Source organism: Caballeronia sp. LZ001 (genome assembly GCF_031450875.1).
GTDB lineage: Bacteria > Pseudomonadota > Gammaproteobacteria > Burkholderiales > Burkholderiaceae > Caballeronia.
This window is the reverse complement of sequence record NZ_JARTVX010000003.1, coordinates 57,672-170,852: the sequence shown is the minus strand read 5'-3', so window position 1 is coordinate 170,852 and position 113,181 is coordinate 57,672. Positions and strand designations below refer to the sequence as shown.

The window sequence follows — 113,181 nt, the reverse complement described above, 5'->3', positions numbered from 1 at the left end:
CGCAGCCAACTCGCGTAGATCGCGGCGCACCGTGTCTTCCGACACGCCGAAGCTCGCGCTCAACTCGCTGGCGAGCACCTGACCGTCGCGCGAGAGGGCGTCGAGGATTGTTTTCTTGCGTTGACTCGTGAGCATGATCGTTGCACGAATTTGCTTGTAACTGCACGAAACTGCACGTTACCATGGAAGCCACCACCACGCCATGGAAGACTGCAATGACTGAGACCAAGGAACGAGTACGCGTGCTCGATACCGCTGTTTTATCCGACGACTGGTACGTGCTGAGAAAGGTGACTTTCGACTTTCTGCGCCGCGACGGCACGTGGCAGCGCCAGAGCCGTGAGACCTACGATCGCGGCAACGGCGCGACCATCTTGCTGCGTAACCGGCATAACGGCCACGTGCTCCTGACGCGCCAATTTCGCATGCCGGCTTTCGTCAACGGCCACGACGGCATGTTGATCGAAGCGCCTGGTGGCCTGCTCGACAACTCGACGCCGGAAGAACGCATTCGCGCCGAAGTCGAGGAGGAAACCGGGTATCGCGTGCAGCACGTCGAAAAGATCTTCGAGGCGTTCATGAGCCCCGGATCGGTGACGGAGAAACTCTACTTTTATCTCGGCGAATACGACGGCTCCATGCGCGTCAGTGACGGCGGCGGCGTGGAGGACGAAGGCGAGGAAATCGAAGTGATCGAGGTGCCGTTGGAGAAAGCGCTGGCCATGATCGACAGCGGAGAAATCGCGGACGGCAAGACCATCATGCTGCTGCAATACGCCGCGCTGAAAGAGCGCCGCGATCAGGCGAGCAGCGAGACGGCCTTTACCTGCGCCCAGACCCGCACGCCCGCGACAATCTCCAGCCGGTCCAGCGAATAACGCGTGATGCGCGCGAGGAGCGGCGAGCCGTCCACGTCGAGGCGCACGACGACTTGCGCGGGGTCCGCATCGTCGGCGATGTCGAACACGACTGCGGGCAGCAGATTGAGAACGCTGCTCGACGTGTGCGGTTCATTGCCGGCGATCAGGCTTACGTCGCGCGCTTTCACGGCGACACGCATCGCGCGGCCTCGTTCGACTGGCGCATGCACGACGGTGAGCGAGGCGCGGCCGCCCGGCAGCGCGAGCGACAGCAAACCATAACGCGCATCGTGATCGGCGACGATGCCTTCCAGCACCACCGATGCATCGTCGGCGAGCGCGAGCGGCAGATCGAGCCGCGCGAGCGTATCGGCAATTGCGCCGCTTGCCAGCGCGCGGCCGGCTTCGAGCAGAACGAGGTGATCCGCGAGGCGCGCGACTTCCTCGGGCGCGTGGGTCACGTACAGCACGGGGATATCGAGTTCGTCGTGCAGACGTTCGAGATACGGCAGGATTTCGAGCTTGCGCTTTTGATCGAGCGCGGCGAGCGGTTCGTCGAGAAGCAATAGACGCGGACTCGTCAACAGCGCCCGCGCAATGCCCACGCGCTGGCGTTCGCCGCCCGACAATCCGCCCGGATCGCGCTCCAGCAGATGCCCGATGCCAAGCAGTTCCGCCGCCTGTTCCAGGTCGACGCGTCGCTCGCGTGCCGCCACGCGATCGAACCCATAGCGAAGATTCTTGCGCACGCTCAAATGCGCAAAGAGACTGGCTTCCTGAAAAACGTAGCCGAGCGGACGCTTGTGCGTCGGCAGAAAAACGTTGCGGTCGGTATCGAGCCACAGTTCGCCATTGACGACGAGCCTTCCCGCGCGCGGCCGTGCGAGTCCCGCGAGACAGCGCAGCAGCGTGGTCTTGCCGGAACCCGAATGGCCGAAGAGCGCGGTCACGCCGCGTCCCGGCAAGCGCAGATCGACATCGAGCGTGAAGCGGCCTTGTTCGACGAGAAAGCGCGCCTCGATGGCCTGACCGGTCGATGAGATTTCAGGCATGCACCGCCGCCGATCGACGGCTCGAATAGAGCAGCAACAGCACGATGAACGAGAACAGCACCATGCCGCCCGCGAGCCAGTGCGCCTGCGCGTATTCGAGCGCTTCGACGTGATCGAAGATCTGCACGGAAACCACGCGCGTGCGCCCGGGAATATTGCCGCCTATCATCAGCACGACGCCGAATTCGCCGACCGTGTGCGCAAAACCGAGGATCGTCGCGGTGATGATGCCCGGCCGCGCAAGCGGCAACACGACAGTGAAAAACGTGTCCCACGGTCCCGCGCGCAAGGTCGCGGCGGCTTCGAGCGGACGGCTGCCGATGGCTTCGAACGCGTTCTGCAGTGGCTGCACGACGAACGGCATCGAATAGATGACCGAGCCGATTACGAGCCCCGCGAACGTGAAGGGCAAGAGGCCGATGCCCGACGCCTGAGTGAGCTTGCCGACGTAACCGTTCGGCCCCATCAGCACGAGCAGATAAAAGCCGATGACGGTAGGCGGCAGCACGAGCGGCAACGCCACCACCGCGCCGACGACACCCTTCGCCCGCGAGCGCGTGCGCGATAGCCACCACGCGACAGGCGTGCCGATGACGAGCAGAAGCGCCGTCGCCAGCGACGCCAGTTCGAGCGTCAGCGTGATGGCCTGGAGATCGGCGCTATCGAGCGGCATCGCGAACAATCAGAGCTGATAGCCGAACGAGCGGATCATCTCGGCGGCCTTCGGTCCCTTGAGGTAATCCTCGAACTGCTTCGCGACCGGATTGTCCTTGCCCTTGTTGAGAATGACCGCGTCTTGCTTGATCGGCTCGTGCAGCGATTCCGGCACGATCCACGCCGAACCGCTCGTGATCTTGCCGTTCTTGTAGATCTGCGAGAGCGCGACGAAGCCGAGTTCGGCATTGCCCGTCGCGATGAACTGCTGCGCTTGCGAGATGCTCTGCCCTTCGACGATCTTCGATGCCACCGCCTGCGTGAGCCCGAGCTTGTCGAGCGTCTGCGTGGCGGCAAGTCCGTACGGCGCGGCTTTCGGATTGGCGATCGCCAGATGCGTGAACTGGTTCTTCTTCAGCACTTCGCCTTTGTCGTCGACGTAACCTTCCTTCGCCGACCACAACGCGAGCGCCCCGGTCGCGTAAGTGAAGCGGCTTCCCGGCACCGTCATGCCTTCGCTTTCGAGCTTGGCGGGCGTGGTGTCGTCGGCGGCGAGGAATACTTCGAAGGGCGCGCCGTTCTTGATCTGCGCATAGAACTGACCCGTCGCGCCGAACGAAGCGACGACCTTGTTGCCGGTATCCTTTTCGAAGTCCGCTGCAATGGCCTGCACGGGCGCCGTGAAATTGGCCGCCACGGCGATCTGCACTTCGCCTGCAAACGCCGACGAAGCGGCGAAGCCCACCGCCAACGAAAGCAAAGTGCGCAACAAACGAGTCTTCACGTAAAGCTCCTTGGGTTCTGTTTTATTGGCTGCACCGGATTGCGCGATGCTGGTCTTGGATCTTCGCGCGGTCATGCAATCCGGCGAGCACCGTAATATATACGACTATATTGCGTTCGGGCATGCTCGCTGCGTCACATGACGAGTATGGGTCTCCTCGGATGATTTCGTGTGAGTGAGACTCATGAAAATCGATTGACCGCCGCCGCGATGTTCGCCGAAACTTTGCAACTCATCCGCCTGGAACTGAGCACGGCTCAACTTTCGGCGGCAAGCATAAGGAGACAAGGACATGTCCGACGCCATGAATCTGCAACGCATCAAGCTCTCGGTGACGGGACACGTCGCCCGTGTGACGCTGGATCGCGCCGATGTACGCAACGCCTTCGACGACGCGACCATCGTCGAACTGACTGCCGCCTTTCGCGCGCTCAACGACGACACGAGCGTGCGCGTCATCGTGCTCGCGGCGAACGGCCCGGCCTTTTGCGCGGGCGCCGACCTCAACTATATGAAGCGCATGGCCGGTTATTCGGAGGCGGAAAACCGCGCGGACGCGCTCGGGCTTGCGACCATGCTCAACACCATCTACACGAGCGCGAAGCCGGTGATCGCCAGCGTGCAGGGCGATGCCTACGCGGGCGGCATGGGCCTCGTCGCCGCGTGCGATATCGCGGTGAGCGTGGACAGCGCGAACTTCTGCCTATCGGAGGCGAAGCTCGGGCTCATGCCCGCGACCATCGCGCCTTACGTCATTCGCGCGATGGGCGCGCGCGCCGCGCATCGCTACTTCGTGACGGCCGAGCGTTTCGATGCGACGGAAGCGCTGCGTATCGGCTTCGTGCATCAACTGACGACGAGCGGCGAGCTCGATCGAACCGTCGATGCAATGGCGAACAACATCGCGTCCAACAGCCCGAACGCCGTGGGCGAGTGCAAGCGGCTGGTGTCGGAACTCGCGGGCAAGGTCATCGACGATTCGTTGATCTCCGATACGGCCGAACGCATCGCGCGCATTCGGGCATCGGACGAAGGGCGCGAGGGCGTGCAGAGCTTCCTCGAAAAGCGCAAGCCGTCATGGCTCGGGTGACGCGATGATCACGCTGCATTATTGCGTGAGCGCGCGGTCGTTCCGGCCGCTTTGGGCGCTCGAGGAAATCGGCGTGCCGTACCAACTGAAGATGCTGCCGTTTCCGCCGCGTGTGGTGGCGCGCGAGTTCATGCAAGTGAACCCGCTCGGTACGATTCCGGCCTTCAATGACGACGCGCTTTTCATGACCGAATCGGCCGCGATTTGTCAGTATCTTGCGGCGCGTTATTCGCCCGGCGCCCTTGATGTCGCTTCGCACAAAGCGGACTTCGGCCGCTATCTCAACTTCCTGCACTTCGGCGAGGCGACGCTCACGTTTCCACAGACGCTCGTCTTGCGTTACACGCATCTGGAGCCGCCCGAGCGCCGGCAGCCGCAAGTCGCCGAGGATTACGCCAAGTGGTTTCATGCGCGTCTGCGCACGCTCGTGCCGCTGCTGGAGCGCGAGGCTTTTTTGTGCGCGGGGCGGTTCACGGCCGCGGATATCTCGGTTGGTTATGCGTTGATGCTCGCGGAGCATATCGGTTTGCACGAACGCTTCGCGGAGCCGATCGCGCGCTATTGGTCCCGATTGCGCGAACGCGATGGTTTCCAGCGAGCCATGCGCGCGCAAAGCGACGCGGCTGTCGCGCAGGGCGTGTCGCCCGATCCATCGCCGGATATGCGGCCGTTCGGCTCGCGCTAGCAGCCTTCCGGCTCGACGTACGAAAGCGGGCGCACGTCGTCCCTCCTTCACGTCCCCCCATCCGCGGGGCTGTGCAGAACGCCATCGAACCTTAATCTGCTCATCAGGCGCTCACGTTTGCGAGCGCAAATCAGACAGACGAGGTAACTGGCGATGTACGTCTTCTCCTGGCTCTTATCGATGATCGTCGCGCTCGTGGCAACGGGCACGATCGTATTCGCGATGCCGCGCTCGGCCGCCGACGAACTCAGCGTAGCGACCGCGCCGCACACTTTCTTCAGCAGCGAATTGAATCGCATGACGACGATGCTGGCGTCGTGCGTGACAGACGCAGACTGACACTAATCGAGGCGCGCCGCGCGATGCAAAGGCGCACCCGGTTAGCGGTTTCGAATCAACACGTTGCACTGATTTCCATAACGATATCCACAGGCTTGTGCAGAAGATCTGTGGACAACCAGGGCCGGGGGCGCCTGGAAACGAAAACCCCAACCGGCGCACGGGAAGCGCTGGGGAGACCACATACGATGAGACGCGAAGGCGTCCAGGCGAGCGGGGCCAATAGGTTCGATGTTCGATACGAACGAAAATTCACCGCGCGGAAAAGCGCAGGGGAGACCAACAGTCAATGCGGGGAACGAGGCGCGCGGGGGTGCGCTTCGGTGGTGAGACGTGCGTAAGCGCCGCAAGCGGGCGAAAAAAAAGCCCGCTGCATTGAGCGGGCTTGAATCCATATCGGTTGAGACATGGAGGAGACAAAGCTTAGTATAAACCCTTACCCATCCAAGTCAAGCGTCAAACCAAAAAATTTGCGCTGGGGAAGGGCATCGTCAAGCAAGTCTGCTTCGGTCATTGCTTGCCGAGACTGTGGTAGTACGCCGCGAGATTGGCGATATCCGCCTCGGACAAGGGTTTCGCGACCATCGACATCATTTCGTTCTGGCGCGCGCCCGTGTGAAAGTCGGTCAGCGCCTTCACGAGGTACTCCTCCGTCTGCCCCGCGAGGTTGGGCGCTTCCGGCAGCTTCGACATGCCGTCGAGCCCGTGGCACGCCTGACACTGCGCCGCCTTCGCGCGCCCCGCCTTGATATCGCCCGCTGCGAGCGCGACGCTGGATACCGCCAGCATCAGGCTCGCCACCACGGCTGTCTGCGCCGGCCGCATCACTTCGACCCCGAATACGAAATACGATAGATGGCGCCGGCATAGTCGTCGGATACCAGCAGCGAGCCGTCCTGCAATACCTGGACATCGACCGGGCGTCCCATGTACTCGCCGCTCGAAGTGAGCCAGCCATCCGCGAAGACTTCCGGTTCGCCCGCCGTGCCGTCGTCCTTGACGGGCACGTACATGATGCGTGCGCCGATCGGCTTCGTGCGATTCCACGAACCGTGTTCCGCGACGAAGATGCCGCCCTGGTACTTGTCCGGGAACGTCTTCGCGTTATAGAACGACATGCCGAGGTCGGCCGCGTGCGCCGCGAATTCGACTTGCGGATACACCAGGTTCGCCGGCGGATTCTGATCCTTGTAGTCGACGGTCCGCACCTTGCCGCCGCCGTACCACGGGAAGCCGAAGTTCTCGCCCGCCTTGGTCGCGCGGTTCAGTTCGCCCGGAGGAATGTCGTCGCCCATGCCGTCGACCTGGTTGTCGGTGAACCAGAGCGTCTTGTCCTTCGGATTGAAGTCGAGGCCGACCGAATTACGCACGCCGTGCGCGTAGGTTTCGCGGTTCTTGCCGTCTTGATCCAGACGGATGATGCCCGCGAGCCCGTTCTTGTCGATATCGGCGAGTTTGTCTTTCGGCGGCACGTTCCACGGCTGGCCGAGCGCGATGTATAGCTTCTTGTCAGGCCCGATACGGCACGCGCGCGCGCCGTGATTGAAGCTCTCGAACGTCGCCGGGATCAGCTTGCCTTGCGGCACGACGACCGCCGCGGCCACGTCCGGCCCGCCGTCGCCGAAGAACTGGGCCGCCGGGAAACCGAGCACGCGATTCTGCTCGACCACGTAAAGCACGCCATCCGGCGAGAAGCAGACGCCGTTCGGCACCTTGAACGTGACCGACGAGGCGAATTGAACGACGTCATCCGCGACGCGCCTTTTGGTTCGATCCGTCACCTGCCATACGCGATTCTTGCGCGTGCCGACGAACACCACGCCCGTCGAAGGCTCGATAGCCATGTGCCGCGCTTCCGGCACGATTGCATACAGGTCGATCTTGAAGCCTGGCGGCAGTTTGATTTGCTTGAGATTTTCGCGCAGCGCGTCGGCGGTCTGGCCGCCTTGCGGCACCTTTTCGGCCTGACTCGTGCCGGTCTGCTTGAAGTTGGACAGCGAATTGAGATTGTCTTGCGCGGCGTTCGCATACGGCAGGCAGGCGAGCATGGCGCCGACCGCCAACGGCAAAAGCTTGAGCGTTGCGTTCATCTGGTTGTCTCCTTGTTGTTACGGCTTATTGAACCTCACTGAACAACACGACTGATGACTCTCGCCGAAGGAGACGGCGTCACGCGAACCTCGACCAAGCACGCGTATCACGACGCCGCTGCCTACGGTAGCAACAATCTTAGAATACGAATCGCCCGCTGCAAGCAGCGAGCCGGCTTTTTTCACGCGCTGATAAAAAGCGTCGGCAGCTATTTCCTGCCATCGAAGAGAAAGACGTTGGCACGGTCGGGGCTCGGCAGCGCGACCAGCAGGCGCGGGCCGTCGAGCACGGCGGCGCCCTTGACGGTCGCGTCGGGCAGCGGGCAGGGCGCGGGGCCGAACGTCACCGAGACGTCGTAGGCGTTCGCGCCGGGACGCGGTGCCACCGTTCCCTTGAAGATGCAACCGGCGCTCGTCGTGCCGGCGGCGTAGCCATCGGCGGCGACGGTGATGCGCGTGGTCGTCGCGCCTCCGAGCGACATTCCGCGGCCGCTGTAAAGACCGCCCGCGTTGGCGAGGCTCGGTCCGGTGTCGAGCATCGGCGCGGCGTTCACGTTGAAGGCGAGGCCCGCGCCGCCGTTTTTGCTTGCGACCGTGCCGCTTACGGCCGGCGCTTGCGCGAAGTTTGCGCTGAAGTTGGCGGCGGTGGCGGGCGCCCGGCCCACGCGATAGTCGAACGCCGAGGTGCTCGCGAACTTGCCGTCGCTCGTCTGCGTGCCGCCCGTGGCGATGGCGACGCCCGACAGGTTCGTGCCGCGCGTGTCGTTCGGAGTGCCGTAGAAGAGATACGCCGAGCCATCGAAGAGCACGAGCAGCGTGGCATCGGCCTGACCGTTGTCGATTGTCCCTTTGTAGACGCCGCCCGATGGCAGCGTCGTCGTGACGGTGCCGGGCGGTGGCGGAGCGGAAGAGTCGGTTGCGCAGGCCGCGAGCGCGAGACTCAGGGCGAGCGGCAATGTGAAAGTCAGCGGGACTGGCGGCTTGAATCTTGTGGTTATCGTCACTCTGGACTCCGGTCTCGATCGAGGCGGCATCGTGCGATGCGCGCGGTGAACGTCCTGTATAGGCGCTGAAAAAGCACAGGTCAAGCGCGACGCACGACCGTGCGGCGCGCCGAGTCTTCCTCGTTCAGCGTCTTTACGACGGCTTCATGTCGATGTGATCGGAATGCAGACGTGGTGAAACGCGTAAGTGGCGCCGTCTCGTTCGAACATGGCTTGTTCGCTTAGTAAGCGCCTGCGATCGGCAACAGCAGATAGGGCAGCAGCGCTTCGTAAGACATGGCCGTCGCTTGCGTGTCGGGCAAGGTGGGCGCGGTATCGATCACGGGTGCGTCGCGCCCGATGTCGATGTCGACGAGCGATGCGCCTGCGATGGGTGTCGGTTCGATCTTCATTTTCCCCTCCTGTCATGCAGCGTGTGAGGGGAAGTCTGGGCGCGAAGAGTTAGGACAGTGTGAGGCCGCAAGGCTCTTGCGTCAGGACGCGGATCTCAAGCGGGACCGTCGAGCCAGTTTTCGATCTTGACGCCTGATCAGAAAACTACCCCGATCGGCCAATCCCATTTATGTATCGATCATCCAAGCAAAGCCAACAACGCAACCGGAAATGCGCTTCACGCCTTCGAAGCCATTTCCAAAAACCCCTTCACCGCCGCCCCTTTCTCGAACCGCCGATACACCACCGCGACTTCCGAAGGCACCGGCTTTCCCGCGATCTCGCGATACTCAACGCCCGGCACCGTCACGCATTGCGCGAGCGATCGTGGCACGACCGCCACATCGCCGCCGAGCGACACATGCGCGAGCACATCCGACAGCGTGCCCGGCTGTCCGGCGATGTGCGGCTCGAAGCGCCCGCGTCTTCCAACCTCGAGCGTGCCGGACTCCTGCTCCGGCAACACGAACGACTGACCACGCAGTTGCGCGGGCGTGATGGTTTCCGATTGCGTCAGCGGAGAATCGGCCGGCAGCGCGACGATGAACGCATCGCGACGCACCGTGCGCACCTCGACGCCATCCGGATAAGGCACGGGCGGCCGCACGTAAGCGATATCGATATGACCGTCGATGAGCAGCGCGCCCGCCTCGCGCATGACGATCTCGCGGATACCGATGGCAACCTGCGGATAGCGCGCACGAAAGCCGCGCACGTGTGTCTGCAGCACGCCCGAATAAACCGCCGAACCGACGTAGCCGATCACGATCCTGCCCAGCTCGCCGCGCTCCGCCAGCGCCGCGCGCTCGGCCCCGCGCGCGAGATGATCGAGCGCGCTCGATGCCTCGACGAGATACGCCTCGCCCGCCGCGGTCAGCGCCACCGAGCGCTTCGTACGCTGAAAAAGCCGCACGCCAAGGAGCCGCTCCGCTTCCTGAATTCGTCGCGTGAGCGCGGGTGGCGCAATGCCGAGTTCATCGGCGGCACGCGTGAAATGCAGATGCCGCGCGACGCTCAAAAAGCAGCGCACATGGCGCAATTCCACTGGCATGAGAGCCTCGCTTCGTATTGTCGAATGCATCAATTATTCAGCGATTCTATGTCAATGACAGACAAGAGCGATCTCACTAGCATCGATAGCTTCATCGTCAACATTCGCCCGCCATGTCCGACACCGCCGATGTCTCGCCGAACCAGTCCGCCGCGCGCTTCGTGCTTCTCACCGCATCGGCGACTTGCGCGCTGATCACGCTCGATACCAACGTCGTCGCCGTGGCGCTGCCATCCATCGCGCGCGATTTCCACGCCGGTTTCGCCGATGTCGAATGGGTCGTGAGCGCCTACATGGTCGCGTTCGCCGCGTGTCTGCTGCCGGCGGGCGCGCTCGCCGACCGCATCGGCAGAAAGAAGATGCTGATCGCCGGGCTCGCGGCGTTCGCGCTGGCCTCGCTCGGCTGCGGCCTCGCGCCTTCCGCGTTCGCGCTGAATCTGGCGCGCGCGGCGAAGGGCGTCGGCGCGGCAATGCTGCTCACGTCCGCGCTCGCGATCATCGCCAACACCTTCCACGAAGGCGCGGCGCGCGCTCGTGCATGGGCGATCTGGGGCACCTGCATGGGTATTTCGACGACCGTCGCGCCACTCGTCGGCGGCGCGATCACGCAATGGTTCGGCTGGCGTTGGATCTTCCTCATGAACCTGCCGATCTGCGCGCTGCTCGCGTGGTGCGCGTGGCGCGGCATGCGCGAGTCGCGTAATCCGCATGCGGGATCGCTCGACCTGCTCGGCAGCGCGATCTTTGCCGCGTCGCTTTCGCTCGGCATCTGGGCGCTGATCGGCGGTCAGGCCGATGGCTGGACGAGCTGGCGCACCAAAGCGCGCCTGGCCGCGTGCGCGGCGCTCTTGGTCTTGTTCGTGCGCGTGCAACGCTCGCGCGCGCATCCGATGATCGATCTCTCGCTGTTTCGCGAATCGCGCTTCGTCGCCGCCGTGCTCGCCATGTTCGGCTACGCGGCCTGCGCGCAAGTCATGATGACGTTCCTGCCGCTTTATCTGCAAAACGCGTTCGGCTTGACCGCGGTGCGCGCGGGCGTCGGCATGTTGCCGTTCGCGCTCGCGATGATCGCCGGGCCGCATCTCGGCGCGGCGCTCGGCAAGCGCGTGCCTGCAATGGCGCTGCTCACGCTCGGGCTTGCGACCATCGGCGTGGGCAATCTGCTGACGGCGTGTTCGCGTCGATGTCGTATTACGGGCTCATCGCGGTCTCGATGATCGTCACCGGACTCGGCGCGGGCATCCTCAACGGCGACACCCAGAAGGCGATCATGGCGTGTGTGCCGGCGCATCGCACGGGCATGGCGTCGGGTATCAGCACGACGACGCGCTTTACGGCCATCGTCACGTCGGTGGGCGTGCTCGGCGCGGTGCTCGCGGCGCGCACGAAAAGCGCGCTCGATCTGCATGCGAGCGGTTTCCCTGTCCTCATGCACACGTTCGATGAAACCTTCCTCTCGCGCGTGCTTGCGGGCGATCTGGCACACGCGGGCGCGGGCGGCAACGCGGCTGTCGTCGCGATCGCACGTGCGAGTTTCGCGAGCGGGTTCGCGGCTGCGTTAGGTGTGGCGGGCGTGAGTGCGTTGCTCGTGGCGTCGGCGGTGTGGGTGCTTGCCGGACGCAGCGAGCGGGCTAGCGCTGTGCGAGTCGACGCGTAGAGAACCATCCGGTGCGCGGCAGAATCAACGGGATAACCCCTATGGGTGAAGATCCGCCCGCCGTTTACTGTATCGATACACTAAATCGATACAGCCGCGACCAGCGCACTGCGATCCGCGGCTCTCAGGAGACAAGACATGCAATCGACATCCCGGCGACGCTTCCTTCAAACCGCCTCGGCGGCCTCGCTCGCGGTGGCGGGCGGTGCGTTGCCGTCGCTCGCACGCGCGCAGGCGCCGGTCGCGCTGCGGCTTTCGTCGTCGATGCCCGCGAATCAAAACGCCGCGCATTACGTCTGGTATCAGTACCTGGCTGAAAACCTGAAGGCGAGCGTGGGCGAGCAGATCTGCATCGACTATTTTCCGAACAATCAGCTCGGCAAGGAAAGCGACGTCGTTCAGCAAGTGAAGGTCGGCGCGGTCGACATGATGGTGACGGGCTCGTCCATCTGGGCAACGGTTCTGCCCGAACTCGGCATGCTCGATCTGGGTTACGTCTTCGATAACTTCGATCACGTCGGCCGCGCGATGGACGGCAGCGTCGGCCAGAGCTTCGACAGCCTGCTGCAAAAGCGCGCGGGTTGCTCGGTCATCACGTGGGGCTATTCGTTCGGCGGCCGCAATGTGTTCACGAAGAAGCCCGCGCACTCGCTCGCGGAAATCAAGGGCGTGAAACTGCGCGTGCTGCCCACGCCCGCTTTCATGGACACGTTCAAGCTGATGGGCGCGGTGCCGACGCCCATTCCCATCGGCGAGTTGTACATGGCGGCGCAAACCGGTGTAGTCGACGGCTTCGAGCACGACTGCGCGACCGTGCTCGCGAGCAAATACGACGAAGTGGTGAAGTCGTGCTGGCAGACGCAGCACGTGTTCAGCCCGCTCGTCGTCGTGATGGGCCGCCGCTCGCTCGACAAGATTCCCGCGAATCTTCGGCCGGCCTTCCAGAAGGCCGCGCAGGATGCGACGGCGAAGCAACGCACGGTAGCCGTGCAGACGGCGGCGCGCGTCGAGCAGGAACTGAAGCAGCGCGGCATGACCTTCTTCCCGATGTCGCCCGCGGACCGCGAGACCGCGCGTCACGAAATGCAGACGCAGTTGTACGCGAACTTCGCGAAACAGTATCCCGCGACCGCGCCGCTTTTTCCGGCCATCGCCGCCGCACGAGGCTGAACGCCATGACCTCTTTCTCCGCGACGCCCGGCCCCGAAGCGCAGCTTGCGGCCGCGCCCGGCTTCGGCCAGAAGACCGCGCTCACGCGCGCGCTCGCCGTCGTCATGCGCTGGATCGAATACCTTTGCGCCGCCGTGCTCGCGGCCGATGTGATCGTGGTGTTCGTCTCCGTCATCTATCGCTACTTTCTGCACGATCCAGTCGATTGGGCCGAGGAGATCGCGCGTGCGTTGATGATCGTGCTGGTCTTCTTCGGCGCGGCGACCGTGCTTGCGCGCAGTCAGCATGTCGGCGTCGATCTGTTTCGCGCGGCGCTGCCCGCACGCTGGCAACCGGCGCTGATTCAGGCGGGGCACTGGATCATCGCGGCCGTGGCGGCCAATCTGTGCTTCTCGTCGTGCCTCTTGCTCGTCGATTCCTACGGCCAGATGACGCCAAGCGGCCTGCCCGCGTGGATCAACGTGTATCCGCTCGTCGCGGGCAGTGTGTTCATGGCGGTGTTCGCGCTCGCCAATGCATTGAACGGGCCGCGCAAGACGGTGTTCGGCGCGCTCATCGGTTGCGTCGTGGTCGCGGCGGCGCTGTTCGGCTGGAACGCGCTCATGCCCGATCACGCGATCAAGCCGGGCATTCTGCTCGCGGCCGGTTTCGTCGGCGGACTCGTGCTCGGCGTGCCCATCGGCTTCGTGCTCGCGTTCTCCGCGCTGCTGTATTTTCTCGCCGAGCCGACCCTGCCGATCCTCGTCTACTCGCAACAGGTGATGGCCGGCGCCGACCACTTCGTGCTGCTCGCCATTCCGTTCTTCGTGCTTGCGGGCTTGCTGATGGAAACCAACGGCATGTCGTCGCGGCTGATCGAACTCCTGCTGCGTATTTTCGGTCGCGTGCGCGGCGGGCTCGGACTCATCACCATCATGGCGACGGCGTTCTTCTCAGGCGTGTCCGGCTCGAAGCTCGCGGATATCGCGGCGGTCGGCGGCGTGGTCATGCCGGCCGTGCGTCAGAGCAAGCAGGACCCGAACGAAGCGGCGGCGCTCCTCGCGTGCAGCGCGGTGATGGCCGAGACCATTCCGCCGTGCGTGAACATGATCATCATGGGCTTCGTCGCGAACATTTCCATCGCGGGGCTGTTTCTCGCGGGCGTGGTCCCGGCGGCGGTGCTGGCGCTCGCGCTTGCCGTCGTCGCGGTGATCTTCGGGCGTCGTATCAACGTGGCCGATGCGCTCAAGAACCCGCGTGCGTTTCTGCCGCTGATGGGCGGCGCGTTCGTCGCGCTCGTGATGATCGCGATGATCGGCAAGGGCGTGACCTCGGGTATCGCGACATCGACGGAAGTGTCGGCGTTCGCCGTGGTCTATGCGCTCATGGTCGGCTGGCTCGCGTTTCGCGAACTCACGCCGCGCAAGGTGGCGCGCGTGTTCGTGCGTTCGGCGTCGATGGCGAGCAGCATCCTGTTCATCGTGGCGGCGGCGTCGAGCGTGTCGTTCGCGCTCACCATCGAGCAGATTCCCGCGCTCGTCTCCGATGCCATGATCAACTTCGCGCATCAATACGGACCGACGATGTTCCTGTTGCTGTCCGTGCTCATCATGATCGTATTCGGCGCGGTGCTGGAAGGCGCACCCGCGCTTATCATCTTTGGACCGCTTCTCACGCCGATCGCCACGCAGCTCGGCATCAACCCGCTGCACTTCGGCACGGTGATCGTCGTGGCGATGGGGCTCGGTCTGTTCGCGCCGCCCGTCGGCTTGGGGCTTTTCGCGACCTGCGCAATCACCGGCACGGAAATGAAGGCCGTCGCGAAACCGATGGTCAAATATCTGGTGGTGCTGTGCGCCGCGCTCGTGGTACTCATTCTGGTGCCATCGTTTTCTCTGTGGCTGCCGACCCGGCTCGGCCTGTAGCCTGTTGTCCGAAGTCCGAAACAAGAACTGTCATGAGCACCATTCAGGACGTAGCCCGCCACGCTGGTGTATCCGTGAGCACGGTTTCCAACGTGCTCAACGGCCGCACCGACCAGATGCGTCAGGAAACGCTCGCGCGGGTGCAGGCCGCGATGACCGCGCTGCAATACCGTCCGAGCACGCTCGCGCGCCAGCTGAAGACCGGTCAGACGCCGCTCGTCGGCTTACTCGTGCCGTCCATCGCCAATCCGATGTACGGCTATATCGCTCGCGAGGTCGAGACTTACGCGCAGGAGCGCTACGGTTATCGCGTGCTGATCGGCAATACGTATCGCGACCCGGCGAAGGAAGCGTCGTTCTTCGAAGATTTGCTTTCGCACGGCGTGCGGCGCGTGATCGTGATCTCATCGCTCGCGGATGAGCGCCATCTGGAAACCGCGGCCGAGCGCGGCATGGTCGTCGTGAGCTACGACCGGCGCGCGACCGAAGGCGAGACCACGCGCATCGATCACGTCACGCCGGACAATTTCGAGGCGGCGCGGCTCGCGACGCGGCATCTCATCGCGCATGGTCACACACGGCTCGGTTATGCGACGCTCGCCGGCATGACGCTGAGCCAGGCGCGACAAGATTCGCGGCTTTCTCGCCGCCGCCGAGGAAGCGGGCCTCGGCCACGGCGCGCGCGTGCTCGACAGCGGCCCGGTGAACGAATACGGCGACTCGATGATCGCGGAAAACGGTCGCGCGCTCGCACGCCAACTCTCGGAAGACGCCGCGCGGCCGACCGGAATCGTCGCGGTCAACGACCTGATGGCGCTCGGTCTGATGGCCGGTCTGCGCGAATCGGGCTTGCGCGTACCGGACGATATGTCCGTGGTCGGCATGGACGGGCACTTTCTCGCCGCTATCTCGAACCCCGCGCTCACGACCGTGCAACTGCCCGTTCCTGCGATGGCCGCGGCCATGGTCGAGCGCGTGATGCGTCAGCAAGACGACGCTGTAAACGATTCCGCGCAGGCGCTATTCACCGACATCACGCTCGTCGAGCGCGAATCCGTGGCGCCGCCTGCCGCAAAAGCAACGTAGAAGCCCTTCAGGACCGAGACATGAACAAGGTTTTCGTGAGTCATCCCCGGCACATGCTGGAACACTATTTCGGCGCACGCGCGAGCGCGGCGCTCGACGCCATCGCCGATGCGACCTACAACACGGAAGACCGCGAGCTCACGACCGCCGAACTCATCGCGGCCGCGCGCGATGCCGACGTGATCATCGGCTACCGGCAGACCCCCGCGCCACGCGAACTGTTCGCAGCCTTGCCGCGGCTTGCCGCGTTCGTGCGCTGCGCGGTGGATATCCGTACCATCGATGTCGATGCCGCCAGCGATCATGGCGTGCTCGTCACGCAGGCGAGCGCGGGCTTCGTGCCGGCGGTATCGGAATGGGTAATCGGCGCGATGATCGATCTGGGCCGCGCCACCACGGCTTATGCGTCGGCATACCATCGCGGAGAGATGCTGGCGCCGAAGATGGGTCGCGAGTTGCGCGGCAGCACGCTCGGCGTGATCGGCTACGGGCAGATCTCGCGCTATCTGTGCGAGCTTGCGCTGGCGTTCGGCATGCGCGTGGTCGTGTCCGATCCGCACGCGAAGATCGACGATGATCGCCTGAGTCAGAGCGATCTTCCGGCCTTGCTCGCCGCCGCCGACTTCGTGGTGTGCCTCGCGCCCGCGAACGATGCGACGCGCAATCTGATGAACGCGCAAGCCTTCGCGACGATGAAGCCGGACGCGTATTTCATCAATGCGGCGCGCGGCGAACTCGTCGACGACAATGCCTTGCTGGCCGCGCTGCAAAGCGGCCGTCTTGCGGGCGCGGCGCTCGACGTGGGGCGTGCGCCGGACCAGATGCCTTCGCCGGCGCTTTGCGCGCACGAACGTGTGATCGCGACGCCGCATGTCGGCGGCCTCACGCCGGCTGCGATCGAGCATCAGTCGATGGAAACCGTCGCGCAAACCGAAGCGCTGTTTCAAGGGCGCATGCCGATGGGCGCGGTCAATCCACGGCATGCGTTCAGGCTCGCGCAGCGTGAAGCGCCGAAAGTCGACGCCATTTCGAGCGACGCGCGATGAACGCCTGCGATTGCCACCTCCACGTCTACGACGACGCTTACCCGCTTGCACCGAGCGCGACGTTCCGGCCGCCATCGGCGCCTGCATCGGCTTATCGCGAAGTACAGCGCGCGTTGGGCTTGTCGCGTGCGATCGTCGTGCAGCCGACCGGCTACGGCTTCGACAATCGCTGCACGCTCGCGGCCATCGAACAACTGGGCAAGGGCGCACGCGGCATCGCGGTCGTTCCGCCCGACGTCGACGATGCCGAATTGCAACGTCTGCACGAAGCCGGCATGCGCGGCGTGCGCTACATGATGTTTCCTGGCGGGCTACTTGCGTGGGACAGCATCGAGGCGATGTCGGCACGTATCGCGCCGCTTGGCTGGAACATCGATCTTCAGCTCGACGGACACACGCTGCCGCAACACGAGGCGCTGCTCGCGCGTTTGCCGTCGAAGCTCGTGATCGATCATATCGGCAAGTTTCAGGGGCCGGTCACGCCTGCAAGCGATGGCTTCGCGTCCCTATGCCGCCTGCTCGACGGACCGCGCTGCTGGATCAAGCTCTCGGCGCCTTACGAAAGTTCACGCAGCGGTGCGCCGGAATACGACGACATCGCGCCGATCGTGCGCACACTGGCCGCGCGCTATCCGCAGCGCGGCGTGTGGGCGTCGAACTGGCCGCATCCGAACGTGCAGCCGGTTCCGGATAACGCGAGCCTGCTCGACTGGTTTTCTCATTGCATGCCCGATGAAGCCACGCGCGGCAAAATCCTCGTCGATAACCCCGCCGAGCTTTACGAATTCTGAAGCCTGTTCCATCCTATGCTTGAACAGCCACGGCTCAAGGAGCACGCGATGAACACACTCGAAGGAAAGACCGTTGTCATCACTGGCGGCTTCGGCAGTCTGGGGCTTGCGACCGCGCGCGTGCTGGCCGAGCGCGGGGCACGAATCGCGCTCATCGGCAGGGACGCGCGGCACGACCCGTTGCCCGCGCCGCTTGCGGATGCGTTCATCGTCACGGGCGCCGATTTGTCGGATGCAAAAGCCGCGCAAGCCGCGTTCGACGCGATCGCGCAAAAGCTCGGCGGCGTGCAGGCGCTGGTGAACGTGGCGGGCGCGTTTCGCTGGGAAACCATCGCGGATGGCAGCGTGGACACATGGAACCTCATGTTCGATGTGAACGTGAAGACGGCGCTCAACGCATCGAAAGCCGCCCTCGGGCTCATGCGCGAGGGCGGCGGGCGTATCGTCAACGTGGGCGCGCTGGCGGCGTTGAAAGCGGGAGCGGGGATGGGCGCTTATGCGGCTTCGAAGGCGGCGCTTCTGCGTCTGACCGAAGCGCTTGCCGAAGAGCTCAAGGATCGAGCCATTACCGTGAACGCGATCCTGCCTTCGATTATCGATACCGCACAGAATCGCGCCGATATGCCATCGGCGGATTTCTCGCGCTGGGTGCAGCCGGAGGAACTCGGCGCGGTGATCGCGTTTCTCCTATCGGACGATGCACGCTCGATCACGGGCGCGGCGATTCCGGTGGCGGGGCGGGTTTGAGTGTTGGCTTGGCGTGGTTCATCGGGGCAGGAAACCCCACGCGGCTGATTCACCTCACCGCGACTGCAATCTGAACGCCTCACCGCGAATCCCCGCCCGATCCACGGACGCGATGCGATTGCGCCCGTGTTCCTTCGCCTGATAAAGCTGCGCATCGGTCAGATTGATGAACGTCGTCGGATCGATGCCATCGGTCGGCACGACGGTGCCCACGCCGAAACTCGCCGTTACGCGCTGATTATGCGGCGAGCGCAGATGCGCGATGTCTTCATCCGCGATCAATTCCCGGCAGCGCTCGGCAATACGCATGACCGCTTCGGCGTCGGTATCCGCGAGCACGAGCACGAACTCCTCACCGCCGAAACGGCCGAGAAAATGCTTTGGCCCGGCGGCCTCGGCGAGCACGCGGGCAACGCGCTTCAGGCATTCGTCGCCTTGCAGATGGCCGTAGTAATCGTTGAAGGACTTGAAGAAGTCGATATCCACCATCACGAGCGACAACGGTTTGCCCGACTCCTTCGCGGCCTGCCATTCGCGCTGCATCACGTTGTCGAACATGCGGCGATTGCCGACGCCCGTGAGGCCGTCGCTCAGCGACAGATGTTCCAGTTCCTTATGCAGGCGCGCGAGTTCTTCCTCGGTGCGCTTGCGTTCGCTGATGTCGAACATGAAGCCGATCAGCGAGTCCACGCCGCCTGCCTCGTTGCGCACCACATGCACGACATCGCGCAGCCAGACATAGCCGCCATCCTTGGTCAACGCGCGATAGTCCGCTTCGTGATCCGTGCCCGCCTGCGACTGCGCCACGCAGAAGTTCACGACCGCCTCGCGATCGTCGGGATGCATGCGCGCGGCCCAGTCGTTGACGTCCTTCCACGACGATGGCGCCCAGCCCAGCAACGCCTCGATCTGCGGTCCGATATACGCGAACTGCATGGTGGCCCAATCGATCTTCCACGGAATCGCCTTGGTCGATTCGAGCAGCGTTCGATAAACCGCGTGATCGTCTTCGCCGAGCGCGCGTTCGGCTGGCGCGAGCGTGTCTTCGTGGCGTAGGAATTCAGCCTTGAGCGGGCTTTCAAGTGGGTCTTGGCTCATCGTGTCGGTCGGAATGGTTCGTTGCGCGTGTTTACGGCCGTTAAGCGCACGTCTTTAACGCATTCGTTCCGCCCTGTCGAAGCCTTACCGCACCACGAAATGCATCACATCGATCCGCCCTTCACCAAAGCCCGCCTCGCAAAAAGCCAGATACAGCCGCCACGTGCGAATGAAAGCATCGTCGAATCCAAGCGCACGCACTGCGTCGAGCCGCGCTTCGAAAGCGGCGCGCCAGTGATGCAGCGTGCGCGCATAGTCCGCGCCGAACGCAAGCGACGGCGCCGCGTTCATCCCCGCTTTCTGCGCCGCCTGCACGAAGCGCTCGGGACTCGGCAACATGCCGCCAGGGAAAATCTGCTCGCGGATGAAATCGCTCGACGCGCGATACGCCAGAAAACGCGCATCCTCGATCGTGATCGACTGCACCAGCGCCTGCGCGCCCGGCGCGAGACAGCGGCGCAGCGTGCGGAAGTACGTGGGCCAGAAGCGTTCGCCAACCGCCTCGAACATTTCGATCGACACGATGGCGTCATATTGCTCACGCAGATCGCGATAATCGCGTAGCTCGATATCGACGAGTTCGCTCAAACCCTCGCGTTCCATGCGTTCGCGCGCGAACGCATGCTGCGCCGCCGATATCGTCACGCCATGTACGCGAATGCCCTCGCGCGCCGCATGCCGCGCGAAACCGCCCCAGCCGCAGCCAATCTCGAGCACGCGCATGCCCGCGCGCAAGCCGAGCGTCTCGACGATGCGCCGGTACTTGCGTTCCTGCGCCGCTTCGAGCGAGAGGCTCGCGTCGCCGTCGAACCACGCGCTCGAATAGGTCCACGTGGGGTCGAGCCAGAGCGCGTAAAAGTCGTTGCCGATGTCGTAATGCGCGTGGATATTACGACGGCTGCCGGCGCGCGTGTTGGGCCGCAGCCGATGCCTGACGTTATGCACGCACTGCGCGATCCAGCCACCGTTCACGGTGCGCTCGACGACCTTCTGATTGCGCATCGCGAGCCGCAATACCGCGGCGGGATCGGGCGTATCGAGCCAGTGATCGCGATACGCCTGCGCAAAGCCGATATCGCCCGAACGGAGAATGGCCCGGCACGCGCGCCAGTCGTGCAGGTGCAGCGTGGCCGCGGGCTGCTGCAGGGCATCGCCGAACACACAGCGGTCGCCGTCGGGCGTGACGAGCACGAGATGACCCACGCGTATGCGTTTGAGGAGGCCCATGAAAAGCCGCGCCGAAAGCGGCATGCCCGCCTGCGCGGAAATCGTCCGCAAAAGATTCATGTCTAGCCTTGTGTTTTGTTATTCGGTCCGTTCTTTCATCGCGTTCGGGTCCTCGGCCGATGGCGGATGTCTGCCGTGGAACGGCACGCGCTTGATCCAGAGCCGAAGCGCCTGCCAGTAAATGCGCGCGACGACGGCGACAGCCAGCAGCGGCTGGCTCAATAGCGTGCGCAAGGCAAGCGGGCCGGTTAGCGGCCGCGCCTTCAGGCCGATTGCCGTGCGAATCAATAGCCCGTCGCGGTCGCGATAGTCGATCGCGACCGACAGCCGGTCGCCATGCCGCCGCACGCGAAAGGCATAGTCGCCATCAACGTCGCAGAAAGGGGATACGTGCAGCGTCTTGCGGCAGGCGAGCTCGGTGTCATCGACGATAGGCGCGTGGTCGGGCTCGCTCAAGAGATAGCCGCGATGCTCGCCGAAGGTGTTGCGCACGTCCGCGTACAGCGCGCGCAAGTTGCCCGCGCGGTCATGGCAGAACCAGAAGCTCACGGGATTGAAAGCATGGCCGAAGACGCGCGGAATGGAGAGCAGCCGGATTTCGCCATCGGCGGGAATCGCAGCATCGGCGAGGCGGGCGCGCATCCACGTTTGCAGATCGCTGCCATCGCGCGGACCGAAGTCGCGCTGAAAAAACGCGAACGGCCGAACCTGGTCGATGCCGAACCACGCACGCTTCACTTCGCCAAGGCGCGCGAGGTCGCAAGAGACATAACAAACCGGATACTCGAAGCGATGATGCACCGGCCGCAGGCGCTCGTGCATCACGCGGCCCGTGAGCAAACGTGCTGCCTCGCCGTGGCCGCGCGCGACCTTCACAAGCGCGCCCATTCCGGTTCCACGCCGAAGTCCCGCGCGATCCTCAACGCCGACTTCAGGCCGTCCTCGTGAAAGCCGTATCCGGTCCACGCACCCGCGAACCAGGTGTTGTGCACGCCCTGAATCTCGGGCAGGCGCTGCTGTGCATCCACGGCGGCGAGATCGAGCAGCGGATGCTCGTATTCGTAGCGGCCGAGTTCGCTGCCGGGCGCGGGTTCATCGACGGGATTGAGCGTCACGATCACCGGTGTTTCGAACGGCAGCGGCTGAAGCTGATTGAGCAGATAGCTCACGCACACCGGTTCGGCCTCACCGTGGCCCGCCCACGCGCGCGCGCCGAGATAGTTCCACGCCGACCACACGCGGCGGCGGCGCGGCAGCAACGCGCGATCCGTATGCAGCACGGCGAGATTGCGCTGATAGCGCACGGCAGAAAGCAATGTGCGCTCGCTGGCCGAAGCGTCGTCGAGCAGATGCAGGCTCGTTGGCGCGTGGGTGGCGAGGACAAGAGCATCGAAACGCTCGGGTCCGGCGTCATCGGTCATGACGACGACGCCTTCGTCATCGCGACGGATACCGCGCACGGGCGTGCCGATGCGCACATCGTCGAGCGTTGCCGCGATACGCCGCACATACTCGCGTCCGCCGCCCGTCACGGTGCGCCACCGCGGCCGGTTGTTGACCTGCAAGAGCGCGTGATTGAGACAGAAGCGCAGAAAGGTCGCGGCGGGAAAGCGCAAGATGTCGCTGGCGGCGCTCGACCAGATCGCGGCGGCCATCGGCAGAAGATAGTGACGCTGAAACGGCGCGCCATAACCGCCTTCGAGCAGCAACTCGCCGACCGAACACCGGTTGAGCGTTGCACGCTCCAAATGCTGCTGCGCCGATGCATTGAAGCGCAGAATGTCGCGCAACATGCCGATGAACGCGGGCGAAAACAGATTGCGCCGCTGCGCGAAGACCGTGTTCAGACTCGTGCCCGCCCATTCGAGCCGCCCGCCATCGAGCGACACGGAAAACGACATGTCGCTTTGATGCGTCGCCACGCCGAGTTCTGCGAGCATCGCGATCAGGTTCGGATACGTGCGCTCGTTGAAGACGAGAAAGCCGGTATCCACGGGATGCCGTTTGCCATCCAGCTCCACGTCCACGGTGTTGGTATGGCCGCCGAGATAATCCGCGGATTCGAACAACGTCACGCGATGCTTGCGCGCAAGCAGCCACGCGCTCGCCAGTCCGGCGATTCCCGCGCCGACCACGGCGATGCGCTGACCTTGTCCTGGTGCTCTTCGGTTCATGTCGAGAGGTCTCCTCGCGCCGAGTGGGCCATTGCGGGCAGCGGTCAAACGTGTCGTCGCAAATCAATACGATGCGGCGCGCCCGCCGGATGCAAATGGCATGCAAAGGTTTTCAGTCGCCCTGTCCGGGACTCTGAAAGCCTGGCTGTCCGATCTGCTCGGGGCTTTGCGGCACGCGCCGGAACTGCGTCGTGTCGTATCCCATTGCGTCCAGACGCGCGAGGAGCGAGCGATACGTCTCGTCGTTCATGGTCGGCTCGCGCGAGAAGATCCAGCCGAGCTTCTTGTTGGGATAGCCGAGAATGGTGTAGCGATAATCCGGATCGACATAAAGCGTCATCTGCGTCACGTGGATCGGCCAGAAGATGCGCACGCTCCATTCGCCGCCGCCGCTGCCGGGCTTCACCGAATCGAGAAACTGATGATGCGTTTCGGGCGCGTCGAAGCCCTTCTTGCGGCCGAAGAACTCGTCGACGATCTTGCCGTCGTCGCGCAAGGTCCACATGACATGGCTCGCGACGAAATCGCGTTCGGCGAAGTAGGGGATATTCGCGATCACGAACCAGCGTCCCATATAGCGCGGCAGATCGACAGGCACGCTTTGCAAAGGCTGTTCGGCGCGCGGGTTCGGATTCGGCGGACCATTCGAGCAGCTTGCAACCAGCAGGATGATGCCCGCGCCAGCGAGCGCGGCAATGAGTGCGCGTTTCATGAGATGACCTTTGACTGAAGAGTGTTCGGCCGAGTGTTCAGCCGCTTCTCGAACAGGTAGTGCGCGACGCCCCACTCACTACCGGACGCATAGCCGAACAGTTCGGACACTGCCATATAAAACATGCGCCAGCGTTGCAGCCAGAGTGCGGCGTCGTCGCCATAAGTGTTCTGAAGCATCGGCATGACGCGAGCGCGCGCCGCGTCGAGCGCGGCGAGCCAGAGATCGGCCGTGCGCGCGTAGTGCGAGCCGTTGACCCACCATTGGCGCGTCACGCGCAAATCGTCCTGGAAGTTGAGCAGCAGCGCGGCGGACGGCATGGTTCCGCCGGTGAAGAAATAGCGCGACATCCAGTCCGAACTGTCGCGCGAGGAGAAGTGATAAGCGAGCGTGCGATGCGCGAAGATATGCACGAAGAGCTTGCCGTCGTCGGCAAGCCAGCGCGCAATCTTTTCGAGCAGCAGGCCGTAATTCTTCATGTGCTCGAACATTTCGACCGACAGGATGCGGTCGAACGCGACGGCGTCGCCATCGGCGGGGAAGTCGAAATCGACGATATTGCCGGTCGTGACCAGCAGGTTCGTGAGACCGCGCTGGGCCGCGCGAGCCTCGATGAACGCGCGCTGCCCATGCGAATTCGACAACGCGACGATGCGCGCATTCGGGTAACGCTCGGCAAGCCACAACGCGAGCGAGCCCCAGCCGCAGCCGAGATCGAGAATGCGCTGGCCATCGGCGAGTTGCGCGCGTTCGGCATAGCTTTCGAGCATCGCGATCTCGCTTTGTGCGAGCGTTTCCTGGCCGCTCGGAAAATAGCCACACGAATATTTGAGGCGCGGCCCGAGATGAGCTTCGAAGAACGCGCCCGGCAACTCGTAATGCTGTGTGTTGGCAGCTTGCGTTTCGATGGCAATGGGGCTCGTGCGCAAATCGGCCAGCAGCGTATCGAGCGCTTGCGTGCGGCGCTCGCCGTCGCCCGCGTGTTCGTCGCGCAGACGCTGGCGGATGAACGCGCGCATGCCGGCGCGCACCAGCGTGTCGGGAAGCCAGCCGCGTTCGCAGAGGCGAATTATCCAGCTTTCGTCCAACGGGGGATTCGAATTGTCGAGCGGGCTGGCCTGTCGTGTCGATGCGTTCATCGGCAAAATCCTCGGGTTATGAATGCACGGGCGGCTTCGGCGGCCACGGCACCAGCACGCTGGTCGTGCGCATGTAGTCGCGATAACCGTCGCGCGTTTCGGCAAGCCGCGCTTCGAGCAGCGGAATGCCCGACACCTTGATAAGGAGCCACGCCATCAACAGCGGCGGCGCGATGGTGAGCCAGCTCCACGGCAGGCCGATCGACAGCACCGCGTAGGCAACCCAGTGCACGCACTCGAAGAAATAGTTGGGATGACGCGAGTAACGCCAGAGGCCGTCGCGGCACACCTTGCCGTGATGCGATGGGTCGGCGGCAAAGCGCTTCAACTGGCGGTCGGCCAGCGCTTCGCCTGCCACGGCGATGATCCACACCACGACCGCCGCCGCGATAGCCACCGGATGCGCGGGCTCGACCGAATATGCGGGCACGAAGAACGCGAGCGCGAGCAAGATGGAGATGAGCACCTGCAACTGGAAGAACCAGAACATGTTGCGCGCCGCTGCCGCGCCCCAGCGTTCACGAAACGCGTGATAACGCGGGTCTTCGGGTTTGCCGTGATTGCGCCGCCACAGATGCAAGGCAAGGCGCGCGCCCCAGACGCATCCGCCAGCCGCGACGCATAGACGATTGATGGACGCGCCGGTCCCGGCCACCGCGATAAACAGCGCGACGAGTGCGAGCGATGCCGCCCAGATCGGATCGATCATGCCGGCGTTTTTCGAGCGCAATTGCCAGAGCCATACGGCGCTGAAGAGCAGCACGAGGCCGGCGAAGGCAATCAGGAAGGAGACGACAACGGGCATGCGAAGCTCCACGAACATGCGTTCGATAGAGCAATACGGATGCCGGTTTGAGATGGATGCAGTCAGAGCGCGTCTTGTCGACGGCGAACGAAAACTCGACGTCGGCGTGGGCGTTGGTTCGTCGGATCACCGGTGAAGCAGGCTTGTTAGGCAGCGCGACGACTACTTTCGATCGCGAAGCCAAGCGGTGCGCTGCAAAGAATGCAAGCGCACCGCCTATGTAACGTAGCGCGTTACGTGCCGCGAATCTCGCCCGTGCCGATCACGGGACCCGTCGGCGCACCGGTCGGCGATCCGCCCGGCGGTTCCACCGACACCGCCAGCACCGCCTTGTTGCTCAGCAGCGCCATGATCTCGGGCGGAAGGTTCATGGTCGCAGGCGTGTTCGACGGGAATACGCCTAGCGCGATCGGCTTCGCGTCCGGCGGGATCAGCCAGAGCTCGGTCGCGCGATCCGCCGCGATGACCGATTGCACCGCCGGTACGACCACCATGCGCGAACGCGAGACATCGACGGTTGCGGTCCAGTGCGCGACGCCGTCCTTCTGCGCGATGGTCGCCACCATGTATTGCGGCGCCTGAGCGACGGTTGGCTGCGGCGGCGCTTGCGGCGCGCGCGTGAGATTCACCGCGACCAGCACCAGCGCGACGGCGCTCGCGCCGACGGCCAGCCAGCGCCACAGATCGAGGCTGTTCCACCAGCCGCTCTTCTTGGCCACCGAGCCTTCCGGCAGGAAGCCGAGATCGCGCTGGATTCGCGTCCAGATGCGTGCGGGCGGTGTCACCGGCGCGATGTCCTGCGCGAGCGGAGCGAGCCGCTCGTGCCAGTCATCCAGCGTGCGTTGCAGACCGGGATTGCGCGTCACGTCCGTTTCCAGCGCGCGGCGCTCCTGCAGGTCGAGCACGCCGAGCGCGTACTCGGCGCAGCGCAGATCGTCTTCGTTTTGGGCGGGCGTGTTCATTGTTCGAGGCACGTCCTGAGTTGCATGAGGCTTCGGCGAATCCAGCTCTTCATGGTGCCGAGCGGCACTGCCAGACGTTGCGCCAGCTCGTTATACGTCGCGCCCGTGAAGAACGCTTCGCGCACCGCGCGGCCTTGCTGCGGCTCCAGACGGTCGAGACATTGTTCGAGCCGCCGCCGCTCTTCGCTCGATTCGGCCGCGGCGGCGGGCGTCGGGGCATCGTCGGCGATTTCGGGGGTTTCGTCGTCGCCGAGCAATTCCTCGCGGCGCTGACGCATGCGGTCGATGGTGCGATTGCGCCCGAGCGTAATGAGCCAGGTGATGGCGCTGCCGCGTTCGGGATCGAAGGAATCGGCGCGACGCCAGGCGGCGGCGTAGACCTCTTGCAGGATGTCCTCGGCTTCGCCTCGGTCGTGCATCATCCGCAAGATCACGCCGAAGACGCGCGACGAGGTCGCGCGGTACAACTCCGCGAACGCTTTCTGGTCTCCCTTCGCGACACGCACGAGCATGTCGTTCAGGCGCTCGCGCCGCAACAGGCCGGCGTCGGTGTCGCTGCCGTCGTTTCGGTCGGAGTAATTGCCGGTGCTGCCGGAGGTAGTGTCCGTCATGGGCAGAATGGGTCGAGCCGCGCTCGGGGGTGAGGTCCTGCCGAAATATATCACCGTGCCGGCGCGCTGCAAGCAATCTGTCGCCAGGGCGCTATAAAGAAGCCTCGTCATGTCCGTGTCCTTCCGGCATCCCGTTCGTATTCTCAGGGAAGATACGGATCACAACGCGCACGGGATGCAAGCCGCGGCTATTCGAACGCCTCGGAAAAGCGCGCCATCGCCCAGTCGATAAACACGCGCAACCGCTGGCTCATATGCCGGTCGGGCGGATAGACGAGAAAGAACGGATAAGGCGCCGGCTGCCAGCCTTGCAGCAGCGGCACGAGTTCGCCGCGCGCGATCGCGGCATTGGCCGCATAGGCGAACGTCTGAATGACGCCGAGTCCCGCCAGCCCCGCCGCGAAGTGCGCCGTACTTTCGTTCACGCCCATGTAGCGGTTCTGCACGCCGTCCACGACGACCTTCGTCGCACCCTTTTCGAAGCGCATGGGCACGACGCGGCCCGATCGTGCCGACATGTAGTTCACCACGCGATGCCCTTTCTCCAGATCGGACGGATGCCGCGGCTTGCCGTATCGTTCGATGTAGCCGGGCGTGGCGCACGTGACGAAGCGCGCGCGTCCGAGCGGCCGGGCAACGAGCGATGGTTCGTCTGCCCGGCCGCCGCGAATCACACAGTCGACGTTGTCGCCGATCAGGTCGACCTGACGGTCGCTCACGCCGAGCCCGATGTTGATCTCCGGATATTGCGCGGTAAATTCGGGCAGCGCCGGAATGAGCACGCAACTCGCCGTGGACGAACCGATGTCGATCCGCAACCGTCCGCGTGGCCGCTTCTGCGCGGCGCTGAAGCTCGCGTCGATATCTTCGAGTTCGTGCAGAAGGCGCGTGGTGCGTTCATAGTACGCATTGCCTTCCGGCGTAACGGAGACTTGACGCGTCGTACGCTGCAGCAGCTTCATGCCGAGATGCTTTTCGAGCGAACCGACGAGCTTGCTCACGGTTGCAAGCGGCATGTCGAGCGAGCCGGCGGCGCGCGTGAACGATCCGGTTTCGACGACGCGCGCGAACACCCGGATGGCAAGAATCTGGTCCATTGATTATCTACGCACGTGGATAAAGTAATCGCGTTCGACGACTTTATTCAACAATCCATTGTTTGTACAGTGACGTTCATGCGCTGGCGACGACGCCGGCTTAACTGATCGAATCGGAGAACATCATGACTCAAGAAACGCAAGGCAAGCTGGCAAACAAGATTGCACTGGTGACGGGCGGATCGAGCGGCATTGGTCTTGCGTCGGCGCAGGAACTGGCGGCGGAAGGTGCGACGGTGTTCATCACAGGCCGTCGTCAGGCGGAACTAGATGCGGCGGTCGCGGCCATTGGCGCGGGCGCGACGGGCATTCGCGCGGATGTATCGAAGCTCGACGATCTCGACCGCGTCTTCAGCGAGATTCGCGAGCGTGCGGGGCGGCTCGATATCGTCGTGGCGAATGCAGGCGGTGGCGACATGGTGCCGCTTTCGCAGATCGACGAGGAGCACTTCGACCGCATTTTCGGAACCAACGTGAAGGGGCTCGTGTTCACGGTGCAGAAGAGCTTGCCCTTGCTCGTGGATGGCGGCTCGATCGTCCTGATGGCCTCGACCACTGGAATTCAAGGCACGGAAAACTTCAGCGTCTACAGCGCGAGCAAGGCGGCGGTGCGTAACTTCGCGCGCTCATGGATTCTGGATTTGAAGGATCGCGGCATTCGCGTGAACGTGGTGAGCCCGGGCCCGGTGCGCACGCCGGGGCTTGCGGGCATCGTGCCCGAAGGTCAGCAGGAAGGGTTGTATGCGCATCTGGCTTCGTCGGTGCCGCTCGCGCGACTGGGCGAGCCGCGTGAGATCGGACGCGCGGTGGTGTTTCTTGCATCCGCTGACGCGAGCTTCGTGAACGGGGCCGAGTTGTTCGTCGATGGAGGGATGGCGCAAATCTAAGCGTCGACGTTGTCGGCGAGGCACTACCTTCCCGCCGACAACATCGTTCCCCGACAGCCCGATGCCTGACATCGGCATGCATAAAGCCGCTTCATTGCCGCCGTGCGCCGTCCTTCCACCGTCAGGCGGTAATCGATGAACAGCTCATCGCCCTTTCGAATGGGCTGGATGGCGAAGATGAAGACGCGCTCGCCGTCCTGCTCGGCTTCGCAGTTCGGCGCGCAACTGTGATTGAGCCAGCGTGCGGAGTTGCCGCCGCGTGCGCCGTCGATCACGCTGCCATCATCGAGACCGAAGAAGAAGGTGTGACCGTCCTCGGCGGTCGAGCGTTCATGGCTGCGTTGCGCCTGCTTCCACGTCAGCCGCTGCCCCTTGTATTCGAGCAGCAGCGCGCCGGTGGGTAGATCGGCGAGGGCGAAAACGCCCCGGCCATGGACGGGAGAAGTTCGTACTGTGATTCGTCGCATGGTGTGGCGGCTCGCTTGGGTTTGCTTGAATTCGCGCGAAGACGGGAGATTTGTTTGAGCCTGTGCGCGGCGATGGTTATGATGATGCCGTCATAAATCGCTGTCACGCCCATGCACGCTGTTTTAACCCGCAGGCGCAAGAGACGCAAGCCACTCAGAGGCACGCTCGCGCGCTATCGTAACCGTATCGTCGAAGTGTTGGGAGAGGCTCGCGGCGAACGCGTCATGATTCGCTCCATTCACGACGATGGCGTCGAGCGGCGCACCGCCGTCAAGTGGATCAACCTGCTGCCGATGGATACCGAACTCTTCTGACTTGCACTACGTCCTCATTCTTCTCTCATTTTCGGCTCGCAGAATGGCTTCATCGACGAACCGGAAACAACAGGAGACGAACATGAAGACGATCAGAAACATCACGCTGGCACTGGCCTTGAGCGCCGCTTGCATGACGGCGGCAGAAGCACATCCGTTCATTGGCGTGGGTATCGTGGGCGGGCCCGTGTTTCCCGTGGCTTCCAATGCGCAGAGCGCGCCGCCGTTGCCGGTCTACCCGCACGCAATGTACTCCGGCCCCGCGCCGCTGCCGCTCGATGCACCGCCGCCCGTTTATGTGCAACCGGCCATCGGCAATATCGCGGCGATCATGGGACATGCGAACCCGGCGAACGGCATAACGGGATCGTAAGGACGCATGTGCTCAGGCCGCGAGGCTGTGCTTGCGCAGCCATTCGAGCACGATCGCAGCGATGGCGTCGCTGTTGTAGTCGGCCATGAGCGCGTGAGAGTTGCCGGTAATGCCGCGCGCGGGCAGATCGATCCATTCGACATCCGTGCCCGCCGCGGCCAGCGCGTCATGCCAGCGCCGGACGTTCGGCACCGAATCGACCCAAAACGAATGCTGATCGAGATAGTCGCCCCAAAGGAAGAGATGCGGCACATCGCGCAGAAGAGCGGCGTCGTGATCGTCAGGGGACGGCGCGCCGGATGGCTCCAGCGAGATCACCGCCTTCACGCGTTCCGGCGCATTGAGCGCGGCCGTCAGCCCGAAGTTGCCCCCCTGACTATGCGTGAGGATGATGCTGGTGTCGAGGCTCGCGATGAGCGCGTCGTAAGCATGTTGCGTGCGGGCATTGTTGGTCGCCCAGCGCGGCACGAACTGATGCATGAAGGTTTCCATCCGCCCGACAGGAAAGCGCACGCCTTCGTGCGAGCGTCTTGCCGCTTCATCCGGATGCCACGAGCCCGCCGGGCCGAAGCGGAAGGTTTCTTCCCACGCCTCGCGCGCCGTGCGAAAGTAGGGCGCTTCGGCGAATACCTCGGGATACGGCGCCCACGACGCGCGTCCGCGTTCGACCGCATCGGAGACATACACATCCAGACCCGAGCGCAGGAAGAACATCTGCCAGCCGGGACGGCCGTCGGGCGTGGTCTCCCAGTTGACGCCGCTCATGCCGCCGCCATGCCAGAGCAAGAGCGGCCATCGTCCGGTGGGACGTTCGAGCCTGATGTATTGCACGTACATCTGTCCCGCGATGATCTCGCCATTCTGATCGACAGGATGCACCGCGCCCTGGTTCGTGCTGACGCGGTCGCGATGCGGCATGCCGCTTAGCGTAAGCATCTCGCCGCCGACGAAGAAGCTGCCGATGTCGCGTACCGAGATGCAGGTTTGCAACTGGCGCTGTGTGTCGGCTGCGTGGGGATGATCGGTCATGGATGGCGCCTTTTTCGGTGGGCACGCGGGATGGATCGTTCCTCATTCTAGATGCTTCCACGAAGTGCACCGGCGCAATTACAAACCGCTTCACGCGGTCCGCTGGCGCGTGGTGCACACTACGCGCAGACGAATGGCTTTTACTCGGGAACAACGGCTTCTTGTGGGGCTCTAAGGGGTCGACAAACACGCGACAGTGCTTCAGGTGCCGATCGCCTCCACGACACACGCGTGCCTCGCGGCGGCTCTTTCTTCGATTGGAGTAGAGCCAAAGCGGCGCGCCAGCTTGCGGACCATGAATACCCAACTCAGCAACGAATGCAGGACCCGGCTTTTCCGGATCACACTCGAAACGCCCGTGGAAGGCGTGGCCTTCGTCATGGCGGACAGCCGCGAAGCGGCATGGCGAATCGGCAAGACGGTGATGGCGGTCTTGCGCGGCATCGGCATCTACGATGTCGCGCTCAAACACGTTCACTCGTTTGCCGAACTCGTCGCAATGGGCAAAGGCGATGACGAAGACCTGCGAATCTTCGAAGTGGCTTACGACGTTGAAAACGGCCCGGTCTGGGCCGGCTCGCCGTACTTCCTGACTAATGATTCATCGCTGCTCGGCAAGTGGGCCGAGCTTTGCGCGGATCTCGCGGCGGATGTGGCGCGTATGGCCATCCGGCGAGCAAAGTAGTCGGTGGGCCTGGAACGGACCAAACTCAGGCGGCTGCGCGCCGGTTCTGAGCGTCCTCATGCGACTCGGGGTAAGCGGAGTCGAGCGCGTTATCCAAAAGGGCAAGCTTGCGTTGCAGCGAGGCGACGCGATGGCACTGCGACGGGACGAGATCGTAGTCGGCATCGAGCTGGGCGATGCGTTTGTCCCAATATCCGGTCGGAAAGCGTCCCGGCGCCACGTCGGGCGGCCCGGCATAGCTTGCGAGAATCAATTCCAGATGCCTGAGTTCGCTTTCCGCGAGTTGCGCGGTTCGGCGCTGTCGAAACTCGGGGATGGCGGCATCGATGCCTTTCTTCATAGTCCTTTTCCTGCTCGATTCGTAAAGTAAACATCTGAGCAATTGACGTTCCGATGGTTCGCTTTACCTTCTTCGAAATTGTTTCCAATTGAAAACCAGCTTGCGGTGAGGCTTATGTGGTCTCGTTTCCGCACCTTTTGGCATCGAGCGGGTTTTCCCTGATTTTTCTCCGAACGACCGTTCGAGGCATGGAACGCATGCAAAGCACGGAGGAATTGACGGGACATTTCTTCATTGCCTTGGCGCTTTCTTCAAGCAAGTGGTGCTGGGTCTGCTGATTGCTTTGATGCTGTTCGAAGGCAGCGCGGCAACTCCTGCATAAGCGCTAGCCTCCATCGAGGTATCGACAATGAAAAAGACAGCGTCTTCCATCCTGTGCTGCGCCGTTGCGTTGACCGGACTCATCGGCTCGATCGCGGCGCATGCTGAAGAGAGAACCGTGCCGGGCAACACGCAATCGGGCTCTGGCGCATCCGGCAAGTCGGCTGGAACGGCAGGTGGCGCGGGCGCCGCAGGCAAGGCGGGCACCGATCCCACGACGCTCGCGCGTACCGAAGAGGAACGCGTGAAACAGAAGAACGCCAAGAGCAGTGGCTCTGGCAAGGCCGATTCGAAAAGAAAAGACTGGAAAGACTAAGCCCTCGCCATCTCCGACTTATGAACGATAGCCGCACACGCAAGAGCCGTTCGTCGCGACCGCTCGACGCCGAACTGGAAAAGGCACTACTCAAGGTATTCGGATTTCCGCACCTGCGGCCGGGTCAGGAAGAGGTCATTCGAAGCGTGCTCGACGGCGCCGATACGCTCGCCGTCATGCCGACAGGCGCCGGCAAATCGCTTTGCTATCAACTGCCGGCGCTGCAATTCGAGGGCATGACGATCGTCGTATCGCCGCTCATATCGTTGATGCGCGATCAGGCTGCCAAGCTCGCGGAAGCGGGCGTGGCGACGAGGGTTCTGAATAGCACGCTCAAGGCAAGTGAAGCGCGCGAAGCAATGCAGGCTATCGCCGATCATGCGGTTCGCATACTGTTCGTCACGCCCGAGCGTCTCGTCGATGCCGAGTTCAACGCAACACTTCTTGCTGACGGCATGCCCGAAGTTCCGCTCGTGGTGATCGACGAAGCGCATTGCATTTCGCAGTGGGGACACGACTTCCGTCCCGCGTACGTCGAACTCATTCATGCGGTCAAGACGCTGGGCCGACCGCCGGTGCTCGCGCTGACGGCAACCGCGACGCCCGCGGTCGTCACGGACATCGTGCGTGAATTGCAGATGCGCCACGCAAACGTGATCCATACGGGCGTGTATCGCGAGAACCTGCATTTCTCCGTCGAGCAGTTGACGAATCCCGAGGAGAAACGCGCGCGTGCAATCGAACGCGTGAGCGCAATGCAAGGCAGCGGCATTGTGTATTGCTCGACGGTGGCCGAGTGCGAGGCGCTGCATGCCGCGCTCGTCGATGCCGGCGTCGAGGCCGAGCGTTATCACGGCAAGCTTGCGGCGAGTGTACGTTCGGAAGCGCAGGACGCTTTCATGGAAGATCGCGTGCGCGTGATGGTGGCGACCAATGCATTCGGCATGGGGATCGACAAGCCGGACATTCGCTTCGTGCTGCATGCGCAGATGCCCGGCAGCCTCGATGCGTACTATCAGGAAGCAGGCCGCGCGGGCCGTGATGGCGAGCCTGCGGATTGCATTCTGCTCTTCGAGATGAAGGACAAGCAGGTTCAGCAGTTCTTTCTCGGTGGCCGCTATCCGAGTGCGGAGACTATTCGACTCGTGGCCGAAACCGTATGCAAGCTCGCCAAGGAAGACGCTGGCCACACGCTGCAGAAGCCGCTTGAACGCTTGCAGGAAGCGATGCCGAATATCGGTGCGAACAAATTGCGCGTGGCGGCAACATTGTTGAACGAACTCGGCATGACGCGGCGCACGCAGCGCGGCGGCATGAAACTCATCGACGATGGCGCGGCCTTCGCGCATCTCGATCAAGCAGCGGGCGCGTACACCGCGAGAGCGGAGCGTGACCGCGCGGTGCTGGAACGAATGATCACGTACGTGCAGAGCGCGCAATGCCGCTGGCGCATCGTGCTCGACTATTTCGCTGCCGATATCGACGATGCAAAGTCGCATGAGCTTCTGCGTCAGGCGGAGATGAATTATCGATCGCCGGAGGACGAGCTCGGCGGCAAGACATGCGGTGCTTGCGATAATTGCCTGCATCCGCCGGAGATCAGCTTAAGCGCGCGTGAAGAACGTGAGCACGCACGCGTCGATGAAGCGTCGAAGCCGCTGGGCAAACTAAAGACTTTCGAAGCGGGCGATCGTGTTCGCGTGCGTCGCTATGGCGTGGGCACGGTGGAAATGATGAGCGGTGAAAGCGTTGCCGTCCGCTTCGCCGATGACTCGACGCGCACGTTCGTCGCCCAATTCGTCAAGCGCGCCTCTTAGGTTTTCTTTAGCGTTTTCTTAGCATTTCCCAAGCGCGCAGCTTAAGCGCCTTAAGTCATGAAAGCGCGTTAAGCGACGCTTGACAATCAAGCGCAATCAAAGCGTAAAAGGGCGGCTTCCTCTCGCGAAGCCGCCCCTGTCCCTGGACTGCAATTCGGAGTTCTTCAGGACATGACGAAGCGTAACAACCCGATTGCCAACAACAAACCGCATGTCTCGCAAATGGCTCTTGCGTGGATCGGTGGAATGCCGTCGTTCATGCACAACACGAAACCTCGTCTGTATTACTTGCCAAGAGACCTAAGCGTCTGAGCTTAAAGGGATATGAAGCGTCCACTTAGCTTAGTGCGGTTTTAGCAAAATATTGTTTCCTGGCGACCGCAGCGGAATAAACGAAGTGCTCACATATAGTGTCCCTCAAGTTTCTTGAGGAGCGAGCTTCTGCTTGCGCGGTAGCCTGATCTTGAAGAAGCCTGGTCTTGAACATGAACACTTAGCAGGGCACTTAGAGAACCATGAAAAAAACTCTTCTCATCGCAGGCGTTCTTGGCACATTCGCCGCAACGGCTCAGGCGCAAAGCAGCGTCACCTTGTACGGCACGCTCGACGCGGGCCTCGTCTACACCAACAACTCCGCGGGACACAGTAACTGGCAGCAAGGCAGTGGTTCGGTATCGGACACGTATTTCGGTTTGCGCGGGTTTGAAGATCTGGGCGGCGGAATGCACGCGCTTTTCAAATTAGAAAGCGGCTTCAACCTCAACAACGGCAGCTATAGCGAAAGCAACTCCATGTTCAGTCGTCAGGCGTATGTCGGCTTGCAACATGACCAGTACGGCACGATCACGCTCGGTCGCCAATACGACTCCATGGTCGACTACCTCGCGCCCTTGTCGGAACCGGGCGGCGGCTATGGCAATAACCTAACGGCGCATCCGTTCGATAACGACAACCTCGACAACTCGTTCTCGATCAAGAATGCAGTGAAGTATCAAAGCGCCAACTATGGCGGCTTCAAGTTCGGCGGCTTGTATGGCTTCAGCAATGACGCCGGCCAGTTCTCGAACAATCGCGCATGGAGTGCGGGTGCTTCGTACAGCACGGGTCCGTTGAACTTTGCGGCGTCTTACCTGCAAATCAATAACTCGCGCACGGGCAATACGGGCGGCGCGGTAGCGGCGGGTCAAGGCAGCAACAACAATCTGACCGCGGATCAGCAACGCACCTTCGGCGCAGGCTTGAATTACGCTTATGGTCCGGCGACCGTCGGCTTCGTGTGGACGAATACGCATTACGACAACCTGATCGCGGCGTCGCAAGGCGGCTCCACGTTCGCGTTGCCGGGCGGCACGAACCTGCATATGAACAACTTCGAACTGAACGGCCGCTATGCCTTGACGCCTGCGCTCGATCTCGACGCGTCCTACGCGTACACCGACGGCAAGATCAACGGCGCAAACGGCTCGGGCGATCCGAAGTGGCATACGGTGTCGCTCAAGGCGGATTACTCGCTCTCGCGTCGCACGGATGTGTACGTCGAAGGAGTGTATCAGCATGCTTCGGGCGAGCTTGGCAATGCAGGCGCCAATGTCGCGATGATCAACACGTTGTCGCCTTCGACGACGCAGAATCAGGTGGCGGCGGCGGTCGGCTTGCGTCACCGCTTCTAAGCGTGCGTGCTTCGTTGTTGCCCTAGCATCACGCGATAAAAAGGGGCTGCGATCTCATGATTGCAGCCCCTTTTTGCTCAAATAACGAAGCGCTTATTTCTTCTCTTCCGAGCGCTTGACGAGCTGTTCGAAATCCTGCGCCGCGCCGCCCGTTCCCGCTGCCAGCCGCGCCAGCGCCGAAGCCGCCGTATCGCGCCGCACGCCGCTTTCCGGCCGATACTGCTTAGGCAACGCAATGAAGAACGTCGCGCCGTGATCCGGCTGGCCTTCGCCCCAGACCTTGCCCCCATGACGCTCGATGATCCGCCGCACGTTCGCAAGTCCGATTCCCGTGCCATCGAATTTTTCATCGACGTGTAGCCGCTGGAACACGCCGAAGAGCTTGTCCACGTAGCGCATGTCGAAGCCCACGCCGTTGTCGCGCACGAAGTACACCGTGTAGCCCGCGAGTTCGCCCGTGCCTTCCCGCGAGCCGATTTCGATGACCGGTTGCTCGCGCGCGCCGCTGAACTTGACCGCATTGGCGATGATGTTGTTCAACGCCACATGCAAAAAGACGTGATCCGCTTCGGTGGGCGGCAGCGCATCCACCTTCCAGTGCACACGCGCTGACGTTTCCTCGTCGATGTCGGTCTGGATGACCGTATGCACGAGCGCATGCATATCGACCTTATGCGGCCGCAACGCCGCGCGGCCGAGTTGCGCGAAGGAAAGCAGGTCGTCGACGAGACGCCCGCCGAAGCGTGCCGATGTCACGATACGCTCCAGATAGCCGCGCCCACGCTCCGACAGTTTCTGGCCGTCCATTTGCTTGAGCAGATCCGCAAAGCCCACGATATGCCGCAACGGCGCTCGCAGATCGTGCGACACCGTGTACGAAAAGCCTTCCAGTTCGTGATTTGCGCGGCCGAGTTCGGTCGCCAGTTGCGCGATCTCTTCCGCACGCCGCAGCACGATGCCGAGCACGGCCGCGCGGAACTCCAGCGCAATCTCGCGCTCGGCGGTGCGCCACGGCAAGGAGCGATTGCGCACCTCGTCGGTCCACGTTTCGAAGCTCACGCGCGGCGAGAGCGAAGAAGAAAGCCCCGTTAGCTTCGCGCGCGGATCGCCTGCCCATTCGATGGTCTGCACGACCTCGCGGCGAAACCAGATCACGTAATTACGATAGATCTTCGAGATCGATACTGCGAGAAAACCCGCGACATTCGGCGAATCTGGCAGCACGGGACAATCCGCCGATGCGCGATCCGACAGCACCACGTCCTCGCTTTGCTGATCGAGCCAGTCGACGAGCGCTGTCACGTCGTGCTCGCTCGGCGTCACGCCGATGAGCGACGTGCGCCCCTCGAAGATCACCGCCGCGCCCGATGCGCGCGTCAAGCCGAGCAGGTCGTTAGAGTCGTTGACCAGGGCTTCGACGAAGCTGTCCGTATTGGCCATCGACGAAAGCAGCTTCGAAAGCATGCGGCGCAGTTCGAGCCGGTAATGGGCTTCGTTTTGTGTTTCACGCGCCTCGATCTGCAGCGAGACGATCTGCGCGACATGCTCGCAAGCCGTGCGTACTTCGAAGGGCGGCAGGCGCGGCGTCGCGTGATGACAGGAGATCAATCCCCAGAGCGTGTCGTCGACGACGATGGACATCGACATCGAGGCAAGCGTGCCCATGTTGCGCATATATTGCAGATGCACGGGCGAGACGCTGCGCAAGGACGCGTAAGTGAGATCGGTCGGCCGGCCAGTCTGCGGATGCAACGCGGGCACGAGCGGCGCGGCTTCGTAATCGGCGTTCGAAATCAGGCGGATGCGATTGCGCTTGTAGAGTTCGCGCGCCTGGGCGGGAATATCGGACGCGGGGAAATACTGGTTCAGGTATGACTGATAGCCCGGCTCGATGGCTTCGGCGAGCACGTGGCCGTTGCCGGCTTCGTCGAATTGATAAACGAGCGTGCGCCCGAAACCGGTAATGCGCGCAATCTCCGTCGCCGCGAACTGGCAAAGCTGCTCGACCGTGCGCATGGACTGCACTTCGGTGACGAAGGAGCGCACGAGCGGATACATGCTCGAAAACACTTCGGCGGTATGTTGCGCGGGTTCCAGTTCAACGAAGAGCAAGCCTTCATGCCGATGCACGACGAGCGCGAACGGGCCGCTTTGGCTCCAATGATCGATGACGACATTGCCCGTGTGGATCGTCGCGCCATCGCGCGTAAGCCTTCCCAATTCGGCGACGGCGCGGCGGCTGGCTTCATCGCCGATGACGAACGACAGCGGCTCGCCGAGGCAACGCTCGGGCGCGATCGACGTGAGTTGCGCGACATTGCCACTCACTTGCAAGATCGTGCCTTGTGCGTCGATGCTCAAGAGAAGACCGTGCGGCTGGATGCCGCCAGGAACGTGAATGGGCTCGCGCGCGCATTCGGCATACGCCGATGCATCGGGCGCATTAAATTCACTGCTGTGTGCGGTGGAGGAGTTGTCCGTCATTGTCTCGATAAGGCGTTTCGGCGGCGCAAAGGCGCGCCGGTTTGTCCAATGGCCGCAAGCTTTCAGGCAGCAGACGCATTAAGACGACGATCGGGTCGCGGGCTTCGTGCGGCCCTGACACGACGGTCGAAGACGATTTACGGTTCGCACGCCGGTCTTCGAGCCGGATTTTTGTCTGCATGTCGATGCGGCACGGCCGGTCATTTCTACTCCGGGCGGCGCATCCTGGCTGATGAAGCAATTGTAAGCGGGCATCGCAATCCTTGTTTTCAGACCGGCGCGTTCATGCGGATATTCGGGCATACCGGCGCTTTCGCATGAATCGTTCCGCGCTTCGAGTCGCACGAAGTCTCGCGGTACAGTGGCAGTTGTTCACGAGCCTTTCATGGAGTCCGACCGTGAAATCCGGCACGGAAAAGAGCGCGCCTTGGGTGGAGGAATATGCACGGACCGCGTCCGCCATGTGGTGCGGCGACCAAGTGCGTATTCGCAATGTCCGCAACTTTGTCTACCGAACGCGGGACGAAGCCACGCCCGCCTATTTCGACGCCATCTATGAGATCTCGCGACTACAGACGGTCGATCTCGTGGTGTCGCGCTGGACGCATGAATCCATTGCACATGTGTTCGTAAGCTTCGGTTTCGACGATGGCCGTTATCTCTCCATCTCCATCGAAACGCGCCGTCGGCAAGGGCAGCATTATTCGACGTGGCGCGGCTTCTTCAAGCATTACGATCTGATCTATGTCGTGGCCGACGAGCGCGATCTGATCGGCGTGCGTACCGATATACGGCGCGAACGCGTGTCGCTGTATCGCGCGCAGGTCACGGCCGCCACCGTGCGCGCGCTGTTCAAAGACTACATGCGGCGCGTGAACGACCTGAACGAACGCCCCGAGTTCTATCACACGCTCTTCAACAACTGCACGAGCAATATCCTGCATCACGCGCGAACGGTCGCGCCGCATCTTCGTTATAGCTGGAAGGTGCTGCTAAGCGGCCACGCCGACGACTACACCTATCGCATGGGCCTGCTCGACAACACCTCGACGTTCGATGAACTCAAGCGGCGCAGTCTCATTGTGCGGCCGGAAGGCGCGCTGATCGACGAAGACTTTTCGGCGGCGATCCGGCGCGCTCATTGAGTGCTTGGGTCAGCCGGCCGTTCTCGCGGCGACGCTGCCGGAACCGGCATGAAGCGCCCGGCGTGCGCAAAGCGCGAGCAACACGCACGACAGCCCGTTGAAGAGAAAGAGTCCGCGCGGACCGAAGACGGTCATCAATAGCGAAGCCAGCGCCGGACCGGTCATGCCGCCGAGCGAGAACAGCACGAGCAAGGTCGCCGAGATGGCGACGCGCAAATGCGCCTCCGTTCTATCATGCACGTGCGAAACGATGAGCCCGTATTGCGTGAACGTCACCGCGACATACGCCAGCGTGCCGCACCACACCACCGCGCGAAAATCGAAGCACAGCAGCACGAAGCTCAAGGTCGCCGAAATCGATGCCGTGTAAAACACGAGACGCCGTCTGTCCACTTTGTCGGAGAGACGGCCCATCGGCCATTGCGGCAGGAGTGCGCCGATCAGCGCCACGCCCATGAAGGTCGCGAGTTCGCTCGTCGAAAAGCCGGAGCGTTGAAGATAGACCGGCGTCATCGAATAGAACGCGCTGTAGAGAAAGCCCGCGAGAATGCAGCCCGGAACCGCGAGCGGCGTCGCGGCCATCATCTCGCGCAGGCTCTCGCGCCAGGTTCGGGCGGGCACGCGGTCGAGGTTTTCATCGGCGACCTTGACGGGCCAGCCTTCCAGCAAGGTCACGGGCAGCACGGCGGCGGCGAACAGCGCGGCGGCGATGGAGAATTGCTGCGCACCCGTGCCCGCGCCGACATTGAGCAAGAACTGCCCGGTGCCGACCGCGAGATAGTTGATGGCCGCATACGAGCCGAAGACTTGGCCGCGCCGCTCGTTCTCCACCGTGCCGTTGAGCCAGCTCTCGATGGACGTATAAAGCCCCATGAACGCGACGCCCGTGAGAATACGCACGAGCGCGAGGAGCCACGGCGACTCGCTCGCGCCGAACGCCAGCGCGAGAATCGACGCGGCCGCTGAAAAAGCCACGAATGTCCGATGCGGCCCAATCCGGTCGATGAGCCGCCGGTTCACCACCGCGCCGAGAATGAAGCCCAGGTAATAGCACGACTGAATGAGGCCGATCACGAGCGTCGGATAACCCGCCTGCAGGATGCGCAGCGGTATCAGCGTCTGGAAGAGGCCGTTTCCCGCGACGAGCAGCGCATAGCCGCACAACAGGCCCGCGAGCGCGCGATAACTGCTGCCCGCGCCGCCGGGCGGTGGCGGCGGAAGCGGGTCGCCGCCCGAAGGCGGTGTCTGACGGCCGAAGAGCTTGGCTTCGGTGAGCGGTCCGGTCCGTGCGATGGATGAGGACTCCGGCGTTGTCTCGCTCTGTGTCTGATCGGAAAACTGCGGCGTTTCGTCTGCTATTTTTGTCATGACACTCGTTTGCGTTCGGAACGGCCCTTGGTCGAGGCGCGTTCGCACCCGATGCTACCTGAAACCGGAACGGCGCCTGAGCACGTGTGCGACCAATTCGTGATCGACACCGACATCGTGGCGCTTTCGAGCTTCGCCTCGCGCGCTCACGGTCATGCCATTAGCGAGTACGATGTCAGGCCGCCGCGTGACGATGCGGACATTGAGACGAGGAGCGCCTTTGCGACAGACTTTCGATCTTCGCCGTGGTTGGCCCGCGCGTCGGCGCGCCGGTAGCGCATGACGCGGGCATCGAAGGGGAGCGTGCGGTTCACGCGGCTCGCGTGCTGCATTGCCGCCGCTCATGCCGCTGTTTATGCCGCCGCTTATACCGATGCAGCGCACGCGCAATCATATAAAGACGTCGCGCCGATTGCCCCGCCCGCCGCCGAGCGTCCGCGTGCACCGCAGCCGCCCGCCGAATCCGGCGATGCGTCGCAGGCCGTAGCGATCGCGGATTTACGCGGCATCGCTTTCGTGCGCTCGGACGGCGCGGCCGGTTCCGCCAGCACGCAAGGCACGCAAGGCACGCAGAGCGCTGCGATCACGGCCAGTGGCGCGCCGCTGCTCGATTCCGCTTTCCTCGATACCTTCGCGGCCGATCTCGCCCATCCGCTCACCTTCGCGCGTCTGGCCGAAATTCGCCGCGCCGTCGTGCAGCGTTATCGCGAGGCGGGCCTGCCGCTCGTCGATGTCTACGTGCCCGAGCAGGACGTGAGCGACGGCGTGGTGCGCATTGCGATTGCCGAGTTTCGCGCGGGGCGCGTGCTCCCTCAAGGCAATCGCTATTTCTCCGATGCGCTCCTCGCCCGCGAGATGCCGCTGCCCGCTGGCGAGCCGATCCGCGAAGCCGATGTCGCCGCGGGCCTCGCGCTCCTGAATTCGAACCCGTATCGCCGTGTCGACGTGATCTATGCGCCGGGCGCCGCCGCGAATACCACCGATGTCGTCCTGCAGACCGAAGACCGGCTGCCGTTGCGCGTCTACGGCGGCTACAACAACGACGGCGTGCCGGACCTGGGCCGCGACCGCCTGCTTGCGGGTTTCGACTATGGCAATCTGTTCGGCACGGATGCGCGCATCGGCTATCAGGCGACGGCGAGCAACGACCTCATTTCGGGTAATCCGGATATCGAAGGGCGGCCCAACCGGGCGCGCTTCGTCGCGCATTCGTTCAACCTGATTGCGCCGCTGCCGTGGCTCGACCGTATCGAACTGTTCGGGGTGTATGCGCAAAGTACGCCACGCTTGCCGGACAGTTACGGACAGACGGGCACGAGCGCGCAGCTCAGTTTTCGCTACGACTGGCGCCTTCCGCCGCTCGACAAGGCGGGTGCGTGGCAGCAGCAACTGCAACTCGGCTACGACTTCAAGCGCTCGAACAACGACCTCGAATTCGGCGGCTTTCAGGTGTTCAATGCCAATACGCACGTCCATCAGTTCGTGCTTGCCTACGATCTGACGAAGAGCGACGCATCCGGCGACACGCATCTGAATGCATCGCTCTACGCGAGCCCCGGCTATCTCGACGGCAGCAACAACAGCGACGCCTTCGATACCGCGCGTCTCGGCGCGAAGCCGCGCTATCAGTATCTTCAACTGTCCGCGCAACGCGATACGCCGCTGGGTGCGACGGGCTTTTCGGTATCCGCGCGCGGGCTCGTGCAGTGGACCAACAACACGCTTTTGCCGAGCGAGGAACTCGGGATTGGCGGCGACTCGACCGTGCGCGGCTACGACCCGTACGCGGCGCAAGGCGATCGCGGCTGGAACGTGCAGACGGAGTTGCGCTCGCCGGCCATCACGTTCGGCTTCGCGGCGATGCAGCCGTTTGTGTTTTTCGATGCAGGGCACGTGTGGAACCGCATCCCCGAAGCGGGCGAGGTCAACAATGCATCGCTTGCGAGCATCGGCGGCGGTGTGCGTTTTCAGATGAGCCGCTTCGTCACGTTCAGGGGAACGCTCGGGTTTCCGCTCAGGGCTGTCGTGCCGAATGGCTCGAAGGCGCCGTTGGGGGAGATTTCGGTGGTGATCGGGAGTTAAGCGTCACGCCCAAGCAAAAGGCCGAACGAGCGTCCGGCCTTCCGCACCACGAACTCAATGTCAGCTAGATCAGAACGCGTGCCGCAAAGCCACTCGCGCGACGAACTGATTCGAATTCGACGACACTTGCTGCGCGCCCGGAATATACGCGTTGTCCAGCACCGAATCCGTCGAAGGCCCGTGGATTTTCTGATATGCGCCTTGCACATAGACGTCCGTGCGCTTGGACAGGAAGTAATCCGCCATCAAGCCGAACGAGTGAATCTTCGGCTTGACCGTGCCTGAAGCCGCGTCGTACGTCTCGATGGAATACACATACTGCGCGCCGATGAAGAACGCCGGCGTGAACTGGTACTTGCCGTTCACTTCGAAGTTCTGATACTTGACGGCGTTGAGCGTGTTGCCTGCTGCCACGAGCGTGCCGCCTATATAGCCATTGGTCGACGGATCGCGATAACTCGAATTCGTATAGGCGAAGCCTGCCGTTGCGGGGCCGAACGAGTAGTTCACGCCCGCGCCGTAGACCTGCATGCGTCTCGCGACGAAGCTCGCATCGTTGGCCGCGATGGCGCCGATGCCACCCGCGCCGACGCCGTCCGCGCGCATATATGCCGCGCCGGCCAGCAAGCCGCCATTCGCATACGAAGCGCCGACGCTATACAAGCGGTTGTCCGCGAAACCCGTGCTGTTGCTGAAGCCATACAAGCCGCCGAACTTGAAGCCGCCGAAAGACGGACTCGCATACTTCACCGCGTTGTTCACGCGAAACGAGTTGTCCGTGTTGTCGTTGTCGAACGGATGCGCGAACAGGTAGCCCGCGAAGTTGCCGTTGGCGGTGGTCGGCGCAAGGTAATCGACGACGGAATCGTACTGACGCCCAAGCGTCACCGAACCGAAGCGTTCGTTCTGCACGCCCACGAAAGCCTGACGGCCGAACATGCGGCCACCCTGACCCGCCGCGCCGTTGCTCAGGTTCAAACCGCTTTCCAGTTGATACACGGCCTGAGTCGCGCCGCCGAGATCTTCGACCCCGCGCAAGCCCCAGCGGCTGCCCGACGCATAACCGCTCGTCAATTCGTAGGCGTGATTTCCGCCGACGTTGCTCGTGTAGTCGAGGCCTTCGTCGAGCACGCCGTATAGCGTGACGCCGCTCGCTGCAAAGACGGAGGAAGACAGGCAGCAGACCGCTGCGAACAGAATGGCTTTAATTCTCATGAAAGTCTCAAGTTTTCTTGTTTTATCCGATGACGTCCGTGTCGCTCACGCGAAAACGACAAGGATGGCTAACGATGAGCGACGGATTGTGCGTGATCGACGCGCGCTTGCAAAGGGATTTCGCCGAACATCGAACGTGAGTTTTTTGAATGTTCTGCCAGCAAATTCTTCGCTTGTCGCTGCAGCGCGAAGCGCGGAAAAATGGGCCGAAAGTCGTAAGAGGCAGCCGCGACATCAGCGGCGCTGGTTTTTCCGCTGCGGCCGCCGTCGCCCGTCATCGAACCAGGAATCATCGAGAAACATGAAGTCAGAACGCAATTTCGTGAACGGATGTTTCATCGCGCCCGCAAGCGATCAACGCACCGCCGTCGTCAATCCGGCTACCGAAGAAGTGCTCGGCCACGTGCACAACGCAACGCGCGAAGAGGCGTTGCAAGCCGTTGAATTTGCCGCCACCGCGCAAAAGCGCTGGCGCGTGATGCCCGCCGCCGAGCGCGCGGTGCACATGCAGCGTCTCGCGGACGCCATCGTCGAAGCCTCCGCCGGTATCGGCGCGGCGCTCGCCTCCGAGTCGGGCAAGAGCCTGACGGACGCCACCAACGAAGCCATCTACGCCGCGCAGATCACGCGCTATCACAGCGAATGGGCGCGGCGCATCGAAGGCGAAGTCATTCCGAGCGATACGCCCGACGAAAACCTCGTGCTGCATCGCGAGCCGATAGGCGTCGTCGCCTGCCTGATTCCCTTCAATTTCCCCATCTACACGCTGCTGCGCAAGGTTGCGCCGGCGTTGATCGCGGGCAATACGGTGGTCGTGCGCCCGAGCAACAACACGCCGCTGTCCGCGTTCGAATTGGCGCGCGCCGTCGAACGCGCTGCATTGCCGCCGGGCGTCGTCAATATCCTGGCGATGGATCACGCCACCGCCGAAGCCGTCTGCACGCATCCGGCAGTCGGCATGATCACGCTAACGGGCAGCGTTTCCGCGGGCCGCAAGGTGCTCGATTACTGCAAGGCGAATATTGCGAAGCCTTCGCTGGAACTGGGCGGCAAGACGCCCGCGATCATCGAGCCGGATGCCGACTTGCAGAAGGCCGCGCGCGAACTCGTCGCCTCGAAGCTCACGCATGGCGGTCAGCTTTGCACGGCCATCGAGCGCGTTTATGCGCACGCGAGCATCCATGATGAATTCGTTCGCCTGCTCAAGGAGCAGATGCTGGCCAAGCAGATCGGCGACCGGTTCGAAGACGCGAGCTTCATGGGGCCGCTCGTCAACGAGGCATCGCGCAAAGGCATTCACGCCATGGTGATGCGCGCGGTCGAGGCAGGCGCTGTGCTCGAAACCGGCGGCGAAGTGCCGAAGCGCAAGGGCTTTTTCTATCCGCCGACGCTTTTGTCCAACTGCCGTCAGGACATGGAGATCGTGCAGGAAGAAACCTTCGGGCCGGTGCTCGCCGTCGTGCGCTACGGCACGCTCGATGAAGCCATCGCGATGGCGAACGATCATCAATTCGGTCTTTCGTCCGTGCTTTACACCGAAAACTATCGCACGGCGATGAAGGTCGCCAACTCCATCGAAGCGGGCGAGCTTTATATCAACCGCACGCCGGCCGATCCGTATCAAGGCTTCCACGCGGGCTGGAAACGCTCCGGCATCGGCGGTGACGACGGCAAGCACGGCATGCTGGAATTCACGCAGACGCGTCTCGTCGTCATGAAGTACTGACCCAGGCCGTGTCTTCTCGCGAGGACGCCGCCGTTTTCCTTTTCCAACTCACACAAAAACATACGAAGGCTGCGGGCTTTGCGCCCGCGGTTCATCGAGGAGCCTCCCGTGTCATCGAATCCCGCTCAAACCAGCCAGGGCGCGGCTGCGCTGCCGCTCAAAAGCGCGCGCGCCGACCGCTATCTGCAACTCGCGCTGCTCGTGGTCGCCGCCGGCGCGATCTATCCGATTCTGTATCTGCGGCAGGTTTATCAGCCGACGATGCTCGAAGTCTTCCGCATCACCGAAGAGCAACTCGGCTATCTCTACTCCGCGCTCGGCACGATCTTCCTGATCTGCTATTTGCCAAGCGGCTGGCTTGCGGACCGCGTTGCGCCGCGCGTGCTCATCTGTTTTTCGTTGATCGCGACCGGCGCGCTCGGGCTGTGGTATTCGACGGCGCCTTCGTTCGCCTCGCTGATCGTGATCTTCGGCTGCTGGGGTTTGACGACCGGCCTCACGTTCTGGGCCGCCATCATCAAGCGCGTGCAGATGATCGCCGCCGCCGACGAGCAAGGCCGCTTCTTCGGCTTTCTCGATGGCGGTCGCGGCTTGATCGAAGCGCTGCTCGCAACCATCGCGATTTCGGTTTTCGCCTACGTGACGCACACGCGCGGCGACTCCACCGCAGCGGGTTTCAAGCTCGTGGTCTATATGTACGCGTTCCTGTGCATCCTGCTTGGCGTGGTGCTCGGGCTGGTTCGCGATCCCGACGCGGGCGCCACCGCCGTGGCGAAGCGCAAGAGCAACGTGCTGCGCGACCTCGCCGTGCTGCTGAAGAATCCGCAGTTGTGGCTGCTCGCGGCCATCGTGTTCTGCGGCTATCAGGTGTTCTGGGCGACGTACAGCTTCTCGGCGTATCTGCATGAGAAGGAGATCGGCCTTTCCGTGGTCGCGGCGGGTTTCATCACCACGCTCAAGCTGTGGATGCGTCCTATCGGCGGCATCGGCGGCGGCTTTCTCGGCGACCGCTTCTCGAAGTCTTCCGTGCTCGTGTTCGCGCTCTTCGCAGCCGCGCTCTCGCTCGTCGTGCTGATCGTCGCGCCGGGCATTTCGAGTCACGTGCTGATCGCCGTGGTCGTGCTGTTCATCGGCGTGATGACCTATGCCATTCGCGGTCTCTACTGGTCCCTGCTCGACGACTGCAAGGTGCCGGCCGAGACGAGCGGTCTCGCCATCGGCCTCATCTCGGTGATTGGCTACTCGCCGGACGCATTCCTGCCGCTCGTCAACGGGCATCTGACGCAGAACTATCCCGGCGTGCTCGGCTATCAAATGTACTTCGGCTATGTCGCCGTGATGGCCGCGCTCGGCGGTGTCGCCGCGCTCGTCTTCAAGCATCGGCTCAAACGCATGGAACGCAAGGAATCGCAGCAATGAAAATCGCCGCACTGGAAACTCATATCGTCGCCGTGCCGCCGCCGCATGTCGGTGGCATGTACTGGATCTTCGTGAAACTGCGCACGGATTGCGGCATCGAGGGCGTCGGCGAGATTTACTCGGCCACGTTTCATCCGAAGGCGATGACGCCGATCATCGAAGATGTATTCGAACGCTATCTGCTCGGCCACGATCCGCATCATGTCGAGCGCTTCTATCGCGAAGCCTTTTCGAGCGGCTTTACGCAACGCCCCGACCTCACCATGATGGGCGTCGTAAGCGGCCTCGAAATGGCGTGCTGGGACATCATCGGCAAGGCGGCGGGCAAGCCCGTGTACGAACTGCTCGGCGGCCGCGTGCACGAGCGTCTGCGTTCCTACACGTATCTTTATCCGAAGAACAGTCGTGGCGAATACGACTACGACGACCCGGACCTCGCGGCGGAATGTGCCGCGCACAACGTCGAACTCGGTTTCACGGCGGTGAAGTTCGATCCGGCAGGCCCCTATACGGCGTATTCCGGCCACCAGATTTCGCTCGAAGTCATGGACCGCTGCGAAACCTTCTGCCGCAAGGTGCGTGAAGCGGTTGGCAGCAAGGCCGATCTGCTGTTCGGCACGCACGGACAGATGGTGCCATCGTCGGCGATCCGCCTCGCGCAACGCCTCGAAAAGTTCGATCCGCTGTGGTTCGAGGAGCCCGTTCCGCCGGGACAGGAAGACGCGATGGCGCAAGTCGCCGCGAAGACGAGCATTCCGATTGCGGCGGGCGAGCGTCTGACGACGAAGTACGAGTTCTTCAAGCTGCTCGAAGCGCGCGCCGCATCGATTCTGCAATTCAACGTCGGACGCGTGGGCGGGCTACTCGAAGCGAAGAAGATCGCGAGTCTCGCCGAAGTGCATTACGCGCAAATCGCGCCGCATCTGTACAACGGGCCTGTCGGCGCGGCGGCCAGCGTGCAGATCGCGGCGTGCTCGCCGAACTTCCTGATTCAGGAAAGCATCGGCACGTGGGACGGTTTTCACGCCGAAGTGCTGAAGACGCCGATTCGCTGGGAAGACGGCTACATCATTCCGTCGAACGAGCCGGGTCTTGGCGTGGAACTGAACATGGACGTGGTGCGCGCGCATACGCCTTATACCGGCGACCGTCTGCATCTGCAGATGACACCCCGGCCTTTCGACGTGAAAGACCTCGCGCCTGCCAAAGGCTGACACTCACCGGAATACTCAAGCATGGAATTCGATTACATCATCGTGGGCGCGGGTTCGGCGGGCTGCATTCTCGCCAACCGTCTGACGGAGTCGGGACAGTATTCGGTCCTGCTGCTCGAAGCGGGCGGCGAGGACGCGTCGTTCTGGTTCAAGGTCCCGGTCGGCTTCACCAAGACCTACTACAACCCCGAATACAACTGGATGTACTACAGCGAGCCGGAAGCGCAGCTGAACGACCGTAAGTTGTATTGCCCGCGCGGCAAGGTGCAGGGCGGCTCCGGCTCCATCAACGCGATGATCTACGTGCGCGGCCAGCCGCACGATTTCGACGACTGGGCGAAAGCGGGCAATCGCGGCTGGAGCTTCAAGGACGTGCTGCCGTATTTCCGTCGCGTGGAATCGCATCCGCTTGGCAACACGGAGTATCACGGCGCGAACGGCAAGATCCGCGTTTCGCCGATGAAGGACGACGCGCATCCGATCTGCCAGGACTTTCTGCAAGCCGCGGAAGAAGCGGGCTTTCCGCGCACCGACGACTTCAACGGCCCGAAGTACGAAGGCGCGGGCATCTACGATGTCAACACGCGCGACGGTCAGCGTTCGTCGAGCAGCTTCGAGTATCTGCATCCGGTGATGGAGCGCGGCAATCTGAAGATCGAGCGCAACGTGACGGTGCGCCGCGTGTTGTTCGACGGCGCGCGCGCCATGGGCGTGCTCGCCTCGCGTAATGGCCAGGACTTGCAGTTCCGGGCGAAGCGCGAAGTAATTCTCTCGGCGGGTGCCGTCGATACACCGAAGCTCATGCAACTCTCCGGTATCGGCGAAGCGGAGTTACTCGCAAAGCATGGCGTGACGCTCGTGCATGAGCTGCCGGCGGTCGGCAAGAATCTGCAGGACCATCTGTGCGTGAGCTTCTACTATCGCGCGACGGTAAAGACGCTGAACGACCAGTTGGGTTCGCTCATCGGCAAGGCGAAGGTGGCGCTGCAATATCTGATGACGCGCAAGGGACCGCTCGCCATGAGCGTGAACCAGGCGGGCGGCTTCTTCAAGGGCGCCGACGACGAGCTGGAGCCAAACCTGCAGCTCTACTTCAACCCGCTGTCGTACCGCATTCCGAAGAGCAGCAAGGCGCAACTCGAACCGGAACCGTACTCGGGCTTTTTGCTGTGCTTCAATCCGTGCCGTCCGACGAGCCGCGGTTCGGTGGAAATTGCGTCGGCGAAGGTCGAGGATGCGGCGAAGATCCGCATCAACGCGCTGACGACGGCGAAGGATATCCGCGAAGTCATTCAGGGCAGCAAGCTCATTCGCCGCATCATGGGCACGAAGGCGCTGCGCCAGGTCACGGCCGAGGAAATCTCGCCGGGACCGGGCGTGAAGAGCGACGAAGACATGCTCGCGTATTTCCGCGACCAGTCCGGCTCGATCTATCACCTGTGCGGTTCCTGCGCGATGGGTCCGGACGCGCGCACCTCCGTGGTCGACGAGCGTCTGCGCGTGCATGGCATCGATGGTTTGCGCATCGTCGATGCATCGGTGTTCCCGAACATCACCTCCGGCAACCTCAACGCGCCGACGATGATGGTCGCCGAGAAGGGCGCGGACATGATTCTCGAAGATTCGCGTCGTGGGGTGGTCGAGGCGTTGAAGCCGCTCGAACTTCCCGTCGCCGCATGAACGAAGCGGGTCTAGGTTGCCCGCCGCCGCCGGTCGGATAACCGGCATAATTTGACTCGATTCGTAAAATGCTGCCAAAGAGCGGCACGACTGGCGTGAAGCGCGTGTTAAATGCGCGCACGTCAGACGAGACAGGAGACAGTTTTGAAGCGGAAGATGCCCGCCCTGAACGCGCTCAGGGCTTTCGAAGTGGCTGGCCACACCGGTAGTTTCACGCGTGCGGCGGAAGTGCTGCATGTCACGCAAAGCGCGGTGAGCCGTCAGGTTCGCCAACTCGAAACGCAACTCGGCGAAGCCTTGCTGCTGCGCCGTCATCATCATCTGGAGTTGTCGGCCACGGGGCGCCTGCTGCTGCAGGCGCTCAAGATGTCGTTCGATCGCATCGAGCTGACGGTGCGCAGCATTCAGGAGAAGACGCATCTCAAGCGCTTGCGCATCAACGTGCCGCCGACCTTCGCGAGCCGCTGGCTCATGCCGCGCCTGCCATCCCTTCGTGCTGCCGCGCCTGAAGTCGAAGTCACCCTGACCACGCGCCGCACCGACGAGCTCGTCGAATCCGGCGCGCTCGATTGCGCCATTCGCTTCGGCAACGGCGAATGGGCCGGGCTCGACAATCAATTGCTGATGAACGAGCGGCATATTGCCGTGTGCTCGCCCGAATTGCTGGGCGAGCGCGCGACGACCTCGGTGGACCTGAACGCGTTCACCTTGCTGCATGTGCTCGCAAGCAACGATCAGCGCTATCTCACCTGGCAACACTGGCTGAACGCGGCGGGCATCGACGATGTCGATACCCACGACGGCTACGAATTCGACCTGCTCGATCATTCGATCCATGCGGCGGTGGATGGCATTGGCGTCACTATCGCGGATCGTCACATGATCGCGCCGGAGCTTGCGCGCGGCGCGCTCGTGCCGCTACTGGATGTAGAAGTGGACGGGCATCAGTCGTACTGGCTCGTGACGCGCGCGGGACAGGACGATGCGCCGCATGTCGCGATGTTTCGCGAGTGGCTGCGCGGACAGGTCGACGAGCAGCAGCGATGCTTTGCGCGGATGCGGGCGGCAAGATGAGTCACGAGTCGCCGGGCGCCGAGCTCTTGCGTCCGTCCACGGATAACCCCGGCGGGTTGTAAGCCTGCATCGTCAGATGTCGTAGGCGTGCGTGATTGCCGCATCGCCGAGTGTGAACTAGAACAGCGCGATGTTCTTCGAGTGGCGGTCGGCGTTGCGCACGATTCGCGGCCTGAAGGCTACAAAACAGGCTCATGCAGATTTTTGTAGCGCTCAGGCTGCGGCGACCTTGAGGTTTGAGCCGCGAAGGCCGGACGCAACCGCCTGTCGACTCGTTACCATAGAAAAAAAACCAACCTAGCGAGACACCATGCGCCGCCTGCCCTCACTCACCGCGCTACGCTTCTTCAAAGAAAGCGCGCGCCACATGAGCTTCAACAAATCCGCCGCCGCGTTGTGCGTGACGCCAGGCGCGGTCAGCCGCCAGATTCGTCTGTTCGAAGACGCGCTCGGCGCGCGGCTTTTCGACCGCGATCACAAAGGCATACGCCTGACCGCGCAAGGGACGGAGTTGCTCGCGTGCGTCTCCGAGGCGTTCGATTCCATTGAACGCACGACCCGCAAGCTCTCGATTTCTCCGAAGAGCGAACGCAAGCGGCTCACGGTGAGCGCGCCGCCGACGTTCGCATCGCGCTGGCTGTCGCCACGTCTCGGTTCGCTGATGGACGCGGTGCCCGACATCGACCTCTCGGTGCGCACCGACGCCACGGGCGAGTTTCAATGCACGATCCGCTTCGGGCACGAGGCGCGGGCGGATCATCGGTCGGCGTTGCTGTTCATCGAGCGGCATGTGCTCGTCGGCGCGACGAAGTATGCGGGCCAGGACGTCGTGGCGCTGCTGGAACGCCTGCCCGCGCTGCACGTTCTGCACAACGACGCGCGCCTCACGCTTTGGCCGAACTGGCTCGATGCCGCGAGCCTGTCGCGCGGTTTCGCGGAAAACGGCATCGAGTTCTCGACACTCGATCAGGCGATTCGCGCCGCGCTAGCCGGAACCGGCCTCGCGGTGGTGGACCGCAACATGATCGCGGACGAGTTGCACGACGGCACGCTTGCGCAACTGTCGCCGGTGGAATCCACGGGGCCTTATGGATACTGGCTGGACATCGGGCCGTCGGCTGCCGCGCAGGATCATGTGCAGGCGTTCGCGGAGTGGCTGCGTGGCGAAGGGGTGACAAACGCGAACGCAGCGCAGCCTTGAAGCAGTTCAGTTGCCACTCGCCTCGTTCAACGTCAGATGCTTCGTTTCCGGCGCCCATGCAATCGAAACCAGCATCCCGATGAACAGCACCGCGGCGAGCGCGAGCATCGTTACCTTGACGCCGACGCCCGCAATGCCCAGTGGCAACAGAAGCGTGCCGATAGCCGAGCCAAGGCGGCTGCATGCAATCGCCAGTCCGACGCCGCACGCGCGCGCCTCGGTCGGAAAGCACTCGGGCGGAAACACACCGACCAGGTTTGAAAACGCGGACATGGTCAGTGTGAAAAGCGCGAACGCCGCGATCATCCAGAGCGACGCCGACGATGGCAGCACCGCGAGCGCCAGCAGCGACACGCACGTCACCGCGAACGAGCCGATCAGGAACGCGCGCCGCGATAGCTTGATCGTCAGCCAGATGCCGAGCAACGCGCCTATCACGAGCACGCCGTTGAGCAGCAGATCCGCGCCCGAGCCTTCGTTCAGATCGATCGCCTTGAGGATGCTCGGCAGGAACGTGTAGATCGCGAAATACGGGATCACGAGGCACACGAAGAACGCGCAATTGAAGATGGTGCGGCGGATCAGATCCGGCTTGAAGAGCCGCGCGAAGCCGCCGGGCGGAGCGAAGTGTTCGCCGGCGTCGGCGTCGAGCGTCACGTTCGGGCCGAAGTGCTTGCGCACGATACGCCGCGCTTCATCGCCACGACCGCAGCCGAGCAGCCAGCGCGGCGACTCCGGCGTGCCGATACGCAACACGAGTACGAGAAACGCCGGAATGCCGGCCGAGGCGAGCAGCCAGCGCCAGGCGTCCGGCGAGGCATTGGCGTAATGCATGCCGAGCACGTTCGCAATCACGTAGCCGATGGTCCAGATCACGCTGAACGAGCCGAGCAGGGTGCCGCGATGCTTGCGCGGCGAAAACTCCGCGAGAATCGCATGACCGACCGCGAAGTCGCCGCCCATGCCGAAGCCGATCAACACGCGCAACGCAACGAGCATCGCGGGCGTGGTCGCATAAAACTGCGCGAACGCCGCCGCCGTGATGATGATGAAACTCAGCAGAAAAATCTTCTGCCGTCCGAGCCGGTCGGACAGCCAGCCGAATACGAGGCTGCCGAAGAAGATGCCGATCAGCGCGGACGAGCCGAGCATGCCCATCCAGAACGCATCGAGCGGAACCTGCCGGTTCATCGACGCCAGCGCGTAACCGATGGTGCCAAGCGCATAACCTTCCGTGAAATGCGCGCCGAACGTCAGCCCCGCGATCTTGATATGAAAGCGGTTGAGCGGAACGTCGTCGAGCGTGACGCGGCCGGCGCCAGGCGACGGGGCGAGATGCGCATCGAGCGCATCGGGAATGACGATTCGAGTATCCAAGGGTGTCTCCTCCACTGCATGAATTGCCGCGCGCTTGCTGGTGCGTGCTTGTGGTTATGGCGTGCGCGCGGCGCCGACAGAAGATGACTCAGCGGCCAAGCCCCGCCATCATCATGTATTTGAGTTCGACGTATTCATCGAGCCCGTACTTCGAACCTTCACGGCCGAGCCCCGACTGCTTCACGCCGCCGAACGGCGCGACTTCCGTCGAGATGATTCCCTCGTTGATGCCGACCATGCCGCTTTCCAGCGCCTGAGCGACACGCCACGCGCGGCCCAGATCGCGCGTGTAGAAGTAGGCCGACAGGCCGTAGGGCGTGTCGTTCGCGAGCGCGACGACTTCTTCCTCGGTCGCGAAGCGGAAACACGCCGCGACCGGGCCGAAGGTTTCCTCCTCCGCGATCAGCATCGAAGGTATGGCATCGGCGAGCACGGTCGGCTCGTAGAACGTGCCGCCCAATGCATGCGCTTTGCCGCCTGTCAGCACCTTGGCGCCTTTTTGCACGGCATCCGCGACATGGGCCTTCACTTTATCGAGCGCCGCCTCGTTGATGAGCGGACCTTGATCGAACGCGCCTTCGAGACCGTTGCCCGCTCGCAAGGCGTGCACGGCGCGCGTCAGGGCTTGCGTGAAGGCATCGTAGACGCCGTCCTGCACGTAGAAGCGATTCACGCACACGCACGTCTGTCCCGTGTTGCGGAACTTCGATGCCATCGCGCCTTGCACGGCGGCGTCGATATCGGCGTCGTCGAACACGATGAAGGGCGCGTTGCCGCCGAGTTCCAGCGAAAGCTTCTTGAGCGTATCCGCGGATTGCTTCGCGAGCAGTTTGCCGACGCGCGTCGAGCCGGTAAACGAGAGCTTGCGCACGTGCGGCGACGCCGTGAGCGTCTCGCCGATAGCCACCGCATCGCCCGATACGATGTTGAACACGCCGGCCGGAATGCCCGCCTCTTCCGCCAGCACCGCCAGCGCGAAGGCCGATAACGGCGTCTCCTCCGATGGCTTCAGCACCATCGTGCAACCGACCGCAATCGCGGGGCCGGCTTTGCGCGTGATCATCGCGAGCGGAAAGTTCCACGGCGTGATGGCCGCGACCACGCCGACTGGCTCGCGCGTGACGATGATCCGCGAATGCGGCTTCGGGCTCGGGATCACGTCGCCGTAGCTGCGCTTCGCTTCTTCCGCGAACCATTCGAGGAAGCTCGCGGCGTAGGCCACTTCGCCGAGCGCTTCGGCAAGCGGTTTGCCTTGCTCGCGCGTGAGCAGGGCGGCGAGCGCCTCGCGGTTGGCGAGCATGAGTTCGCCCCAACGCTTGACGCGGGCGGCGCGTTCCTTCGCCGTGAGCGCGCGCCACACGGGCAGCGCGTTGCTCGCGGCATCGATTGCAAGCGATGTCTCCGCGCTGCCGCCGCGCGCCACGTTCGCGATGACTTCGCCCGTCGCTGGATTGCGCACGGCATACGTGCTTGCGCTTTCGCGCCACGCGCCGTCGATGTAATGGCCGGATCGTAAAAGGTCGCTCATGCCGCGCGCTCCATGAGTTCGTCGAATGCGCCGCGCGCCTCACGCGCTTCGCGGGCGATACGCCGTCCCGCCGTGTAATCGTTGATGAGATCGCACGGTGTGTAGTTGCGGTCGAGTTCGTGCATTTCGTCGTCGCTGAGACGCGTGTCGAGCGCGGCGAGCGCGCTGTCGAACTGCGCGGCCGAATCCGCGCCAACCAGCATGCTCGACACACCCGGACGGTTCAGCACCCATGCCTGCGCAATCTGCGCGGATGTCACGCCGCGTCGCGCCGCCACTCGCGCCACCGATGCCGCGACGCTGCGCGAAGCGGCATCGCCATACATTTGCGCGGTGAAGAAGTCCGTCTGATTGCGATTCGAGCCGGCGTCGTTCGTCAGCAGACCGCGCGCGAGCGGACTGAACACCGACACGCCGACGCCCTGATCGATGCAATACGGAATCATCTCGCGCTCTTCCTCGCGATACGCGGCGTTCAACTGCAATTGCATGTTGATCGGCTTGTGCCAGCCGTGGCGTTCGCACGCCTGCACGATCTTGGCGAACTGCCAGGTGTACATCGTCGAGACGCCGATATAGCGCGCCTTGCCCGCGCGCACGATATCGTCGAGCGCGGCCAGGGTTTCTTCGACGGGCGTGTTCACGTCGAAAAAATGCAGCATGTAAATGTCGACGTAGTCCATGTCGAGACGCTTGAGCGACGCGTCGATGCCGTCCATCACATGCTTGCGCGAATGGCCGCCCGCGTTCGGCGTGCTCGCCATGTCGTAGCCCACCTTCGTGGTGACGACGATATCCTCGCGCCGCACGAGCCGCTTCAGGATGCGGCCGACCACTTCCTCGCCGACGCCGGTCGAATAAAAATCGGCGAGATCGATGAAGTTCACGCCGGCATCGAGCGCATGGCGCACGATCGGCTCGCTTTGCGCTTCATCGAAAATCCAGGGCTTCCATTGCGGCGTGCCCATGTTCATGGTGCCGAGACACAAGCGCGAAACCTTGAGTCCGGACTGGCCGAGACGTACGTATTCCATGGTCGTCTCCTCAGCGCTTCTTCGGCGTGTAGAACGGATTCGAGACATCGCGCGCCGCCTCGAACACGGCATGTCGATACGGCAGGCCTTCCATGGCCGCGACGATTGCGTTCCTGCACGCGCGATAGTTGTTCTCGAAGACGGCGTCGAGATCGTCGGTCTTGGGATTCACCCAGTTCGCCGATACGACCACCCACTCGTTCTCCGCCTCGGGCGGCAGCGTGCCTTGTTCGAGCGCTTCGGCCACGGCTTTCGCTATGCCGGCCTGCGATGCGCCCCAGGTCGCGTTGCCGTGGAAGTCGCCGTCGATCGGCGCCTTGTTCACGTAGAGCGTGAGCGGCTTGGTCGGCACGCCGGGCCGTGCGATCACGACGAAGGGCGCGTGCCCGGCCGATGGCGTCGCGAGCGCGGTGGCGAAGGCCTGACCGGCGGGACCGTCGCGCGGACCGACCAGCACGTTGATATGGGCGAGATTCACGCCCGGTCCCTCGAAGCCTTCGCCGATATACAGATTCTTTCGCATGGACTCCAATCCTTTGCGTTACGTTGAGGATGAAGCGATTTTGCGGCGGGCGTCGCGCGATGAGGAATCGACGATTTGTCAGCGTGGGTGTGAGATTCAATCAACTCCGGGAGTACCCGTAGGGCGAATCCGAAGCTCGACTTAGTCCGTCCTAATTTCCATCGGCGGCAGGCATGGTAGAAACGTCTAGCCAAGTCGAATCAAACGGAGGTTGTCGATCGATGGACTATGCAGGCTTAGCAGAAGCTCACGCGTTGTGGGTCATCGCGTTCGTGCTCGTGGCGGCGCCGCTGGGCGCGGCGCTCGCCTGGAGCGCGTTCGTGCGCTTGCTCGACACGCGCGAACCGCCCACGCAGAGGACGCTCGTCGTGTTCGCGGCGCTGGTTCCGCTTGCATGCGGCGTAATGGTGTTCGCGGCAATCGCGACGCGCGTCGAGCGCGGCGAGGCGTTTTCGAGCGCCGATCAGCTTCTGCTCGATAGCATTCGCAAAGGCGTGCCGCCGCTGGCCGCGCAGAGCTTCGCGCGCTTGACGCATCTTGGCGATCCGCTGTTCCTGGCGTTGTTGTGCGCGCTCGTCTGCGTGGCGCTGGCGTGGAAGCGGCACGTCGGACTGGCGCTCTTTCTGATCGCGACGACGAGCCTGGGCGGTCTGCTCAATCGCGTGCTCAAGCTGTCGATGCATCGCGAGCGGCCCATCGGCGCGCTCGTGCCGTTGCCCGAGAGCTATTCGTTTCCGAGCGGCCATTCGTTCGGATCGATGGTCTGCTACGGCATGTGCGCCTATGTGTTGATGCGCGTCGCCTCGCGCGGCGGCGATGCCCTCATCGTCGCTTCGACCTGTCTTCTAGTGCTGCTGATCGGCACGAGCCGCGTGGTGATCGGCGTGCATTTTCTGACGGATGTCGCGGGCGGATTCGCCTCGGGCGGCGCGTGGCTCGCGTTTTGTATCGGCCTGGCGGAGTTGGCGCGCCGCGTGCCGGCTAGCGGCATGCGGACGAGGTAAGGCGCACCTCGTCCACGACGTGCGCGCTCAGATCTTCTTGACGAATTCGGACTTGAGACTCATGGCGCCGAAGCCGTCGATCTTGCAATCGATATCGTGATCGCTATCGACAAGGCGGATGTTCTTGACCTTCGTACCCATCTTGAGTACGCCGGACGAGCCCTTCAGCTTGAGATCCTTGATGATGGTGACGGTGTCGCCGTCTTGCAGAATGTTGCCCGCCGAATCGCGATAAACCTTCGTTTCGGCTTCGGCGGCGGGAGATTCATCGGCCGACCATTCATGCGCGCATTCGGGGCAAATGAAGAGCTTGCCGTCTTCGTAGGTGAATTCGGAATGGCATTGGGGGCACGGGGGCAGGGCGGTCATGCGGGGTCCTTCGATGCGAACAGGTGGTGCGGAAAGCGGAACGAATAAGCGGAACGATTAAGCGGAACGAAAAAGCGGGACGAAGTATAGCGGTCGGAGATCGCCTGCCGATTCCCGCGCTGTCTTAATAATGAGTATCGCTCAGGGCTGGCAAGGTCGGCAAGGCGCCGCATCCGCGAATCCATGGAATGTCGGCGGCTTCGGCCATCTCCTTGTCGCCCGCGCTGTCGCCATAGGGATACAAGGTCATTGGGCGATATGCGCCCCACCATGCCTTCAGACGCTCGACTTTCTCCGGCCCCCAGCAATTGGCGCCGATGAACCGGCCCGCGTATCCCGATTCCGTCAATTCCAGTTCGGTCGACAGCACCGTGCCGATTCCAATGGTCTGCGCCCAGAGACGAGGATACAGAGAAGGCGACGCGCTCACGATCACCACCTCGTGCCCAAGCGCCTGATGTTGCCGCACGCGTTCGATCATCTCCGGCCGGATCATGGCCGGCAGGCGCGTGGCACAGAAGCTTTGGGCAGCGAGTTGTAGCGCATCGCGCGAGACGTGTTTCAGAGCGTACTTCAAATACTCGGCCTTCGCGGTTCCGCGGTCGCATCGGCCTATTGCCATGCCTGCCAGCGCCGGCGCCGCCCATATGGCCGATGTGGCGAAACGAATCGGCCCGACGGTGTGCAGCACGAAAGCCTTGAGGCTGTCGCCGGTGGTAATGGTGCCGTCGAAATCGAATGCGGCGACGGTGCGGTGTTGCTTGGACATCGAAGGCTCCATGTAAAACGCTCGTTTCTCAGCGCTTGGGCTGCGACCGCGCAGCCAGCGCGGCGGGGAGGGTCACGTTCATCAGTTGATCGGCGCGCGCAAGCAGATCGATAATATCGGTTTCGAACGCATCGACTTGCAGGGACAACAGTTCGAGTTGCTGAAACGCCTGACGCACCATCGCGCGGCGATCGAGCAATGCGCGCGCGGCGCTCGCGGTGTCCCAGGGCTCCGGCAAATCGGCGACGGCGCTCAAGGCGGCAAGACCGATAGCCAGACCGTCGTGCGCTTCCGCGATGTGTTGCCGCGACGACTTCACGCGCGCCGGAAACGAGTGCAACGAAGTCTTGAGCGTGGTCAGGAGGCCGCGAAAATCCAGTTCCGGCGTTCCCGTGCCCAGGTATCGGCCTGTCAGGCGGTCGATCAGACCGGGTTTATGTGCAGCACGCTCGAGCAGGTCGCGCATCAGGCCGGCGCCATCCAGTTCGGCGAAGTCGCGCATCATGCGGGTGAACGTTTCGACAGCCTCGCCGCATGCATGCAACGGCGCTTCGGCCATGACGACGATGTGTTCGAGCCGTGGCGGTACGAGCCGGCGAATCGCGCGTTCGATGCGTGCCTGCTGTCGAGGATACAGGCCGGGAAACTGTTGGCGCGCGCACTCGAAACACTGGTTTAGCAACGGATGGCCAGCGTCTCCGAAGAGCGTCTTTCCCGGCTCGCTCAAGCTTTGCGGTGCGCTCGCGGCGCGCTCCTCGCGCGACACAAAAAGCGGGCGCACGGATGGCTCACGGACGACGTTGCTGCGCGCATCGGGACTGCGGTCGGCTCGGGAATCGTCGACTTGCAACATGCCCGGTGTGTCCGGGAAGCTCAGCGGTCCGGGTTCACTAGACATTCGCATACTCTTGCCGGTAACGCCACGCCATGACAGATCTCCGTTTCAGGCGCGGTCGACGCGGCCGCCATAAGCGGCGACGAAATCCGCGAGCCCACGGTTGTAGCCCATGCCGACCGCCTTGAACATGAACTGTCCGTCGCGACGATAGAAGCTTCCCACCTGCACGGCGGTTTCCAGCGAGAAATCTTCTTCGAGCGGATAACGGGCGAGCACCTTGCCGGTATCTTCCTCGGAGATTTCGATGTAGCTGTTGCGAACCTGTCCGAAGTTCTGCTTGCGCTCCGCTGCGCGATCGATCGTCACGACGACCGAAATTTCGTCCACCGCAGCCTCGAGTTTCTTGCTGTCGATGAAGATGACTTCGTCGTCGCCACCGCCGCTACCGGTTTGATTGTCGCCGCTATGCACGACGCCGAGACACTCGGACGACGACATGCCCTTTCGTGGCCATTCGTCGCCGGGCTGGAAAAACGTGGTTTCGCGGTCGAGCGTGCGAATTTCCGTGTTGTAGAAGATGAAGTGCTTCTGCGACAAGAGCTTCGGATTGCTCTGTTCGTCGTATTTGCACAGGAACACGGAGACGTCGAGGTCGAAGTTGTCGCCGGTATCGGTGGCATTGGCATCCCACCCCAGGCCGATGCGGAACTTGCTTGCGTGCGGCGCTTCTTTCGACAGATTGATCCGGCCGCCTTTGGACAGATTGATCATTGACATGGATTACTTGCTCTCGTTTGAAGGTTTTGGATCGCGCCGCGATTCCGGGCGGCGCGTCCGGATCAGGAAGCAGGGTTGTCGGAAGTCGCGTCGCGCGTGACTTCGCGACGTTGCACGATGATCGAACTGACGACCGCAACGCCGATCGTGCATGCGCCGATTAGCCCCGTGACTACTTCCGGAACGTCGACGTTGACGCACAGCATGATTGCCGCAAGCGCGCCGATCGCCCAGAACGCGCCGTGTTCCAGAAAGCGATATTGCGCGAGCGTTCCTTTCTTGAGCAGTATCAGCGTCATCTGACGGATATAAGCCGCGCCCACGCCGAGTCCGAGCGCAATCAGGAAGATGTTGTTGGTCAGGGCGAATGCGCCGATCACGCCGTCGAAGCTGAACGACGAATCGAGTACTTCGAGGTACATGAAACCCGCGACGCCTTCGCGCACGATCCGTTCGCCGGTCGCGTCGCCGCTGACCAGATCGCCGACGCCATGCGCGACGATGAAGGCGATGACGCCGCCGCCGCCCGCCAGCAGAAACGATGCGCGCTCGCCGTCCGGCAACTGGGTGGAAACGAGCGCGATGATGCCGAGCGTCAGCGCCACTTCAATCGCAGAGAGGCGGCCCAGTCGCGCGAAGGGCTTCTCGATGACCTCGATCCAATGTTCTTCCTTGTCGGCGTTGAACATGAAGCCGAAGAACACCATCAAGAGAAACGCACCGCCGAATGCCGAGACTTCGTGATGCGCCGAAGTCAGAATGGCGGCGTACTGATCCGGCGCTTCGAGCGCGAGCCTGGCGGCCTGCCACAAGCCAATGCCGCCCGCCACCGCGACGATCAGCAGCGGAAACAGCAGCCGCATGCCGATCACGGCGACCGGCAGGCCGAACGTCATGAAACGGTCGCGCCACTTGTCCGACCAGTTGCGCAGGACGGCCGCGTTGGCCACGGCGTTATCGAGTGAGAGGGAGACTTCGAGCACGCACAGCACGGCCACGAGGATCATGTCCTTCACGCCGCCGATCAGGAATGCGAGCACGAGCGCGATGAACGTCAACGCGAACGGGATTTTGAATTGCTTGATCATGTATTGCTCGAGAGAAAAAATGGCCGGGATGAATCGCTTACTTACCGCGCACCCAGTCACAGAATTCCTCGGTAATGAGTTGCTCGTAGATCGCCTGATCGGAGATGTCGAGCGATTCGAGATGCAGGAAGCCTGCATTCGGCAATTGCTCGGCGACTTCTTCGAGGAAGGCGAATTCGTCGGGATTACCCACGCCGATGAGCGACCAGTAGATCGGGAACTTCTGCGTCTCGCGCAGCAGCTTCCAGACGCGCGCGCGGTCGAAAGCAGGGTTCTGTCCATCCGTCACGAACAGGACCCACACGGGCATGTTGTTGGCGGGTGCGGCATTGGCGACGGTGACGTCGTTCTGCGGCGCGCCGAAAAGCCGGCGGAAAAAGCCAGGCTTGTCGTTCGCATCGGGCGCTGCCGCCGCGAAGAAGAAATTGACGATATCCGTCATCACAGGCGCGTATTCCGTCGCGCCCCACTTGCGCACCGACGCATTCTTCATCACCTCTTCGGTGATATAGGCGCCATAGTTTTCGGGCGTCGCCGTTGGCAGGCGGTCGAAGGTGTCAGTGAAGGTCCAGGTATCGATTTCGCCGTTGTCATCGAACTTCATGGCGATGCCAAGCATGCGGTCATGCGTTTCCTGGATGATCCCGGATTCGTACAGACCCTTCGCTGAACCCGAGATGTCCAGCGCCGCCGCTACTCGCACGACGGGCGGACGCGGCAGGCTACGCTTGCTCAGGATGATCGAAACGCTGTCGGCGCGCGCAGCGAGGGCCGGCTTATTGAGATTGATGATGGACATGCGAGATTTTTCTTTTAGTGGTTACGGTCGTTGAACCGGGCGATGAGATCCTGCTCGAGCTTGCGCAGCCGCGGTTCGTCGGCTTTGCGTTTGCGTTGGCCTTCGTCGATGATCTTTGCCATTTCGTCGAGCGCGGCGAACAACTTCTGCTGCGTGTATTCGAAGGTTTCGGTCGCGATGACGGGACGCTCCGCCAGTCTCGTCACCGCGCCGGCGTTGGCATGCAGTTGGTCGGCCTGCGCGCGTAGCGCCATGTCGGCGGCATCGAACGTGGCGTTCGCGAGGTCGGCCGCCTTCTTCGAACTCAGTTGCTTGATGTAGAGCGAGAACGCGTTGGTCCACGCGGGAATCAACACGGTTTTCGCCGTGCCGAACTTGGAGATGAGCGTTCGCTTGTGATCCTGCTCCATGCGGATCTGCGGCGCGAGTTGTTCGGCCATCAGCATGGCGCGGCTCAAGTCGTCGATTTTTTGCGCCAGTGCGTTTGCGCGGCGACGCGTGTCCATCATGCGTTGCGCGGCGAACGCGTCGCCGGCATGAGGCTCTTGCGCAAGCGCCACGCGGTACGCCTCGAGCGAAGCCTCGCCATGCGCCTTGGCCGCTTCGAAATGGCGGAACGTTTCGTAGTTGTCCGCGTACATCTGATCCAGTTCCGCGATATCGCGGTTCTGCCGGCTCGCCGTGGCCTCCAGTTCGACGACGAGCGTACCGATGCGCTTCTCCACTGAATCGAACTGGGCGAGCAACTGTTCCCGGGTCGATCTGAACATCGACACTAGTTTCCCGGCCAGGCCGCGTTTTTGGATGGAAGCAGGGTCGAGGCCCTTGGCGGTCACGATCAGGTTGTTGAGCAACTCGCCAAAGTGGTCGGCGTCGGAGGCACGCGCCTCGGACAGAAGACGCTGCGAAAGGCTGGCGACGCGCTCGCCGGCCGTGGCGCCAAGCTGGTCGATCTGATCGTCGGTGAGTAGTTCGGCCGAGGCTTCGCGAACCGTTTTGGCCGCGTCACGCAGGACCGGCGCCGACGACGGCGATGCATCGCCGCGCGTGTCGTCTGTCGCGAGGTGAAAAGGCTTCGCGTTGCCATCCCCAAAAATGGGTTTCATTTTTCTCTATCTCGTTATTCTAAGTAATGCCAAGCTATGGTTTGTCGATGAACGCCCCCGGCAACCCCGGGCATTGGACGCGCGAAGTAAAGGTTCCGCAAGCCGCAGCAACACTTTGAATCAGATATGCCTGCGGAATGGGCGAGCGCGCTGGCGTTAAAGGATCGATCGTTCTTTTATATTGGATCCAAAATCCTTGATTCAGAAAATTTTCTGGTTCAGAATGCCCCTCAAGCCGCATCCCGTTTCGCCTTCGAACCGACCGCCCGGGAGCCACCATGACCGACCAAGCGCAGACCGTCGCCGGCGCATACGCCACCAGCGACACCGCCCGAGCACCATCTAGAACGCAAACCAGTCGCGCCGTCACCGCCGCTGTCGTCGGCAACGTGCTCGAATGGTTCGACTTCGGGACGTACGCGTTTCTCGCCACCGTCATCGCCAAGGTCATGTTTCCGGCCGGCGACGAGTTCGCCGCCATGCTCGGCACGTTCGGCGCGTTTGGTCTCGGCTTCGCGGCGCGTCCGCTCGGCGCGATCATCTTCGGATGGCTCGGCGACAAAAAAGGCCGTAAGTGGACGCTCACCTTCGTCATGCCGCTCATGGCCGCCGCCACGCTCTTCATGGCGCTGATCCCTTCGTATGCGTCGATCGGCATCTACGCGCCGATCCTGCTCATCGCCGCGCGCATGCTGCAAGGCCTTTCGGTCGGCGGCGAGCTTGGTAACGCGGTCGCGTTTCTGGTCGAATGGGCGCCGCAAAACCGCCGCGGCTTCTACGGCAGCTTCCAGCAATGCAGCACGCTAGGCGGCACGCTGCTCGGCTCCGGCGCGGCCGCGTTGATGACCTCGACGCTGTCCTCGCAAGCCATGCTCGACTGGGGCTGGCGCGTGCCGTTCATCATCGGCGCGGTGGTGATCGGGCCGATCGGCTGGATCATCCGCAAACGCAGCGAAGAGACGCCCGCTTTCGCGCAGGCAAGCGATGTCGCGCCGCCGCCGCATCGCGCGCCCGCGCTGCTCGGCTTGCAAGCTTGCGGGCTCGTGATCGTTTGGACGGTCTCGCTCTACACGTTGCTCAACTATCTGCCGTCGTTCACGCAGAAGTACGCGGGCATGAGTTCGTCGGCGGCGCTCTGGCTCAATACGGCGGGGCTCTTCGCGATGACGGCATCCATTCCGTTTTGGGGCGCGTTGTCGGACCGCGTCGGACGCAAACCGATCTACGCTATCGGCTGCGTCGCGTTCCTGATCCTGCCTTATCCGATTTTTCACTTGATGCTCGAATACAAATCCGCGCTGGTCGTCGGTCTCGTGCAGGTGCTGGGCGGCGTGTTGATCGGCATCTTCTCGGGCGTCGGCCCCGCCGTGCTCTCCGAGCTCTTTCCGACGAAGATCCGCACGACGTGGATGTCGATCGGCTACGGCATCGCCAACGCGGTGTTCGGCGGCTTCGCGCCGGTCATTTCGATCTCGCTCATCAAGGCCACCGGTTCGCCCGTCTCGCCTGCGTACTTCGTGATGCTCGCGGCGCTGCTCTCGACGATCACGGTCGCGACGATCCGGGAAACGGCGCATCAACCGTTGCAATGAGGACTTTCGCATGCGCTGGAGCAGAACTCTCACGGTAGTCAATTGCCACGCCGAAGGCGAAGTGGGCAACGTGGTGACGGGCGGCGTCTTCGACGTGCCCGGCGCCACCATGTTCGACAAGATGATGCATCTCGAAGAAGTGCGCGACGACCTGCGCCGCATCTGCATCTTCGAGCCGCGCGGTTCGGCCAACCAGAGCGTGAACTTCCTATTGCCGCCGACCGATCCGCGCGCGCAGATGGGCTACGTGATCGCGGAATCGACCGAATATCCGGCGATGTCCGGTTCCAACACGATCTGCGTGGCCACTGTGCTGCTCGAAACCGGCATCCTGCCGATGACCGAGCCCGTCACCGAACTCGTGCTCGAAGCGCCCGCCGGTCTCATTCACGTGCGCTGCCGCTGCGAAAACGGCAAGGTGACGCAAGTCGAGTTCACTAATCAACCGGCCTTCGCGAACCATCTGGACAAGACGATCGAGGTCGAAGGCGTCGGCACGCTGACAGTCGATGTCGGCTACGGCGGCATGACCTATGTCATCGTCGATGCGCAAAAGCTCGGCTTTGCCATCACGCCCGACGAAGCGCGCCAACTATGCGAGCTCGGGCAAACGATCAAGGCCGCCGCGGCCGAGCAATTGCCATCGCCGCATCCGCTGAACCCGAACATCAAGGGCATCACGCAGACCGAATTCGTCATGCCCTTGCGGCGCGAAAACGGCGTCCTGACCTCGCGCAATACCGTGATCGTCTCTCCCGGACGCTGCGACCGCTCGCCATGCGGCACCGGCACATCGGCGCGGCTCGCGGTGATGCACGCGAAAGGGCTGATCGAAGCGGGCGAGCGCTTCGTGCATGAATCGATAATCGGCTCGCGCTTCGAAAGCCGTATCGATTCGCTGACGCAACTCGGCGATGTGCCCGCAGTCGTGCCCGTGGTCGCGGGACAGGCGTGGATCAGCGCGATATCGCAAGTGGGCGTGGATCCGACCGACCGCTATCAGACGGGCTTCACGTTGTCGGACACGTGGCTCGAAGCCGTCGACGACAAGCTCATCAAATCGCGCGCGAAGCCATGAGCCAGCCGCGGCAGGAAATAGCGGATGTAATTGTGGTCGGCGCGGGCGTCGTTGGTTTGTCGTGCGCGTGGGCGCTGCTCTGCGAAGGCGCGAGCGTGACGTTGATCGATCGCGACTTCGAAGGCGACCGCACGTCGCACGGCAACGCGGGCGGTATCGCCGTGTCGGAGAACACGCCGATTGCCGTGCACGGCATGTTCACGCAAGCGGCCAAGTGGCTAATGGACCCGCTCGGGCCCCTCGCGCTCGACTGGAAACACGTGCCAAGTGCGCTGCCGTGGTTCATGGCGTTTCGGCGCGCGGCGGAACCCGCGCGGTTCGACGCCATCTCGCGTGCGCTTTCGCGGCTCAACAATCGCGTATACGAAGACATCTTGCCGATGTTCGACGATATCGGCGCCACCGCGATGCTGTATCGACGCGGCGCGCTTACCGTCTATGAGACCGATGCGGCCTTCGCCGCCGATCAGCCCGAATGGGCGCTCAAGCGCGAACTCGGCGTGCGCTGGCATACGCTGAATCAGGACGAAGTACGCGCCGCCGAGCCATCGCTTGCGCCGGTGTTCCGGCATGGCGTGTTTCTCGACGACTGGTCGCATATCGGCGATCCGCGCCGGCTCGTGACCTTGCTGCGCGAACGCGTGATGGCGTTGGGGGCGCGCTTCGTGACCGGCGTCGCGCGCGCGCTCGAACCCGCCGACGGCGTTCTGCTCGACGACGGCTCCCGCGTCTTCGGCCGCCGCATCGTCGTGGCGGCGGGCGCGTGGTCGGCGACGCTTGCGAAGTCTGTCGGCGACCGCGTGTTGCTCGACAGCGAACGTGGCTATAACGCGACGCTGCCCAGGCACGGCATTGCGTTGTCGCGCGAAGTGATCTTCGCGGAACGCAAGTTCGTCGCGACGCCGCTGGATATCGGTTTGCGCATCGGCGGGGCGGCGGAATTCGCGGGGCTCGCCGCCCCGCCGAACTATCGGCGCAGCGAGGCGTTGCTCGCGCTCGGCCGGCGCTTTCTGCCCGACATCGACGAAACGGATGCGGTCAACTGGATGGGGCATCGCCCGTCCACGCCGGATTCGCTGCCGGTAATCGGCGTCTCGCCACGCGCGCCGTCCGTGGTCTATGCGTTCGGACACGGCCATCTCGGTCTGACGCAATCAGCGACCACGGCCGCGCTCGTCGCCGATGTGCTCGGCGAGCGCATGCCGCGCGTGCCCCTCGAACCTTATTCCATCGCACGTTTTCAGCACTGACCAAACGACAGGAGAGAAGAGATGCAAGTCAACTGGCAAGGCGTTTTCCCCGCGGTCACGACCAAACTCACCGCTACCGGCGCGCTCGATCAGGACGCCATCGTGAGCGGGCTGAATCGTCTGCTCGACAACGGCGTGGGCGGCGTCGTGATGATGGGCATGGTCGGCGAGAACGCGCAACTCACGCCCGAGGAAAAGCGCACGGTGCTCAAGCTCGCGGTCGAAACGGTGAACGGCCGCGTGCCCGTGATCTCCGGTCTCGCCGAACTGAACACGGACAACGCCATGCAGTTCGCGAGGGATGCGGAAGCCATCGGCGTGCAAGGGCTGATGGTGTTTCCGGGCCTCACTTATCGCTCGGACGATAGAGAAACCGTCGAATACTATCGGTCGATTGCGCGCTCGACGAAGCTCGGCCTCATGATCTACAACAATCCGCGCGGTTATGGCGTGGACATGCGGCCCGACTTGCTCGAACAACTGAAGGACGAAGCCAACGTCGTCGCGATCAAGGAAGAAACCTACGATACGACACGCGTCACCGATCTCTATGCGCGCTTCGGCGACCGCTTCACCGTGTTCTGCGGCGTGGACGATCTCGTGCTGGAATCGGTCGCGCTCGGCGTCAAGGGCTGGGTATCGGGCATGGCCAACGCGGTGCCGCGCGAATCCGTCGAACTGCTCAAGCTCGCCGTGAATGGCGAATACGAAAAGGCGCGTGCGCTGTATCGGGCATTGATCGACCTGTTCCATCTGGACACGCACGTGAAGCTCGTGCAATACATCAAGCTCGCCGAAAACATCACGGCGGGTTATCCGGAATACGTGAAGGCGCCGCGTCTCGTGCTCGAAGGCGAGGAGCGGCAGCGCACCATCGCGATTGTCGAGAAGGCGCTCGCCAACGTGCGTGCGCTCGCTCAATGAACGGAGCACTAATGTGAAGTCCACGTTCTTCTGTATCGACGGTCATACGTGCGGCAACCCCGTGCGCGTCGTCGCGGGCGGCGCGCCGCCGCTTGCCGGCGCGAACATGATCGAGCGGCGCGCGCATTTTCTGCGCGAGTTCGACTGGATTCGCACCGCGCTCATGTTCGAGCCGCGCGGCCACGAAGTCATGTCCGGCAGCATTCTCTATCCGCCGACGCGCGACGACTGCGATCTCGCCATTCTCTTCATCGAAGTCAGCGGCTGTCTGCCGATGTGCGGACACGGCACCATCGGCACGGTGACGACGGCGATCGAAAACGGTCTTGTGCGGCCGCGCGAGCCGGGCGTCTTGCGGCTCGATACGCCAGCGGGCGTAGTCATCGCGCGTTATCGGGTCAACGGCGAACACGTGGATTCGGTGCAACTCGTCAACGTGCCTTCGTATCTGCATTCGCAGGACCTCTCCGTCGAAGTGGAAGGCTTAGGCGAGATTCGTTTCGATGTCGCTTATGGCGGCAATTTTTATGCGATCGTCGAGCCGCAGCGCAATTTCGAAGGTCTGCACGCGCTCAAGCCATCGGACATTCAGCGCCTGAGCCCGCCGCTGCGGCAGAAGGCCAACGAGAAGTACAGCTTCGTGCACCCGGAAAGCGAGCAGATTCGCGGCCTCAGCCACGTCATGTGGACCGGTGCGCCGACAGTCGAAGGCGCGAGCGCGCGCAACGCGGTGTTCTATGGCGACAAGGCCATCGACCGTTCGCCGTGCGGCACCGGAACCTCGGCGCGCATGGCGCAACTCGTCGCGAAAGGGCGCTTGAAGATAGGCGAGCGTTTCGTGCATGAAAGCATCATCGGGACGCTGTTCGAAGGCGTGCCGGTATCGGCCGCGCGAGTCGGCGAGTACGACGCGATCGTGCCGACCATCGAAGGCTGGGCGCGCATCACGGGCCACAACACTCTGTTCGTCGATGACCGCGATCCCCTGGCTCACGGATTCCTGCTGAAGTGAAAAGGAGCATAACGTCATGCTGATTCTGAAGAACGCACGCGTGCTGGACGCGGAGCACGAACGCGACGACGGCCGCTATTCCGTCGTGATCGATGGCGACACCATCCGCGAAGTCACGCGCGAGCCGGTAGAGGCGAGCGGCGCGCAAGTGATCGATGTCGGCGGCAAGACGGTGATGCCCGGCCTGATCGATTGCCATGTGCATGTCATTGCATCGGTCGCGCATCTCGGCAACAACAGCCGTTTGCCGAACACGTTCGCCGTGCTGCGCGCCGTGCCCATTCTCGCGGGCATGTTGAATCGCGGCTTCACCTCCGTGCGCGACGCGGGCGGCGCGGATTACGCGTTGTCGCGTGCAATCGAGGAAGACGTGATCGCGGGGCCGCGCTTGTTCGTCGCGGGCAAGGCGCTGTCGCAAACCGGCGGTCATGGAGACTTCCGCGAGCGCTTCGACAACTCCGACCCGGACCCGTGCGGCTGCAGCCGCAACCTGGGCGCGATCGGCCGCGTGGTCGATGGCGTCGATGCCATGCGCAAGGCCGTGCGCGAAGAGATGCGCGCCGGGGCGCATCACATCAAGATCATGGCGTCGGGTGGCGTGGCGTCGCCGACGGACCCTATCGGCAATTTGCAATTCTCCGTCGATGAAGTGAAGGCCGCCGTCGAGGAAGCCGCGTCGCATCAGACCTACGTGATGGCGCATGCGTACACGCCGAAAGCCATCGCGCGCGTGGTGAAGCTCGGAGTGCGGACCATCGAGCACGGCAATCTCATCGATGAAGAAGCCGCCGATGTCATGGCCGAACACGGCGCGTTCGCGGTGCCGACGCTCGTCGTCTATGACGCGATGAACCGCGTCGGCGCGCAGATCGGCATTTCGGCCTTGTCGCTCAAAAAGAACGAAGCGGTGCGCGTGCAAGGGTTGAAGGCGCTCGAACTGCTGCACGAGCGCGGCGTGAAAATGGGCCTCGGCACGGATCTGTTGGGCGAGATGCACGAGTATCAGAGCGACGAACTGTCGATACGCGCGGATATCGTCGGCTCGTTCGAAGCCATTCGCCAGGCCACTGCCGTGGGCGCGGACATCCTCAACATGCAGGGCAAGCTCGGCGTGATCGCGGCGGGCGCGTACGCGGATTTGCTCGTCGTCGACGGCGATCCGCTCAAGGACATTCGCGTCTTGACGGGGCAAGGCGAGCGCATCTCCGGCGTGATGAAAAACGGCGCGTGGGTGCGCGAGAAGCTGCTCTAGGCCGCGTGCTACGATTCCCGCGCCGAATGTCCGCAGCAGAAACCAAGAAGACCCACGCCATGCCATTGGCCGCGCCGAAATCAAGACCCGCCGCCGCGAGCGACGCCACCCGCAAGATCGTGCGCACGACCACGGTCGAACTCGTCACGACCGCTATCCGGCAGCGTATTCTGAGCGGCGATCTCGCGCCCGGAGAAGCGCTGCGGCAGGAAGCGCTCGCGGATGAGCTCGGCGTGAGCCGCGTGCCGATTCGTGAAGCGATCACGCGTCTGACGGGTGAGGGCCTTTTGACCAACGTGCCGCACAAAGGCGCGTACGTGGCGGAGTTGTCGATCGAGGAAGTGCAGGAGACGTTCGAGATTCGCTTGCGTCTGGAGCCGTGGCTGTTTTCGCAAGCCATTCCGCATATCACCGAAGGCGAAATTGCCCGGGCCGAAAATCTCGTCACGGAGATGGACGGCGCGGAATCCGGCATGTGGGGGCAACTCAACTGGCGCTTCCACGAAACGCTCTACGTGCCTGCGCACCGCGATATCACGCTGCAGATGTTGCGCGTGCTGCACGACCGCAGCGACCGCTATTTCCGGTTTCAGGTGAAGCAGGTGCCGATCCGTCAGCAGTCGCACGACGAGCACATGGCGATGGTCGCCGCATGCCGCAAGCGCGATGCGAAACTCGGCGCGAAGCTGCTCGAACAGCATGTGAAGATCGCGGCGCAGCAGATTGTCGCGGTGGTCGAGGCGATCATGGCGCGGTGACGCGAATGCATGCCTCGCGCGTTGGGTCCTCGTGATCCGGTGCGTCGATTTCGAGCATGAATTCGCCTTTGCCTAGCGTGGCGAGCACGGTTTCACCGACCATGACGACGGGCACGTTCAGCCCGTACAGCTCGTTGGCCGTGATTGCACCAATGGACAGAATCAGATCGCGCTCGCCAAGCACGATGCCGCACGGCCCCATGCCATTGCGCAAGGCCTCGGCAAGCACGCTGCTGCTCGAACTCGACCCGCGCGCACGCGGCATGACCAGCACGCGCGCGGCGAGACTTCGGCCGCAACCCGCATGCGTCTTGTCGACGATGACGCCGCGCTCTGCGTCGTAGCCGCCCCAGAAACTGAGCGGCGCAAGGGCTATGGAAAGGCCACGCGCCCGGCCCGGAACGAGCACGGTGGCGCTCAAGGAATCAGTTGGCTTCATCGATACACACCTTTCCTTCGAACGCCGAGCGTACGCATTCGTTCATGCTGCCAAAGGCCACCGTCACGCCGATATTCGCGGGCGCGTAATGCGCCCACTTGCCCGAATTGGTCATGACGAGACCGGTGATCTGCTTCATTACCGGCGTGATGTACGTGCAGGTGTCCACGACGATCTGCACGCCGCGCGCGGCCAGCCGCTCCGCCGTGCCGTCGTCTTCCAGTTGCCAGAGCACGTAGCGGCTCGTATTCACGTAGAAGTCGCAACGCATGGCACCTTTGTAGCGGTCGAAGAGCGACGAGAGCGCGCGGAATTCATCGACGGAAAAATGCGGCGTGCCGAGGCTCACGGCGGCGAGCGGAGCGCCGGGTCGGGCCTGATTCCAGCGGCGGCGGATGGCGGCGAGATCGGCGGCGCTCACGCGGATGGTCCGTTCGGGCCTGCGGCCTTGCAGCGCGGCATCGAGCGTCGGCGCTTCGGGCGTGATGCCGACTGCATGGAAGAGCGCCACCGAACCGCTCGATGCCGCCGCCGCGCCGAGCGCTTTGAGTTCGTCTTCGCTGGTGTCGCCGGGCAAACCGGTGATGGCCGCGACCGTGGCGCCCGCTTCGCCGCCCAGCAGGAAACCGAGCGTGGCGAAGTCGGCGTCGCGATGTGACGACGCGTTCAAGTCCGGCGCTTCGATCACCACCCGCGCCGCGCGATTCTCCGTGACATGCAAGCCCGCATGCGGCACGCGGCCGGTAATGGCCGCCGCGAGATCCAGAAAGTCGCCGTAACGGCTGGTGCGCGCGCCGAGCACGGAATTGGCGAACACGATGGCATTCGATTCCGCCCACGCGATCTGATCGCCGAGCCGCGGCCGACGCTTCAACTGATACGGCGCGCACGTGAAGCTCGCCTCGCAGCCGAGTTCGAGATGCGCGTTCATCAGGCGCTTCGCCGCGTTGGCCGTTGCCGAATCTCCGCGATACAGCTCCGGGTGAATCAGATCGAGCGAGCCGACATTGAGCGTGGTCGGCACCGCGATTTTCGCGCCGCTCGCGACGAAACGTTCCACGAAGTCGAGACTCGCCGCGCCGTGATACAGACAGCCGTCGATATGCGCGCAGGTGACGTCGATGAGCGCGCTGGCGTCCATGACACGCGCCGTCGCAGCGACGATGCGCATGGCAAGCGCGGGGCCGGCGCCGAAAGCGCCCTGCAGCATGGCGGTGTCGCGGGAGTCGAGGGTGAGCATCGGCGGGGCGTTTTGGTAACGGTTGCAACAGGATAGCGGAATCGCGCGTTGCGCTCAAATCGCGATGCATCTCGATAATAAGACATGCTGAACAATCGGGGTTATCCCATCCCCCACCCTGCAAGGGGGGTCGCCTTGCCGCGCGCCGCTGCAACACTGGCTGCGAAGGGCGATGACGTGGCCGCAATGGCGATCATCGCCCGATCGCGATGTTTCGCCGCGAATCGGCAGGATATAACCAGGAGACATGCATGCGCTTCAGCAGCAAAGGGCTATGCGCCGCCATACTCGGGCTGACAGCAGGAAGCGCGGCCGCGCAGTCCAGCGTCACGTTGTATGGCGTGGCGGACACGTTTTTCCAGTTTCTCGCCAATGGCGGGCAGCAATCGTGGTCGCTCAGAAGCGGCGGCAATAGCGCCTCGCTGCTCGGCTTCAAAGGCAGCGAAGATCTGGGCGGCGGATTGAAGGCGGTATTCACGCTCGAAGGCGGCTTCAACGTCAACAACGGCACGTCGCAGGTGGACTCGTCCGCCATGTTTTATCGACAGGCCTGGGTTGCCCTGACGCACGAAAAGTACGGTTCGCTGCAAGTCGGGCGTCAGTACCAGCCGACCTTCTGGCTGCTCTATCCGTCGGACCCGTTCCGTGCCAACGAAGCGCTCTCGCCGCTCGCCGCCGCCTCGACGACTGTCGATCGCAATACGCTCGCCACGCAAACGGCTGGCGGGCGTTCGAGCAACGCCATCGTCTACAAGACCCAGAACATGGGAGGTGTCGAGCTGCGGGGCATGTACGCGCTCGCGGCGAGTGTCGCGCAGCCGTACCCGCTGACTACCGGCAACATGCTCGACATCGCCGCGAGTTATACGGGCCATGGCCTCTACGCGGGCGTCGCTTACCAGAATCAGCATCCGGGTTCGAAGACCATGCCGGGCCTGCCCGCCACGCTGCCGACGCTCGGCACGGAGCACTTCACGGGGGCGCTTGCCTATCGCGTCGGGCCGGTGAACTTCCAGTTCAACTACGCCTATCACCGCCCGAAGGATACGCCCGCGGGTTCGCTTGCCGCGCGTCTGAACGCCGGGCATCCGTTCAGCACGATGGAAGCAGGCGCGACGATCCAGGCAACGCCCGCCGACACCATCGAGATCGCGGCCATGCAGCGCGTCGCGCGTGGCGTGCACGACAACGCGTGGCTCGTGCAAGCGGGCTTCGATCACAGCATTTCCAAGCGCACGGGGTTCTACGGGCGCGCGGGCTTTCTCAAGAACAACGGCACGTCGACGGCGGGCTGGCCGGGTATCTCGCCGAACGGGCTCAATGCAACGGAAACGCTGGTCGCGGCGGGCATGACGCATCGGTTCTGAGTAAGCGCTGGTTTTCACATGAGAGGTGGTTATGGTTCTGATTCGAATTGGAGTGCGCGCGAGGGCAGCGGCGCTTGCATGTGTCGGCATGGCATCGGTGTGTGCGTTCGCGCAGGGCGGCGCCGCGAAATTTGCGTCGCCCGCAAGCGTGACAGTGGCTTCGGCGGTAACGGGCGCGGCGGCGTCATCGTCGAAAGCTGCGGACCGCGCGCTCGTGCGGCGAGTGCTCAATGCGCTCGAGAAGGCGAAAGGCTTGCGCGCGAGCGGCATCACCGTGCGAGCGAATAACGGCGCCGTAGTGCTGGAAGGATGGGTGCCGGAGACGGCGCAGGTCGACCTGGCGACGCATATCGCGGAAGGCGTGCCGGGCGTGAAGTCCGTGCAGAACACGTTGACGTTGTCGACGTTCTGAGCAGGTCGCGCTTGTCGCGAGATGGACAAAGTGTCACGCTGAGCGGTTACTGTTTTGGTACAGCCAGCGCGTGATCGTCGATCGATAAAGCGCCTCGGGCTCCGAACCCATTCTGGCATCGTCCTTGCATCGGCTGTTCTCCTTCGACCACTTCGAGCCCTGCAAGGAGACACCATGAGTCTGGACCTGACGTTTCGCGCCGGCGAGGCCACCGTTTTTGCCGCCCCCGGACAAGCCACCGATGCAATGCCCGAAATCCTGATCGGCCGCGTGGATGGGCCGGTCGGTCACGCCTTCGCCAACATGATGGCGCAGTCGAAAGGGCATACCGCCATGTTCGCCATCCGCGCGTGCAACCAGTTGGTGCGTCCCGCGACGATCATCGTCCCGAAGGTCACGCTCAAGGACATGGCAAATATCGACCTGTTCGGCGGCGTGGTGCAATCCGCGACGGCGGACGCAGTGGTCGATTGCTTGATCGAAGGCATCTTGCCGAAGGATCAGGCCAACGATCTGTGCATCATCAGCCTCGTATGGATCGACCCGCGCTGCGCCACCGACGCGAACCTCGACAAGAAAGACATGTATCGCACGAATTACGAAGCGACCAAGCTCGCCATTCAGCGTGCGATGAATAACGAGCCCAGCGTTGAGACGCTCATTGCAAATCGGCACAGCATCAAGCACGACATGGACGACTGGAGTTAGGTGGCTAGCGATTACCCGCCGGTCGTGCGCTTGCGGCGCGCTTGCGTGATACGCGTGGTGCGGGTGATGTGCGTGGCGTACGGGGCGTACTCGGCGTACGTTGAGGCAAGGCCGCGCGATCTTCGACAACAGGCGCGGCTGCCGACTCGTGCTGGCTCGCCAACGGCGATAAGTCGGCCGCCTTCAGTTTGAAATTCACGTGCACGGTGTCGTAGGGAAAGACAATCGCGCCGTTCGCATCGTTTTCCATGAGGCCGGCTTGCAAAAGCGCTTGCACATCGCGATGCACGCCCTTCACATCTCGCTCGAGCCGGCGGGCGAGCTCGCGGATGGACATCGGCCCCGCGCCCGTCATCACGCGAATGATGCGCCAGCGCGGCGTGGTGAAGGTGCGAAAGAGGAGCTCGGGCGTGGCGTAGGAGAAGTTGCGGCCGTGGAGGGGTTTGCCGTTTTTCACTGCCGCGAGAATCTGCTCGGTGACTTCATCGAGCGAGGAGATTCCGATCGTCGCAGTTTTCTTCATCTTGACCTCCATCTATTCCATATATTCACATCCGCTTGAAAGTCGGCAAGCAGTCTTTCGATCGTGGAGAACATGTAGGGCGTTTCGTTACCTACGAAATGGCGATGGTCGCCCTTATCTCGCTCGTTGTCGTAACGCAGCACGCACTGGCCGGAAATCACGTAAGCAAGACGATACTTGTAAAGGTGCCGGCATCCCGGTACAGGATGCGGAAGCCGCCAGATGACCGTTTCGGCAAACCCGCTCGCAGTGATGGCGCTACGGCGATCCTCAATCAAAACCGCTTTGGTGTTGGACATTTTGACAACGCCTAAGTGTGTTGTCAAATGGTCCAACATCGCCGACTCGCTGCCTATTTCCCGAATGGACGACTTGACGTAACGCCAGGGCGTCGGACCGTCGCTCACACTCCACCTGCAAATTCTCGCGAGCCTCGCTATTCTTATAGGGGCGTTCTATCGGCGGCATTGCCACAAATGCATTTCATCTGCCGACGGCTCTCACATATATTGTTGGATGCCGCCGGCTGTCATCGACACGATGCTTGTGCGACGCACCATGTCAGACGCGTGACGCCAACGAATGATCGGCGGCAACCTGAATCCAAGGTCGGACCCATCGACACAGCCGGCGCTTTCTTCGTCCACACGGGACCACGCGTCGGCGCCATGTAAAACAAGCAAGCAGAGGCAAGTCCCCCAAGGAGGTAACGCATGTCAAACGAATCGAAGTGTCCGTTCAATCACACCGCTGGCGGCGGCACGACGAACCGTGACTGGTGGCCAAAACAGTTGCGCGTGGACCTGCTCAGTCAGCATTCGAACAAGTCCAATCCGCTCGACAGCAACTTCAATTACGCGGAAGCTTTCAAGAGTCTCGATCTCGCGGCAGTCAAGCAAGATCTCGCCGCGCTCATGACCGACTCGCAGGAGTGGTGGCCCGCCGACTTCGGCCACTACGGTCCGCTTTTCATCCGCATGGCATGGCATAGCGCGGGCACGTATCGCACCGGCGATGGACGCGGAGGCGGCGGGCGCGGTCAGCAACGTTTCGCGCCGCTCAATAGCTGGCCGGACAATGTCAGTCTCGACAAGGCACGACGCCTTCTTTGGCCGATCAAGCAGAAATACGGTCAGAAAATCTCGTGGGCTGACCTGCTGATTCTCACCGGCAACGTCGCGCTCGAAACCATGGGCTTCAAGACGCTCGGTTTCGCGGGCGGTCGCGAAGATACGTGGGAGCCGGACCAGGACGTCTACTGGGGCAACGAAAAAACCTGGCTCGGCGGCGATGTCCGCTACGGCAAGGGGGCGGCCGGCAAGGACGACGATGAAGGCGTGATCACCGCCGATGCGCAAATGCACGGCATCGAACAGAGCCGCACGGATGGCGGGCGCGACCTGGAAAATCCGCTTGGCGCGGTGCAGATGGGCCTGATCTACGTCAACCCGGAAGGCCCGGATGGCAACCCCGATCCACTTGCGGCAGCGCACGATATTCGCGATACCTTCGGCCGCATGGCCATGAACGACGAAGAAACCGTCGCGCTGATCGCGGGTGGCCACACCTTCGGCAAGACGCACGGCGCGGGTCCGTCGGATAACGTGGGCGCGGAGCCGGAAGGCGCGGAACTTGAAACCATGGGCCTCGGCTGGAACAGCACGTTCGGCACGGGCCGTGGCGCGGACACCATCACGAGCGGTCTCGAAGTCACCTGGACCTCGACGCCGACGCAATGGGGCAACGGCTTCTTCGAGAACCTTTTCGGCCACGAATGGGAACTTACCAAGAGCCCGGCGGGCGCGAATCAGTGGATCGCCAAAGATTCGGCGGAGACGATTCCGCACGCGCACGATGCGTCGAAGAAGCTGCGGCCGACCATGCTGACCACGGACTTGTCGCTGCGCTTCGATCCGGCTTACGAGAAGATCTCGCGCCGCTTCAAGGACAACCCGCAAGAGTTCGCCGATGCCTTCGCGCAGGCGTGGTTCAAGCTCACGCACCGCGACATGGGACCGCGTGCGCGCTATCTCGGGCCGGAAGTGCCGCAGGAAGAGTTCGTCTGGCAGGACCCGATTCCCGCGCTCGATCATCCCGTGATCGACGAGCAGGATGTGGCCGCGTTGAAGCAGAAAATCGCGTCGGCAGGGTTATCGGTCGGGGAACTGGTGACGACCGCATGGGCATCGGCTTCGACGTTCCGTGGCTCGGACAAGCGCGGCGGCGCGAACGGTGCGCGTATTCGTCTCGCGCCGCAAAAAGACTGGGCAGTCAATCAGCCGGCGCAATTGGCGAAGGTGCTGAAGGCGCTCGAAGGCATTCAGGGCGAGTTCAACGGCGCGCAGTCGGGCGGCAAGAAAGTGTCGATTGCCGATCTGATCGTGCTTGCGGGCGGCGTGGGTATCGAGCAGGCCGCGGACAAGGCGGGGCACAAGGTGAGCGTGCCGTTCAAGCCGGGCCGCATGGATGCGTCGCAGGATCAGACGGACCCGGAATCGGTCGGCATGCTCGAACCCGCCGCCGATGGCTTTCGCAACTATCTCAAGCAGAAGTACGGCGTGCCGGCGGAAGCGTTGCTGATCGACAAGGCGCAGTTGCTGAACCTGACCGCGCCTGAAATGACCGCGCTCGTCGGTGGCTTGCGCGTCTTGAACGTGCGCGCCGGGACCGAGACGCACGGCGTGTTCACGGACAAGCCGGAGACGCTGACCAACGACTTTTTCCGCAACTTGCTCGATATGGAAACGGAGTGGACGCCGATCACGGAAGCGCGTGACGCGTTCGAAGGCGCCGATCGCAAGACCGGCGCGGTGAAGTGGACGGGAACGCGCGTCGACCTGATCTTCGGTTCGCATGCGCAACTGCGCGCGCTCGCCGAAGTCTATGCAAGCGAAGACGGCAAGGAGAAGTTCGTGCGCGACTTCGTGGCGGCGTGGACGAAGGTGATGAATGCAGACCGCTTCGACCTGAAGTAATCGCTGCAAAGCGTTGTTCGACGAACGCGGTGGCCTTTCCGGGCCGCCGCGTTTTTTTGTCAATGCGAAAAGCCCGGACGATCGAGCGCCAGTTGCAGCCTGTGCGCCTGATCCAGTTGCAGAATGAAGGACGGACGCGAGCGCACGAGCAACGTCTTGAGATCGGCGCTTGTAGTCGAACGGATGAAGCCATCCACGGACTTCACGAGCTGTTGCAGGAAGAAGACTTCGCGGTTCAGATAAGTAAGGTCGAAATCACGGGCATCGGCGTTGTCGAGGGTTTGCAGGTCATCGCGCGTTTGTCGTGTCAGGTCGTCGCTTACGCCGCTTGGCTGCGCCTCTGCGCCGAGTCTTTGCAACAGCGCCAAGCCTTCCTGATAAACCTGTCCGTGTTCCGAGACCATCCGGCTCGCGAAGCTCTGCACGCTGCGCGATTGCGTCCGGCGCAACGCAAGCTGACCGGTCGCAATCTCGGCCTGATTCGCAACGAGCAGAATGCCGAGCATCTGCGCATCGGACGGACGCGAGGATTGAGCGAACGCGTGAAGCGAAGCGAGCAGCAGCAAGAGCGTGCTCGCAACGGTTCTGATGGTGATCGCCTGTCTCATGGATATCGGGCCCTTTGCGGTATTCGCGCCTCGCAGGGTAGCACCTGACGGAATAACACACGATGACCGCACCGGTTTCGCCGCGCACGCGAGCGCGGCGAAACAGGTCTAAACGCCCAGCCCTAAAGTCGATAACGCGAACCGCCATCCGAAGAAACATACCGACGAGCAGAGCGGCAGCGCCAGAAGCACGGGGCCGTATCGAAGGCCGAACAGGCAGACGGACGACCACAGGCGCGAGCCGCAGTCGAAAAGCCGGCGGCGTTTCGAGCCTTTCACAGCCGCGTCACCACGACTTCGAGATACTCGCTTGGCAGCACGAGCGTCGCGTCGCCCGAACGATTGCGGCTCTCGATCAGCGCCATCATCTCACCTAGAAACGCCGCCTGACGCTCGCCTTCGAGTGCGCCGATAGCCTTGTTCATCGGCCCGTAATACGTGCGGAACACGTCCATGAAATGCGCGGCCGAGCGATACCTAAACGTGAAATCACGACTCGTCGCGACGATTTCCTGCGCGCTGCCGTCGAACAGCGCGTCGAGCCGCGCCTTCGTGCCCCAGAGTGCAGGCGACATCACGCCGGCTGGCGGCGCAATGTATTTGCCGATCGTCTTGAACACTTGTCCGATGAAACTCTCCGGCGTCCAGTTCGCGAGCCCGATCTTGCCGCCTGGTTTGCACACGCGCGCAAGTTCGCGGGCCGCCTTGGCTTGATCGGGCGTGAACATTACGCCGAACGTGGACATCACGATATCGAACGATGCGTCGGCGTAGGGTAGCGCTTCCGCGTCCGCTTCCTGAAACTGCACGGCGAGCCCTTCAGCCGTGGCGCGGGCGCGGCCTGCATCGAGCAACGCGGCGACGTAATCGGTCGACGTGACATCGCACCAGCGGCGCGCGGCGGCGAGGGTCGCGTTGCCGTTGCCGGCGGCGACGTCGAGCACGCGGCTGCCCGCGCGCAAGTCGAGCGCTTCGCAAAGATTCTCGCCGACGATCTGCAGCGTGGTGCCGACGACGGCGTAGTTGCCCGTCGACCAGGCGGCTTGTTGACGAACCTTGACGGCGGCGAGGTCGGCGGCGGGCGAGAAAGCGGGATCGGCTGCGGTCATGACGAACTCCTAAAAAGGCAAGGGCAGCGATGCGACATGCATGATGTGCTGCTGTTCCGATGGCGCCGCGATATCGCAATCGAGACTGCCCGCGCGGCAACGGGCAATCTAGCGATCATTCGGCCACGCTCACGCCCGAGCCGCCCAATTCGGCTGGGAAGTCCTTCAGTTTGGGCAAGCCGTCTTTCATGCGCAACACCGTTTCGGCGTAATTGACGTGCACACCGGCTTCGTAGGGAAAGTACGTCAGGTTGGCGGCGAAGACATCGACGAGCCCGAGCCCCGGATGTTCCGTGAAGAGATGACCGCCGCAGTTCCTGCACCATTTGCGATAGCTGTTCTCGGTCTTGTTGTAAGTGCCGATATCATCCGCGCCGCGCGTCACTTCCAATGCCTCGGGCTGCCAGAGCGTGAAGGCGTTGAGCGGGCTTGCCGACCAGCTTCGGCACGACGCGCAATGGCAGTAGCCCATGCCTTCTGGTTTTCCATGTACCGTGAATTGCACTGCACCGCAAAAACATTGACCGCGATATTCCTCTGCCTGACTCATGCCGTCCTCCTGATTTCGTGGATGCGCGTCTCGTCCGACGAACCGTTTCGCGTTCGTTGTTGCAAGTTCGCATGAGTGCTAGTATCAGCACGCGAGCCGGCTTATGGAATGACCACGCGTCCAGATATTTTGCGCAGGACGCCGAAACTGATGGGCGCCTACATGGATGCGCTTTCCGACGTGCTTCGCCTCGTGCGTCTCGGCGGGGCGGTTTATCTAAATGGCGAATTCACAGCACCCTGGTGCGTCTTCGGCCATGCAACGCCCGACTTGTGCGCGACGTTTCTGCCGCGCACCGAGCGCATCGTCTCGTATCACCTCATCACGGAAGGCAGTTGCTGGGCCTCGCTTACAGGCGACCCCGCTTCCGCCATTCACGTGAGCGCGGGTGAATTGCTTGTCGTGCCTCAAGGCGAAGCGCATCTGATGGGCAGTTCGCTCGAACTCACGCCCGCGTCGGCAAGCGCCATGCTTTCGAAGTATCTGGAAACGTCGCCGGGCGAAGTGATGAAGCTGAGTTATGGCGGAGGCGGCGCGCACACGCGCCTGATCTGCGGCTTTCTCGCTTGCGACGATACCCTGACCAATCCCGTGCTCGCGGCACTGCCGCGCCTGTTCAAAGTCGACATGCGCAACGACCCGCAATCGGCGTGGCTCGAAACATCGCTCAAACTCGCGGCTGTCGAGGCCGCCGAATGTCGCGTCGGCAGCGCGATCGTGCTGGCGCGATTGTCGGAATTGCTTTTCGTGGAAGCGGTGCGGCGCTGCATCGACGCATTGCCGGACGATCGCAAAGGCTGGCTCGCGGGCGTAAGCGATCGTTTCGTGGGACGCGCGCTCGCGTTGCTGCCGATCAGCCACTTCTTGTGCGCGACGCGCGCCGAGTAGCGAAAGTACAAATAAGCCGCGGCAAGCGCGACGAGCGACGTGCAGCCTGTGAGCCTGCCGGCGTTCTCCACCGGATAGTGCAGCCCGCCTTCTAGAAAACGCGATACGAGAAAACTGAGCGTGGTGTTCACGTAATAGAACGCGATATACAACATGATGCCCACGCGAAACGGCTTCTCGCGCAACGCATGCAAGCGGATGAGCGGCCGCGGATGATGCCACTGATGCCACACGAACCAGCCGAGCGCAAAAAGTCCCGCCGCCGTGAGCATGATGAGCAGCGGCGAGCTGCTGAAGAGTTGAAAGCGCACTTGCTGCATGACGATCTGCAACGCGCCTTGCGCAAATGCGAACATGATGTACGGCCAGAAATGCGCCTCGCCGCGCGCTTCGGGTTGCACGCGTCCGCTCGACGGCACGGCGAGCAGCACGAAGAGGCCGCACGCGGCTCCCGCTATCGCCGTGCTCGTGAATAGCGCACGCCAGCCAAACGACGCGACCAGATATCCGCCGATGAGCGGCGCAAGGGCGCTGCCGAGCAAGATCATGTTGAGAAACGCGCGCGTCGCTCGCGGACGTTGCTGCGGCGTGAAGCGCATCTGAATGAGGATGCGGCACGCGCTCATCATGGGGCCGATGAAGTAGCCTTGAAAGCCGCGCGCGAGCGCCAGTTCGAACGACGATTCGCACAGTGTCGCGGCTATCGCGCCGGCGGCAAACAGAAAGAGACTTCCGCCGATATACCGCCGGTTGCCAAGCCGCTCGATCCACCATTGCTGTTGCAGGATGCCAAGCACGGACGCAACCGCGTAGGCACTCGACGCCCACACGAGTTCGTCGGTCGATGAGTTGATGCCGCCCGCGATATAGCTCGTGAAGAACGAGAAGATCGAGTTGTCGAAGTAATCGAGTCCAGTGGCAAGCGCGATGGCCCACGGAAACATGACGTCGCGAAGCGTGGTGGCGCCAAGCTTTGGTGCGGGTAAGCGTGGTAAGCGTGCTGCGGTCATTCGCCATCGACCTCTTGACTGCCTGGCTGGTTGCCGCGCTTCGTCTTTTTCTGCGCGGCCATGCGCTCCTGAAACAAGTCTTCCTTGCTTTCTCCGGCGATTCTCCGCCGCAAGTAATCAAGGTCCGCGTTGAGCTCGCCGCGCACGGCTTGCGCTTCCTTGAGTTCACGACGCACGCTGGCAATCCGCGCATCGAGCGAATCGATTTGTTGCGACAACGCCTGTTCGATCTCGCGCAGCGAATCCGGCGAAAAGCCCGTGCGTCCCGCGCCGAGCGTTTCCAGCGGGCGCTTGAGGATCTCGGTAATGCCTTGCAAGGAAAAGCCAAGCGAACGCAGCCGCAGAACGCGCGCGAACTTCTCCAGATCCTGTTCGCTGTACAGCCGGTAACGTCCCTCGCTGCGGTCCGGCGTGACGAGACCGCGCTCCTCGTAATACTTCAGCGTGCGCGGCGTGACCTGAAGACGCTCGGCGGCGTCGCGAATAGTCAGAAGCGCGGGCTTCGTCGTCATGTGAATGCACTCGCGGATACGTAAACGAGCCGGATTATAAAGCAACGTGTACGTTCACGTTCAGGTTGAAGCGGCCGCGCGTCTTGCTATCGAGCATAGCCAGCCTCGGGCGAAGTTCAATCGTTTCTGTAAAAAATTTCGTGAATCGGACAAAGTGGAAATAATCGGCGAAGATCTTTCGATTTCCGACGCTTTCTGCGCAAGCCGTGGCCTTTTTGAATGATAGACTTGAGCAGTTTTTAAAACCATCAGGGACGTCGCGCCCTCACGAGTTCGCCATGAATACCAACAACACCGGCAAGAAACGTTTCTCGATGATCCGCGAGTTTCATCTGGCCGACTGGTTCACGCTGGGCAACGCGGTCTGCGGCACGGGCGCGCTGTTCTCGTCAATGTCCTATCTCGACGACAACGACGTCCTCCATATCTATCTTGCGTGCGCGTTGGTGTTCGCCGCGCTCGTCTTCGACGTACTCGATGGCCGTATCGCGCGCTGGCGCCAGAAGGCGTCGCTCTTGGGGAAAGAGCTCGACTCGCTCGCCGATGTGATCTCGTTCGGCGTGGCGCCGGCGGTCATCGGTTATGCGTGCGGCATGCGCGGCCTCTATGACCGCGTGATGCTCGCGTATTTCGTCGCGTGCGGCGTCTCGCGGCTTGCGCGTTACAACGTGACCACCGAGGAAATGTCGGCCGGCAGCGGCAAGGTCACGCACTTCGAAGGCACGCCCATTCCGACGTCGTTTGCCATCGTGTTGATGCTCGGCATCGCGGGCTGGTACAACGCGGTCGGCGCGAATCTCTGGTTCGGCGCGTGGGAATTCGCGGGCTTCACGCTGCATCCCTTGACGCTCGTTTATGCCGTCTCCGGCTCGTTGATGATCAGCCGTATCCGCATTCCGAAGCCCTGAGTGGCGAGCCCAGATCAGTGACCGCGCGCGGCGGTGTGTCGGCCGAGCGCGAGGTAATGCACCAACGCCACGAGCGGGAACGCCGTGGCGACCCATCCCACCAGCGTCCAGCCGCCGTGCTCGTAGAGCGGGCCCGCCAGTGCCGAGCCGCACGCGCCGCCCACGAAGATACTCGTCATATACACGGCGTTCAGCCGGTTCCGGCTCGTCGCATGCAGCGCGTAGATTTCGCGCTGGCCGAGCACCATGTTCATTTGCACCGCGAAGTCGAGCACCACGCCCGTGACGACGAGCGCGCCCACGCCCCACGCCGGATGAATCAACGCCGGAAGATACGCGAGCGCCGCAAGCGCCAGCGCGATGAAGGTGGCGCGCACGGTGTGACCGGCATCGGCGAGGCGGCCGGCGATCGGCGCGGAAGTGGCGCCCATCGCGCCGATCAATGCGAACAAGCCTATCTGCGTCTGCGTCAACCCGAAGCCACGCGTGAGCTCGACGGGTATGGCGGTCCAAAAGAGACTGAACGAAGCGAACATCAGCCCTTGATACAGCGAGCGATGACGCAGCACGGGCATCGTGCGCACGAGATGGCCGAGCGAGGCGATCAGTTCGAAGTAAGTCGCCTGATGGCTCGGCTGACGGCGCGGAATGGTGAAGGCGAGCACGCTGGTCACGACGACCATCAGCACGGCGGCCGCGCCGAACATGGCGCGCCAGCCGAAGTGGCCTGCGACCACACTGGAAATCGGCCGCGAAAGCAGGATACCGAGCAGCAAGCCGCTCATGATCGTGCCGACGACCTTGCCGCGCGACTCGTCGGGCGCGAGATGCGCGGCGAGCGGAATCAGTATCTGCACCGCGACGGATGAAAACCCCACGAGAAGCGAGATGCAGAGGAACCAGACGGGATCGTGCGAGAACGCGGCGGCCGTCAAGCTCGCGATGGAAACGAGCGCGGTCACGATCATGAGCCTTCGGTTCTCGAGCAGATCGCCGAGCGGCACGATGAAGAAGAGGCCGAGCGCATAGCCTATCTGCGTCAACGAGACGATCAGACTCGCGGTGCCGCCTTTCATGTGCAGATCGGGCGCGATGAGTTCGGTGATCGGCTGCGCGTAATACAGATTCGCGACGATGGCGCCGCAACAAAACGCAAAAAGCGCGATCAGGCCGCGCGTGAGTTCGATGCGCCGCGCGCCATCGAGCCCGGACGATGCTGGTGTCGACATGGATGATCCCTGTGTGAAGCCGCAAGGATACGTGTTCGCGAAGCGGCTTGCAGGGCGCGGCGTTTTGAAAGGCGCATGCCGATGCGCGTTCGATCAACCTTCGCGATGCGCTTCCGCGTGCGCATCGACCTGAAACAGATCCTCGTCGCCTGCCGCGAACCGGTAGGTGCCGCGTTGCTCGCGCTTCGCTTCGTAGAGCGCCGCATCCGCGCGTTTCAGGGCGCTCTCGAACAACTCGCCGCGTCGCGCCAGCGCGATACCGACGCTCACGCCCACGCGCGCAATACCGCCATCGTCGAGTTCGTAAGGCGCCGACAGATCGCCGATGATGCGCCGCGCGAATGCCGCCCCCGACGTTCGCGCAATGTAAGTCGCCACGATGGCGAACTCGTCGCCGCCGAGCCGCGCGACCAGCTCGCCGCGCCGCATCGCGTTACGCAGGCGGTCGGCGGCCTGGGTCAGCAGCTCGTCGCCCGCGTTGTGGCCGTGCGTGTCGTTGACGCGCTTGAAGCCGTCGAGATCGACATACATCACCATCACCTTCTCGCGGCCCGCGCCGTTCGCCATCAGCCGTTCGGCGTGATCGCCGAGATACCGGCGGTTGGGCAGTCCCGTGAGCGAATCGTGATGCGCCCAATGCAGAAGCCGCGCTTCCGAGCGGCGCCGCTCCGTCACGTCCTCGATGATGATCACCGCGCTGCCGTCCGGCACCGCGTTACGGCAAAGTTCGAGTTGCCGCCCATCGGCGAGATTCAGTTCGAGCGCGCCTTGCCCGTCTTTCAGCCACAGCGCGCAACGTTCGACCAGTTGCGCACGCAAGGTCTCGCCGAACTTCGCGAGTCCCGCATGGCCGATGAAATCCGGCAACGATATGTTCAGCCGCAGCATCTCGACGGTCGAGCCGAACAGTTCCGCCGCCCGTCGATTGGCGATGATCACCTTGCCTTCCGCATCGACGGTGCAAAGGCCGTGCGGCATGTGGGCGAGGGCGGCGTCGAAGCGCGCGGCGAGTTCGGCGTGACGCTGCTCCGCGATCATCAGCGCGACGAGCGTGCGATAGTGGCGGCGCACGACCGAGCCCATCGCGCCGATATACAGGAAAAGCGGCGGCACGAGCATCCAGAAACTTCCGCCCGCGAGCAGCGCCCCAAAACCGATCGGCGCCGCGCCGAGGCAAATCTGCGCGCTGACGAGATACGGCGTGCCCGCATTGCGCGATGCGATGCCGCCGAGCAATCCCGCCGTCACCATGATCGCGAGCGCGGCCAGCACGGTATCGCCGGAGATGACGCAGGCCATGGCGCCGAGTCCCAGCGCGAGACACGCAAGGAGCGCGAAGGGCGCATAGCGCGCGGCCCAGGGCTCGGGATGCGGCGCGTCCGGGCGGCTCAACGCGCGATACCGGCACACGATACCGACGCGCGCCGCGAGCAACAGCACATCGGCGCCGAGCCAGAGCACGGTCCAGAGCGCATGCAGACGCAAGAGCGCGATCGTCGCGACGAAAGCGCTGGAAAGACCGGAGAGCAGAAGCGGCCGAATGTCCTCGACGAGGGTGGATAGCAGCGACGCGCGAATGGCCGCCGTGATCGGTCCGTCCGTGGTCGAAGGCGTGGCCAGAATGGAATCGCGCAAGGACGAAGTGGCTGACATACTGAGACCGGCTAAACGTTGTAGTTGCGCGGGAGAGCGGATGAATCGCCGTTAGCGCCGGTATACGCGTTATCGGCTGCCCGGTGACGAGCTTTAGCGCGCAACGCGCGACGCATGGCTATTGTCAGTGCGCGCCGCGGGTTGCAGAATCTGCGCATCGTCGAAAGCGAGGTTCGAGCTTTCCACGCTTCATTCATCCACCGAAAGGAATTCGTTATGGCAAAGATCCTCACGCTGCATGGCGTCAATCTCAACATGTTCGGCAAGCGCGACCCCAAGCAGTACGGCACGGCCACGCTCGCGCAGATCGACGAACAGTTGCAAGCGCTCGGCAAGGAACTGGGCGTCGAGGTGGAAAGTTACCAGACCAATATCGAAGGGGAGATGTGCGCGCGCATCCACAAGGCGTTCGAAGACAAGGTGGATGCGATCATCATCAACGCGGGCGCGTGGACGCATTACAGCTACGGTATTCGCGATGCACTCGCCATTCTCACCGTGCCTATCGTCGAAGTGCACATGTCGCATGTGCATGCACGCGAGGAGTTCCGTCACAAGTCGGTATTCGCGGAAGTCGCGAAGGGGCAGATTTCCGGCTTCGGCGTGGACAGCTATCTGCTCGGCTTGCGCGCGGCGGTGGCGGCAATCAAATAATTCATCGGCAGCGGCCGTTTGTCGGGCGACAACGGCCTGCCGTATTCGGACGCGGTACTTCGGGACCGCGCTACTTCAGGCCGTGTGGCTGAAATCCTTGATGCGCTCGGCAAGCGTGCGTTGGTCACGACGCACGCGCGCCGGCTTCATTTGCTGCGCCGCCGAGCCGCGGATGAACAGCACCGCGCAGATCGCGCAAATCGCCCACACAGTTGCGATGATCGTCAGGTAGTTCATGTTCTCTTCCAGATTCTTTGGGCTTGCGCGTCTAATTCCCTGATCGCGGACGGCTTCCACATGGAGCCGCCGCGCTTCTCTTTGGTGCTTAAATTTTCGATGCCGGTAGCGCGAGCAATCGGCCGATGGTCAGTTGCGCCAGTTCTTTCTGTTCGGTGATGGAGACCGCGTCTTGCGCCGAGGCGTCGCGTCCGGCGAGCAGCTTGCCCGCGAGGCGCATGATGTTTTCCGACGCCGCCTGCAGCGTGCTCAAGAGTTCCGCTTCCGAATCCGCTTTCGAACCGATTACGCGATGCGGTGCCGCGTTGCCTTCCATCGTCTGAAACATGTCGACTTCCCCGTTGAGTGCATGAGATGAATTTTGCGGTCGCGGATGCCGAATCAATCCTCCGAACAAGCCCTGATTCCGGCCTCAAATCGTTTGCGCGGTAGGCCTAAAGTTGCCGGGAACGGCGAGCAAGGTCCGCCCGATAAGGCTCTGCGGCGGCCAGGCGGTAGAATCGCGTTTCGTCCGCTTCGCTGGCCAAAACGATAAAAGCAACGTTTGCGTGTCATTCGGACAAAAAAACAACAGTGGGCCGCTTTGCGGCTCAAAAGAACCCTAGGGGTTTTCGCGCAGTTCAGGCAGGCATCGACATGGCTTCAGGCACTTCACAGACAGAACAGGCAGTACAGGCATCGCAGACGACACTCCGCCGAGGACTCAAGAGCCGGCATATCCAGTTGATCGCGCTTGGCGGCGCAATTGGCACCGGGCTCTTTTTGGGTGTCGCGCAGACCATCCGGCTCGCGGGGCCGTCCGTGCTGCTCGGCTATGCCATCGCCGGGCTGGCGGCGTTTTTCATCATGCGGCAGTTGGGCGAGATGGTCGTCGATGAACCGGTGGCCGGCTCGTTCAGCCATTTCGCTGCACGTTATTGGGGCAACGCGGCGGGCTTCATCTCCGGCTGGAACTATTGGGCGGTCTACATTCTCGTGAGCATGGCGGAGCTGTCGGCCATCGGCATCTACATGCAGTATTGGTGGCCGATGCTGCCCGCGTGGGTGTCGGCGCTCGTGTGCTTCGCGCTCGTCAACGCCATCAATCTGACGAGCGTGAAGTCATACGGCGAGATGGAGTTTTGGTTCGCCATCGTGAAGGTCGCGGCCATCGTCGGCATGATCCTGTTTGGCGCGTATCTGCTGATCTCGGGTCACGCGGGGCCGCAAGCGAGCGTCACCAACCTGTGGAAGCTCGGCGGCTTTTTTCCCTATGGCGTGAGCGGGCTCGTCATGTCCATGGCCGTCATCATGTTTTCGTTCGGCGGGCTCGAACTCGTCGGCATCACGGCAGCGGAAGCGGAAGACCCGTCGCGCAGCATTCCGCGCGCGACCAATCAGGTCATCTATCGCATTCTCATCTTCTATATCGGCGCGCTTGGCGTGCTGCTTTCGCTGTATCCGTGGGACAAGGTCGTGACGGGCGGCAGTCCGTTCGTGTTGATCTTCCGCGAGATGAACAGCGGCCTCATCGCGAACGTGCTCAATGTGATCGTGCTGACGGCCGCGCTTTCGGTCTATAACAGCGGCGTCTATGCCAACAGCCGCATGCTTTACGGTCTGGCGCAGCAAGGCAATGCGCCGCGCGCCCTGTTGCGGGTGAGCGCGCGCGGCATTCCGCTCGTCGCGCTCGGCGTGTCGGCGCTCGTCACGGCGGCTTGCGTGCTCATCAATTACTTCATTCCGGGACGCGCCTTCGAATTGCTGATGGGTCTCGCGGTATCCGCGCTCGTCATCAACTGGGCGATGATCAGCATCATCCATCTGAAGTTCCGCGCTAGGAAGCGCGCGAGCGGCTCGGTGACGGCGTTCCCGAGCCTCGGCTATCCGCTCACGAACTATCTGTGTCTTGCATTCGTCGCGGGCATAGTCTGGGTGATGTTCGAGACGCCGGGCTTGCGGCTCTCCGTCTGGCTGATCCCGATCTGGCTGGCCGTTCTCGGAATCGGCTACTATCTCGGAAAAAGGAACGGCAGCGCGGGCCAATCGCGCCGCGCGCCGACTCGCTGAACTCCCGTCCCGAAGTCCTGAAACCACCACCATGTTCGAACATATCGATGCCTACCCCGGCGACCCGATTCTCACGCTGAACGAAAACTTTCAGAAGGACCCGCGCACCGACAAGGTCAATCTGAGTATCGGCATCTATTTCGACGATGCCGGCCGCCTTCCCGTGATGCAAGCCGTGCGCGAAGCCGAGCTTTCGCTCTTGCAGGAACTCGGCCCGAAGCCGTATCTGCCGATGGCCGGTTTCGCGCATTATCGCGATGCCGTGCAGACGCTCGTTTTTGGCGCCGAGAGCGCACCGCGTGCCGACGGACGCATTGCGAGCGTGCAGACGCTCGGTGGTTCGGGCGCGTTGAAAGTGGGCGCGGATTTCATCCGGCGTTACTTCCCGGACGCGAAGGTGTGGGTAAGCGATCCGACGTGGGAGAACCACCGTTTCATCTTCGAGCGCGCGGGCTTCGAAGTGAACACGTATCCCTATTACGACGAAGCAACCGGCGGGCTGTTGTTCGATGCCATGCTGGACGCCATCGACAAGCTGCCTGCGAAGAGCGTCGTGTTGCTGCATGCGTGCTGTCATAACCCGACAGGCGTCGATCTGGACGAAGCGCAGTGGGTGAAGGTCATCGACGTGCTGCAAAAGCGCGACTTGCTGCCCTTCGTCGACATGGCGTATCAGGGCTTCGGCGCAGGGCTCGACGCCGACGCCTTCGCGGTGCGCGAGATTGCGCGGCGCGGCGTGCCGGCGTTCGTCGCCAACTCGTTCTCGAAGAATTTCTCGCTGTACGGCGAGCGCTGTGGCGGCCTGCATGTCGTATGCGACGATGCCGCTGAAGCCGATCGCGTGCTCGGTCAATTGACGAGCGCGGTGCGCGCGAACTACAGTAATCCACCGACGCATGGCGCGAAGATCGTGACCAAGGTGCTGAACACGCCGGAACTCGCGCAATCGTGGCGCGAGGAACTGGGGGCGATGTGTCAGCGCATTGCGCGTATGCGGCACGCGATTCACGACTGCCTGCGCGAGCATGTACGCGGCGAGGCGCTTGCGCGTTATATCAAGCAACGCGGCATGTTCACGTACACCGGCTTGCAGGCGGAGCAAGTGGACCGTCTGCGCGAGGAGTTCGGCGTATATATCTTGCGCTCCGGCCGCATGTGCGTCGCGGGCCTGAACGACAGCAACGTGCAGGTGGTGGCGGACTCCATCGGCAAGGTGCTGGCGCGCTAGTCATGAAGCGGGACACGAGAGCACGCTCTGCGAAGGCAGCGTGCCCGGTCCCGCATCCACCTTCGAACCGCGCGGCGGCGTCGCAACGAGCCGCACGCAATTCTCTCCCGCATTCGCGAGCACGTACTGCTCGGGACTTCCATCGGGCTGCCAGTACACGCGACACACCGCATCGTCCCGATAGACGTGCAGCGCGCCTTGTATCGTCTCGTCGCCGCGTTGCAGATTCACGCTTTCGCTTTCGCCTTCGCGCAGCGCGAATGAGCTGCCCGCCGCGCCTTCGAGTGTGCCGCATGGCGCGGCTTCGGCGCTGCTAGCCGCGACAGCGCGAAGCATCAACGCCATCGCGCATAGCGAAATCACACGAATGTTCATGAGTATCGGCCTCGTTCGATAAAGGGCTGCGCCCCACACTCCGCGCGCGTTTTGCCCGACGTTCCCGCGCGCGTGTGCTACCTTGAATGAAGCAGCGTTCAGTCCCGGAGGGCCGCCATGTCAGTGATCGCACCGGACGAGAAAGCGGAGTTTCTTGCGATTCTCGCGCGCCACCGTTTCACCGAGGGCGATTTCCTCGTGACCGAAGCAGGCGCGTCGGATGTCGTCGACGACGTCTATCCATTGCAGGGATATGTGACGATCGTGCGGCGATCCACTTCGAAGGAACGCGAATATCGCATCGGGCATGGCTCCCACTGGACCGTTGCCTTCGAGAAGGATCTGAACAAGCGCGTGTTCGGCTGAGGCGGGCACGCGATATCGGGCACGATGACATCCCTGAAGCGGAGCACGCGATGAGACCGACCGATTTTGCCTCGTTCAAAGCGCATGTCGCCATGTTGTTGCGCGACCTGCCGCGCGGCATGACCGCTGATTTCAACGACGTGGCCGTGGCTTACTGGAACGGCAAGCAAGTGATGGGCGCGTACCTGCGCGATAACGGGCGTATCGACGAAGACTTCGATTTCGACGAGAACGCGTGGGGCGTGTGGTGCGACGAGCTCCTCGCGTGGCTCGACGCGCCGCGCTTCTCCGAACGAAGCGATCTGAAAGCTGCATTACTCGCCGATCTCCCCATGGCCGACGTTCATCTCGGACGCTGGCCGCGCGCCCTGGCTTGAGCCATTGCGACGTGTCGTCACGGCACGCGAATTGCTATCCTCCCCCGGTTCACCATGTCCGAACCACGGCCGCAGGACGGCTGTGTTCCGCCATTCATCATCACGGAGGGTAGCAGTATGGCTGGCACCGGAAGACTTCATCCGCTCACGTTCGTCACGGCCGTCGGGTTCATCATCATCGGCGCGGTGCTTGCGGCCGGTGGTGCTTACCTCGTGACCTTGCAAGGATCTTGGTACTACGTAATCGCGGGCGCGGCCATCGTACTGACCGGCCTTTTGCTGTTGATACGGCGGCGCTCCGCGCTCTTGCTGTTTGCAATTTTCCTGTTCGCCTCGACGATCTGGGCCGTCTTCGAAGTCAAGTTCGATTTCTGGCAACTCATGCCGCGTCTCTGGATTTGGCTGCTGCTCGCACTGTGGCTGCTGATTCCGTTCGTGCATCGCGGCGCGCTGTTCGGGCCGCCTTCGACTGCACGCGCCGCACGCGTGCCGCTGGCCGCAGCCGTCATCCTCACGCTGTTGCTCGGTGCAGGCACGTACTTTCAGGACTTCCATGACCGTCCGGGACGTATCGATGTCAACGTAGCCGCCGATCCGAATCAGGCCGATCTGAACGCCGGCACCGGACGCGCGGCAAGCGACTGGACCGATTACGGCGGCTCGCCGCTGGCGCAACGGTATGCGCCGATCGCGCAGATCACGCCCGAGAACGCGCATCAGCTGAAAGTGGCGTGGACGTTTCGCACCGGTGACATGCCCGGCCCCGACGATCCCACGGAGACGACGGACGAGAACACGCCGATCAAGGTCGGCAACACCATTTTTCTGTGCACGCCGCATAGCAAGGTGATCGCGCTCGATGCCGCGACGGGTGCAGAACGCTGGCGCTTCGATCCGCAGATTCAAAGTCCCATCGGCTTCAAACACTGGGAGCACATGACTTGCCGGGGCGTCGCTTATTACGATGCGGCAATGCACGTGGGTCCGCCCTCCGCCGCCGATGCGGCTGCTTCCGCTTCCGCTTCCGCGCCAGCGCTCGACGCGAGCGCATCCGCGCCCGCGGCTTCGACGGATACGACGGCTTCCGACGCCACCGCTTCGGCCAGCGCCTCCGCGCCCGCCGAAGCATCCGCGCCCGGCGCACCGGCCGCACCGGCCGCACCCGTAGCCGTTGCTCAAACCGCCGCCACCGGCGAGTGCTCGCGCCGTCTCTTTCTGCCGACCGCCGACGCCCGGCTCTTTGCGCTCGACGCCGATACCGGCAAGCCCTGCACGAACTTCGGCAAGAACGGCGCGATCGATCTGCGTTTGAACATCGGACCGTTCACGCCCGGCGGCTATTACTCCACCTCGCCACCCGCTGTGGTGCGCAATCTGGTAATCGTCGGCGGTCACGTGACGGACAACGAATCGAACAACGAACCTTCTGGCGTGATCCGCGCGTTCGACGTGAACGACGGCCATCTGGTCTGGAACTGGGACTCGGGTAATCCGGACGCCACCGAACCGATCGCGCCGGGCGGCACCTACGTGCGCAACTCGCCCAACATGTGGTCGATGTTCAGCGTCGACGAAAAGCGCGGTCTCATTTATCTGCCGATGGGCAACCAAACGCCCGATCAGTGGGGCGGACAGCGCACGCCGCAAGCCGAGCGCTTCGCGGCAGGTCTGGTCGCGCTGGATGCGTTCACGGGCAAGCTGCGCTGGAACTACCAGTTCACGCACCACGATCTGTGGGACATGGATGTGGGCGGTCAACCGACGCTCGTCGATTTGCAGACGGCGGAGGGCACGCAACCGGCGGTGATTGCATCGACGAAACAGGGCAGCATTTACGTGCTGAACCGCGAAACCGGCAAGCCGATCGTGCCCATTACCGAGACGCCGGTGCCGCAAGGCGCTGCGCGTGGCGACCACACCGCGCCGACGCAGGCGGTTTCCGCGCTCAACTTCAATCCGCCGCGCGTGCGCGAGGCCGACATGTGGGGCACGACGCCGTTCGATCAGCTCTGGTGCCGTATCAAGTTCAAGAGCCTGCGTTACGAAGGCCCGTTCACGCCGCCGTCCGAGCAGGGCACGCTTGTGTTTCCGGGTAACTTCGGCGTGTTCGACTGGGGCGGCGTGTCGGTCGATCCGGTGCGGCAGATCCTCATTTCGAATCCGGACTACATGGCGTTCGTGTCGAAACTGATTCCGCGCGAGAAGCTCGACGCGCAGCAAGGGGAAAAGAAGGGCAGCGAGACGAGCGGTATCAAGCAGGCGCGCGGCACGCCGTTCGCCTATGAAATCAGCGCGTTTCTTTCGCCGCTCGGCATTCCGTGTCAGGCGCCGCCGTGGGGTTACGTGGCGGGCGTGGATCTGCGCACGGGCGGGATTGCGTGGCAGCACAAGAACGGCACGATCCGCGATAGCGCGCCGCTGCCCATTCCGATGCCGCTCGGCGTGCCAAGCCTCGGCGGAACGATGGTCACGGCAGGCGGCGTGGCGTTCCTCACCGGTACGCTCGACCAGTACGTGCGCGCCTACGACGTGCGCGATGGGCACAAACTGTGGGAAGCGCGTCTGCCCGCGGGCGGCCAGGCGACGCCGATGAGTTACGCCGATGCCAGCGGCAAGCAATTCGTGCTGGTCACGGCTGGCGGCCACGGTTCGCTTGGCACGAAAGCCGGCGACTACGTGATTGCCTACACGCTGCAGTAGCGCAAACGGTAAGCGAAAAAAAGGAACGGCGGGCAATTGCCCGCCGTTCCTTTTTCAACCTGCGCGACAGCATGATCGCCGCCGCATGTGGAGCGACTCAAGCCGCGCGCCGATAGGCATCGGCCATGAGCTTGCTGACTTTTGCGCGTGTCTTGAGCGCGTCTAGAAAAGCGGCGCGCACGGTCTTGGCAATAGCGAAAACAAACGAACTTGAGGTAACGGCGATGACGGCCATGGCTAAACTCCCTTGAAAATGAACGACCTAGGTAACTAACTAGGTAATAACCCTATATTAGCATGTTGTGATGCAGTGCAACAAGTTGCTTTCAATATTTCCAAAAGTGTGGTTTGCGTGCAAGCTGAAGGGCATAGGCCGCATGTGATGGAAGTGGAATCCAAATTGCTCCAATGCAGGGCAAAACCGACTGATTACGCCGTTCTTCCAGAAGGGAGGATGTATGAAAGGGGATCGCTCGAGCCGTGCCGGCGCGTTGCCGTGGCTGTGTAGCGCAGTAATCGTGTCAGCCATCATTGGCGGATGCAGCGGGGGAGGCGGTTCCAGTTCGACTCCGGCGGCAGGCAGCAGCGCGCCGGCGTCGAATCCTTCGGCGGCTTCAAGTCCGTCGGCGGCGTCGACTCCGTCAGGCGCGTCGAGTCCCGCAGGTGCTTCGAGCCCTTCAGGCGCATCGGGCGCACCCGGCGCTTCGGGGTCTTCGGGGTCTTCGGGCGGAGCGGGCGGGGGCACCGTCGTTACCCCTGTCGCCCATCCGATGGACGTTGCGACCTATCACAACGACATCGGCCGCACCGGCCAGCAACTCGCGGAAACGAAGCTCACGCCCGCGAACGTCAATTCGACCACCTTCGGCAAGCTCAACGTGCTCGCGGCGGACGGACCCGTGGACGCGGAACCGCTCTTCCTGACGAGCGTGGCAATCGCGGGCGGCACGCACAACGTGCTCTACGTCGCCACCGAAAACGCCAGTGTCTACGCGTTCGACGCCGACACCGGCGCGATCCTGTGGAAATCGTCGACGTTAGGCGCAGGCGAAACAGCGAGCGACGACCATGGCTGCGGTCAGATCACGCCGACTATCGGCATTACGGCGACGCCGGTCATCGACCGCACGCGCGGCCCGAATGGCGCGATCTACGTGGTCGGCATGTCGAAAGACACGTCGGGCAAGTATCACCAGCGCATTCACGCGCTCGACATCACGACAGGCGCGGAACTTTTCAACGGTCCGACCGAAATTGCCGCGTCGTATCCCGGCACGGGCGCGGGCAGCGCGAATGGCCGCGTGAGCTTCGATCCCGGCCAGTACGCCGAGCGCGCTTCGCTGTTGCTGCAAAACGGCGTGGTCTATACCGCGTGGACATCGCATTGCGACATCATGCCGTACACCGGTTGGGTGATCGGCTATAACGCCAGCACGCTGCAGCAGGCAAACGTGCTCAATCTCACGCCGAACGGCCAGATGGGCGCGATCTGGATGAGCGGCGCGGGCCTCGCGTCGGACGGCACGTCAATCTATTTCCTCGATGCCAACGGCACTTTCGACGCCACGCTCGACGGCAACGGCATGCCGATTCATGGCAATTTCGGCAACGGCTTTCTGAAACTCGGGACTTCGCCCGCCCTCGCCGTCACTGATTATTTCCAGCCGTCGAACACGGTGAACGAATCGGCAGCCGATGAAGATCTGGGTTCGGGCGGCGCGCTCGTATTGCCCGATCTCGTCGATGCGGGCGGCACGACGCATCATCTCGCGCTCGGCGCGGGCAAGACATCGACGATCTACGTGGTCAATCGCGACGCGATGGGTAAGTTCGATTCGAATGCGGATCACATCTATCAGGAGATCGTCGGGCAGATTCGCGGCCCGATGTTCGCCATGCCCGCGTACTTCAACAACACCGTTTATTTCGGCTCGATTGGCGACAGCATCAAGGCGTTCGGCATCGCGAACGCCGCCTTGTCCACGACGCCGACGAGCCAGACCGCGAACAGTTTCGGCTCGCCGGGCGCCACGCCGAGCGTGTCTGCGAACGGCGCGGCGAACGGCATCGTGTGGGCGGTGGAGAATGGCACCATCGCCGTGCTGCACGCCTACGACGCCAGCAATCTCGCGCGCGAGCTTTACAACAGCAACCAGGCGGCGGGCGCGCGCGATCAGTTCGGGCAGGGCAACAAGTTCATTACGCCGATGATCGCGAATGGCAAGGTCTATGTGGGGACGCGCAACGGCGTGGGCGTGTTCGGTCTGCGGTGATGCCTGTCATGGACGCGGATTGGTGGCGATGAATTGCTTCACGGCGGCGTAGGCGGGCTTGGGCGTCTGGCCGTCGTCGAGGATCACGCCGTAAGGCCCTTCGCCGCCAGGCGGATCGTCGTAGAGCTGGTAGATCTGCAAGGATTCGATGTCGTAGCGCACCGCGATCGCTCTCAGGCCGCCGAGCATGTCGTTGGCAAGGAAGGCGGCCGCTTGCTGATCGGTGCCGAAGTCGGGCCGCACGCCCATTTCATTGATCCATACCGGCTTGCCGAACCGGGCAAGCGCGCCGATGACGTTGTAGCAACCCGTGCCGCCGCACGCGTGCTCGATGTTGCCCTGGTCGGAGTACCAGTGCCATGCCGTGATATCCCACGTCACGATGGGATGCCCGCCCGAACCGTCCGGCTGTGTGCCGTTCGCGAGCATCGTCACGAAGCCGTACTGCATCCACGCATTGCCGCCCATGACGATCTTTCCCGACGGGTCCATCGACTTGATGCCGGCGATCATGCCTCGGATGACGCCACGCGCAATCTGGAACTTTTGGTTGTCGAAGTCCGTTGGCCGCACGCCGTCCACCCATCCGGCGACCGTTGCCGAGCCGAGTTCGTTGGTGACTTCGTAGTAGGCGTAACGCTGCACACTCACGACGTCGCGCGCGAGCGCATAGGCCGATTGATACGCGGAGTCTTCATCGGCGAAATCGATGCCCATCAAGATCACCGGGTACACCGTCACCCCACCGGCGGCCAGCGCGTTGGCTACATTGGCGAGACGCATGGCGGTTGATTTGCTATACACCTCGTTGCGATACAGTTTGATGCCGAGATCCTGAAGCTGCGCTAATTGTCTGGCGGCGCCAGCGAGATAATAGACATCGCCATAACTGTTGTGACCGTTCATTCCGTAGAATAAATCGCTGGCGACGGGATTTATGGCGGCGGACGCGGCGTGATGACGATAGCGTGAATTATCGACGCTCGATGGCACGTTAGCGCTGTCCGAACCACCGCAAGCGGTTAATAACAGACTTGCTGAAAAGATCGCAGGCAAAACAGGTTTTGTGTTTCTGCAAAAACTAATTAAGCGATGAGCGATTTGCATAATCCAAAATAAGCCGATGACGTGTGCTCGCTGTTGTCGCGGAAAATTAAATTCATTCGCGGACGCGAAGACAGGTGAATAGCGCGATGCTGATAACGCGAAGCGCAAGCGGGGCCGCGCCTTTTGCCGATGGCAATGGCGCGGTGCGTCGAGAAATATAGACGGTGACAGACGGGATAATCAAGACTTAATCGCGTCACTTTCACGAGCCGCGCTTATCTTTGCGAGATAATCGAAGAGCGGAGGATGTAATCTTAATGGCGACAGCGATTCAGGCTTCAGAAGGAAACGCGTTGCGAGATTTATTTGGTCGGAAAAATTAAAGCTGAATAGTCAGCGGCAATGCGCGGCGCATTTGAAAATAGAAAATTCGCGACGCGCCGCCCACGACGTGTTGGAGAGAATGATAAACGACGTATGCTTCTGACCTTTGTCGTTTCAATCGACTTCGCGCGTTCTCGAATTACGCACCCGATCCAATACCGCGCGGCACTTCGCCAATTTGCCGAAACACGCTCAACCAGTCTTCCAGATGCCAAGTCTTCGACACACGGTCATCGCGTATCTCATGGAACGAGTGAATGGCAAATCGAACCGGCTTCGATGTCGCCGCGATGCCCATCAACGGACCGGACTGCGTACCGCTCACTTCCGCGCGCACGCCGACGCGATTGTCCTGAGTGAGCATGTCTAGAATCTCGATGCGCATGTCAGGCAGCGCAGCCGCCATCTCCGCGAAGATGGGAATCATCTGGTCGGGACCGGCCTCGAAGCCGGCCGGCTCAGGCAGATATTCCCAGTCCGACGTCACGGCTTGGCGCAGCAAGTTCACGTCCTTTTGCGCGAAGGCGGCGTAAAGACGCTCGACGGCCGCGCGGGCCTCTGACTGGGTGATGTGTCCTGCCTCCATGGTGCCTCCTGGGCGTTAGAGATGCGGCGTTGCAACCCACTTTAACCCAATGGTCCGGATCGGGTGATCTGTCGTGTTAAGCTCGCATTTCTTCGTTGGGGAGTAGCCGGCTTTCCCGCCCGGGAAAGCGTCCATGTCAACACGCTCGGTCTTTCGACCGTGGCATGGGCAGCCGTCACAGGTTGGCAAGACCATCGACAGAATGCGCTTCCGGTCGGGCGCGCCTTCTGTCCTTGTGCTTGCCCGACCAGACCAGAGCGCTACTCGATGAACCTCGCTTCCACCGTATTCCTTGCTTTCGCCATGTCCACCGACGCCTTCGCCGCCGCCGTGGGCAAAGGCGCGAGCCTGCATAAACCGCGCATCGGCGAGGCGCTCAAGGCGGGAGTCATCTTCGGCGTAATCGAGGCGCTCACACCTCTCGCCGGCTGGGCGCTCGGCCGCGCCGCCGCGCAGTACGTCACCGCGTGGGACCACTGGATCGCTTTCGGCCTGCTTTTCGTGCTCGGCGCGCGCATGATCCGCGAAGGCTTAAGCAAATCGGCTCACGAAGAAGAGAAGCCCAATTCACATTCCTTCTGGGTGCTCGCCGTCACGGGCTTTGCCACCAGCATCGACGCGATGGCGGTCGGCGCGGGCCTCGCGTTCATCGATGTCGATATCTTCTCGACCGCCGCGACCATCGGCTTCGCAACCATGCTCATGGTGACCATCGGCGTGATGGTCGGACGGCTGGTCGGCGCGACTATCGGCAAGCGCGCGGAGATCTTGGGCGGGCTGATTCTCATCGGCGTGGGCAGCGTGATCCTTGCGGAGCATCTGGGTTACTTGAGTTGATGCGAAGTTCTGCGTGTCGCGTTAGAAAGCGCCGCCCAAGCCACGAACTCACCACTTCGCCTCATCCGTTCCCGGCGGCACCGATGGCCTCGCGTAACCCGCCGGCGTGCGCTCGAAGCGCGCGCTCGGCGTGACCGCGCGCAGCATGCCGAAACCCGATTTGCTTTCCTCGGTGTATGCGGCGATGTCCGGCCGCGCCGTCTTCAACCCTCCGTCGATACGTCCAAGCCCGCGCAGCCAGTGTCCCGTCTGTGCGAGCGAAACCTCCACGTGCCAGCTACCGCCTTCCGTTTGTTGCTTCCATAGCGCGGCGGCCGCGCCGAATGCCATCAGAAAGCCGCTCGCCATGTCGAGCATCTGCATGGGCAGCGCTCGCGGTTTGCCATCGCCCTGCGCTTCGCCTTCGGCGGCGTTGAAGCCTATCGCGGTCTGCACGAGCGAATCGAAGCCACGCCGATCCGCCCACGGACCTTCCGTGCCATAAGCCGACAAGGACACGTACACGATGCCCGGCCGCCGCGCCACCAGCGCCTCGGGCCCGAAGCCAAGCTCGGCGATCCCGCCCGGCCGATAGCCTTGCGAGAAGACATGCGCCTCATCGATCAGCCGCCACAGCGTCGCGCGACCGTCTTCCGTGCGCAGGTCGAGATGCGCGGAGCGCTTGCCGCGACTCGTCTCGGCGATAGCGGGAATGTTCGGCAGATGCGGCGAATTCACGAGCATCACGTCCGCGCCGAACGAGGCGAGCGCTCGACCGCCCGTGGGACCGGCAAGGATGCGCGTGACGTCCAGCACGCGGATATCGGTCAGCGGGCGCGCGTCATTGTCGAGCGCGGGCAGCGCGAGTGGCGCGGCGTCGCCGATACGCGTGATCTTCAGCAACGGCTGCGCGGCGATGGCTTTGGCTTGCGGCGTCGCATCCCATTCTTCGAAGCTGCGCAGCATCGTCACGACGAGGCCGCGTTCGGCGCACGCGGTTTCGTAATCGTTCGCGCGCCATTCGAGCAGCGCGCGTTCGGCATCGGCGCGCGTGGCGCTGTGCGGGTCGAGACCCAGCACGCGCAACGCGCCATCCTGATGATGCTCGAAGTTTGCGTGTATGCGCACGTAGCCATCGGCCGTGCGGTAGAGGCCCGAGAATTCACCCCAGGTCTCGGGTTCGGCACCATCGACCGTGAACCAGTCGGTGCATTCGACGGCCGCGTGCGTCATGTCGACGCTCACGCGCTGGCGGTCGACGCCGCGCGCATGAGCCAGCTCGGAGGCCGCGAGCGCTGCCGCCGCGATGGTCGATTGCGCCGCTTCGCCCACGGCGAAGGATGACGGGAACACCGGGTCGTGTCCGGGTAGATCGATGAGGTGGAGGGCATCGTCGGGAAGGCCGGCGAGTTGCCAGAGATTCGTAAGCGTTGCGAAAGAAGTCATGGCGATGAGTGCGCGCGGGTCAGCGATGACGCATTGTCGCGCCGATTGATTGAGCGCGCACGTTGCGCTTGTCTGCAGCGCGTGGATCAGCGGAAAAAGTGGTCCGCGAGGCGGCGCAGGCGGTCGCGACTTGACGCCGACGGCTCAACGCTTGGCATAGGCCCGCAGGATGCCAACCGCCAACCGCCAACCGCCCGCACACCCTCACTTCCCCGCCATCGCCAACACGCGCTCCAGCTCAGGCAAATCCACCGGCTTGACCAAATGCGCGTCGAACCCGGCCGCCCGCGTGCGCGCCATGTCTTCGTCGGAACCAAGACCCGTCATTGCGGCGACGATCACACGCTTGCCTTCATCGCGCATCTGACGAATGACGTCGAAGCCCGTCATGCCCGGCATCGATAGATCGAGCAGCACGACTTGCGGACGCGTCGTCCCGAACGATGCCAGCGCTTCCGGGCCGTCATACGCCGCGCGCGCCGCGTGACCGAGCATATCGACGAGCAAGGTCATGCTGTCGGCCGAGTCGCGATTGTCGTCGACAACGAGCACGTCGAGCTGACGGCTCGCCACCGCATTCGGCGCGGAAGGCGGCATGATGCCCTGCGTGGGCGGTTGCGCGAGCGGCAGCCACAAACTGAACGCACTGCCCTTGCCAGTGCCGCCGCTCTTCGCCTCGACGTGGCCGCCATGCAGTTCGGCGATCGCTCGAACCAGCGTGAGGCCGATGCCAAGCCCGCCTTCATCCGGATGCGCGCCCGGCGCATGCTCCTGCACGAAAAGATCGAACACGGAGGCGAGCGCATCGGCGGAAATGCCGCGACCCTGATCCGTCACGCGCAGAAGCGCCGCGCCGCCGCGTGGACCGATTTCCAGCCGGATGGTCGACTCGGGCGGACTGAATTTCGCCGCGTTGTTGAGCAGGTTATTGAGCGCTTGCACGAGCCGCGTCGGGTCGCCATTGACGAAGAGGCGCTGGCCGCTGTCGTCCACGTCGAGCCGCTGCCCGCGCGCCTCGAAAAGCGGCTGACTCGCTTCGACGCTCAGGTGCACGACATCGGCGATATCCACGGTCTCGGTCGCGAGCCGGATCTTGCCGGAACTCACGCGGCCCGCTTCGAGCAGATCGTCCACCAGCTTGGTCAGATGCGCGAGCTGCCGGTCGACGATATGGCGGCTGCGAATGACATCGGCATCGTCGGAAGCCTTCAGTTTGAGAATGCTCACCGCGTTGCGGATGGGCGCGAGCGGATTGCGCAGTTCATGGCCGAGCAACGCGAGAAACTCGTTCATGCGGCGGCTCGACGCCTCGAGTTCTTCCAAACGCCTGCGCGCGGTCATGTCGCGCGTGATGGCGACGAAGCCTTTTTCGCGGCCATCGGCGGCGGGCAGCGCGCTCAGAATGACGTGCGCCCAGAATTCCGAGCCGTCCTTGCGCGTGCGCCAGTCCTCGTGTTCCGTGCGGCCGCGTTCCGCCGCGAGGCGCAAGTCGTCGCCAGGACGGTCGCGGCCCTGTTCGTCCGACAGATAGAAGAGCGCGAAATGCCGGCCGATCGCTTCTTGCGCGGTGAAGCCGTAGAGCGCGCGCGCGCCGTCGTTCCACGAACGGATGATGCCGTCGTGGTCGAGCATGCAGATCGCGTAATCGCTCACCGAATGGATGAGGAGCCGCAGGCGTTCGTCCGCTTCCGTCGCGCGGCGGCGATCCGTGATGTCGTGGATGAAGCACGCGAACTGCCGCTGCCCGTCGAACCACACTTCGCTGATGGTCAGCTCGGCGGCGAATTCGCTGCCGTCGCGGCGCAGCGCATGCAGTTCCACGCGCGTATTCATCATGCGCGCCTCGCCGGTGGCGAGATAGCGCGTGAGACCGGCGCGATGCGCATCGCGATAACGCTCCGGCACGATGAGCTGCGCGAGTTCGCGGTCGAGCGCCTCTTGCGCGCGCCAGCCGAAGAGGCTGGTTGCGGCCTCGTTCCAGTCCACGACCATGCCGGCTTCGTCCATGGCGACGAACGCAATATGCGCGTTGTCGAGCACGGTGCGGCGACGACGCATGGCATCGGCAAGCTTTTTTTCGTATTCGATACGTAACGACAATTCGACCGTCAGGTCTGCATTTACGCTTTGATTCTCTTGCAGAAGTTTGCGGTTCTCCTGCGCAATTTCCTCGCGTGCAAAGGTTTCCGCAATGCACGCGCAAAACGCGTTGAGAATGGAGATATCGTTTTGGCTGAAGTAATCGGGTTCGCTTGAAATGAGTTTCAGCACCGCGACCGACCGGCCTTCGTAAATGACCGGCGCGACCACCATGGAGACAGCACCGACGGCTTCGCATGCAGCACGATCCACGCGATGATCATTCGCCGTATTGCGGCTGATGAGCGCTTGTTGCCGCGTGATGCACAAGCCCGAAAGACTGCCCGCGGTCGGCAGACGCGTGCCGACGCTTTTCGCGGCGACTCCGCTCGCCGCGCAATAGACGAGCTGATCGCCTTCGATCCACTCGACAACCGCGGACGCCACGCCGGCAACTTCCCTCAAGGTATCCGTGACTCTTTGCAGATAAGCAGGAAGCGGCAGCCGGGAATGGGCGAGACTTGCAAAAATAGCGAACCAGCGCTGAAAGTGCGCCTGACGGTTATGTTCCGCCTTTGATTTCATGTTCGGAGTCGAAGCCTCGAATTGCGAGTGCATAGCTCTTGTTCCAATCGACGGATCGCGAATTGTAATCGCGGAAATATCGAAAAGCGCAGCCGATATTTTATTTTGGTATTGAAACACAAAATCCTGCGCAAACGTTTGCGAGGAGAGGAAATTTTGACTTCGTTTGTAAGGCGAAGCTGAATCGATTAGGAGTCGATACGGCGAAACCCGCCTTTCGGATGCAAGTCATGCATGCCTTTTAAACGCCGGACCGATTGAAAAACAATATTCTTTATAGCTTTAGCGGTAAAAACAGCGAACTTCGAATACTGATTTACTTGCCTTCGTCAGAAGCCGGTAAATTTTAGCTTCCGGCTTCCGGCTTCCGGCTTCCGGCTTCCGGCTTCGGGCTTCCGGCTTCGGGCTCATGCAGTCCGCGCCGCCGGACGAATGCCGGATGGCCGCGCCGCCTTGAACCAGCGTTCTGCCGCCACCCAACGATTCTTGCCCGCGCGCTTGGCTTCGTAGAGCGCGTTGTCGGCGTCGCGCAACACGCCGTCGAGTTCGCGGTCGTCGTCGCTGAACTTCGCAATGCCGATACTCACGCCGATCCCAAGCGCCATCCCGTCGTTCGCCATGAATGGCTTCGACAGTTCGCGCACGAGCCTATCGGCGAGTGCCGGCGGGTCGGCTTCGGGCGGCGTTACGATCACGAATTCGTCGCCGCCCAGGCGCGCGACCAGCGCGCCTTCGCCCGATACCAGGCGCAAGCGTTTCGCGACGAGCGCGAGGAGCGTGTCGCCAATTTCGTGGCCGTGATCGTCGTTGATCGCCTTGAAGCCGTCGAGATCGAGATAGAGCAGCGCGCTTTCATCGTTCTGATAACGCTTGCCTGGCACGCGCGAGCGCAACGCCCGGAACAGACCGGCGCGATTGAGCAGGCCGGTGAGCTCGTCGTATCGCGCGCGGCGGTCGTTTTCCTGCTCGGCCTTCATCGTCGTGACGAGCATGCCGTTCAGGCGGTACGCGGCGGCGCTCATCGCGAAGAGATAAAACGGAATCTGCAGGCACGTGACCCAGAGCGTCGGCTCGCCCGACAGGAGTGCGCCTACGCAGCACGGCCCGAGCGACAGGAAGATCATCACGGCGACCAGACGCGGCGCGCCGAAGTTGCGAAAACAGATGCCGCCAACCATCGCGGCCGCCGACAAAAACGAGAGCGTGGCCGCGACCCAGTCGCCGGAGAGCACGCTGACGAGGGCGCCGTAGCCGACCGTCGCGCCCCACATGGGCGCGAGCAGCACATAGAGATCGGTGAACGTGGCGCGCCGTTCGCGCGCGCGGCGGCGCGCAAGGACGAGCACGACGAGCCGCACGAAACACACGGCGATTTCGAGCGCGAGCCACACATGAAACGCGATGGTCGGATGACGGCGCGTGAGCACCCAGGCGACGAGAATCGTGTTGAGCACGCCGCCCGCGAAAATGGGCAGTGTGCCGAACAGACTGCCGACCAGGGCGACGCGAATCGCGCGGGGGATGTCCGGCCCCGCGTGCAGTAACCACTTGGCTGCCCGCAAGCGCGGCAGCGTGTACACCTCAGTCAATTGGTCCATGTCGGTGCGATGCGCGGATCGGCAAAGGCCGGAGTGGCGAAAAGCCATCCATCACAACGGTTAACGGCGGGGGCGCGGGGAGCTTTAGGGCGCCGATGATGGCCGTTCGACGCGAAGCGTTCCGCCTCCACCGATCGAAGCCGTAAAGGTTTACCCCTGCAACTCCTTCATTGACACGCCCCGCTTGTCTCAACTACGCTGAATGTACATTGGATGCACTGAACGTTTTCAGCGCAAACCGAGGCCCTCACCAGGAGACATCGATGGAGACGCGTGCGCGCTGGACTCTCGTAAGTCTGTTGTTCGTAGGTGGAGCGATCAGTTATCTCGACCGGGCGGCGTTATCGATCACCGCGCCGCTCATTTCCCGCGAGCTCAACCTCGATCCCGCGCAACTCGGCATCGTGTTCTCCAGCTTTTTCGTGGGCTACGCGATCTTCTGTTTCGTCGGCGGCTATTCGGCGGATCGATGGGGACCGAAATCCGTGCTCGCCGTCTCCATGCTCGTCTGGTCGCTCTTTTGCGGATTGACGGCAACGGCGGTCGGCATCGTCAGTCTCTTGCTCGTGCGCATTGTCTTTGGCATGGGTGAAGGGCCGCTCTGCGCCAACATCAACAAGCTCGTGTCGAACTGGTTTCCGCGCAGGCAGCAGGCGAGCATGATCGGTATCGCGAATTCCGGACAGTCGGTCGGCGCGGCGATCGCGGGGCCCGTGGTCGGCTTTCTCGCGCTGGCGACGAGCTGGCGCACGTCGTTCGTGATCATCGGCGCGGTCGGCACGCTCTGGGTGCTCGCGTGGTTGCTGCTGGCGAAGGACAAGCCGTCGACGCCCATCGAGGAATCCGCCGAAGCCCTCGCGCAAGACGACGCGGCCCTCGCCGCCGATGGCTCCCCCGCGCCGTTGTCCACTTACCTGCTGCGCCCAGCGATCCTTTCGACCGCGTTCGCCTTCTTCGGCTACGCCTACATCCTGTACTTCTTCCTGTCGTGGTTCCCGAGCTATCTGACGATGGCGCATCACCTCAGCATCCAGAAGATGGCCGTGGTGAGCGTGATTCCGTGGGCGGTCGGCGCGACGGGCCTCGTGGTCGGCGGCCTGGTCTGCGACTGGATCTACAAGAAGACCGGCCGCGCCATCTTCGCGCGCAAGATCGTGCTGATCACGAGCCTGGGCGCGGGCGCGGTGTGCATCGGCGTGACAGGCACGGTGACGGACCTGACGAGCGCGGTCACGTTGATGGCCATCGCCGTCTTCTTCATGTACGCGTCGTACAACACCTACTTCGCGATCGTGCTCGATACCGTGGAAAAGCGGCGCGTCGGCGCGGTCGGCGGTTTCGTGCACTTCATCGCCAATCTGGCGGGGATCGTCGCGCCGGCCTTGACGGGTTTTCTCGTGCAATGGTCCGGCAACTTCAAGAGCGCGTTCTTGCTGACCGGCGCGATCGCCGCGCTCGGCGCGATCTTCGTCGCGGTGTTCGTAAGACCGCCCAAGCCTCAATTGCAGCTTCAACCCGAACTCGCGTAACGGCGAAAAATCATGCGACATTATGCGACTATCGAGGAACTGCGCATCGCCGCCAGGAAGCGCGTGCCGCGCATGTTCTACGACTATGTCGATGCCGGTTCGTGGACCGAATCGACGTATCGCGCGAACAGTGACGACTTCGCGCAACTGCAGTTCCGGCAGCGTGTCGCCGTGGATTTCAGCGAGCGCAATCTCACGACGACGATGGCTGGTATCCCCGTTTCGATGCCGGTCGCCATTGCACCGACCGGCATCGCCGGCATGCAACGCGCGGATGGCGAGATTCTCGCGGCGCGCGCGGCCGCGCGCTTCGGTGTGCCGTTCACGTTATCGACGGTCAGCATCTGCTCGATCGAGGACGTCGCCGCGCATACGCAGAAGCCTTTTTGGTTTCAGCTCTACATGATGAAGGACCGCGGTTTCATTGCGGACCTGATTTATCGCGCGAAAATTGCCGGGTGTTCCGCGCTCGTCCTCACGCTCGACTTGCAGATTCAAGGCCAGCGCCACAAGGACAAACGGAACGGTCTGTCCGCGCCGCCAAAGCTCACGCTGCGCAACCTCGCGCATCTGTCGCGCTATCCGCGCTGGTGTGCGGGCATGCTGGGCACGCCGCGCCGCACCTTCGGCAATATCGTCGGACATGCGCCGGGCGTGACGGGCATCGCGTCGATGGCCGACTGGGCCGCGCGGCAGTTCGACCCGACGCTCACGTGGCAGGACATCGACTGGGTGCGCAAGCAGTGGGGCGGCAAGATCATCCTGAAGGGCATCCTCGACGAGGAAGACGCGCGCATTGCCCGCGATATCGGCGCGGACGCGCTCATCGTTTCGAATCATGGCGGGCGTCAACTGGACGGCGCGCCTTCGAGCATTTCCATGCTGCCGCGTATCGCAGAAGCCGTGCATGGCGATATCGAACTGCACATGGACGGTGGCATCCGCTCGGGACAAGACGTGTTGAAAGCGCTCGCTTGCGGCGCGCGCGGCGTGTACATAGGCCGCGCATTTCTGTATGGACTCGGCGCGGAAGGTGAAGCGGGCGTGACACGTGCGCTCGAAATCATCCGCGATGAACTCGATATGACGATGGCCCTCGCAGGCGTCACCGATGCACGCGCGATAGACGGCCGCGTATTGCGCTCAGGCGGCTTTACCTCCGGGCGCGGCGCGCTGGAAACACCGGTGCGCATGCAGGTTGCTTGAATCACGGAAAAAAGGAGACTCGCATCATGCTGAAGGCATTGACCCCGCAACAGGTTGAACATTTCCAGCAACACGGCTATGTCGCGCCCATTCGCGTGATGTCCGAAGAGACCGCGCTCGAACTGCGCAAGCGCCTGGAGGACTTCGAGCACGAGAAAAGTTCGTTCGCGAAGAAGGCGCTCAACGTAAAGAGCCATCTGCTGTTTCCGTGGCTCAACGATCTCGTGCGCAACGACAAGGTAGTCGATGCAATCGACGATCTCTACGGCGAGAATCTGCTGGTCTGGGCAAGCAGCTTCTTCATCAAGAACGCGCGCGACCCGGCTTACGTGTCGTGGCATCAGGACTCGACGTATTGGGGTTTGTCCAAGCCCGATGTCGTGACCGCGTGGGTCGCGCTTTCGGAGAGCAACCGTTCGAACGGTGCGATGCAGGTCGTGCCGGGCACGCATCTGCTCGATCAGATGCCGCATCGCGATACCTTCAACGAGCACAATCTGCTCACACGCGGGCAGGAAGTCGCGGTGGAAGTGGATGAAGCGCAGGCGGTATCGATCGAACTCGCGCCGGGCGAGATGTCGCTTCATCATGTGCGAATCGTGCATGGCTCGCCGCCCAACCATTCGGACAAGCGGCGCATCGGCTATGCCATCCGCTATATCCCGACTTACGTGCGCCAGCTCGAAGGCGAGGACAGCGCCACGCTCGTGCGCGGCATCGATACGTACAACACCTTCGAGCACGAGCCGCGTCCGACCGAGGAACTGGACCCGGCGTTCGTCGCGCTGCATCAGCAGATCGGCGAGCGCAACCTGAACATTCTCTACAAGGGCGCGGGACAAACCGCAACCGGACGACGCTAGACGCATGACGAACACGAAATTCGAAGCAGCGGTCTTGGAGCGTAAAGGCGAGCCCTTGCAGATCAGGCGCGTCACGCTCGGCAATCTGGCCGACACGGATGTGATCGTGCGCGTGAAGGCGACGAGCCTGTGCCATACCGATCTCGAAGCGGTGCGCGGCGACTTGCGCACGCCGCTTCCGTTCGTGCCGGGACACGAAGCGGCGGGTATCGTCGAATGGGCGGGCAACGCAGTGCGCGGCGTGAAGGTGGGCGACCATGTCGTCACGTCGTGGAATCCTCATTGCGGCGCGTGCTTTTACTGTGCGCGCAAGCTTTCGATTCTCTGCCAGGCGTATCGCGATCACGCGGCGCAGTCGTTCCATTTCGATGGCACGCCTCGCCTCTTTCTCGACGATGGCGCGCCCGTGCATCAGTTGATGTATTCGGGCAGCTTCGCGGAGTTGTGCGTGGTGTCGGAAGAGTGTGCGGTGAAGGTGCCCCACGAGATGCCGTTCGACCGCGCGTGTCTCATCGGCTGTGGCGTGATGACGGGCGTGGGCGCGGCGCTGAATGTCGCGAAGGTCGAGCCGGGCAGTACCGTGACGGTAATCGGCTGCGGCGCGGTCGGTTTGTCGGCGGTGCAGGGCGCGCGGCTCGCGGGCGCGGCGCGCATCATCGCGGTGGATCGCGCGTCGGACAAGCTCGATCTTGCGCGCGCGGTCGGCGCCACTCACGCGCTTTCAGCCGACGACAACCTCGCTGCCGCGCATGCCGATCTGACCCAGGGACGCGGCGCGGATTACGTATTCGAGGCTGCGGGCAATCGCGCATCGCTGCGGACAAGCGTGGAGCTTGCAAGGCCCGGCGCGCATGTCGTGTGGCTCGGCAAGCTGCCGGCGGAAGAAGAGGCATCGTTTCGTTGGGCGAGCCTCATGGGCGAGAAACAGATCGTACGTTCGAGCTACGGCGGCGCGAACCCGGCCAGCGACTTTCCGATGCTCGCCAAAGCGTATCTCGACGGCTCGCTGAAACTCGACGAGTACGTGACGTCGCATATCGCGCTTGCCGATATCAACGACGGCTTGCAAAGGCTCGCCACCGGCGCGGAGCTGCGCGCGGTCATCGAATTCTGAGCGAACGTCATGCGTCATCCCGACATGCAACCCGGCTGGATCGACGCGCCGCATCGCAGCGCGACGCTCGGGCGCTTCGCGCTGGAATCGGGCGAACATATAGACGATCTGCTCGTGTCCTACGTCGTGCATGGCGATATCGGCGACCGCGCACGGCCCGCGGTATTGGGCTTGTGCGCGATCGGCAGCACGCATCATCGGCTGGACTTTCTGATCGGCGAGGCGCGTGCCTTCGACCCGCAAAGCGTGAACATCATCGTCGTGGATGCGCTCGGCAATGGCTTGTCGAGTTCGCCTTCCAATGCGTTGAGCCAGGGCGGCGAGCGCTTTCCGCGTTTTACCATCCGCGACATGGTGAAGAGCCAGAAGGCGCTGCTCGATCATCTCGGCATCGATGAAGTGGCCGCCGTGGTCGGCGCGTCGATGGGCGGCATGCAGGCGTTGCAGTGGGGCGTGACGTTTCCGCGCTTCATGCGCAAGCTCGTCGCGCTAACGCCGATGGCGAAGACCACGCCCTGGTCGCAGGCGATCAATCATGCGGGACGCAGCGCGCTTTCTAAGTCGAACGGAGACTGGAGCGCGTGGCTCGCGGTGATGCAGATCATCGCCATGCGTACGCCCGAACGCTTCGCCGATGACGCCGCGAAAGCGGGCGGCACATACGCCTGGCTCGATGCGCGCGCCGCATGGTGGGCGACGCAGCGCGCCGATCCGCTCGACTGGATTGCGCAGTCGCATGCCTACGATACCCACGATGTCGGCACCACCCCCGGCTTCGATGGCGACACCGCAAAGGCGCTGGCCGCGATCGCGGCACCCACGCTCGTCTGCGTGCCCGCGCTCGATCTCTACAATCCCGTTGAAGCGGGCGTCTGGGCCGCGGAGCACATTCCGCAAGCGACCTTGCTGCGGCTGCCCTGCACGAGCGGGCACATGATGGCCTCGGAAGCGGACCCGCAGGCGGCGGCGCAGCTGAACGACGCCATCGCCGAATTCATGCGGTGACGGCGCATACGTGCTGGGGTATGGTTGAGCATCGATCGAATCTGCACGAAGAACACATGAGCCAGTTGAACACCTACGCGACGAATGCCGCCGATACCCCGCCGCTCGATGCAGGCGGCTCCATCCAGCATCGCACCTACCGGCTGTTGCGCGAGATGATCGAGGACGGACGTATCGCGCCTGGAGAAAAGCTGCTCGAGGCGCAGGTCGCGAAGTCTTTTTGCATCAGCCGCTCGCCTGCGCGTATTGCGCTTGCGGCGTTGTGTGCTGACAAGATCATCGTCGAGAGCGAGGGGCGCGGGTATCGCGTGGCGGGAACGGCATCGGCGGAACGCGCGGGCAAGGCGGCCGTGCTTGACA

106 protein-coding genes, 4 pseudogenes and 1 riboswitch (2 of these 111 running past the window's edge) are annotated in these 113,181 nt (G+C 62.9%); of the genes and pseudogenes, 53 read left to right on the top strand and 57 right to left on the bottom strand.

Annotated features, from left to right (window positions below):
* On the bottom strand, positions 1–135 hold the 5' end (the start) of the coding sequence (locus P9292_RS05260; RefSeq protein WP_309958267.1) for a DeoR/GlpR family DNA-binding transcription regulator. 621 nt of this gene lie to the left of the window's left edge; 135 of the gene's 756 nt are visible here — the first part of the coding sequence; the start codon lies at positions 133–135; its stop codon lies off the left edge, out of view.
* An 80-nt stretch (positions 136–215) separates the two neighbouring features.
* Between P9292_RS05260 and P9292_RS05255 the strand changes: the two genes are divergently transcribed.
* A complete protein-coding gene (locus tag P9292_RS05255) occupies positions 216–878 on the top strand; it encodes an NUDIX domain-containing protein (protein ID WP_309846635.1) in 663 nt (220 codons plus the stop codon).
* Here the strand turns inward: P9292_RS05255 and modC are convergent.
* The 3 genes from modC to modA are packed head-to-tail and all read right to left on the bottom strand — an operon-like array spanning position 800 to position 3,350.
* The gene (gene modC / locus P9292_RS05250; protein ID WP_309958266.1) at positions 800–1,912 is read right to left on the bottom strand and encodes a molybdenum ABC transporter ATP-binding protein; all 1,113 of its coding nucleotides are present in this window, start codon (positions 1,910–1,912) and stop codon (positions 800–802) included. The genes P9292_RS05255 and modC overlap by 79 nt on opposite strands.
* A complete protein-coding gene (gene modB / locus P9292_RS05245; RefSeq protein ID WP_250510877.1) occupies positions 1,905–2,585 on the bottom strand; it encodes a molybdate ABC transporter permease subunit in 681 nt (226 codons plus the stop codon). Before modB ends, modC begins: the two co-directional genes overlap by 8 nt.
* A 9-nt stretch (positions 2,586–2,594) precedes the next feature.
* Positions 2,595–3,350 (bottom strand): molybdate ABC transporter substrate-binding protein, encoded by a 756-nt coding sequence (gene modA / locus P9292_RS05240; RefSeq protein WP_309958265.1) that lies wholly within the window; start codon positions 3,348–3,350, stop codon positions 2,595–2,597.
* 304 nt (positions 3,351–3,654) lie between these two features.
* Here modA and P9292_RS05235 point away from each other — a divergent pair, with 304 nt between their 5' ends.
* From P9292_RS05235 to P9292_RS05225, 3 genes are all read left to right on the top strand, one after another.
* Entirely contained in the window at positions 3,655–4,440 is a 786-nt protein-coding gene (locus tag P9292_RS05235) for an enoyl-CoA hydratase/isomerase family protein (protein WP_409015144.1), read from the top strand.
* Positions 4,441–4,444: 4 nt separating this feature from the next.
* On the top strand, positions 4,445–5,125 hold the full coding sequence (locus tag P9292_RS05230) for a glutathione S-transferase family protein (RefSeq protein WP_309958264.1): 681 nt from the start codon (positions 4,445–4,447) through the stop codon (positions 5,123–5,125).
* A 153-nt stretch (positions 5,126–5,278) separates the two neighbouring features.
* A complete protein-coding gene (locus P9292_RS05225) occupies positions 5,279–5,464 on the top strand; it encodes a hypothetical protein (RefSeq protein WP_250510881.1) in 186 nt (61 codons plus the stop codon).
* A 510-nt stretch (positions 5,465–5,974) separates the two neighbouring features.
* Here the strand turns inward: P9292_RS05225 and P9292_RS05220 are convergent.
* The 5 genes from P9292_RS05220 to P9292_RS05200 form a co-directional block, all read right to left on the bottom strand.
* Entirely contained in the window at positions 5,975–6,289 is a 315-nt protein-coding gene (locus P9292_RS05220; protein WP_250469002.1) for a cytochrome c, read from the bottom strand.
* The gene (locus P9292_RS05215) at positions 6,289–7,554 is read right to left on the bottom strand and encodes a sorbosone dehydrogenase family protein (RefSeq protein ID WP_244829851.1); all 1,266 of its coding nucleotides are present in this window, start codon (positions 7,552–7,554) and stop codon (positions 6,289–6,291) included. The genes P9292_RS05220 and P9292_RS05215 overlap by 1 nt, the downstream gene beginning before the upstream one ends.
* A gap of 209 nt (positions 7,555–7,763) precedes the next feature.
* A complete protein-coding gene (locus P9292_RS05210) occupies positions 7,764–8,558 on the bottom strand; it encodes a hypothetical protein (protein ID WP_250469004.1) in 795 nt (264 codons plus the stop codon).
* A 221-nt stretch (positions 8,559–8,779) separates the two neighbouring features.
* Entirely contained in the window at positions 8,780–8,950 is a 171-nt protein-coding gene (locus P9292_RS05205) for a hypothetical protein (RefSeq protein WP_244829849.1), read from the bottom strand.
* Positions 8,951–9,168: 218 nt separating this feature from the next.
* Positions 9,169–10,041 carry a LysR substrate-binding domain-containing protein gene (locus P9292_RS05200; protein WP_309958263.1) on the bottom strand — a complete coding sequence of 291 codons (873 nt, stop codon included), beginning with the start codon at positions 10,039–10,041 and terminating at the stop codon, positions 9,169–9,171.
* A gap of 113 nt (positions 10,042–10,154) precedes the next feature.
* On the opposite strand from P9292_RS05200, the pseudogene P9292_RS05195 reads away from it, so the two are divergent.
* The 7 genes and pseudogenes from P9292_RS05195 to P9292_RS05165 all read left to right on the top strand — a co-directional run bounded on the left by P9292_RS05195 (position 10,155) and on the right by P9292_RS05165 (position 18,442).
* Positions 10,155–11,698, top strand: a pseudogene (locus P9292_RS05195) (MFS transporter).
* Between the two features lie 138 nt (positions 11,699–11,836).
* Entirely contained in the window at positions 11,837–12,868 is a 1,032-nt protein-coding gene (locus tag P9292_RS05190; RefSeq protein ID WP_309958262.1) for a TRAP transporter substrate-binding protein, read from the top strand.
* A 5-nt stretch (positions 12,869–12,873) separates the two neighbouring features.
* On the top strand, positions 12,874–14,772 hold the full coding sequence (locus P9292_RS05185; protein WP_309958261.1) for a TRAP transporter large permease subunit: 1,899 nt from the start codon (positions 12,874–12,876) through the stop codon (positions 14,770–14,772).
* Between the two features lie 32 nt (positions 14,773–14,804).
* A pseudogene (locus tag P9292_RS05180) lies at positions 14,805–15,858 on the top strand (LacI family DNA-binding transcriptional regulator).
* Positions 15,859–15,878: 20 nt separating this feature from the next.
* A complete protein-coding gene (locus P9292_RS05175) occupies positions 15,879–16,904 on the top strand; it encodes a hydroxyacid dehydrogenase (RefSeq protein ID WP_309958260.1) in 1,026 nt (341 codons plus the stop codon).
* Positions 16,901–17,695: an amidohydrolase family protein gene (locus P9292_RS05170; RefSeq protein ID WP_309958259.1), complete on the top strand. Its 795-nt coding sequence runs from the start codon at positions 16,901–16,903 to the stop codon at positions 17,693–17,695. The genes P9292_RS05175 and P9292_RS05170 overlap by 4 nt, the downstream gene beginning before the upstream one ends.
* Positions 17,696–17,743: 48 nt before the next feature.
* Positions 17,744–18,442: an SDR family oxidoreductase gene (locus P9292_RS05165; protein WP_250510890.1), complete on the top strand. Its 699-nt coding sequence runs from the start codon at positions 17,744–17,746 to the stop codon at positions 18,440–18,442.
* Positions 18,443–18,496: 54 nt separating this feature from the next.
* Here P9292_RS05165 and P9292_RS05160 read toward each other — a convergent pair whose 3' ends face one another.
* The 10 genes from P9292_RS05160 to P9292_RS05115 form a co-directional block, all read right to left on the bottom strand.
* Positions 18,497–19,540 (bottom strand): sensor domain-containing diguanylate cyclase, encoded by a 1,044-nt coding sequence (locus tag P9292_RS05160; RefSeq protein WP_309958258.1) that lies wholly within the window; start codon positions 19,538–19,540, stop codon positions 18,497–18,499.
* An 84-nt stretch (positions 19,541–19,624) separates the two neighbouring features.
* The gene (locus tag P9292_RS05155) at positions 19,625–20,827 is read right to left on the bottom strand and encodes a cyclopropane-fatty-acyl-phospholipid synthase family protein (RefSeq protein WP_309958257.1); all 1,203 of its coding nucleotides are present in this window, start codon (positions 20,825–20,827) and stop codon (positions 19,625–19,627) included.
* A gap of 18 nt (positions 20,828–20,845) precedes the next feature.
* On the bottom strand, positions 20,846–21,655 hold the full coding sequence (locus tag P9292_RS05150; RefSeq protein ID WP_309958256.1) for a DUF1365 domain-containing protein: 810 nt from the start codon (positions 21,653–21,655) through the stop codon (positions 20,846–20,848).
* A complete protein-coding gene (locus P9292_RS05145; RefSeq protein WP_250494407.1) occupies positions 21,640–22,941 on the bottom strand; it encodes an NAD(P)/FAD-dependent oxidoreductase in 1,302 nt (433 codons plus the stop codon). Before P9292_RS05145 ends, P9292_RS05150 begins: the two co-directional genes overlap by 16 nt.
* Before the next feature lie 112 nt (positions 22,942–23,053).
* A complete protein-coding gene (locus tag P9292_RS05140) occupies positions 23,054–23,653 on the bottom strand; it encodes a lipocalin family protein (protein ID WP_244829834.1) in 600 nt (199 codons plus the stop codon).
* Entirely contained in the window at positions 23,650–24,792 is a 1,143-nt protein-coding gene (locus tag P9292_RS05135) for a class I SAM-dependent methyltransferase (RefSeq protein WP_309958255.1), read from the bottom strand. The genes P9292_RS05140 and P9292_RS05135 overlap by 4 nt, the downstream gene beginning before the upstream one ends.
* Before the next feature lie 16 nt (positions 24,793–24,808).
* Positions 24,809–25,597 (bottom strand): DUF1295 domain-containing protein, encoded by a 789-nt coding sequence (locus P9292_RS05130; protein ID WP_250494410.1) that lies wholly within the window; start codon positions 25,595–25,597, stop codon positions 24,809–24,811.
* A gap of 233 nt (positions 25,598–25,830) precedes the next feature.
* Complete coding sequence (locus tag P9292_RS05125; RefSeq protein ID WP_244829831.1) at positions 25,831–26,559, bottom strand: anti-sigma factor domain-containing protein; 729 nt, start codon at positions 26,557–26,559, stop codon at positions 25,831–25,833.
* Complete coding sequence (locus tag P9292_RS05120; RefSeq protein WP_250510900.1) at positions 26,556–27,170, bottom strand: sigma-70 family RNA polymerase sigma factor; 615 nt, start codon at positions 27,168–27,170, stop codon at positions 26,556–26,558. The genes P9292_RS05125 and P9292_RS05120 overlap by 4 nt, the downstream gene beginning before the upstream one ends.
* 188 nt (positions 27,171–27,358) lie before the next feature.
* Positions 27,359–28,267 carry a LysR family transcriptional regulator gene (locus P9292_RS05115; protein ID WP_244829829.1) on the bottom strand — a complete coding sequence of 303 codons (909 nt, stop codon included), beginning with the start codon at positions 28,265–28,267 and terminating at the stop codon, positions 27,359–27,361.
* 125 nt (positions 28,268–28,392) lie between these two features.
* On the opposite strand from P9292_RS05115, the gene P9292_RS05110 reads away from it, so the two are divergent.
* A complete protein-coding gene (locus P9292_RS05110; protein WP_309958254.1) occupies positions 28,393–29,154 on the top strand; it encodes a glucose 1-dehydrogenase in 762 nt (253 codons plus the stop codon).
* A gap of 23 nt (positions 29,155–29,177) precedes the next feature.
* Here the strand turns inward: P9292_RS05110 and P9292_RS05105 are convergent, their stop codons facing one another.
* On the bottom strand, positions 29,178–29,621 hold the full coding sequence (locus P9292_RS05105; RefSeq protein ID WP_250469065.1) for an SET domain-containing protein: 444 nt from the start codon (positions 29,619–29,621) through the stop codon (positions 29,178–29,180).
* A 397-nt stretch (positions 29,622–30,018) separates the two neighbouring features.
* On the opposite strand from P9292_RS05105, the gene P9292_RS05100 reads away from it, so the two are divergent.
* Positions 30,019–30,309 (top strand): hypothetical protein, encoded by a 291-nt coding sequence (locus P9292_RS05100; RefSeq protein ID WP_250469068.1) that lies wholly within the window; start codon positions 30,019–30,021, stop codon positions 30,307–30,309.
* A gap of 12 nt (positions 30,310–30,321) precedes the next feature.
* On the opposite strand, the gene P9292_RS05095 is transcribed toward P9292_RS05100, so the two are convergent.
* Positions 30,322–31,338, bottom strand: coding sequence for an alpha/beta fold hydrolase (locus P9292_RS05095; protein ID WP_309958253.1), 1,017 nt, complete (start codon positions 31,336–31,338; stop codon positions 30,322–30,324).
* 295 nt (positions 31,339–31,633) lie between these two features.
* On the opposite strand from P9292_RS05095, the gene P9292_RS05090 reads away from it, so the two are divergent.
* Complete coding sequence (locus P9292_RS05090) at positions 31,634–32,023, top strand: hypothetical protein (RefSeq protein ID WP_309958252.1); 390 nt, start codon at positions 31,634–31,636, stop codon at positions 32,021–32,023.
* A gap of 25 nt (positions 32,024–32,048) precedes the next feature.
* On the opposite strand, the gene P9292_RS05085 is transcribed toward P9292_RS05090, so the two are convergent.
* Positions 32,049–32,363, bottom strand: coding sequence for a hypothetical protein (locus P9292_RS05085; RefSeq protein WP_244829823.1), 315 nt, complete (start codon positions 32,361–32,363; stop codon positions 32,049–32,051).
* A 349-nt stretch (positions 32,364–32,712) separates the two neighbouring features.
* Between P9292_RS05085 and P9292_RS05080 the strand changes: the two genes are divergently transcribed.
* The 3 genes from P9292_RS05080 to P9292_RS05070 all read left to right on the top strand — a co-directional run bounded on the left by P9292_RS05080 (position 32,713) and on the right by P9292_RS05070 (position 36,487).
* On the top strand, positions 32,713–33,000 hold the full coding sequence (locus tag P9292_RS05080; RefSeq protein WP_309958251.1) for a hypothetical protein: 288 nt from the start codon (positions 32,713–32,715) through the stop codon (positions 32,998–33,000).
* A 20-nt stretch (positions 33,001–33,020) separates the two neighbouring features.
* Positions 33,021–34,817: an ATP-dependent DNA helicase RecQ gene (locus P9292_RS05075; RefSeq protein ID WP_309958250.1), complete on the top strand. Its 1,797-nt coding sequence runs from the start codon at positions 33,021–33,023 to the stop codon at positions 34,815–34,817.
* 515 nt (positions 34,818–35,332) lie between these two features.
* Complete coding sequence (locus tag P9292_RS05070; RefSeq protein WP_309958249.1) at positions 35,333–36,487, top strand: porin; 1,155 nt, start codon at positions 35,333–35,335, stop codon at positions 36,485–36,487.
* A gap of 93 nt (positions 36,488–36,580) precedes the next feature.
* Here P9292_RS05070 and P9292_RS05065 read toward each other — a convergent pair whose 3' ends face one another.
* The gene (locus P9292_RS05065; RefSeq protein ID WP_250528072.1) at positions 36,581–38,971 is read right to left on the bottom strand and encodes an ATP-binding protein; all 2,391 of its coding nucleotides are present in this window, start codon (positions 38,969–38,971) and stop codon (positions 36,581–36,583) included.
* A gap of 398 nt (positions 38,972–39,369) precedes the next feature.
* Between P9292_RS05065 and P9292_RS05060 the strand changes: the two genes are divergently transcribed.
* On the top strand, positions 39,370–40,116 hold the full coding sequence (locus P9292_RS05060; protein ID WP_250469077.1) for a DUF4105 domain-containing protein: 747 nt from the start codon (positions 39,370–39,372) through the stop codon (positions 40,114–40,116).
* 9 nt (positions 40,117–40,125) lie between these two features.
* On the opposite strand, the gene P9292_RS05055 is transcribed toward P9292_RS05060, so the two are convergent.
* On the bottom strand, positions 40,126–41,484 hold the full coding sequence (locus P9292_RS05055) for an MFS transporter (protein WP_309958248.1): 1,359 nt from the start codon (positions 41,482–41,484) through the stop codon (positions 40,126–40,128).
* 279 nt (positions 41,485–41,763) lie between these two features.
* Between P9292_RS05055 and P9292_RS05050 the strand changes: the two genes are divergently transcribed.
* The gene (locus tag P9292_RS05050) at positions 41,764–43,566 is read left to right on the top strand and encodes a ShlB/FhaC/HecB family hemolysin secretion/activation protein (protein ID WP_309958247.1); all 1,803 of its coding nucleotides are present in this window, start codon (positions 41,764–41,766) and stop codon (positions 43,564–43,566) included.
* Positions 43,567–43,635: 69 nt separating this feature from the next.
* Here the strand turns inward: P9292_RS05050 and P9292_RS05045 are convergent, their stop codons facing one another.
* Both P9292_RS05045 and P9292_RS05040 read right to left on the bottom strand, forming a co-directional pair.
* Complete coding sequence (locus P9292_RS05045; protein WP_309958246.1) at positions 43,636–44,781, bottom strand: porin; 1,146 nt, start codon at positions 44,779–44,781, stop codon at positions 43,636–43,638.
* A gap of 68 nt (positions 44,782–44,849) precedes the next feature.
* Positions 44,850–45,059, bottom strand: coding sequence for a hypothetical protein (locus tag P9292_RS05040; protein WP_244829814.1), 210 nt, complete (start codon positions 45,057–45,059; stop codon positions 44,850–44,852).
* Between the two features lie 23 nt (positions 45,060–45,082).
* Between P9292_RS05040 and aldA the strand changes: the two genes are divergently transcribed.
* The 6 genes from aldA (at position 45,083) to P9292_RS05010 (ending at position 53,095) form a co-directional block, all read left to right on the top strand.
* The gene (gene aldA / locus P9292_RS05035) at positions 45,083–46,507 is read left to right on the top strand and encodes an aldehyde dehydrogenase (protein WP_309958245.1); all 1,425 of its coding nucleotides are present in this window, start codon (positions 45,083–45,085) and stop codon (positions 46,505–46,507) included.
* A gap of 93 nt (positions 46,508–46,600) precedes the next feature.
* Positions 46,601–47,926, top strand: a complete 1,326-nt coding sequence (locus tag P9292_RS05030; protein WP_350029325.1) for an MFS transporter — start codon at positions 46,601–46,603, stop codon at positions 47,924–47,926.
* Positions 47,923–49,140: a mandelate racemase/muconate lactonizing enzyme family protein gene (locus P9292_RS05025; RefSeq protein WP_244829812.1), complete on the top strand. Its 1,218-nt coding sequence runs from the start codon at positions 47,923–47,925 to the stop codon at positions 49,138–49,140. Before P9292_RS05030 ends, P9292_RS05025 begins: the two co-directional genes overlap by 4 nt.
* A gap of 21 nt (positions 49,141–49,161) precedes the next feature.
* Positions 49,162–50,820, top strand: a complete 1,659-nt coding sequence (locus P9292_RS05020) for a GMC family oxidoreductase (RefSeq protein ID WP_250510911.1) — start codon at positions 49,162–49,164, stop codon at positions 50,818–50,820.
* Positions 50,821–50,976: 156 nt separating this feature from the next.
* On the top strand, positions 50,977–51,894 hold the full coding sequence (locus tag P9292_RS05015; RefSeq protein ID WP_244829810.1) for a LysR substrate-binding domain-containing protein: 918 nt from the start codon (positions 50,977–50,979) through the stop codon (positions 51,892–51,894).
* 310 nt (positions 51,895–52,204) lie between these two features.
* Positions 52,205–53,095 (top strand): LysR substrate-binding domain-containing protein, encoded by an 891-nt coding sequence (locus P9292_RS05010; RefSeq protein WP_309958244.1) that lies wholly within the window; start codon positions 52,205–52,207, stop codon positions 53,093–53,095.
* 6 nt (positions 53,096–53,101) lie between these two features.
* On the opposite strand, the gene P9292_RS05005 is transcribed toward P9292_RS05010, so the two are convergent.
* From P9292_RS05005 to fae (P9292_RS04990), 4 genes are all read right to left on the bottom strand, one after another.
* Positions 53,102–54,460 carry an MFS transporter gene (locus tag P9292_RS05005; RefSeq protein ID WP_409015143.1) on the bottom strand — a complete coding sequence of 453 codons (1,359 nt, stop codon included), beginning with the start codon at positions 54,458–54,460 and terminating at the stop codon, positions 53,102–53,104.
* Positions 54,461–54,560: 100 nt separating this feature from the next.
* The gene (locus P9292_RS05000) at positions 54,561–56,000 is read right to left on the bottom strand and encodes an NAD-dependent succinate-semialdehyde dehydrogenase (protein WP_309958243.1); all 1,440 of its coding nucleotides are present in this window, start codon (positions 55,998–56,000) and stop codon (positions 54,561–54,563) included.
* Complete coding sequence (locus P9292_RS04995) at positions 55,997–57,034, bottom strand: aldo/keto reductase (protein WP_250494422.1); 1,038 nt, start codon at positions 57,032–57,034, stop codon at positions 55,997–55,999. Before P9292_RS04995 ends, P9292_RS05000 begins: the two co-directional genes overlap by 4 nt.
* Before the next feature lie 10 nt (positions 57,035–57,044).
* A complete protein-coding gene (gene fae / locus P9292_RS04990; protein ID WP_244829806.1) occupies positions 57,045–57,557 on the bottom strand; it encodes a formaldehyde-activating enzyme in 513 nt (170 codons plus the stop codon).
* 221 nt (positions 57,558–57,778) lie between these two features.
* On the opposite strand from fae (P9292_RS04990), the gene P9292_RS04985 reads away from it, so the two are divergent.
* Entirely contained in the window at positions 57,779–58,561 is a 783-nt protein-coding gene (locus P9292_RS04985; RefSeq protein ID WP_309958242.1) for a phosphatase PAP2 family protein, read from the top strand.
* A gap of 27 nt (positions 58,562–58,588) precedes the next feature.
* Here the strand turns inward: P9292_RS04985 and P9292_RS04980 are convergent, their stop codons facing one another.
* The 7 genes from P9292_RS04980 to P9292_RS04950 all read right to left on the bottom strand — a co-directional run bounded on the left by P9292_RS04980 (position 58,589) and on the right by P9292_RS04950 (position 64,307).
* Entirely contained in the window at positions 58,589–58,930 is a 342-nt protein-coding gene (locus P9292_RS04980; RefSeq protein WP_244829803.1) for a zinc ribbon domain-containing protein YjdM, read from the bottom strand.
* A 124-nt stretch (positions 58,931–59,054) separates the two neighbouring features.
* Positions 59,055–59,699, bottom strand: coding sequence for an HAD-IB family hydrolase (locus tag P9292_RS04975; protein ID WP_309958241.1), 645 nt, complete (start codon positions 59,697–59,699; stop codon positions 59,055–59,057).
* A gap of 28 nt (positions 59,700–59,727) precedes the next feature.
* Positions 59,728–60,597 (bottom strand): hypothetical protein, encoded by an 870-nt coding sequence (locus tag P9292_RS04970; protein ID WP_309958240.1) that lies wholly within the window; start codon positions 60,595–60,597, stop codon positions 59,728–59,730.
* Between the two features lie 45 nt (positions 60,598–60,642).
* Positions 60,643–61,308 (bottom strand): TerD family protein, encoded by a 666-nt coding sequence (locus tag P9292_RS04965; RefSeq protein WP_250511101.1) that lies wholly within the window; start codon positions 61,306–61,308, stop codon positions 60,643–60,645.
* A gap of 68 nt (positions 61,309–61,376) precedes the next feature.
* Positions 61,377–62,402, bottom strand: a complete 1,026-nt coding sequence (locus P9292_RS04960) for a DUF475 domain-containing protein (protein WP_250494427.1) — start codon at positions 62,400–62,402, stop codon at positions 61,377–61,379.
* 37 nt (positions 62,403–62,439) lie between these two features.
* Positions 62,440–63,201, bottom strand: coding sequence for a VWA domain-containing protein (locus P9292_RS04955; protein WP_250469103.1), 762 nt, complete (start codon positions 63,199–63,201; stop codon positions 62,440–62,442).
* Positions 63,202–63,215: 14 nt separating this feature from the next.
* Positions 63,216–64,307 carry a toxic anion resistance protein gene (locus P9292_RS04950; RefSeq protein ID WP_309958239.1) on the bottom strand — a complete coding sequence of 364 codons (1,092 nt, stop codon included), beginning with the start codon at positions 64,305–64,307 and terminating at the stop codon, positions 63,216–63,218.
* Positions 64,308–64,585: 278 nt separating this feature from the next.
* Between P9292_RS04950 and P9292_RS04945 the strand changes: the two genes are divergently transcribed.
* From P9292_RS04945 to P9292_RS04915, 7 genes are read left to right on the top strand one after another with little or no spacing between them, the layout of a single operon-like run.
* Positions 64,586–65,899, top strand: coding sequence for an MFS transporter (locus tag P9292_RS04945; RefSeq protein WP_309958238.1), 1,314 nt, complete (start codon positions 64,586–64,588; stop codon positions 65,897–65,899).
* 10 nt (positions 65,900–65,909) lie between these two features.
* Positions 65,910–66,977 (top strand): proline racemase family protein, encoded by a 1,068-nt coding sequence (locus P9292_RS04940; protein ID WP_244829787.1) that lies wholly within the window; start codon positions 65,910–65,912, stop codon positions 66,975–66,977.
* Positions 66,974–68,227 (top strand): FAD-dependent oxidoreductase, encoded by a 1,254-nt coding sequence (locus P9292_RS04935; protein ID WP_309958237.1) that lies wholly within the window; start codon positions 66,974–66,976, stop codon positions 68,225–68,227. Before P9292_RS04940 ends, P9292_RS04935 begins: the two co-directional genes overlap by 4 nt.
* Before the next feature lie 21 nt (positions 68,228–68,248).
* Positions 68,249–69,151 carry a dihydrodipicolinate synthase family protein gene (locus P9292_RS04930; RefSeq protein ID WP_309958236.1) on the top strand — a complete coding sequence of 301 codons (903 nt, stop codon included), beginning with the start codon at positions 68,249–68,251 and terminating at the stop codon, positions 69,149–69,151.
* A gap of 13 nt (positions 69,152–69,164) precedes the next feature.
* Positions 69,165–70,163: a 4-hydroxyproline epimerase gene (locus P9292_RS04925; RefSeq protein ID WP_309958235.1), complete on the top strand. Its 999-nt coding sequence runs from the start codon at positions 69,165–69,167 to the stop codon at positions 70,161–70,163.
* A 16-nt stretch (positions 70,164–70,179) separates the two neighbouring features.
* The gene (locus P9292_RS04920) at positions 70,180–71,415 is read left to right on the top strand and encodes an amidohydrolase family protein (RefSeq protein WP_309958234.1); all 1,236 of its coding nucleotides are present in this window, start codon (positions 70,180–70,182) and stop codon (positions 71,413–71,415) included.
* Between the two features lie 59 nt (positions 71,416–71,474).
* Positions 71,475–72,173: a GntR family transcriptional regulator gene (locus tag P9292_RS04915; protein WP_244831019.1), complete on the top strand. Its 699-nt coding sequence runs from the start codon at positions 71,475–71,477 to the stop codon at positions 72,171–72,173.
* Here P9292_RS04915 and P9292_RS04910 read toward each other — a convergent pair.
* Positions 72,160–72,612 (bottom strand): aconitase X swivel domain-containing protein, encoded by a 453-nt coding sequence (locus P9292_RS04910; protein WP_309846740.1) that lies wholly within the window; start codon positions 72,610–72,612, stop codon positions 72,160–72,162. The two genes, P9292_RS04915 and P9292_RS04910, sit on opposite strands and share 14 nt — an antisense overlap.
* Entirely contained in the window at positions 72,599–73,852 is a 1,254-nt protein-coding gene (locus tag P9292_RS04905; protein WP_309958233.1) for an aconitase X catalytic domain-containing protein, read from the bottom strand. Before P9292_RS04905 ends, P9292_RS04910 begins: the two co-directional genes overlap by 14 nt.
* A gap of 251 nt (positions 73,853–74,103) precedes the next feature.
* Between P9292_RS04905 and P9292_RS04900 the strand changes: the two genes are divergently transcribed.
* The 3 genes from P9292_RS04900 to fae (P9292_RS04890) all read left to right on the top strand — a co-directional run bounded on the left by P9292_RS04900 (position 74,104) and on the right by fae (P9292_RS04890) (position 76,339).
* Positions 74,104–75,219, top strand: a complete 1,116-nt coding sequence (locus tag P9292_RS04900) for a porin (protein ID WP_309958232.1) — start codon at positions 74,104–74,106, stop codon at positions 75,217–75,219.
* A gap of 31 nt (positions 75,220–75,250) precedes the next feature.
* Positions 75,251–75,631: a BON domain-containing protein gene (locus tag P9292_RS04895; protein ID WP_309958231.1), complete on the top strand. Its 381-nt coding sequence runs from the start codon at positions 75,251–75,253 to the stop codon at positions 75,629–75,631.
* Positions 75,632–75,805: 174 nt separating this feature from the next.
* Entirely contained in the window at positions 75,806–76,339 is a 534-nt protein-coding gene (gene fae, locus P9292_RS04890; RefSeq protein ID WP_244829773.1) for a formaldehyde-activating enzyme, read from the top strand.
* A gap of 4 nt (positions 76,340–76,343) precedes the next feature.
* On the opposite strand, the gene P9292_RS04885 is transcribed toward fae (P9292_RS04890), so the two are convergent.
* Together P9292_RS04885 and P9292_RS04880 are read right to left on the bottom strand one after the other, a co-directional pair.
* A complete protein-coding gene (locus P9292_RS04885) occupies positions 76,344–76,862 on the bottom strand; it encodes a transcriptional regulator (RefSeq protein WP_309958230.1) in 519 nt (172 codons plus the stop codon).
* A complete protein-coding gene (locus tag P9292_RS04880) occupies positions 76,859–77,161 on the bottom strand; it encodes a DUF6516 family protein (protein WP_250494436.1) in 303 nt (100 codons plus the stop codon). The genes P9292_RS04885 and P9292_RS04880 overlap by 4 nt, the downstream gene beginning before the upstream one ends.
* A gap of 414 nt (positions 77,162–77,575) precedes the next feature.
* Here P9292_RS04880 and katG point away from each other — a divergent pair, with 414 nt between their 5' ends.
* Positions 77,576–79,837 (top strand): catalase/peroxidase HPI, encoded by a 2,262-nt coding sequence (gene katG, locus P9292_RS04875; protein WP_309958229.1) that lies wholly within the window; start codon positions 77,576–77,578, stop codon positions 79,835–79,837.
* A 59-nt stretch (positions 79,838–79,896) separates the two neighbouring features.
* On the opposite strand, the gene P9292_RS04870 is transcribed toward katG, so the two are convergent.
* From P9292_RS04870 to P9292_RS04860, 3 genes are all read right to left on the bottom strand, one after another.
* Positions 79,897–80,445 carry a DUF4142 domain-containing protein gene (locus P9292_RS04870; protein ID WP_309958228.1) on the bottom strand — a complete coding sequence of 183 codons (549 nt, stop codon included), beginning with the start codon at positions 80,443–80,445 and terminating at the stop codon, positions 79,897–79,899.
* Between the two features lie 275 nt (positions 80,446–80,720).
* The gene (locus tag P9292_RS04865; RefSeq protein ID WP_250510928.1) at positions 80,721–81,554 is read right to left on the bottom strand and encodes a class I SAM-dependent methyltransferase; all 834 of its coding nucleotides are present in this window, start codon (positions 81,552–81,554) and stop codon (positions 80,721–80,723) included.
* A 115-nt stretch (positions 81,555–81,669) separates the two neighbouring features.
* Positions 81,670–82,104, bottom strand: coding sequence for a GFA family protein (locus P9292_RS04860; RefSeq protein WP_309846759.1), 435 nt, complete (start codon positions 82,102–82,104; stop codon positions 81,670–81,672).
* Between the two features lie 162 nt (positions 82,105–82,266).
* Here P9292_RS04860 and P9292_RS04855 point away from each other — a divergent pair.
* A pseudogene (locus P9292_RS04855) lies at positions 82,267–82,953 on the top strand (cupin domain-containing protein); the annotation flags it as partial.
* A gap of 2 nt (positions 82,954–82,955) precedes the next feature.
* Here P9292_RS04855 and P9292_RS04850 read toward each other — a convergent pair.
* Together P9292_RS04850 and P9292_RS04845 are read right to left on the bottom strand one after the other, a co-directional pair.
* A pseudogene (locus P9292_RS04850) lies at positions 82,956–84,002 on the bottom strand (MFS transporter); the annotation flags it as partial.
* Positions 83,999–84,514: a MerR family transcriptional regulator gene (locus tag P9292_RS04845; protein WP_250469153.1), complete on the bottom strand. Its 516-nt coding sequence runs from the start codon at positions 84,512–84,514 to the stop codon at positions 83,999–84,001. The pseudogene P9292_RS04850 and the gene P9292_RS04845, both read right to left, overlap by 4 nt.
* A 278-nt stretch (positions 84,515–84,792) precedes the next feature.
* On the opposite strand from P9292_RS04845, the gene pssA reads away from it, so the two are divergent.
* Positions 84,793–85,422, top strand: coding sequence for a CDP-diacylglycerol--serine O-phosphatidyltransferase (gene pssA, locus P9292_RS04840; protein WP_244830987.1), 630 nt, complete (start codon positions 84,793–84,795; stop codon positions 85,420–85,422).
* Positions 85,423–85,436: 14 nt separating this feature from the next.
* Here the strand turns inward: pssA and P9292_RS04835 are convergent, their stop codons facing one another.
* Together P9292_RS04835 and P9292_RS04830 are read right to left on the bottom strand one after the other, a co-directional pair.
* Positions 85,437–86,651: an MFS transporter gene (locus P9292_RS04835; RefSeq protein WP_250494445.1), complete on the bottom strand. Its 1,215-nt coding sequence runs from the start codon at positions 86,649–86,651 to the stop codon at positions 85,437–85,439.
* A 93-nt stretch (positions 86,652–86,744) separates the two neighbouring features.
* On the bottom strand, positions 86,745–88,304 hold the full coding sequence (locus P9292_RS04830) for a sensor domain-containing diguanylate cyclase (RefSeq protein WP_244830985.1): 1,560 nt from the start codon (positions 88,302–88,304) through the stop codon (positions 86,745–86,747).
* A 216-nt stretch (positions 88,305–88,520) separates the two neighbouring features.
* On the opposite strand from P9292_RS04830, the gene aroQ reads away from it, so the two are divergent.
* Positions 88,521–88,958 carry a type II 3-dehydroquinate dehydratase gene (gene aroQ / locus P9292_RS04825; RefSeq protein WP_244830984.1) on the top strand — a complete coding sequence of 146 codons (438 nt, stop codon included), beginning with the start codon at positions 88,521–88,523 and terminating at the stop codon, positions 88,956–88,958.
* Positions 88,959–89,033: 75 nt separating this feature from the next.
* Here the strand turns inward: aroQ and P9292_RS04820 are convergent, their stop codons facing one another.
* Both P9292_RS04820 and P9292_RS04815 read right to left on the bottom strand, forming a co-directional pair.
* Entirely contained in the window at positions 89,034–89,195 is a 162-nt protein-coding gene (locus P9292_RS04820) for a hypothetical protein (protein ID WP_250469165.1), read from the bottom strand.
* 88 nt (positions 89,196–89,283) lie between these two features.
* Entirely contained in the window at positions 89,284–89,523 is a 240-nt protein-coding gene (locus P9292_RS04815) for a hypothetical protein (RefSeq protein WP_250469167.1), read from the bottom strand.
* 308 nt (positions 89,524–89,831) lie between these two features.
* On the opposite strand from P9292_RS04815, the gene P9292_RS04810 reads away from it, so the two are divergent.
* Positions 89,832–91,244 (top strand): amino acid permease, encoded by a 1,413-nt coding sequence (locus P9292_RS04810; protein WP_309958225.1) that lies wholly within the window; start codon positions 89,832–89,834, stop codon positions 91,242–91,244.
* Between the two features lie 31 nt (positions 91,245–91,275).
* Positions 91,276–92,472 (top strand): amino acid aminotransferase, encoded by a 1,197-nt coding sequence (locus P9292_RS04805; protein ID WP_309958223.1) that lies wholly within the window; start codon positions 91,276–91,278, stop codon positions 92,470–92,472.
* Here the strand turns inward: P9292_RS04805 and P9292_RS04800 are convergent, their stop codons facing one another.
* The gene (locus P9292_RS04800) at positions 92,473–92,847 is read right to left on the bottom strand and encodes a hypothetical protein (protein ID WP_309958221.1); all 375 of its coding nucleotides are present in this window, start codon (positions 92,845–92,847) and stop codon (positions 92,473–92,475) included.
* Positions 92,848–92,964: 117 nt separating this feature from the next.
* Between P9292_RS04800 and P9292_RS04795 the strand changes: the two genes are divergently transcribed.
* The 3 genes from P9292_RS04795 (at position 92,965) to P9292_RS04785 (ending at position 96,290) form a co-directional block, all read left to right on the top strand.
* Positions 92,965–93,213: a hypothetical protein gene (locus P9292_RS04795; RefSeq protein ID WP_244830978.1), complete on the top strand. Its 249-nt coding sequence runs from the start codon at positions 92,965–92,967 to the stop codon at positions 93,211–93,213.
* A 50-nt stretch (positions 93,214–93,263) separates the two neighbouring features.
* Positions 93,264–93,590, top strand: coding sequence for a hypothetical protein (locus P9292_RS04790; protein ID WP_309958218.1), 327 nt, complete (start codon positions 93,264–93,266; stop codon positions 93,588–93,590).
* A gap of 117 nt (positions 93,591–93,707) precedes the next feature.
* Entirely contained in the window at positions 93,708–96,290 is a 2,583-nt protein-coding gene (locus P9292_RS04785; RefSeq protein ID WP_309958215.1) for a glucose/quinate/shikimate family membrane-bound PQQ-dependent dehydrogenase, read from the top strand.
* A gap of 97 nt (positions 96,291–96,387) precedes the next feature.
* Here the strand turns inward: P9292_RS04785 and P9292_RS04780 are convergent, their stop codons facing one another.
* Positions 96,388–96,525 (bottom strand): hypothetical protein, encoded by a 138-nt coding sequence (locus tag P9292_RS04780; RefSeq protein WP_244830975.1) that lies wholly within the window; start codon positions 96,523–96,525, stop codon positions 96,388–96,390.
* Positions 96,526–96,748: 223 nt separating this feature from the next.
* On the opposite strand from P9292_RS04780, the gene P9292_RS04775 reads away from it, so the two are divergent.
* A complete protein-coding gene (locus tag P9292_RS04775) occupies positions 96,749–98,563 on the top strand; it encodes a PQQ-binding-like beta-propeller repeat protein (RefSeq protein ID WP_309958213.1) in 1,815 nt (604 codons plus the stop codon).
* 6 nt (positions 98,564–98,569) lie between these two features.
* Here P9292_RS04775 and P9292_RS04770 read toward each other — a convergent pair whose 3' ends face one another.
* Together P9292_RS04770 and P9292_RS04765 are read right to left on the bottom strand one after the other, a co-directional pair.
* Positions 98,570–99,469 (bottom strand): lipopolysaccharide biosynthesis protein, encoded by a 900-nt coding sequence (locus P9292_RS04770; RefSeq protein ID WP_250494453.1) that lies wholly within the window; start codon positions 99,467–99,469, stop codon positions 98,570–98,572.
* Positions 99,470–100,133: 664 nt separating this feature from the next.
* Positions 100,134–100,580 (bottom strand): ester cyclase, encoded by a 447-nt coding sequence (locus P9292_RS04765; protein ID WP_250469180.1) that lies wholly within the window; start codon positions 100,578–100,580, stop codon positions 100,134–100,136.
* Between the two features lie 85 nt (positions 100,581–100,665).
* Positions 100,666–100,832: riboswitch (yybP-ykoY riboswitch) on the top strand.
* Positions 100,833–100,847: 15 nt separating this feature from the next.
* On the opposite strand from P9292_RS04765, the gene mntP reads away from it, so the two are divergent.
* Positions 100,848–101,417: a manganese efflux pump MntP gene (mntP, locus tag P9292_RS04760; protein WP_250528103.1), complete on the top strand. Its 570-nt coding sequence runs from the start codon at positions 100,848–100,850 to the stop codon at positions 101,415–101,417.
* 48 nt (positions 101,418–101,465) lie between these two features.
* Here mntP and P9292_RS04755 read toward each other — a convergent pair whose 3' ends face one another.
* The 3 genes from P9292_RS04755 to P9292_RS04745 form a co-directional block, all read right to left on the bottom strand.
* Complete coding sequence (locus P9292_RS04755; RefSeq protein ID WP_309958211.1) at positions 101,466–102,842, bottom strand: CoA transferase; 1,377 nt, start codon at positions 102,840–102,842, stop codon at positions 101,466–101,468.
* A gap of 204 nt (positions 102,843–103,046) precedes the next feature.
* Positions 103,047–105,506 (bottom strand): PAS domain S-box protein, encoded by a 2,460-nt coding sequence (locus P9292_RS04750; protein ID WP_309958210.1) that lies wholly within the window; start codon positions 105,504–105,506, stop codon positions 103,047–103,049.
* Between the two features lie 407 nt (positions 105,507–105,913).
* Positions 105,914–107,104, bottom strand: a complete 1,191-nt coding sequence (locus tag P9292_RS04745; RefSeq protein ID WP_309958208.1) for a GGDEF domain-containing protein — start codon at positions 107,102–107,104, stop codon at positions 105,914–105,916.
* A 263-nt stretch (positions 107,105–107,367) separates the two neighbouring features.
* Here P9292_RS04745 and P9292_RS04740 point away from each other — a divergent pair, with 263 nt between their 5' ends.
* The 6 genes in view from P9292_RS04740 to P9292_RS04715 are tightly spaced (at most 56 nt apart) and all read left to right on the top strand, a layout consistent with a single transcriptional unit that may run on beyond the window.
* A complete protein-coding gene (locus P9292_RS04740) occupies positions 107,368–108,633 on the top strand; it encodes an MFS transporter (RefSeq protein ID WP_250494458.1) in 1,266 nt (421 codons plus the stop codon).
* Between the two features lie 12 nt (positions 108,634–108,645).
* The gene (locus P9292_RS04735; RefSeq protein WP_250469186.1) at positions 108,646–109,839 is read left to right on the top strand and encodes an alpha-hydroxy acid oxidase; all 1,194 of its coding nucleotides are present in this window, start codon (positions 108,646–108,648) and stop codon (positions 109,837–109,839) included.
* 26 nt (positions 109,840–109,865) lie between these two features.
* On the top strand, positions 109,866–110,702 hold the full coding sequence (locus P9292_RS04730) for a phytanoyl-CoA dioxygenase family protein (protein WP_244830965.1): 837 nt from the start codon (positions 109,866–109,868) through the stop codon (positions 110,700–110,702).
* A gap of 4 nt (positions 110,703–110,706) precedes the next feature.
* Positions 110,707–111,816: a Zn-dependent alcohol dehydrogenase gene (locus P9292_RS04725; protein ID WP_309958206.1), complete on the top strand. Its 1,110-nt coding sequence runs from the start codon at positions 110,707–110,709 to the stop codon at positions 111,814–111,816.
* A gap of 9 nt (positions 111,817–111,825) precedes the next feature.
* Entirely contained in the window at positions 111,826–112,821 is a 996-nt protein-coding gene (locus P9292_RS04720; RefSeq protein WP_309958204.1) for an alpha/beta fold hydrolase, read from the top strand.
* A gap of 56 nt (positions 112,822–112,877) precedes the next feature.
* Positions 112,878–113,181 carry the 5' portion of a GntR family transcriptional regulator gene (locus tag P9292_RS04715; protein WP_244830962.1) on the top strand. The gene runs 716 nt beyond the window's last position, so the window shows 304 of its 1,020 coding nt (coding positions 1–304); the start codon lies at positions 112,878–112,880; its stop codon lies off the right edge, out of view.

Bases quoted from the DNA above. Each gene is read 5' to 3' on its own strand.
- P9292_RS05255 (WP_309846635.1), top strand. From the start codon at position 216: ATGACTGAGACCAAGGAACGAGTACGCGTGCTCGATACCGCTGTTTTA.
- modC (WP_309958266.1), bottom strand. From the start codon at position 1,912: ATGCCTGAAATCTCATCGACCGGTCAGGCCATCGAGGCGCGCTTTCTC.
- modB (WP_250510877.1), bottom strand. From the start codon at position 2,585: ATGCCGCTCGATAGCGCCGATCTCCAGGCCATCACGCTGACGCTCGAA.
- P9292_RS05235 (WP_409015144.1), top strand. From the start codon at position 3,655: ATGAATCTGCAACGCATCAAGCTCTCGGTGACGGGACACGTCGCCCGT.
- P9292_RS05230 (WP_309958264.1), top strand. From the start codon at position 4,445: ATGATCACGCTGCATTATTGCGTGAGCGCGCGGTCGTTCCGGCCGCTT.
- P9292_RS05225 (WP_250510881.1), top strand. From the start codon at position 5,279: ATGTACGTCTTCTCCTGGCTCTTATCGATGATCGTCGCGCTCGTGGCA.
- P9292_RS05220 (WP_250469002.1), bottom strand. From the start codon at position 6,289: ATGCGGCCGGCGCAGACAGCCGTGGTGGCGAGCCTGATGCTGGCGGTA.
- P9292_RS05215 (WP_244829851.1), bottom strand. From the start codon at position 7,554: ATGAACGCAACGCTCAAGCTTTTGCCGTTGGCGGTCGGCGCCATGCTC.
- P9292_RS05205 (WP_244829849.1), bottom strand. From the start codon at position 8,950: ATGAAGATCGAACCGACACCCATCGCAGGCGCATCGCTCGTCGACATC.
- P9292_RS05200 (WP_309958263.1), bottom strand. From the start codon at position 10,041: ATGCCAGTGGAATTGCGCCATGTGCGCTGCTTTTTGAGCGTCGCGCGG.
- P9292_RS05190 (WP_309958262.1), top strand. From the start codon at position 11,837: ATGCAATCGACATCCCGGCGACGCTTCCTTCAAACCGCCTCGGCGGCC.
- P9292_RS05185 (WP_309958261.1), top strand. From the start codon at position 12,874: ATGACCTCTTTCTCCGCGACGCCCGGCCCCGAAGCGCAGCTTGCGGCC.
- P9292_RS05175 (WP_309958260.1), top strand. From the start codon at position 15,879: ATGAACAAGGTTTTCGTGAGTCATCCCCGGCACATGCTGGAACACTAT.
- P9292_RS05170 (WP_309958259.1), top strand. From the start codon at position 16,901: ATGAACGCCTGCGATTGCCACCTCCACGTCTACGACGACGCTTACCCG.
- P9292_RS05165 (WP_250510890.1), top strand. From the start codon at position 17,744: ATGAACACACTCGAAGGAAAGACCGTTGTCATCACTGGCGGCTTCGGC.
- P9292_RS05160 (WP_309958258.1), bottom strand. From the start codon at position 19,540: ATGAGCCAAGACCCACTTGAAAGCCCGCTCAAGGCTGAATTCCTACGC.
- P9292_RS05155 (WP_309958257.1), bottom strand. From the start codon at position 20,827: ATGAATCTTTTGCGGACGATTTCCGCGCAGGCGGGCATGCCGCTTTCG.
- P9292_RS05150 (WP_309958256.1), bottom strand. From the start codon at position 21,655: ATGGGCGCGCTTGTGAAGGTCGCGCGCGGCCACGGCGAGGCAGCACGT.
- P9292_RS05145 (WP_250494407.1), bottom strand. From the start codon at position 22,941: ATGAACCGAAGAGCACCAGGACAAGGTCAGCGCATCGCCGTGGTCGGC.
- P9292_RS05140 (WP_244829834.1), bottom strand. From the start codon at position 23,653: ATGAAACGCGCACTCATTGCCGCGCTCGCTGGCGCGGGCATCATCCTG.
- P9292_RS05135 (WP_309958255.1), bottom strand. From the start codon at position 24,792: ATGAACGCATCGACACGACAGGCCAGCCCGCTCGACAATTCGAATCCC.
- P9292_RS05130 (WP_250494410.1), bottom strand. From the start codon at position 25,597: ATGCCCGTTGTCGTCTCCTTCCTGATTGCCTTCGCCGGCCTCGTGCTG.
- P9292_RS05125 (WP_244829831.1), bottom strand. From the start codon at position 26,559: ATGAACACGCCCGCCCAAAACGAAGACGATCTGCGCTGCGCCGAGTAC.
- P9292_RS05120 (WP_250510900.1), bottom strand. From the start codon at position 27,170: ATGACGGACACTACCTCCGGCAGCACCGGCAATTACTCCGACCGAAAC.
- P9292_RS05115 (WP_244829829.1), bottom strand. From the start codon at position 28,267: ATGGACCAGATTCTTGCCATCCGGGTGTTCGCGCGCGTCGTCGAAACC.
- P9292_RS05110 (WP_309958254.1), top strand. From the start codon at position 28,393: ATGACTCAAGAAACGCAAGGCAAGCTGGCAAACAAGATTGCACTGGTG.
- P9292_RS05105 (WP_250469065.1), bottom strand. From the start codon at position 29,621: ATGCGACGAATCACAGTACGAACTTCTCCCGTCCATGGCCGGGGCGTT.
- P9292_RS05100 (WP_250469068.1), top strand. From the start codon at position 30,019: ATGAAGACGATCAGAAACATCACGCTGGCACTGGCCTTGAGCGCCGCT.
- P9292_RS05095 (WP_309958253.1), bottom strand. From the start codon at position 31,338: ATGACCGATCATCCCCACGCAGCCGACACACAGCGCCAGTTGCAAACC.
- P9292_RS05090 (WP_309958252.1), top strand. From the start codon at position 31,634: ATGAATACCCAACTCAGCAACGAATGCAGGACCCGGCTTTTCCGGATC.
- P9292_RS05085 (WP_244829823.1), bottom strand. From the start codon at position 32,363: ATGAAGAAAGGCATCGATGCCGCCATCCCCGAGTTTCGACAGCGCCGA.
- P9292_RS05080 (WP_309958251.1), top strand. From the start codon at position 32,713: ATGAAAAAGACAGCGTCTTCCATCCTGTGCTGCGCCGTTGCGTTGACC.
- P9292_RS05075 (WP_309958250.1), top strand. From the start codon at position 33,021: ATGAACGATAGCCGCACACGCAAGAGCCGTTCGTCGCGACCGCTCGAC.
- P9292_RS05070 (WP_309958249.1), top strand. From the start codon at position 35,333: ATGAAAAAAACTCTTCTCATCGCAGGCGTTCTTGGCACATTCGCCGCA.
- P9292_RS05065 (WP_250528072.1), bottom strand. From the start codon at position 38,971: ATGACGGACAACTCCTCCACCGCACACAGCAGTGAATTTAATGCGCCC.
- P9292_RS05055 (WP_309958248.1), bottom strand. From the start codon at position 41,484: ATGACAAAAATAGCAGACGAAACGCCGCAGTTTTCCGATCAGACACAG.
- P9292_RS05050 (WP_309958247.1), top strand. From the start codon at position 41,764: ATGACGCGGGCATCGAAGGGGAGCGTGCGGTTCACGCGGCTCGCGTGC.
- P9292_RS05045 (WP_309958246.1), bottom strand. From the start codon at position 44,781: ATGAGAATTAAAGCCATTCTGTTCGCAGCGGTCTGCTGCCTGTCTTCC.
- P9292_RS05040 (WP_244829814.1), bottom strand. From the start codon at position 45,059: ATGACGGGCGACGGCGGCCGCAGCGGAAAAACCAGCGCCGCTGATGTC.
- aldA (WP_309958245.1), top strand. From the start codon at position 45,083: ATGAAGTCAGAACGCAATTTCGTGAACGGATGTTTCATCGCGCCCGCA.
- P9292_RS05025 (WP_244829812.1), top strand. From the start codon at position 47,923: ATGAAAATCGCCGCACTGGAAACTCATATCGTCGCCGTGCCGCCGCCG.
- P9292_RS05020 (WP_250510911.1), top strand. From the start codon at position 49,162: ATGGAATTCGATTACATCATCGTGGGCGCGGGTTCGGCGGGCTGCATT.
- P9292_RS05015 (WP_244829810.1), top strand. From the start codon at position 50,977: ATGCCCGCCCTGAACGCGCTCAGGGCTTTCGAAGTGGCTGGCCACACC.
- P9292_RS05010 (WP_309958244.1), top strand. From the start codon at position 52,205: ATGCGCCGCCTGCCCTCACTCACCGCGCTACGCTTCTTCAAAGAAAGC.
- P9292_RS05000 (WP_309958243.1), bottom strand. From the start codon at position 56,000: ATGAGCGACCTTTTACGATCCGGCCATTACATCGACGGCGCGTGGCGC.
- P9292_RS04995 (WP_250494422.1), bottom strand. From the start codon at position 57,034: ATGGAATACGTACGTCTCGGCCAGTCCGGACTCAAGGTTTCGCGCTTG.
- fae (WP_244829806.1), bottom strand. From the start codon at position 57,557: ATGCGAAAGAATCTGTATATCGGCGAAGGCTTCGAGGGACCGGGCGTG.
- P9292_RS04985 (WP_309958242.1), top strand. From the start codon at position 57,779: ATGGACTATGCAGGCTTAGCAGAAGCTCACGCGTTGTGGGTCATCGCG.
- P9292_RS04980 (WP_244829803.1), bottom strand. From the start codon at position 58,930: ATGACCGCCCTGCCCCCGTGCCCCCAATGCCATTCCGAATTCACCTAC.
- P9292_RS04975 (WP_309958241.1), bottom strand. From the start codon at position 59,699: ATGTCCAAGCAACACCGCACCGTCGCCGCATTCGATTTCGACGGCACC.
- P9292_RS04970 (WP_309958240.1), bottom strand. From the start codon at position 60,597: ATGTCTAGTGAACCCGGACCGCTGAGCTTCCCGGACACACCGGGCATG.
- P9292_RS04965 (WP_250511101.1), bottom strand. From the start codon at position 61,308: ATGATCAATCTGTCCAAAGGCGGCCGGATCAATCTGTCGAAAGAAGCG.
- P9292_RS04960 (WP_250494427.1), bottom strand. From the start codon at position 62,402: ATGATCAAGCAATTCAAAATCCCGTTCGCGTTGACGTTCATCGCGCTC.
- P9292_RS04955 (WP_250469103.1), bottom strand. From the start codon at position 63,201: ATGTCCATCATCAATCTCAATAAGCCGGCCCTCGCTGCGCGCGCCGAC.
- P9292_RS04950 (WP_309958239.1), bottom strand. From the start codon at position 64,307: ATGAAACCCATTTTTGGGGATGGCAACGCGAAGCCTTTTCACCTCGCG.
- P9292_RS04945 (WP_309958238.1), top strand. From the start codon at position 64,586: ATGACCGACCAAGCGCAGACCGTCGCCGGCGCATACGCCACCAGCGAC.
- P9292_RS04940 (WP_244829787.1), top strand. From the start codon at position 65,910: ATGCGCTGGAGCAGAACTCTCACGGTAGTCAATTGCCACGCCGAAGGC.
- P9292_RS04935 (WP_309958237.1), top strand. From the start codon at position 66,974: ATGAGCCAGCCGCGGCAGGAAATAGCGGATGTAATTGTGGTCGGCGCG.
- P9292_RS04930 (WP_309958236.1), top strand. From the start codon at position 68,249: ATGCAAGTCAACTGGCAAGGCGTTTTCCCCGCGGTCACGACCAAACTC.
- P9292_RS04920 (WP_309958234.1), top strand. From the start codon at position 70,180: ATGCTGATTCTGAAGAACGCACGCGTGCTGGACGCGGAGCACGAACGC.
- P9292_RS04915 (WP_244831019.1), top strand. From the start codon at position 71,475: ATGCCATTGGCCGCGCCGAAATCAAGACCCGCCGCCGCGAGCGACGCC.
- P9292_RS04910 (WP_309846740.1), bottom strand. From the start codon at position 72,612: ATGAAGCCAACTGATTCCTTGAGCGCCACCGTGCTCGTTCCGGGCCGG.
- P9292_RS04905 (WP_309958233.1), bottom strand. From the start codon at position 73,852: ATGCTCACCCTCGACTCCCGCGACACCGCCATGCTGCAGGGCGCTTTC.
- P9292_RS04900 (WP_309958232.1), top strand. From the start codon at position 74,104: ATGCGCTTCAGCAGCAAAGGGCTATGCGCCGCCATACTCGGGCTGACA.
- P9292_RS04895 (WP_309958231.1), top strand. From the start codon at position 75,251: ATGGTTCTGATTCGAATTGGAGTGCGCGCGAGGGCAGCGGCGCTTGCA.
- fae (WP_244829773.1), top strand. From the start codon at position 75,806: ATGAGTCTGGACCTGACGTTTCGCGCCGGCGAGGCCACCGTTTTTGCC.
- P9292_RS04885 (WP_309958230.1), bottom strand. From the start codon at position 76,862: ATGAAGAAAACTGCGACGATCGGAATCTCCTCGCTCGATGAAGTCACC.
- P9292_RS04880 (WP_250494436.1), bottom strand. From the start codon at position 77,161: ATGTCCAACACCAAAGCGGTTTTGATTGAGGATCGCCGTAGCGCCATC.
- katG (WP_309958229.1), top strand. From the start codon at position 77,576: ATGTCAAACGAATCGAAGTGTCCGTTCAATCACACCGCTGGCGGCGGC.
- P9292_RS04870 (WP_309958228.1), bottom strand. From the start codon at position 80,445: ATGAGACAGGCGATCACCATCAGAACCGTTGCGAGCACGCTCTTGCTG.
- P9292_RS04865 (WP_250510928.1), bottom strand. From the start codon at position 81,554: ATGACCGCAGCCGATCCCGCTTTCTCGCCCGCCGCCGACCTCGCCGCC.
- P9292_RS04860 (WP_309846759.1), bottom strand. From the start codon at position 82,104: ATGAGTCAGGCAGAGGAATATCGCGGTCAATGTTTTTGCGGTGCAGTG.
- P9292_RS04845 (WP_250469153.1), bottom strand. From the start codon at position 84,514: ATGACGACGAAGCCCGCGCTTCTGACTATTCGCGACGCCGCCGAGCGT.
- pssA (WP_244830987.1), top strand. From the start codon at position 84,793: ATGAATACCAACAACACCGGCAAGAAACGTTTCTCGATGATCCGCGAG.
- P9292_RS04835 (WP_250494445.1), bottom strand. From the start codon at position 86,651: ATGTCGACACCAGCATCGTCCGGGCTCGATGGCGCGCGGCGCATCGAA.
- P9292_RS04830 (WP_244830985.1), bottom strand. From the start codon at position 88,304: ATGTCAGCCACTTCGTCCTTGCGCGATTCCATTCTGGCCACGCCTTCG.
- aroQ (WP_244830984.1), top strand. From the start codon at position 88,521: ATGGCAAAGATCCTCACGCTGCATGGCGTCAATCTCAACATGTTCGGC.
- P9292_RS04820 (WP_250469165.1), bottom strand. From the start codon at position 89,195: ATGAACTACCTGACGATCATCGCAACTGTGTGGGCGATTTGCGCGATC.
- P9292_RS04815 (WP_250469167.1), bottom strand. From the start codon at position 89,523: ATGTTTCAGACGATGGAAGGCAACGCGGCACCGCATCGCGTAATCGGT.
- P9292_RS04810 (WP_309958225.1), top strand. From the start codon at position 89,832: ATGGCTTCAGGCACTTCACAGACAGAACAGGCAGTACAGGCATCGCAG.
- P9292_RS04805 (WP_309958223.1), top strand. From the start codon at position 91,276: ATGTTCGAACATATCGATGCCTACCCCGGCGACCCGATTCTCACGCTG.
- P9292_RS04800 (WP_309958221.1), bottom strand. From the start codon at position 92,847: ATGAACATTCGTGTGATTTCGCTATGCGCGATGGCGTTGATGCTTCGC.
- P9292_RS04795 (WP_244830978.1), top strand. From the start codon at position 92,965: ATGTCAGTGATCGCACCGGACGAGAAAGCGGAGTTTCTTGCGATTCTC.
- P9292_RS04790 (WP_309958218.1), top strand. From the start codon at position 93,264: ATGAGACCGACCGATTTTGCCTCGTTCAAAGCGCATGTCGCCATGTTG.
- P9292_RS04785 (WP_309958215.1), top strand. From the start codon at position 93,708: ATGGCTGGCACCGGAAGACTTCATCCGCTCACGTTCGTCACGGCCGTC.
- P9292_RS04780 (WP_244830975.1), bottom strand. From the start codon at position 96,525: ATGGCCGTCATCGCCGTTACCTCAAGTTCGTTTGTTTTCGCTATTGCC.
- P9292_RS04775 (WP_309958213.1), top strand. From the start codon at position 96,749: ATGAAAGGGGATCGCTCGAGCCGTGCCGGCGCGTTGCCGTGGCTGTGT.
- P9292_RS04770 (WP_250494453.1), bottom strand. From the start codon at position 99,469: ATGAACGGTCACAACAGTTATGGCGATGTCTATTATCTCGCTGGCGCC.
- P9292_RS04765 (WP_250469180.1), bottom strand. From the start codon at position 100,580: ATGGAGGCAGGACACATCACCCAGTCAGAGGCCCGCGCGGCCGTCGAG.
- mntP (WP_250528103.1), top strand. From the start codon at position 100,848: ATGAACCTCGCTTCCACCGTATTCCTTGCTTTCGCCATGTCCACCGAC.
- P9292_RS04755 (WP_309958211.1), bottom strand. From the start codon at position 102,842: ATGACTTCTTTCGCAACGCTTACGAATCTCTGGCAACTCGCCGGCCTT.
- P9292_RS04750 (WP_309958210.1), bottom strand. From the start codon at position 105,506: ATGAAATCAAAGGCGGAACATAACCGTCAGGCGCACTTTCAGCGCTGG.
- P9292_RS04745 (WP_309958208.1), bottom strand. From the start codon at position 107,104: ATGGACCAATTGACTGAGGTGTACACGCTGCCGCGCTTGCGGGCAGCC.
- P9292_RS04740 (WP_250494458.1), top strand. From the start codon at position 107,368: ATGGAGACGCGTGCGCGCTGGACTCTCGTAAGTCTGTTGTTCGTAGGT.
- P9292_RS04735 (WP_250469186.1), top strand. From the start codon at position 108,646: ATGCGACATTATGCGACTATCGAGGAACTGCGCATCGCCGCCAGGAAG.
- P9292_RS04730 (WP_244830965.1), top strand. From the start codon at position 109,866: ATGCTGAAGGCATTGACCCCGCAACAGGTTGAACATTTCCAGCAACAC.
- P9292_RS04725 (WP_309958206.1), top strand. From the start codon at position 110,707: ATGACGAACACGAAATTCGAAGCAGCGGTCTTGGAGCGTAAAGGCGAG.
- P9292_RS04720 (WP_309958204.1), top strand. From the start codon at position 111,826: ATGCGTCATCCCGACATGCAACCCGGCTGGATCGACGCGCCGCATCGC.